This is a genomic window from Streptomyces sp. NBC_00080 (assembly GCF_045041255.1).
Classification (GTDB): Bacteria; Actinomycetota; Actinomycetes; order Streptomycetales; family Streptomycetaceae; genus Streptomyces; species Streptomyces coriariae.
The window spans coordinates 4968739-5084081 of record NZ_CP108235.1 but is presented as its reverse complement, the minus strand read 5'-3'; the positions used below and the strand labels follow the sequence as shown (position 1 = coordinate 5084081).

The following is a 115343-nucleotide window of genomic DNA, read 5'->3' as shown; positions in this document are numbered from 1 at the left end:
GCCTCGATGGTGGGCTCGTCGTGGAACAGACCCGAGATCAGCGGGGAGGCGCCGACCATGTCGCCGCCGGCCGCGGTGACCGAGTACGTCTTGCCCTTGCGGGCCTCGCGCAGGTGCGTGGCGAGGTACTCCACACCACCCGCGTCGATCGTCTTCGTCGTGCCGTCCGCCTGGAGTTCCGTGACCCGGCCGGAGGAACCGGACGGGGGCTCGAGGTTGCCGTGCAGGTCGTTGAAGGACAGCAGCTGCACGTCCTGGTAGCGGCTCGGCAGCGGCTTGGAGTGCTTGGTGTCATGGGCGTCCGCCGGAAGCGCGGCGGCCATGGCACCGGCGGTGGCGAGACCCGCGGCGGCCGCGAGAAGACGGTACGTACGACGTCTGCCGTTCGGATGCGGCTGGGAAGTGGCTGGCATGCGCCCCCCTGAGGTGTCTGCCTGTGGTGTCTGCGTCCCCCGGGCCCGACCGGCCCTGAGAGACGTATGAGGAAGTGGCCCCGTCCGGCGCAGCCTAGGGTCAACGCGCGTAGCGCGACAGGGGGTTCTTGGTTACATCCTGGTTTCCCTTTGTCCTGGGCTTACCCTCTGCTTTGCCTTTCCGGACCGCAGCCTTCCGCCTCTCCCCTTGCCCCCACTTTGTGCGTCCCGACCCTTACCCTCGTACGCATGACCAGCGACGACATCGCACGGATCCCCGGCTCCCGATCCATCGAGACCCACTCCGAGCTCTCCCCCGAACAGACCGAGGCCGTCCTCGAACTGCTCGCGGAGGCCGCCCGGACGGACGGCCAGCAGGCGGTGTCCGAACAGGGCCGCCTCCAGCTGCGCGGAGGTGCCCGCGAAGGCGTCTCCCACCTGGTCCTCAACCTCGGCGACGAACTCGTGGGCTACGCCCAGCTGGAGGACACCGATCCGGTCGAGGCGCCCGCCGCCGAACTGGTCGTCCACCCCTCGCACCGCGGCCACGGACACGGCCGCGCGCTCGGCTCCGCCCTGCTCGCCGCCTCCGGCAAGCGGCTCCGGGTGTGGGCCCACGGCGGTCACTCCGCGGCCCGGCACCTCGCCCAGGTCCTCGGCCTCTCCCTGTTCCGCGAACTGCGCCAGATGCGGCGGCCGTTGACCGACCTCGAGCTGCCCGATCCGGTGCTGCCCGAGGGCGTGACCGTCCGCGCCTTCGTCCCCGGGAAGGACGACTCCGCCTGGCTCGCCGTCAACGCCGCCTCCTTCGCCCATCATCCCGAGCAGGGCTCCCTCACCCAGCGCGACCTCGACGCCCGCAGGTCCGAGCCCTGGTTCGACCCCGCCGGCTTCTTCCTCGCCTTCGACGGCGAGCGGCTGGTCGGCTTCCACTGGACGAAGGTGCACGCCGAGGAGCAGCTCGGAGAGGTGTACGTCCTCGGGGTGGCCCCCGGCGCGCAGGGCGGCGGCCTCGGCAAGTCCCTCACCACGATCGGCCTGCGGCATCTCGCGGCGCAGGGCCTGCCGACGGCGATGCTGTACGTCGACGCCGACAACAAGGCCGCGGTGTCGGTGTACGAGCGGCTGGGGTTCATCACCCATGAGACGGACCTGATGTACCGGACGGAGACCTGAGCCGGCCCAGGAGAACCTGGACCTCACCCGGGAGCCGGGACCTCACCCGAGGGCCGAGCCTCACCCGGAGAGACGGCCCCAGGGCGGACCGAGCCGGCCCGACCCGTGTCTGCGGGGCCGGGCCCGCAGCGGCTCCGGTGTCCACAGCACGCTCAGCGTGACCGTCGCCCCCAGCACCACCGCCCATCTCACCTGCGTCGCCGCCCAGTAGGGGTCCTGGGACGTGCCCAGCAGGCCCCACCGGTTCGGGACCAGTACCGCCACCGCGGCCGCCGTCCCCAGCCAGACCGCCGTGCTCCTGCCCACCTCCGCCGTCTGGGTGAAGCGGACGGCGATCGTCGCGAGGGCGAGGGCGGCACAGGCCGTCCCCGCGGCCTCGAGTGTGGCCGGGCCGAGCGCGGGGCGGGTCGGGGCCGGGGTGAGGAGCAGAACCGCCGCCCACCACAGGGCCGCCAGGGGGGCGACGAAGGCCAGCCGCAGCACGGTTCGCCGCGGGCGGCCCACCGGTGTCGTCGCCGTGGTGTTGCGGGCCGGGTCGTCCAGCAGGAAGGCCAGGCCCAGTGCGCCGGTGAGGGCGGTGAGGCGCAGGACCAGCCGCCCCAGTTCGGCGTCCGGAGCGTGGTCCGGCAGCCGGGTGGTGCCGGCGAGCAGCAGGCCCAGCCCGCCGGCCGTGGTCAGCGCCCGCCGGGGAAGGCCGCGCCACACCGGCGGCACCAGGGGCCGCAACAGGTCCGCCGGGAGCCCTCTCGTCGCTGTCCGCGCTACTCCTCGCACTGGTCCGCCTCCTTCGGCACCTCGACACCCAGCAGCTTCGCGGCCTGGGCGGTCGTCGTCCGCGCGGACGTCAGTTCCGTCCAGTGGGCCTTGACCCGGGCCGTCATCTCGGCACGCGGCCGGTCCAGCAGTTCCCGGATCACCGTCGTCTGCGGGCCCGACAGGCTCAGCCCGTTCGTCGGGGCCAGGACCACGCCCGAGCCGGTGGTGCTGTCGTCCAGCCGCACGTTCCGGAAGGTGGCCGTCGGGGTGGGGTCCTGGCCCAGGACCAGCCACATGATGGTCACCGCGCGGGCGTCGCACATGGGCTCGGTCGTCACGTCCTCCGAGCCTCCCACCAGGACCGTGGCGACACCGACCGCGAACTCGGGGACGCGGTTGCCGCCCCAGCGTGTACCGACCGTCACCTCGCCGGGAGTGGTGGACGGTTCGATGGCGCCGTCGATCTCCACTCCGCCGTCGGTGTAGACGCGCTGGCGGACCGTCAGACGGCCCTCCGCCGCCGTGCCGCCGGCCCCGGACCTGACGCGGTCCACGACCTCGGCCCAGTCGTCCCGCACACCGGCCCACTCGGGGAACGAGCAGTACGTCGAGCCGTCGTGCGTCGTGCACGACTGGACCTTCGCCGGGGAGTCGGACGCCGTCCTGCGCGCCGCGTCCAGAGCCGACGTGTCCCCCGGGAACTGGCCGATCACACCGGCCGCGGTGGCCGCGAGGGCGAGCGCGGTCGCCGCCTTGACGGCCCGGGTGCGACCGCCGGCGACCAGCAGGGCCACGCAGGCCAGCACGGCGCACAGGCCCGTCACGTACAGGGCGTGCCAGCCAGCCGGACGGCCCAGCAGGTCGGAGGGGACCGGGTCGCCACCGCTGGACGAGAAGAACTGGATCGGGTCGAGCCAGCCCACCCACTCCTTGCGGACGTCGATGAGTCCGGAGGCCAGGACGCCGAGCACGTACACGGCGATGACGAACAGTATGGGCACGAAGGAGGAGGGCAGCAGACGGGCCAGCAGCACACCGGTGACGCCCGCCAGCAGGACAGTCAGGGGTCCGACGGCCAGCTCCCCGAAGGAGCCGTGGCCGATCGCGCCGGGCTTGAGCGCCTCCCGGGTGTACTCGGCCGCGACGGCGAGCGCGGTGAGCCCCGCGTAGGGGATCACGGAGAGCACATGGGCGAGGGTGCGCCGCCAGGGCTCCATGGTCAGAACCCCGAACTGCTGCGCCGTGCCGTGCTTGCGCGAGCGCAGCGCGGCCGCGTTGGCGCAGATGAACAGGGCGAGGGCGAACAGCAGCGGCGTCGCCTGGGTGCGGCGGTCGACCGTGTTGAGGACGGGGAAGTCGTCCATGCCGTCCTTGCTCATCAGCCGCAGGGCGATGAGGACGACGTACAGGGCGAAGAAGAACAGCACCGGGATCTGCTGGAGCAGTTCGCGGGTCTCGAAGCGGGCGAGGGCGAGGACGGCCTTGGCGCGGTGGCCCTCGCGCGGCGGCTCGGTGAGCGGGGCGGCGGGTTCCGTGATCGTCGGGGTCGTGGTGCTCACGCCGTCACCTCCGCGCTCTCGCCGTCGAGGGTGAGCAGGTAGCCGTCCTCCAGGGTGGGTTCGAGGAGTTCGGCGCCGGTCGGCGGATCGCCGATGTTGCGGAAGCTTCCGGTGCCGGTGCGCCAGCCCGCCAGGGCGTTCGGATCGCGTTCCGTGCTGCTCCAGACCCGGCCGGCCGCGCGGGCCGTCAGGTCGGCCGGGGTGCCCTCGAAGTGGACGCGGCCCCGGGCCAGCACCACGACCCGGTGGCAGAGCATCGCCACGTCCTCCGTCTGGTGGGTGGACAGCAGTACCGTGCGGCCCTCGCCGGCCTGGGCGATCAACTCGCGGAAGCGCATGCGCTGTTCGGGGTCGAGGCCGACCGTCGGCTCGTCCAGCACCAGGAAGCCGGGCTCGCCGACGAGTGCGGCGGCCAGGGCGACGCGCTGGCGCATGCCACCGGACAGCCGCTTGATGCGGGTGCCGCGCACCTCCGAGAGGTCGACGGCCTCCAGCACGCGCCGTACCTCGCGCAGCCGGGCGCCGCGGTCGGTCAGCTCCTTCAGGATGGCCACGTAGTCGACGAACTCGAAGGCCGTGAAATCCGGGTGGAAGCCGGGGGTCTGGGGCAGATAGCCGAGCGTGCGGCGCAGGGCCAGCCGGCCGGCCGCGGTGCCGGGGTCGTGCCCGAGGGCCGTGAACGCGCCCCCGTCGGGTGGCACGGCCGTGGCCAGCACCCGCAACAGGGTGGTCTTGCCCGCGCCGTTGGGACCGAGCAGCCCGGTGACTCCGCGCGTCAGCCGCAGCGAGACCCCGTCGAGAGCACGGGTACCGCCGAAGCGCAGGGAGAGGTCGGTGGCCGTCAGGGTGGCGGGGCCGGTGGAAGCGGTGGTCATGCGAAGCTCCTGGAAGTCCGGTGGGCGGGCGGGGCGGGGGCCGAGGTCGCGGGTGGCCGCGTCACCCGGTGCCCCCGTCCGCGAAGCCGCCCAGCGGTCGGGCGTCGAAGCGGTCACGGGCCTGGTAGAGCAGGAGGGCGGCGAGGGCCGCCACGGCCGCCGCGGCCGACTGGCCGGCCACCGTGAACGGGGCGAGCGTGTCGTGGGCGTGCACCTGGCTCTTCGCCAACACCAGCAGCGACACCCACGCGCCGCCGACCAGGGCGGGCGCCACGACCGGCCCCAGCCGGGCGGTCAGCGCGAGTCCCGTCGCGGTGAGGGCGAGCGCGGGCAGCAGCCAGGCCAGGGCCAGCAGCCCGTACCCCGGCAGTGCCAGCGTCGCCAGGCCGTTGAAGGCCAGGCCCGCGGTGAGCACCGCGACCGTGCGGATCATCAGCAGCCGGAAGCCGTGCAACGGGGCGACGACGGCCATCTCGTACGTCGGGTCCAGGGACGGGCCGTACGACAGGGCGACTCCGGCGAGCGGGAGCAGCGGGGCGAGCGCGAGGAACAGCGCGGGCTGGTCCGCCACACGCACCGCCAGCACCGTCACGACCAGCAGGAACAGCACCGACAGGAGCCAGGAGCGGCGCAGGACCGGGGTCGCCGTCAGCAGCCTCGCGGTGTGGTCGGCCACCCCGAGCCGCACCAGCAGCCGCTCGAGCAGGCCCTGCCGCGGCGCGTCCAGCTCGGCGTCCAGCCGCTCCCAGCCGGCGTCCAGCGCGACGGGGTCGGTGGTCTCCGCGAGCCGGGCCCGGCACTGCGCGCACCCGGCGAGGTGGGTGTCGGCGGACCACAGCAGCGGCGGCGCCAACTCGCCGTGCGCGTACGCCCGCAGGTCCTCTTCAGCCACATGCCACGTCATGCCACGACCTCCCTCGACTGTCCGTCGCCCGCGCGTCCGCGCGAGTCGGTTCCGCACACGTGCCGCCTCATGCCAGCGCCTCCCGCAGTTGCTTGCGGGCACGCTGGGCCCGCGTCTTGACGGTGCCGGGCGGGATGCCGAGCAGAACGGCCGCCTCCCGGGTGGTGAGCCCGTCGATGACGGTCGCCTGGAGGACGGCCCGCAGCTCCGGCGAGAGGCGGGTGAGGGCCCCGGCGAGGTCCCCGTGCTCCACCCCCGCGAGCACGCGTTCCTCCGCCGAGGCCTCGTCGCGGTGGCGCAGCCGGTACAGCGCCTGGCGCAGTCGGCCGCGCGCCCCGTCCCCGCGCACGGCGTCGACGAGCCGCCGCGAGCCGATGCGCCACAGCCAGCCGGCGGCGTCGTCGGAGTAGCCCTCCTGGCGGTGGCGGGCGGTGCCGCGCCACACCGCGAGGAAGGTCTCCTGCACGACGTCGTCGACTGTCCCGGCGTCCGCGCAGCGGCCGCGCAGGCGCGCGGTCAGCCAGGGTGCGTACCGCCGGTACAGCTCCTCGAAGGCGTGACGGTCCCGGTCTGCCGCGATGGCCCGCAGCAGCTCCCCGTCGCTTCTCGTTTCGCTCACATCCCCTCATCGGACGGGCCCCGCCCATCGGTTCACGGTTCGCCGCACGATTTTTTCTTGACTTCGGGCACCACCCTCCACCACCCTTTCACTACTCAATTAGTGAAAGGGTGGTTGTCCAGTGGTCGAATACCGCATCGACCGGCACAGCGGCGTGGCCACCTACGTCCAGATCGTCCAGCAGACGAAGCAGGCCCTGCGCCTGGGCGTGCTGCAGGCCGGCGACAAGCTGCCCACGGCCCGCGAGGTCGTCGAGGCGACAGCCATCAACCCGAACACCGTGCTGAAGGCGTACCGCGAGCTGGAGCGCGACGGGCTGGTGGAGGCCCGGCGCGGCGTCGGCACCTTCGTGCGGCGCGGGCTGAACACCACCCCGGCCGACTCGCCCCTGCGCGCGGAGCTGGACGCCTGGGCCGTCCGGGCCCGGGAGGCCGCACTGGACCGCGACGACGTCGCCGCGCTCTTCACCGCCGTACTCGACGAGCACTTCGCCGTGCCGGACCCGAACGGCCGAACCGACCGGCACAGCCGAACAGACCGGCCCGACGGGCCCGCCCGGCACAGCCGAACAGACATGCACGACCGGCACGACCTGAATCCTGGAGACCCTTCATGACCGACACCGCCATGGCGGCAACCGCGCTCGGCAAGCGCTTCGGCCGGCGCGGGGGCTGGGCGCTGCGCGAGTGCACGTTCCGCCTCCCCGCCGGGCGCGTCTGTGCCGTCGTCGGCCCCAACGGCGCGGGCAAGTCCACGCTGCTCGCCCTCGCCGCCGGCCTGCTGGCCCCCACCGAGGGCAGGGTCACCGTCCTCGGCACGGATCCCGCGTCCGCACGCGCGCGTGTCGGCTACGTCGCCCAGGACAAGCCGCTGTACCCCCAACTCTCCGTCGCCGAGACCCTGCGCGTGGGCGCCGATCTCAACCCGGGGCGCTGGGACGCCGAGACCGCCGAACGGATCGTCTCCGCGGGCGATCTCGACCCCAGGAAGAAGATCCGCGCACTCTCCGGCGGCCAGCGCACCCGGGTCGCGCTCGCCCTGGCCCTCGGCAAGCGGCCCGAGCTGCTCCTCCTCGACGAACCGATGGCCGACCTCGACCCGCTGGCCCGGCACGAGCTGATGGGCACCCTGATGGCGCGGGCGGCGCAGTACGGCACGACGATCGTGATGTCGTCGCACGTGGTCGCCGAGCTGGAGGACTCCTGCGACCACCTGCTCCTTGTCGGCGGCGGCCGGGTGCGCCTCGCCGGTGAGATCGACGACCTGCTCGCCGCCCACACGCGCGTGAGCACCGCCACGGGCTCCACCGGGCCCACCCTCGTGGACGGCTCCCCGGACAGCGCCCCGGGCGGCCTGCCGGAACTGGCCCCGCACACGGTCGTCGAGTCCCGGGTCACCGGCCGCCAGCTCACCGCCCTGGTGCGCCCCGCGGGCCGGCTCCCCGACGACTGGCGCACCTCGACGCCCTCCCTGGAGGAGCTGGTGCTCGCCTATCTGCGCAACCCGCAGGCCGCCCCGCTCACCCCGGCCGAGCCCGAGGAGGCCGCCGTATGACCGCACTCGCCCTGTCTCCGGACGCATCGAAGACCACCGGGCACGCCCCCGGAGCCGGCTGGCTGTTCCGCCTGCACCGGCCCGCCCTGTACGTCTGGATCGGCATCGTCGCCGTCCTCGCCGCCGGCCTGGTGTGGCTGTGGGGTCCGCTGACCGATTCGTCGGCCGCGGCCTGGCGGGAGTACAACGAGTTCTGCCTCAAGCGTGGTTCCTGCCACTACGACCCGGATGCGATCGTCCGCCACAAGGACGTGTACGGGTACACGACCGGCGCACTGACCGCGCTCCCCTTCGTGGTCGCCGCCTGGGCGGGCGCCGCCCTGTTCGGCCGCGAACTGGAGCACGGCACCGCGCAGCTCGCCTGGACGCAGGGCCTGTCCCCGGCCCGCTGGCTGGCCACCAAGCTGATCGTGCCCACGGTCCTGGTCACCGCGGGCACCGGCCTGCTGGTCACGCTGCACCGCCTGATGTGGTCGGCGGGCGACGGCCGTATCGACACCGCCAAGAGCTGGTACGACAACCTCACCCTGCACACCAACGGCCCCACCACCGTCGCCTTCGCCCTGACCGGCCTGGCCGGCGGCGCCCTCGGGGGCGTGCTGCTGCGCCGTACGCTGCCCGCGCTGGCGTTCGCCCTCACCGGCGTCGCCGCCACGCGGTTCCTCGCCGACCAGCTCATGCCGCACCTGTGGCCGGCCGTCACCCGCGTCACCAGCCTTGACGACGGCTACCGGGGCTCGGGCCTCGGCGTCGACTCGGGCCTGGTCACCGCCACCGGCGCGCACATAGCCGACCCCGGCTGCGGGCCGACCTCCGTCTCCTCCACCTGCAAGACGGTCTACGACGAGCTCGACGCCACCGGCTTCTACACGACCTACCACCCCGAGTCGCACTACTGGCCGCTCCAGCTGACCACGACCGCCCTCGTGGTGGCCGTGGCCGCCGCCCTCGCCGTGGCCGCGTTCGTCCTGCTCAAGCGCGCCACCGCCACCCCCACGCGCGGCGGCACGGAGGCCTCCGTATGACCGCCGTCGCCGCCGAGACGCCCACGTCCCCCAGGCCGGCCCGCGGCAGCGGCGTGGACGGCCGTACCGCCTGGGGCACCGCCCGCACCGTGCTGCGCCTGCACCGCACCGCCCTCCTCGTCTGGGCGGCTGTCGTCCTGGCCCTGAGCGGCTGGCTGGTGTGGCTCACCGAGGACGCCGTCAAGGAGGAACTCGCGGCCTGGGAGTCCTGTCAGCGGGCGGGCCAGGACCTGTGCGACATGTCGGTCGGCTGGGTCGGCTACAGCCAGTCGCTCAACTGGGTCGGCCTGCTGATCTCCTACAGCTTCCTCGCCGTGGCCGCCTTCGCGGGCGGCGCGCTGATCGGCCGCGAGCTGGAGAACGGCACCGCGCGCCTCGCCTGGTCCCAGGGCATCACCCCCGTCCGCTGGCTCACCGCCAAGCTCGCCGTTCCCGCGCTCGCCCTGACCGCCGGCGCCACCGTGCTGGTCCTGGTGTACCGCTGGGCCTGGGGCGCCCACCGCACCCTGACGGACAACGGGTGGATGAGCGACGACGCCTACCTCTCACGAGGACCGGCCGGCCTCGCGTACATCCTCTGCGCGCTCGCCCTCGGCGTGCTCACCGCGCTCCTGCTGCGCCGCGCGCTGCCCGCACTGGCCGTCTCCGTCGCGGCGAGCGGGCTGCTCGCCTTCGTCGTGGCGCAGTACCGCGGCTCCTTCTGGCCGACCGTCACCCGCACCTCGACGGCGACCGCCGTCGACCTCCCGGACAACGCCTGGGAGCTGGAGAACGGCCTGCTGATCCATGGACGGCACACCCCGGACGTCGGCTACTGGATCTGCGACGGCACGGCCGCCGAAGCGCGGCGCTGCCTCGACGACCTGGGCGTCACCGGCTCCTACACGACCTACCACCCCGAGTCGCACTACTGGCCGCTCCAGCTCGTGGAGACCGGCGTCGTCCTGGCCGTCGCCGCACTCGTCACCGCCGCCGCGTTCCTCCTCCTGCGCCGCCGCACGGCCACCGCCTCCGCGGCCTGATCCGGCCCCCTGCCTCCATACCCACACCCCGGGCCCCGGGGTGTGGGTATGGAGGTCCCTCCACGGGGGGAGGGACCCCACCCGACACGGCACACACCACGCCCCGCCGCACGACTCACCCCACGGGCACCCGGCAGCACACCCCGCCGCCAGGACCGCCCGCACACGGCGACCAGCCCGCGCCGCCGCAGCCCGCCGCCCGGCCGCCGCCGACACGTCCTCCCCGGCAGTCCGTCCGCCCACCGCCCGGCGCTCCACGACATCGACCCCCGCGAGCCGCCCCCCGCTATCCCGCACGCCATGTCGCCGTAACCATCGGTTCAGACGACCTTGCGACGCTCGGCGAATGAAGCCCGCCGTGCCCGAGCCTTCGCCGCCTCCCGGGGGAAATCAGCCCCACGGAGGTCCCCACGCGATCCCGCCCGCACGTTCCGACGCGCCTGTCACGCTCCTGGCGCGGAAGAATGGGTCCATGAGCCAGTCAGACGCCCAGGCCGAGGTCCAGCACGCGCAGCCCTCCGTGGGCTCCATAGCCGCGCACCGCCCGCACACCGTCTCCGCCGTGGTCTCCGATCTCGAGCCCGACATCGACGCCGACCTCGACACCTACGAGGAGGCACCGTACGACGGCCCACAGCTGCCGCAGGGCCGCTTCCTCGACCGGGAGCGCAGCTGGCTCGCGTTCAACGAACGCGTTCTCGAACTCGCCGAGGACCCGAACACGCCCCTCCTCGAGCGGGCCAACTTCCTCGCCATCTTCGCCAGCAACCTGGACGAGTTCTTCATGGTCCGGGTGGCCGGTCTGAAGCGCCGGATCGCCACCGGGGTCGCCACCCGTTCGGCCTCCGGTCTCCAGCCGCGCGAGGTGCTGGAGATGATCTGGGCCCGCTCGCGCGAGCTCATGGCCCGGCACGCCGCGACCTATCACGAGGACATCGCCCCCGCCCTCGCGGAGGAGGGCATCCACCTGGTCCGCTGGGGCGAGCTGACGGAGAAGGAGCAGGCGCGCCTGTTCACGCTCTTCCGGCACCAGATCTTCCCCGTGCTGACCCCGCTCGCCGTCGACCCCGCGCACCCCTTCCCGTACATCTCGGGTCTCTCGCTCAACCTCGCGGTCGTCGTGCGCAACCCCGTCAGCGGCCACAAGCACTTCGCGCGCGTCAAGGTGCCGCCGCTGCTGTCCCGCTTCCTGGAGAGCTCCCCCGGCCGCTACGTCCCCATCGAGGACGTCATCGGCGCCCACCTGGAGGAGCTCTTCCCGGGCATGGAGGTCCTTGAGCACCACGCCTTCCGGCTCACCCGCAACGAGGACCTCGAGGTCGAGGAGGACGACGCCGAGAACCTCCTCCAGGCCCTGGAGAAGGAGCTCATGCGGCGCCGCTTCGGGCCGCCGGTGCGCCTGGAGGTCGAGGAGTCCATCGACCGCGAGGTGCTCGACCTGCTGGTGCGCGAGCTGAAGATCAGCGAGGCCGAGGTCTACCCGCTGCCGGGCCCGCTCGACCTCACCGGTCTCTTCCGCATCCACGGTCTCGACCGGCCCGAGCTGAAGTACAAGAAGTTCATCGCCGGCACCCACCGCGACCTCGCCGAGGTCGAGTCGGCGTCCCCGCCGGACATCTTCGCGGCCCTGCGCAGCCGGGACGTCCTGCTGCATCACCCGTACGACTCCTTCTCGACGTCCGTGCAGGCGTTCCTGGAGCAGGCGGCGCTGGACCCGGACGTCCTCGCCATCAAGCAGACCCTGTACCGGACCTCGGGCGACTCCCCGATAGTCGACGCGCTCATCGAGGCCGCCGAGTCCGGCAAGCAGGTCCTCGTCCTGGTCGAGATCAAGGCCCGCTTCGACGAGCACGCCAACATCAAGTGGGCGCGCAAGCTGGAGGAGTCCGGCTGCCACGTCGTCTACGGCCTCGTCGGCCTGAAGACGCACTGCAAGCTGTCGCTGGTGGTCCGTCAGGAGGGCGACACGCTACGGCGCTACTGCCACGTCGGCACCGGCAACTACCACCCGAAGACGGCCCGGCTCTACGAGGACCTCGGCCTGCTCACCGCCGACCCGCAGGTCGGCGCGGACCTCTCCGACCTCTTCAACCGGCTCTCCGGATACTCCCGCCGCGAGACCTACCGCCGTCTCCTCGTCGCCCCCAAGTCCCTGCGGGACGGTCTGATCGCCCGCATCGACAAGGAGATCCAGCACCACCGCGCGGGACGGCCCGCGCACGTCCGCATCAAGGTCAACTCGATCGTCGACGAGGCACTCATCGACTCCCTCTACCGCGCGTCCCAGGCGGGCGTCCAGGTCGACGTGTGGGTGCGCGGCATCTGCGCGGTGCGCCCGGGCGTGCCGGGCCTGTCGGACAACATCCGGGTCCGCTCCATCCTCGGCCGGTTCCTGGAGCACTCGCGGGTCTTCGGCTTCGGCAACGGCGGGGAGCCCGAGGTGTGGATCGGCAGCGCCGACATGATGCACCGCAACCTCGACCGCCGTATCGAGGCCCTGGTCAGGGTTACCGACCCGGCCCACCGGGCGTCCCTGAACCGGTTCCTGGAAACGGGCATGTCCGACTCCACCGCCTCCTGGCACCTCGGCCCCGACGGCGAGTGGATCCGGCACTCGCACGACGCGGACGGCGCGCCCCTGCGCAACGTCCAGGAGATGCTCATAGACGCCCGGAGGCGCCGGCGTGGCACAGCGACACCATGACCTGACGGACCCCACGGCCGGGCCCGTGTCCACCGGAGACGCCCTCGCGGGCTATCTCCGGGGCCAGGCCACGGAGTTCCTCCGCGCGCTGCGCCTGCACCGGGAGACGGGCGGCGCCGTGCCGAACGGCTCGTCGAGCGCCTCGACGGGTGGTCCGGCGAGCGCGGAGGTGCGCGTCGACGCGGTGCGCGCCCTGCGCCGCTCGGCCCGTCGGATCAGCGGCAGCCTGCACACCTTCCGCCCGCTCCTCGAACCCGAGTGGTCGGAGGGGATCCGCCCCGAACTGGCCTGGCTGTCCGGCACGTTGGCCCTGGAGCATGCGTACGGGGCCCGCCTGGAGCGGCTGCTGCTGGCGCTGAACCGGCTGTCGGGCGCGGCGCCGGTACCCGGCCAACCGGTCGGCTCGGCGGGCCCGGCGCTCCCGGGCCCGGCGTTCCCGGGCCCGGCGTTCCCGGGCCCGGCGTTCCCGGGCCCGGCCGACCGGGCCGCCGTCCATCCGGCCACCCCCGACCGCGGCAACCTCACCGTGGGCGCGGCGAAGGCGGGCGCCCTCCTGGACCGCCAGCTCACCCTCGCCCGCACCCGGGCCCACTCCACCGCCCTCCAGGCCCTCGGCTCCTCCCGCTTCCACGCCGTCGCGGACAAGGTCGCCGTCCTCGCCAGCGAGGTCCCGCTCACCCCCACCGCGCCGGCCACCGACCTTCGCCCCCTGGCCGGCGCGGCCGAGGAGCGCCTCGCCGACGCGGTCACCGCGCTGCCGCTCGTCACCGCAGGCAGCCCGTACAACGCGGAGGCCCTGATCCACGGCCTCTCCCCGGACCCGGCCCCGCACCCGCAGGACGCGCCCTGGCACCAGGTCCGCCTGCTGCTGCGGCTGCACCGCTACGCCGGCGAGGTCGTGCACGGCCGAAGCACTCCGCAGGACGTCCGCCTGCTCGCGGCGGGCGAGGCGCTCGACCGGCACCGCGACGCCTCGGAGGCGTCCTCCGCCGCGGCCCAGGCGGCCCGCACCCCCCGGATCGCGCCGGCGACGGCGTACGCGCTCGGCGTGCTGCACGCGGACCAGCGGCATGAGGTGGAGGCCGCGCGGTACGCGTTCCAGCGGTCGTGGCAGAAGCAGACCATCGGCGCACCCTGAACGGACAGGTGGTGAGGACCAGGTGAGCACCGCGGACAACCCCGAGGACTTCCCCGTCCAGGCGGCGGGCTGTGTGCTGTGGCGCCGCTCACCGGCGGACGGCGGGCTGGAACTCTGTCTGGTCCACCGCCCCAAGTACGACGACTGGTCGCACCCCAAGGGCAAGCTGAAACGCGCCGAGGACCCGCTCGCGGCGGCCCTGCGGGAGGTTCACGAGGAGACGGGCTACCGGGCGGTGCCCGGGACCCGGCTGCCGACCGTGGACTACGAGGCGAACGGCCGCCCCAAGCAGGTCCGCTACTGGGCGGCCGAGGCCGTGTCGGGCGTGTTCGCCCCGAACGACGAGGTGGACCGCCTCCTCTGGCTCCCTCCGCCGGCCGCCCGGGACCGGCTCACCCAGCCGAGGGACCGCACCCTCGTGGACGCCCTGCTGCACGTCCTGCACCTGGCATAACGGGTGGGCGGAACCGGTCGGCCGCCGGAATCGTCTCGTGTCCTCGACGTGAGCGTTCCGTGACCTAACCGCACCGTCCCCAGGGGTTCACCCCCCGTTCACTCGCGCCCGTAGGCGCCTTCACCTGTTCTGCCTAATTTCGGCCTTACGCGGTGCGGTGCGCGACCCCGGTGGTCGTGTCCGTGCCGAGCAGACTTCTGCATACTCCGCACGCCGCCGGAATTCAGGACGGCGGCTCCTGGAAGGATCTTCCTCAAGTGAAGCTTCAGCGCATGAACCGGCGGGCTCTCTCCCTCGGTGCTCTCGCCGTCTCCGGCGCCCTGGCCCTCACGGCGTGCGGCTCCGACGACACCGGCTCCAGCACCGGCAGCAGCTCCTCCGCCACCGCGGCCGCCGGTTCCATCAAGTGTGACGACGCCAAGGGCCAGCTGCTGGCCGACGGCTCCTCCGCGCAGAAGAACGCGATCGACGCGTGGGTCAAGAACTTCACCCAGGCCTGCTCGGGCGTCCAGGTGAACTACAAGGGCTCCGGCTCCGGCGCCGGTGTCACCGCGTTCACGCAGGGCCAGGTCGCCTTCGCCGGCTCGGACTCCGCGCTCAAGCCCGAGGACGTCACCGCGTCCAAGGCGGTCTGCTCCGGCGGCCAGGGCATCGACCTGCCGATGGTGGCCGGTCCGATCGCCGTCGCCTTCAACATCTCGGGCGTGGACGACCTGACGCTGGACGCCGCGACGATCGCCAAGATCTTCGACGGCAAGATCACCAACTGGAACGACGCCGCGATCGCCAAGCTCAACCCCGACGCCAAGCTGCCCGACCTGAAGATCCAGCCGTACCACCGCTCGGACGAGTCCGGCACCACGGACAACTTCACCAAGTACCTGATCGCCGCCGCCCCGGACAACTGGAAGTACGAGGGCGGCAAGGCCTGGCAGGCCAAGGGCGGCCAGGCCGCGGCCGGCTCCTCCGGTGTCGCCCAGGGCGTCAAGCAGACCAACGGCGCGATCGGCTACATGGAGCTGTCGTACGCCAAGGACGGTCTGGGCACCGTCGCCGTCGACACGGGCGCCTCGGCCCCGGTCAAGGCCTCCTCCGACGGCGCCACCAAGGCCGTCGCCGCCGCGCAGGTCGTCGGCACCGGCAGCGACCTGTCGCTGAAGCTGGACTACAACACCAAGGCCGAGGGCGCCTACCCGCTCACCCTGGTCACCTACGAGATCGCCTGCGACAAGGGCAACAAGGCCGCCACCCTGCCGGCCGCCAAGGCGTTCCTGCGCTACATCGCCAGCGAGGACGGCCAGGGCATCCTGTCGGGCATCGACTACGCGCCGATCCCCGACGCCATCATCACCAAGGTCCGCACCACCATCGAGGGCCTGAGCTGATCCCAGCGGTGCGGTCCGGCATCCGGGGAAACCCGGTCCGGACCGCACCCGTCCGGTGCACCGCCGCCAGGGGCCGTCCGCAACCCGGCCCCACCCGAGCCGCCCCCACACCCGCAGAGGCGGCTCCGCAGACCGGAGACCTCCATGGACATATCGACACAGAACACAGACACGGACGACACCCCGCCCCCTACCGCCCCGCCGGCCGTGACCGCCGAGCAGAAGCGCGCGGCGCGCGGTGCCACCCGACCCGGTGACCGGATCTTCCTCGCCCTGTCCCGCGGCTCGGGCATCTTCCTGTTGGTGATCATGGCCGCGATCGCGGTCTTCCTCACCTACCGGGCGTACCTCGCCATCAGCAAGGACGACGCCAACTTCCTGACCACCTTCGAGTGGAACACCAGCCTCGTCCCGCCGAAGTTCGGCATCGCGGTCCTCGCCTTCGGCACGGTGGTCTCGTCGATCATCGCGATGGTCATCGCGGTCCCGATCGCCGTCGCGATCGCCCTCTTCATCACGCACTACGCCCCGCGCCGCATGAGCGGCCCCGTCGCGTACGTGATCGACCTGCTCGCCGCCGTCCCGTCCATCGTGTACGGCCTCTGGGGCGCCCTGGTCCTCGTACCGCACATGGACGGCCTGTTCGGCTGGCTGAACGACTACCTGGGCTGGACCGGCGTCTTCTCCTGGGACGACGGCGCCCCGCGCTCGATGCTCACGGTGGGCATCCTGCTGGCCGTGATGATCCTCCCGGTCATCACCAACGTCAGCCGCGAGGTCTTCCGCCAGGTCCCGCAGATGCACGAGGAGGCGGCCCTGGCGCTGGGCGCCACCCGCTGGGAGGTCATCCGCATGTCGGTGATCCCCTTCGGCCGCTCCGGAGTCATCTCGGCCTCGATGCTCGGCCTCGGCCGCGCGCTGGGCGAGACGATGGCGGTGGCCACCGTCCTCTCCCCCGACTTCGACATCCACGCCAGCCTCCTCAACCCCGGCGGCGGCACCTTCGCCCAGAACATCGCCAGCAAGTTCAACGAGGCGACCGAGTTCGGCCGGGACGCGCTCATCGCCTCCGGTCTGGTCCTGTTCGTCATCACCCTGCTGGTCAACGGCGCGGCACGCATGATCATCGCCCGCCGCAGCGAGTACTCGGGGGCCAACGCATGAGCCACGCAGCAGCAGTAGCCGACAAGTCCCCGAGCACGCTGCAAGGCGCCAGCCTGCCGCGGTGGTCCCCCTGGGCCATCGCAGCCGGCTCGCTCGCCCTCGCGCTCGTCATCGGCCTCGCCGGCGGCCTGGACAGCAAGGTCCAGTGGGGCCTGATCGCCGGCATCCTCTTCATCCTCGGCACCTTCGGCATCGCCGCGAAGGTGGAGGGCCGCCGCCAGGCGAAGGACCGGGTGGCGACGAGCCTGGTCTGGGTGGCGTTCCTCCTGGCCGTGGTCCCGCTGGTCTCCCTCCTGTGGACGACGATCCAGCGCGGCGTGAAGGTCCTGGACGTCTACTTCCTCACCCACTCGATGGGCGTGGTGGCGGACAGCGAGACCGGCGGCGGTATCTACCACGCGATCCTCGGCAGCCTGGAGCAGGTGGGCCTGGCGACCGCGATCGGTGCCCCGATCGGCATCCTGACGGCGATCTACCTGGTGGAGTACGGCCGGGGCGGCCTGGCCAAGTCGGTCACGTTCTTCGTCGACGTCATGACCGGCATCCCGTCGATCGTCGCGGGCCTGTTCATCCTCAGCCTGATGCTGATGCTCGACATGCAGCCCTTCGGCTTCGCGGGCTCCCTCGCGCTGGCGATCCTGATGATGCCGGTCGTCGTACGCTCAACAGAGGAAATGCTGAAGCTGGTCCCGAACGAGCTGCGTGAGGCGTCCCTCGCCCTGGGCGTCCCGAAGTGGCGCACGATCCTGAAGGTGGTAGTCCCGACCTCGATCGGCGGCATCATCACGGGCGTGATGCTGGCGATCGCCCGTATCGCGGGCGAAACGGCGCCGGTGCTCCTCCTCGTCTTCGGAAACCCGTTCATCAACGCCAACCCCTTCGAGGGTGCGCAGGCGTCGCTCCCGCTGTACATCTACCAGCAGTACTCACAGAGCGCGGGTTCGACAGCGGCCTACGACCGCGCCTGGGCGGCGTCGCTCACCCTGATCGCCTTCGTGATGATCCTCAACATGGTGGCCCGCGGCATCGCCCGCTGGAAGGCCCCGAAGACCGGTCGCTGAACAGCGATCCGCGGCTACCGCCGCGCACGGGCCCCCTCAGCGACTGACTGGAAGTGAAGTAGAAAAAATGGCGAAGCGAATCGACGTAAGCGGTCTGACCGCCTACTACGGATCCCACAAGGCGATCGAGGACATCTCGATGACGGTCGAACCGCGCTCGGTGACGGCCTTCATCGGCCCCTCCGGCTGCGGCAAGTCGACGTTCCTGCGCACGCTGAACCGGATGCACGAGGTGACGTCGGGCGGCCGGGTCGAGGGCAAGGTGCTCCTGGACGACGAGGACCTGTACGCCTCGGGCGTCGACCCCGTCTCGGTCCGCCGCGAGGTCGGCATGGTCTTCCAGCGCCCGAACCCGTTCCCCACCATGTCGATCTTCGACAACGTGGCCGCGGGCCTGCGCCTGAACGGCAGCTACAAGAAGTCCGAACTGGCGGACGTCGTCGAGAAGTCCCTCAAGGGCGCCAACCTCTGGAACGAGGTCAAGGACCGCCTCAACAAGCCCGGCTCGGGCCTGTCCGGCGGCCAGCAGCAGCGGCTGTGCATCGCCCGCGCCATCGCCGTGGAACCGAAGGTCCTCCTGATGGACGAGCCCTGCTCTGCCCTGGACCCCATCTCCACCCTGGCGATCGAGGACCTGATCGGCGAACTCAAGGAACGCTTCACGATCGTCATCGTGACGCACAACATGCAGCAGGCGGCGCGCGTCTCCGACCGCACGGCCTTCTTCAACCTGTCCGCCGTCGGTCAGCCCGGCAAGCTGATCGAGATCGACGACACGGAGCGCATCTTCTCCAACCCGTCGGTCCAGGCAACAGAGGACTACATCTCGGGCCGCTTCGGCTGACCCGACCCTGCCTCCCCCGACCCCTCGCGGTGCTGCATGGCGGTGCCACCGCGAGGACGCAAAGGGCCCGCCCCCCGACTCGGGGGGCGGGCCCACGTGTGCCTCCGGCGGTGGGGCGGGGAGATGGGGCGGAGCCCCCGGGGGCTGGGGCGGAGCCGCCAGAGGCGAGGGCGGAACCCCGCCGGGGTGCAGGGGACGCAGTCCCCGCCGGGGTGCAGGGGACGCAGTCCCCGCCGGGGTGCAGGGGACGCAGTCCCCGCCGGGGTGCAGGGGACGCAGTCCCCGCAAGGGGTCCGGGGCGCAGCCCCGTGGCGGAGGCCCTTCTCGCCACCCAGCCGGGCGGGTGGGTGGGCAAGCACCCCCTACAGGAACGCCACGTTCACAACCCAGAACGCGCACGCAGCAACAAACCCCGCCGCCGGCATCGTGATGAACCACCCGAGAACAATGTTCTTGGCGACACCCCACCGCACGGCATTGATCCGCTTCGTCGCCCCGACACCCATGATCGCCGAAGTGATCACATGCGTGGTCGAGATGGGCGCCTTGAACAGAAACGCCGTGGTGAACATGATCGACGCCCCGGTCGTCTCCGCGGCGAACCCCTGCGGCGGATCGAGTTCGATGATCTTCCGCCCGAGCGTTCGCATGATGCGCCACCCACCCGCATACGTCCCCAGCGAGAGCATCACCGCACAAGCGATCTTCACCCACACCGGAATCGGATCGTCGGCCCCCTGCACATCGCCGATGACGAGCGCCATCACCACGATGCCCATCGTCTTCTGCGCGTCCTGGAGACCATGCCCCAGCGCCATACCCGCGGCCGAAACCGTCTGGGCTATCCGGAAGCCCCGCTTGGCCTTGTGCGGGTTGGACCGGCGGAACATCCACAGAATGGCCGTCATCACCAGATAACCGACGACGAGCCCCACCACCGGTGAGACGAACATCGGGATGACGACCTTGTCGAGGACGCCGGACCAGATGACCTCCGTACCACCGGCGAGCGCCGCGCCCACCATGCCGCCGAACAACGCGTGCGAGGACGACGAAGGCAGCCCGAAGTACCAGGTGACCAGGTTCCAGACGATCGCCCCGACCAGCGCGGCGAAGAGGATCCCCATCCCCTTCGACCCGTCGGGCGTCTCGATCAGCCCCTTGCTGACGGTGTGCGCGACACCACTCCCGAGGAACGCGCCGGCGAGGTTCATCACCGCCGCCATCGCCAGCGCCGCCCGAGGCGTCAGCGCCCGGGTCGAAACGGACGTGGCAATAGCGTTCGCGGAGTCGTGAAAACCGTTCGTGTAAGTGAATCCGAGCGCGACGCCGATGGTCACGATCAGAGCAAAGGTGTCCATTAAGGGCTCAGGACTCCTTGACCGCGATGGTCTCCACCGTGTTGGCCACGTGCTCGAAGGCGTCGGCGGCCTCCTCCAGCACATCCACGATCTGCTTCAGCTTGAGCACCTCGATGGCCTCGTACTTGCCGTTGAAGAGATGCGCGAGAAGCTTGCGGTGGATCTGGTCGGCCTGGTTCTCGAGCCGGTTGACCTCGATCCAGTACTCGGTGAGGTTCTCCATCGTCCGCAGGTTCGGCATGGCCTCGGCCGTCAGCTCGGCCGCCCGCGCCAGCACCTCGATCTGCTGCTCGACGCCCTTGGGCAGTTCCTCGACGTTGTAGAGGACGACCAGGTCGACGGCCTCCTCCATGAAGTCCATGATGTCGTCGAGGGAAGACGCGAGGTTGTAGATGTCCTCGCGGTCGAAGGGCGTGATGAACGAGGAGTTCAGCTGGTGGAAGATCGCATGGGTGGCGTCGTCACCTGCGTGTTCCGCGGCCCGCATACGCTCTGCGATCTCGGCCCGGCCGGCGGGGTCCGCCCCGAGCAGTTCCATCAGGAGTTTCGAGCCCGTGACGATGTTGTCCGCGGATGCGGCGAACATGTCGTAGAAGCTCGTCTCCCTGGGGGTCAGACGAAAGCGCACGTGGGGTCCTCAGGATGCATCGGTTTCGGTCAGGCTGATGCTAGGCGCATCATCCGGCCACGGCTAATGGGCCGTCCACCAGTGTCGCCCATCGGACAGAGCGACCGGGAGGGGGGCGACCGACCGGTGAGCGGCCGGCGAAGTCCCTGCTCGGGCCGTATACCCAAGGAAGTTCGGTACGATATACCCAGTAGGGGTATATCTGCGAAGCCGGAGCGCTGGAGGACATGATGACGACCACAGAGGCCGCCGACCCCACCGCCGGGCCCGGCGTCGAGGCGGACCACGCACCCGGGGCGGTCCACGGCTACCACAAGCAGAAGGACGAGCACCTCAAACGCCTGCGCCGCATCGAGGGCCAGATCCGCGGCCTCCAGCGCATGGTCGACGAGGACACCTACTGCATCGACATACTCACCCAGGTGTCCGCCTCCACCAAGGCCCTGCAGTCGTTCGCGCTCCAGCTCCTGGAGGAACACCTGCGCCACTGCGTCGCCGACGCGGCGCTCCGGGGCGGCGACGAGATCGACGCGAAGGTGGAAGAGGCGACCAAGGCCATCGGCCGCCTGCTGCGCACCTGATCAGCGCCCCGCGCCAGGACCCGTCCCCGCCCCGGGGCCGCGCCCGGCCGCAGAGCCGCGCCCCGTCCCGGAACCTCTCCCGGTGCCGGCACCGGCCGCCGCCCCCGGGCTCACCCTCCGCGCGCGGACTCACCCCCCGGCCCGTTCCTCCCCCACCCTCAGCACCTGGTCGATGCTCTCGAGGCTGAGCCGTTCCTCACCGGCCGCCGAGGCGGCGATGATCAGCTCCCCGCACAGCTCGATCTCGGCGAGGGCCTCGTGGTCCTGAACTGCCGTACCGCCGCCCGGAGCCACGCGCATCACCTCGTCCCTGCCGTCACCGACTTCCTAGAGTAGGGAGCGCTATACACCGAGCGCATGGCACGGACGGGCTAGTCCTTGTGTCCACCCGGTGGCCGAAAATGCTCGCCCCGGCCCGCCCGGCACCGGCTCGTTCCGCACCGGCGCAGGCTCATTCCTCCGCGATCCGCCCCGCGTAGATGTCGTCGGCGGCCGGCAGCCGCACCTCGACGGGCGCCCCGAAGTCGTACAACAGGGTCGTGGAGGCCACCGCGACGGCCTCCTTCCGCTGCCCGTTCACAAAGCTGAACCGGTGCCGGACCTTGCGGATGCGCCCCTCGTCGTCGAGGTAGACGTCGAACGGCACCCGTGCCGTGGCGAACCCTTTCGCCGCCGCGCGCAGCGCATCCCGTCCGCCCGCCGAGGCGTCATCGGCGGCCACCGCCAGATCGGCGGTCCCGCGGTAGTGCCGCACCGCCGTCCCGGCCACCTCGCTCCTCCCCACGTACGTCGCCGTACGCGTCCCCCGCAGCACCTCGGCGGCGGCGAACGGATCGGTGGCCCCGCCGGTCACGAGGTTCCCGTCGGACAGGGTCGCCGTCTCCACCCGCACCCACTTGTCGTCCGGTACCCCGGCCCCCCGGTTCTTCATGAACAGGGCTCCGGGCGCGAGGAGTTCGGTGATGGGGCGGTGCTCACTGGTCCCGGCCGGATCCTGCGGCAGCAGCACCTTCAACTCACCGCGCTGCTTGCGGTAGTCGTACACCCCCTGGCCCCGGATGGTCACCCGGGTCCCGCCGGTGGCCATCTCCATGGACGTACGGGCCTTCGACGTGCCTGCCGCGACGAGGGTGTCGGCGGCCCGGTGCAGGGTCTCGACGGGGTCGGCCGCCCTGCCGTCCTCCGCGGCGGCCCCACCGGCGGAACACCCGGCGGCCCCCGCGCAGACCCCCGCCACGAGCCCCGAAAGGACCATCGCGCCCATCAGCCCGCGCCGCCGCTCCGCCATGGCCTGTGCACCCCCAACCGGTACGTCCGTCACGGACTTCCTGTCGTTCCGGATAACGACGGGTAAGTGCCGCCGTCACGCCGGTCCGTGGGCCTGCGACCGCCATGCGGGTTTACTGCCGATCCTGGGTAACGTTGTCTTTGTGACGCAGCAGGACGGATCGATCCACCCCCGCGCCGACGGGGAACACAGCACCACGACCGTCGAACAGGGCAGGTTCTGCCTCGCCCGCTGCACCTGCGGCTGGCGCGGCCCGGCCCGCAGGGCGAGAAGCCTGGCGAGAACCGACGGGGAGCTGCACACGGGCGGCTGACCGGCCGACATCCGCCGGCCGACACCTACCGGCCCGACACCTCGGCCCGATGCCTGTCGGCCGACCTACCGACCGACTCCGGCCGACCTACCGACCGACACCGACCGTCCGACCGTCCGACACCGCCCGACCGGCTGACGTCACCGTTCCGTCACCGCCGGACCCCGCTGGAACCTGTGGTCCCATGACCCCGTCTCGCTCCAAGAGGCGGCATGCAGCCGACGGGCGGCCGAGGGAAGGCGCAAGAACATGGAACGGCGTACGTTCATCGCGGGCGGCACGGCCGCCGTCGCGGCGGCAGCGACCGCGTGCAAGGCGAACGGCGGCGGTGCGGACGGCTCCGCCCCGGCCACCGGGGGCACCACCACGGCCCCCCTGACCACGACCAGCGTCGCCGCCCCCGCCAACTGGACCGCGCTCGCCCGCGACCTGGACGGCACCCTGGTCCGCCCCGGCGAGGCCTCCTGGGCCGCGGCCCGCCAGCTCTACAACACCCGCTTCGACAACCTCAAGCCGGCGGCGGTGGCGTACGTCGCCCACGCCGACGACATCCGCACGGTCCTGGCGTACGCCCGCGCCCACAGGATCAAGGCCGCGATCCGCAACGGCGGCCACTCCTACGGCGGCTGGTCCTCGGGCGACGGGCGGCTGATCGTCGACGTCTCCAAGCTGAACCGGGTCCGGGCGAGCGGCACTTCGGCCGTGGTCGGCGCGGGTTCGAAGCTGATCGACGTCTACCGGGCGCTCGCCGCGAAGGGCGTGACGATCCCGGCGGGCTCCTGTCCGACGGTCGGCGTCTCCGGTCTGGTGCTGGGCGGCGGCCACGGCGTCGTCTCCCGCGCCTACGGCCTGACCTGCGACAGCCTCACCCGGGCCACGATCATCACCGCGGACGGCAAGCAGCTCACCGCCGACGCGACGACGAACAAGGACCTGTTCTGGGCTCTGCGCGGAGCCGGCAACGGCAACTTCGGCATCGTCACGGAGCTGGAGTTCAAGACCCACCCCGCGCCCCAGGCGGTGACGGGCTACCTCACCTGGCCCTGGTCGAAGGCGGCCGCGGTGGTGAAGGCCTGGCAGGAGTGGGGACCGTCCCAGCCCGACGAGATCTGGTCCTCCCTGCACCTGGCGAACGCGACCGGCGGCACCCCCACCATCTCCGTGGCCGCGTTCTGCATCGGCACGTACGGCCAGCTCCAGAACGCGGTCGACCGCCTCGCGGACCGGGTGGGCGCCCCCGCGACGAACGTCTCGCTCCGCCGTCGTACGTACGAGGCGGCGATGGAGATCTACGCCGGCTGCTCGTCGTTCTCCTCCGACGCCCAGTGCCATCTGCCGGGCTCGACGCCGGGCCGCTCCCCGCAGGGCGCGCTGGGCCGGGAGACGTACGCGGCCCGCTCCGACTTCTTCGACGTCTCGCTCTCGGCGGCGGGCATCCAGACCCTCCTGCAGCAGATGAAGTCCGTGCAGGGCGGTTCGGGCAGCATCGCCCTCACCGCGTTGGGCGGCGCGGTGAACCGGGTCTCGCCGACGGCCACGGCGTTCGTCCACCGCCGCTCGCGCATGCTGGCCCAGTACATCGGGGCGTGGCGGGCGGGCACGGCGGGGACGGCGGCCCAGTCCTGGCTGAACACGGCACACAAGGCGATGGCCCCGTACGCCTCGGGCGCGGCCTATCAGAACTACGCGGACCCGACGCTCACGAACTGGCGCAAGGCGTACTACGGTGACGCGCTGCCGCGCCTGACCCGGCTGAAGAAGCAGTACGACCCCAACGGCTTCTTCAGCTACCCGCAAGCCCTCTGACGTGCTGCCCTAGGCCGCGAGATCCCGCTCCTCGGCGGCGACCTCGGGCCGCGCGCCGGGGATGAAGCCGTCCCGCTCGGCGACCCGGGCGGCCCGGCCGCGCACGACCCAGCCGACCCGGGGCGACCGGTCGACGGCCTTCAGCACCGGGGTGAGCAGCATGGAGGCGACGGGCGACAGCAGCAGGGCCACCGCGGTCCCGAGCGCGAACCCGCCGACGACGTCCGTCGGATAGTGCACACCCATGAAGATCCGACAGAACCCTTCGAGCAGGGCGATCCCTATCCCGACGAGCCCGAACCGGCGGTGGGCGACGAACAGCCCGACGGCCATGGCCATCGTGAGGGTGGCGTGGTCGCTCACGAAGGAGTAGTCGGTCTTGCCGGAGACGAGCACCTCCAGCCCCTCGTGGTCGAGGAAGGGCCGGGGCCGTTCCACGAATCCCCGTATGGGCACGTTCACCAGTACGGCGATACCGGCGGCGAGCGGCGCCCAGATCAGGGCGGCGATGGAGGACGCGGCCTCCTCGGTCCCGCCGGGCCGCCGCCGGACCCCCCACCAGCACCACACGATCAGCAGCACCATGGCGAGCAGCAGCCCGTACTCGCCCACGAACTCGACGGTCCGGTCGAGCCAGTGCGGAGCGTCCTTCGCCAGCCCGTTGATGTCATAGAGCAGGTCGACGTCAGGGTTCGACCCGGATTCGGCGAGTCCAGCCATGGTGCTGCGGCCCCTTCGTCTTGTTCTGCTCGGCACACCTCACATGCGCCCGTCCAACAGGAACGCACGGCCCCGGTTGATACGTTCCACTCTCCACTGAATGATCACGCAGACGTTATCGAAGAGAGACAGATCCCCGCAGCTCAGGGGCCGGGTGCGGGGGTCCTTCAGACGGTCGTGGGGAGCGCTTTCGCGCCATCTTCGGTGACGCGGGTGGCCCCGAAGTACTCGGCCGTGTCGATGGGGTCGAACCGGATGACGGCCCCGGTGTACGGCGCGTTGATCATGTACCCGCCCCCCACGTAGATCCCCACGTGGTGGATGGCCCGCGAGTTGTTCGGGTCGGTGGAGAAGAACACCAGGTCGCCCGGCAGCAACTCGCTCCGCTGCGGATGCGGCCCCGCGTTGTACTGGTCGTTGGCGACCCGCGGCAGCGTGATCCCGACGCTCTCGTAGGCGGCCTTGGACAGCCCGGAGCAGTCGAACCGTCCTCCCTGGTCAGCGGTGCCGTTGCCGCCCCAGAGGTAGGGCGTGCCGAGCTTCTTCTGGGCGTAGTAGATGGCCCCCGCGGCCTGCTCGGACGGATCCACCCGGCTGACCGGCGCGGCGAAGGACTCCGCCAGGGTCGTGATCGTCTTCACATAGTTCCGGGTCTCCTTGTACGGCGGCACCCCCCCGTACCTGATGACCGCGTAGGCACCCGCGTTGTACGAGGCGAGCATGTTGTGCGTGGCGTCCCCGGGGACGTCCTTCACGTACGAGGCGAGCTGGCAGTCGTAGGACGCGGCCGACGGAATCGCGTCATTCGGGTCCCAGACGTCGCGGTCGCCGTCGCCGTCGCCGTCGATGCCGTGCGTGGCCCAGGTGCCCGGGATGAACTGCGCTATCCCCTGCGCGGCGGCGGCGCTCTGCGCCCTCGGGTTGAACCCGCTCTCCTGGTAGAGCTGGGCGGCGAGCAGGGCGGGGTTGATGGCGGAGCACAGATTGCCCCACTTCTCCACGAGCGTCCGGTAGGCGGCGGGCACGGCGCCCTTGGCCAGTGCTCTGCCCGCACCGCCCACCCCGCTCGTGGCGCTCCCGCCGACGAGGTACACCCCGATGACGAGCGCCATCATGAAGGCGGCACCGGAACTGACGGCGGCGGCCGCCACGATCCATGTCTTACGCACCGTCAACCGCCCCTCGCCGCCCGGGATTCCGCCCCCGACAGTGTAGAGGCGGCTCCCGTGCCGCGGGGTGATCACGAACAAGGAGAAACCGCACGTGGCGGCCGCACGCCCCACGCGACACGCGCACCGCCCCGACTCACCTTCCATGCAAGGGGGTTGCGCGTCGAACGGAACGCCTCATCCGGTCAGGAGGGGGCGTCGGGCCCCACCTTCCCGGGCGTCACGGTCGGGTCTCGCGTAAAGGGCGGCCCTGTGACGGCTCAAGCGCCCACCATCGAACGGCCTCGGATTGCCCATCGATCGCCATGATCGGGCAACGCGGGCACCGGACTTCGGGCTCGGACATACGTTCCACCCCGTGATCACCGACGACACCTCCCCCACCACCGCCCGCCGCGCCCTGCTGCGCGGTGGCATGGCCGGGGCCGTGGCCCTGGGCGGCGCGGCCCTCGGCACCGCCCCCGCGTCCGCCGCCACGTCCGCGCCCGGCGCCGGTCCCCGCACCACGCCGCGCCCCGGTACGGCCGAGGCGGCCTTGCGGGAACTGGCGGCCGGCAACCGCCGCTGGCGCACCTTCCGCGAGCGGCACCCGGACGAGACACCGGCCGTCCGAAGGAGCCTGACGACCGGTCAGCAGCCCTTCGCCCTCGTCCTCGGCTGCATCGACTCCCGTGTGCCGCCCGAGCTGGTCTTCGATCAGGGGCTGGGCGATCTGATGACCGTCCGCAGCGCGGGCGAGGTCCTGGACGAGGCCGTGCTCGGCAGCGTCGCGTACGGCGTGCTCGAACTGGACATACCCCTGGTCGTGGTCCTCGGCCACCAGTCGTGCGGAGCCGTGAAGGCGACCGTCCAGGCGGACCTCACCGGCACGAGTCTGCCCCGGCACATCCAGTACGTGGCCGACCAGATCACCCCGTACATCGACCGGACCAAGGAGGGCGACGCCCGCGTCGACTCGACCATCGACGCCAACACACGAGCCGTCCGCTCCCGCCTCGCCGCCGAACCCGACCTGGCGGCGCGGATCTCCGCCGGCGAGCTGGCCGTCGTCGGCGCGCGCTACGAGCTGACCACCCAGCTCGTCCACCGCATCGCGTGACGCCTCAGGGGCCGGAGGCCGCGTCCCGGTAGAGCTCCGCGGCCTCCGGCCCCAGGACCACGCTGTACGAGATGTCGGCCGTCGCCCCGCCCTGTTCGTGCCCGCCGAGGACGCCGACCACCTCCCCGTCGCCGTTCACCCAGGGGCTGCCGCTGGTTCCGCCGGTGAGGTCGGGGCAGTCGATGCGCTGCTGGGTGGAGTTGTGGGCGGTGGGCCGGTTCGTGCAGCGGACCGGCACCTCGAGGGAGTCGGGGTAGCCGGTGACGGTCACGGCGGTCGCCCCGGTGGTGGTACGCGTCGCGAACCGGTTGCCGCCGACCACGTCCTCGACGTCCTCGCCGCCCCGCTCGTCGAGGACGGCGAAGGCCACATCGCTGTCCTCGTCCTGCCCCTGCGCCCACCCGTCGGGCAGGAAGACCCGCTCGACCCGCCAGATCCCGTAGGGGGCCCTGCCGTCCCGGTATCCGGGGGCGAAGGCGAGCTCGCCCGCCCCGCCGAGGCAGTGCGCGGCGGTGACGATCAGGTCGCCGTGCGGACTGTGCACCACGGAAGCGGTGCAGAAGTGCTCACCGGCGAGTCTGCCCGCGTGGGCGTCCACGTCGGCGGCGGCGAACAGCGCACCGACCCGCTCCGACTGCGCCGTGGCCGCCGCGACGGCCGTCACCCCCAGGGGCCCGGGTCCACCGTCGGCGGCCGCCTCGGAGGCGGAGGTGACGGCCAGCAGGACGACCGCACCGAGCAGGGCGTTTCGCTTCATCGGGTTCACTGTGTCCCACGAAGGTGAGAGAAACGTCAGACGCATGGTTCTCCTACGACGCTACCCGCACTCCACCCACGGCACCTTTCCACCGGGGCGGGGATACGGTGGGCGGGTGGCTGACATCCCCTCCGACCTCATCTGGACCCGCGCGGCCCCTCCGGACGCGACCGGGCCCGGCCCCTGGATCGAGATCGCCTTCGGCGAGGGAGACGACGGCGAGGCTCCCGTCTACCTCCGAGAGACCAGTGACCCGGAGAACGTCGTCACGACGAACCGCAGAAAGTGGGACGCGTTCGTGCTGGGCGTTCAGGCAGGGGAATTCGACCATTTCGTCGAGGGTGTACTGGAAAACGACAGGACCGAATAGCGCGGCGGTATACCGAAGGGCCCCGTGGCAATGACCGACGGGGCCCTTCGTACCGGTGATCTGTCTACCAGCGGTACCAGCGGCCCTTCCGGCCACCATGTCCTGCAGGGCGGACCACGAAGCCCACCAGCCAGACCGCCAGCACGATGACGGCGATCCACCACAGGGCCTTGATGGCGAAGCCGGCACCGAAAAGGATGAGCGCGAGAAGCAGAACAACAAGCAGGGGAACCATGATTATCAACCTCCGCTGATTCAAGTGCCCCACGAAATCCCCTTCACGCCCTCAAATCTTCCATGTATATCTGCGGGATTCCCGGGAATACGGTTGGCCCGAATACGGCCGACGTCACAGAAGCAACGTCGCAGACACAGCGTCACAGAAAACGGCGGATGGGCATGACGGCGACCTCTCGCGCCCGCTGGAGCGTCGAGCGCCGCTTCCAGCGGCCCTCCCGGATCAGCGCGGCGGCCTTCAGGTCGTCGTCGAAGTGGCCGTCGAGCGTGGCCGTGAACTCCTGGTCCAGCACGGCGAGCATGATCTCCTCGTCGTGGTCGAGGGACCGGCGGTTGAAGTTGGTCGAGCCCACCAGCGCGGCGACGCCGTCGACGGTGATGACCTTGGCGTGCATCATCGTCGGCTGGTACTGGTAGATCTTCACGCCACAGGCGGTGAGGTCCTCGTAGTAGTGCTGACCTGCGAGCTGGCAGACCCGCTTGTCGGTGTGCGGACCGGGCAGCAGGATCTCCACCTCCACACCCCGCCGCGCGGTGGCGCACAGGAGTTCGATGAAGAAGACGTCCGGCGAGAAGTAGGCGGTGGCCAGCCGGAAGCGGTCCTCGGCGGACTCCAGCATCACCCGGATCAGGGTCTGCATGTCCTGCCAGCCGAAGCTGGCCGATCCACGGACCACCTGCACCACCGCGTCGCCCTGCGGACGGTGCGCGACGAACCGGTCGCGGTCGTCGAAGAGCTCGTCGTGGCATTCGGCCCAGTTCTGCGCGAAGGCGGCGGCGATGCCGTCCACGGCCGGCCCGCGGACCTCGACGTGGGTGTCACGCCATTCGCGCTCGTTGCGGGCGTTGCCGCACCACTCCTCGGCGATACCGACACCGCCGGTGAACGCCGCCTGCTCGTCCACGACGAGGACCTTGCGATGGCAGCGGTGGTTCTGCTTGAAGGGCGAAAGGGTCACGGGTCTGCGGAACCAGGCCACCTGCACCCCGGCCCGTTCCATCTCCTCCAGCAGCTCCTTCTCGATCAGCCGGCTGCCGAACCCGTCCAGCAGCAGCCTCACCCGCACACCCGCCTCGGCCCGGTCGGCCAGCGCCCGCGCGAACTCGCCGGCGATGTCTCCCCGCCAGTACACGAACGTCATCATGTCCACGGTGTGCTCGGCGGCCCGGATGGCCGCCAGCATCGCCGGAAAGATCTCGTCTCCGTTGCGCAGGGCGGTGAGCGCGTTGCCCTCGGTCGCCGCGATGCCGATCAGCCGCTCCAGGCGACGGCGTATCCGCACGGCACGCTCCTGGACGCGCTCCTGCACCCGCTCCGGTGCCGACGCGTCGGCAGCGGGGGCGATCAGCTCGGGCCGGTCCTGCGTACTGGTCATGAGGTCACCTGCCGGCACTCACCGAGGACAATGAGCCGCACTGCCCGGTCCGGCGCGGGGCGCGGCGAGCGGGCTGTACGCCCCGCACCACAACCCGCCCGGTGAGAGCGACGCCCGCCCGACCACCCCCTGTACCCCCGGCGATGTTCCGTACGCCTGACGTGGGCACGGCACGTCCGCGGATTCCGACCGCGAAGGGGGTGCTCTGCGAGAATATGACGTATGACTGCACGTCGAAGGGCCGTGCGGAGCGGAAGCCGGCTGGTCCCCCCGGACGCGGACGGCCACCGCGGCCAGGCCGCCGCACCGCAGGAACCGGCCGCGATCACCCACTGCGTCACAGCGGCACGATGACGAGCGGGACCGGCAACGGCGCGAGCGGCGGTCACCCGTCGCCCGAGGAGCTGCCCGGCGACGACCGGGCGGCGTCCTCCGCGCTGCTGGAGGACAGCGTCGAGGACCTGTACGAGCACGCGCCGTGCGGCTTCCTCTCCACGCTGCCGGACGGCACGATCGCGAAGATCAACGCGACCCTGCTGCACTGGCTCGGCCACGCCCGCGGCGACCTGGTGGGCCGCAGGACGTTCTCCGACCTGCTGACCGTGGGGGGCCGCATCTACCACGAGACCCACTTCGGCCCCCTGCTGCGCATGCAGGGCGAGATCAGCGGGATCGCCCTGGAACTCGAGGCGGCCGACGGCAGCCGTCTGCCCGTCCTGGTCACCTCCACGGTCAAGTCAGGCAGCGACGGACAGCCGGTGATGATCCGCACCACCGTCTTCGACGCCCGCGACCGGCGCGCCTACGAGACCGAACTGCTGCGTGCCCGCCGGCAGGCGGAGGACGAACGCGCGGAGCTCATGCGCCTCAACGCCACACTCCAGCAAACCCTGCTGCCTCCGGCGCTGGTGAACGTGCCCGGACTGGACGTGGCCGCGCACTACCACATCGCCTCCCCCGACAAGGTCGGCGGCGACTTCTACGATCTCTTCCCGCTCGCCGCGGGGACCTGGGGGCTGTTCCTGGGCGACGTCTGCGGCAAGGGCGCCGCGGCCGCGGCGGTCACCTCCCTGGCCCGCTACACCCTGCGTGCCGCCGCGGTCTACGACCCCGACCCGGTCGCCGTCCTGACCAACCTCAACACCGTGCTCAACCACGAGTACAACGGTGACGACCCCCGCTTCTGCACCGTCGTCTTCGGACTGCTCACGCCCGACACCGGTCACGGCGGCTTCCGCGTCACTCTGGCCGGCGGCGGCCACCCCCCGGCCCTGCTCCTGCGGGCGGACGGCAGCGTCGCCCACCTGGACACCCCCGGCGGACAGCTCCTCGGCGTCCTGCCCGACGCCCACATCGCCACCATCACCGTCCACCTCGAGGCGGGCGACACCCTGCTGCTCCACACCGACGGCCTCACCGAGGCGCACACGGCCGCGAACAGCGACGACGACCGCTACGGGGACGAGGCGCTCCTCGACTTCGCCCGGGCTCTCGCGCCCACCACCGCGACCGACGCCGTCGCCGCGATCCGCGAGCTGCTCGACACCTTCGGCACCGGCGTCGACGACGACACGGCCGTCCTCGCCATCAGCGTGCCCCGGCCCTGAGGCGCCGACGCCGCAGTCCCCGCACGTCCCCACGGCCCGGCCGCGACAGCGCCGGGCCGTCCGAGGTCAAGCGCCGGCCATCGCCGCACCATCCGCCCGCCATTGATCAGCAATCCCCGAACCCCCTTCAGTATTGCGGAAGTCAGGATTCCGCCACCCATCTTGTTGTCGCGTACTCAACAAGGGAACAGTCGTCCGCGGGCCGCCGCCCGCCACCGGGGACCACGTACCGGTGGCACGCACCACCCCCCACCCGCACCGCCCCTGTCACCCCATCTTCAGGAGCTGTCCGTTGCGTACGACGACTTCCCCCAACTCCTCCGCCATATCCGGCAGATGGCGCCGCATCGGCGCCTCGGCCCTCGGCACCGCCGCCCTCGTGCTCGCCGGATTCGGCACCGCGGCCCACGCGAGCGCGGCACCCACCGCCCCCACCAAGTCCACGCCCGACAAGGTCACTTGGGCGGCCACCCCCTGTGCCACCCCCCAGCACAAGGGCGACCTGGCCTGTAACTCCTTCCGCGTGACCGGCGGCACCACGGCCTTCCAGAAGGAACGCGCCGCCGAGACCGGCAAGGCCGCCCAGGTCACCCCGAAGGCCGCTGCCGCGACCCCCACCGGCTACGGCCCGTCCGACCTCCAGGACGCCTACGGCCTGACCGACGCGGCCTCGGCCGACGGCTCAGGCGAGACCATCGCGATCGTCGACGCCTACGACGACCCCAACGCCGCCGCCGACCTCGCCAAGTACCGCACGTACTACGGCCTCCCCGCCTGCACGGTCGCCAACGGCTGCTTCAAGAAGGTGAGCCAGAGCGGCTCCACCACCTCCCTCCCCAGCGCCGACAGCGGCTGGGCCGAGGAGGAGTCACTCGACCTCGACATGGCCGGCGCCGTCTGCCCGAACTGCAACATCCTGCTCGTCGAGGCCACCTCCGCGTCCATGGCCAACCTCGGCAAGGCCGTGAACGAGGCCGTGGCCCTGGGCGCCAAGTTCGTCTCCAACAGCTACGGCGGCTCGGAGTCCTCCTCGGACACGTCGTACGACACCTCGTACTTCAAGCACGCGGGCGTCGCCATCACCGTCAGCGCCGGTGACGAGGGCTACGGCGCCGAATACCCGGCCGCCTCCAAGTACGTGACGTCCGTCGGCGGCACCGCCCTGTCCACGTCCTCCACGACCCGCGGGTGGACCGAGAAGGTCTGGAACACCAGCTCCACCGAGGGCACCGGCTCCGGCTGCTCCGCCTACGACACCAAGCCGACCTGGCAGACCGACACGGGCTGCGCCAAGCGCACCGTCTCCGACGTCTCTGCCGTGGCCGACCCGGCGACCGGCGTCTCGGTCTACGACTCCTACGGCGTCACCGCCGGCTGGTACACCTTCGGCGGCACCAGCGCCTCCGCGCCGATCATCGCCGCGGTCTACGCCCTCGCCGGCACCCCGGGCAGCGGCGACTACCCGGCCTCCTACCCCTACGCGGCCGCCGGCACCTCCGCCCTGAACGACGTCACCAGCGGCAGCAACGGCACCTGCTCCTCGAGCGCCGCCTACCTCTGCACCGCCAAGTCGGGCTACGACGGCCCCACCGGCCTCGGCACCCCGCAGGGCACGGACGCCTTCACCGGCTGACCCGCCGTCAGGCGAAAGCCACAACAGAACAGCCACCGTGGGCCGTGGGGGCCACACGTGGTGAAAGGACGAGCGGGCCGCGGCATCCAGCCGTGGCCCGTTCGCCATGCCCGGTGTGCGCAACGTCATGAGAACATCGAAACGTACGCTCACCCGACCAGCCGTCAGAAACGGCGCAGGGCCGTGAAGTGGGCTAACGACGGAACCACACCACAGGTTCCGCTCCGGCCTCATTGCCCGGCGTGACCTGCCGTGATACACAGAGTGACCATACGAGCTATTCGTACGACTCCCGTCCGCCAATGACGCCAAGTCGACATACGACGGCGCCTTTGTCGGCGAGAATGAGGCGTGACCTCTGCACACCCGCAGAGGAACTGCGGAACTACCCATCAGGGGCGGTGACTTACATGCTGTTCGCGGCCGACAAAGGCGATATCAACACCATCATCGGTGGGATCGCTCCGGACTGGGGGCCCTTCGGCAGCCTGGGCAACGAGGCCAAGGTGATGATCGAGGTCGTGATGGCGGTCGCCATCCTCCTCTGCCTCGGCATCGCCATCTGGGGCGCGGCCAAGCAGCGCATCGGCGCTACCGCCCTGCGGGACACCTTCAGTGCGGAACAGGGCAAGGGCCTCATCATCGCCGGGCTGACAGGGGTCTTCATCATCGGCTCCCTCGGGACGCTGTTCACCATCGTGTACGGCATGGCCGTGTAGCCGCGGCCTCCGCACCACCCCCAGTACCGTCCGGGCACGCCCGGCCCGCCACCCCCACCCACCTGTCGTGCCCACCGGCTGAGGTTGCGTTTCCCTGATGTCCCTGATGTCGAGTCACCACACCGCGCCCGCGCGGGAACCAGCACGGCTACCGTCGTACTTGTACGCGTCCCGGTACGGCAGCGAGGGGGCCTACGCGGCATGACTCCCGGCGACGAACACGACTACGGCGAATCCGCGCGCTCCGACGAGGGGCACGGGTACGGCAGGACCCGCCTCCGACTGCCCGAGAACGACCCCTACGGCGGCGCCCGCAGAGGCGGCCGTTCGTCCTCACGGAGCCTGGTCACGGTGGTCGGCGTCGTCGTCCTCCTCATCGCGGCGATCGCCTTCGCGAACCGCGGAGGAGACGATTCCTCTTCCACCTCGGCCAACGGCACGACCGGCGACAAGCCGGACGCGACCAGCACGGCGGCCACCGGCACGAAGCCGGTGGACGCGAAGACGGGCGGCATCCCCTCGGGGTTCGCACACACCCAGCAGGGTGCCCAGTCGGCCGCCGCCAACTACGCGGTGGCGCTCGGCTCGACCGGGATGTTCCGGACGGACAGCCGGCACGACCTCGTCGACACCGTCTACACCACCGCCGCCGCGGCCAGACTTCAGGGCGCCATGGACCAGGCGTACTCGACCGACTTCCTCGCCAAGATGGGCCTGGACGCCGACGGGAACGCCCCGCAGGGCGAGACCTTCGTCTCCCGGGTGGTACCCGTGGGCACCACGCCCCAGGCCTACTCGGCCACCACCGCCAAGGTCGCCGTCTGGTACCTGGGCCTCATCGGCATGTCCGGGACGAGTTCCACCGACCCCGTCACCTCGTCATGGAAGACGTGGACCTTCGACCTCCAGTGGACCGACGGTGACTGGAAGATCGTCAGCGACGAGCAGAAGGACGGGCCCGCCCCCGTCCCCGGCGACGACCAGGCCGCCACCTCCGACGAGATCAGCAAGGCCATCGAGGAGTACGGAGGGTTCACGTATGCCCGCTAACCCGCGCCGCCTGCTCACGCTCGCCGGAGCCGTGACGGCCGTCCAGACCTCGGCCGTCCTGCTGGCCACCCGCGCCTTCGCGGCCCCGACGCCCGACCCGACGCCCTCCTCCTCGCCCTCCCCGTCCGGCAGCCTGGACTGCAGGCTCATCTCCGGCGAGGCCAAGAAGTACTGCGAGAGGGGCAACGCGGACTCGGGCGCCACCACCAACCCCGGCGTCTCCGACACCCTCGACCCCCTCTCCTCCCTCGCCAAGGGCTGTGCCGACGCCGCGTCCTGGACCGTCGACAAGCTCAGCGAGGCCGTCAAGGACACCGCGAACGTCGACTTCACCAACGAGCGGTTCCTCAAGCAGTACGCCGTCGTCTTCGCCGCCTCGACCGTCCTGACCCTCCTGCTGTGGCTGCTGGCCGTCGCCAAGAGGGCGGTGCGCGGAGTCCCCCTGACCACCGCCATCGGCGAAGCCGTCGGCTTCCTCTGGCTGACCGTCCTGGCCTCCGCCTTCACCCCCCTCATCCTCTACACGGTCGTATCCGCCACCGACGGCATCACCGACGTCCTCGCGAAGACCACCGGCAACCAGACCGACACGTTCTTCGGCACCTTCTCCGCAGCCCTGTCCAAGGGCGAGGACATCGGCGGCGGCCCGATCATGCTGATCGTGGTGTCCCTGGTGTCGATCCTCGCGGCCGGGGTGCTGTGGCTGGAGCTCGTCATCCGGGCCGCCCTGCTCTACGTGGGCGCCCTGCTCGGCACCGTCGTCTACGCGGGCCTGGTCGACAAGAACCTGTGGAGCCACGTCCGCCGCTGGGCCGGCATCATGATCGCCGTCATCCTGGTCAAACCGGTCATCGTGATCGTGCTCGGCCTCGCCGGGGCACTGTCCACCGCCGAGGGCCCGAACGCCTTCTCCGCCGTCGTCTCCGGCCTCTCCATCATCCTGCTCGCCATCTTCGCCAGCGCGATGATCTACCGCTTCGTCCCCGGCTTCGGCGACGAGATCGCCGGCTCCCGCAACAACCGCATCATGCAGGGCGCCGAGGGCAAGGCGGCGGCCGTCATCAGCTCCCCGGCGACCCTCGTCGCCCAGGGCATCAAGGCGCACAGCACCCGTGCGGACAACAACGGCGGCCAGTCCGGGTCCTCCGGCGCCCGCCCCTCCAACCCCGCCTCCGGCGGCGTCGCCGCGCACAGTTCGCGCACCCCGAACGGGGGCGGCGGATCTGTCCCCTCCGCCGCACCCGCTCCCCGCGCGAGCAGCCCGGTCAACACCCCGCACGCGAGCAACACCCGCAACAGCAGCAACAACCGCACGGGAGGTGAAGGGCGTTGACGGCTGATTCCCACGTGTCCCACGCGATCACGCCCCGCCGTACATATCTGATCGGCCGCGCCCGGCCGAACGCGATCGTCGGCCGCAACCGCGAGACCGGCGAGATCGCGCTCATCGTCGTCGGCGCGTTCCTCGGCATGATGTGCGGCCTTCTCGTCCCCGTCCTCGCCCTGCGGATCGTGCTGCTCAGCGGCTTCCCGATGATCGCGCTGGCCGCCGTCTACGTGCCGTACAAGCACCGCACGTTCTACAAGTGGTTCGAGATCAACCGCAGCTACAAGCGCACCCTGCGCCAGGGCACGGCCTACCGCTCCACGGTCATGGAGGCGGGCACCCGGCTCGACGGCCAGGAGATCGAGATCGGCCCGCCCCCGGGCATCGGCCGCATCAGCTGGCTGGCCGCCCCCTTCGGCCCCGACGAGATCGCCGTACTCCTGCACGCCGACCGCCGCACGGTGACGGCCGCCATCGAGATCGAGGGCCCGGGCGTCGGCCTGCGCGACAGCGAGGACCAGGAGGCCCTGGTCGACCGCTTCGGCACCCTCCTCAAGCACGTGGCGAACGGCGACGGCTTCGTCACCCGCATCCAGATGCTCGCCCGCACCCTCCCCGCCGACCCCGACGCCCACGCCAAGGACGTCGCCGTCCGCGGGGACGAGAAAACCCCCGACTGGCTGGCCCGCTCCTACGACCAGCTCCAGTCCATGGTGTCCACGAGCAGCGAGCAGCACCGCGCCTACCTCGTCGCCTGTATGCACTACACCCGCGAACTGGCCGCCGAGGCCCACGCCATGGCCCGCGCCGCCCGCCCCCGGTCGGGCCGCAAACTGGACCGCGACGCGGGCCTGGCGGTGGTCATGGCCCGCGAGCTGACGGACATCTGCTCCCGCCTCCAGGAGGCGGACATCCGCGTCCGCCAGCCCCTGGGCCAGGGCCGGCTGTCCTCCCTCGTCCACTCCATGTACGACCCGGACCACCCCATCGACCACATCCAGGCGATGACCAAGCGCAACGCCTGGCCGGCCGAGCTGGACGCCATGGAGCCGACCTACCTCCAGGCCAAGACCCGCGAGTCGTCGACCCGTGCCCCGTGGTGCCATGCCACGGCCTGGGTGAAGGAGTGGCCGATGACCCCGGTGGGCGTCAACTTCCTGGCACCGCTCCTCGTCCACACCCCGGACGTCATCCGTACCGTCGCCGTGACCATGGACCTCGAACCCACCGAGGTCGCCATCGAACGCATGCTGACGGAGAAGACGAACGACGACGCCGAGGCGAGCCGGGCCGCCAAGATGAACCGCACCGTCGACCCACGCGACGTGGCAGCCCACTCCCGGCTGGACCAGCGCGGTGAGGACCTGGCGTCCGGCGCGGCCGGGGTGAACCTGGTCGGCTACATCACCGTCTCCTCCCGCAATCCCGAGGCCCTCGCCCGCGACAAACGGACGATAAGGGCGTCGGCCGGCAAGTCGTACCTGAAGCTGGAATGGTGCGACCGAGAGCACCACCGGGCGTTCGTGAACACCCTCCCGTTCGCCACCGGAATCCGAAGGTAGGGGCTGATGAGCTGATGCGGGATCCGCTGTCCGTCCTCACGGACGCCTTCACCTCCTTCCTCTTCGGCAAGGTCGAGACGACCCGGCTGCCGGTGCGTACCTCCACGGGCCAGGCCCAGGCGGTGTACCTGCCGACGGCCGCCCCCGGCCTCGGCGACTCCGGCGTCATCATCGGCCGCGAGGTCTACTCCGGGAAGGGCTACATCTACGACCCCTTCCAGCTGTACGGCCAGCAGCTCCCCGCCCCGCACTGGCTGGTCCTCGGCGAGTCCGGGAACGGCAAGTCGGCGCTGGAGAAGACCTACGTCATGCGCCAGCTGCGCTTCCGCGACCGCCAGGTCGTCGTCCTGGACGCCCAGGGCGAGGACGGCGTCGGCGAATGGAACCTCATCGCGCAGGCGATGGGAATAACTCCTATCCGCCTGGACCCGGCAGCCGCCCTCGACCACGGCATCCGCCTCAACCCGCTGGACCCGTCGATCACCACCACCGGCCAACTGGCGCTGCTGCGCACCATCATCGAGGTGGCGATGGGCCACGGCCTGGACGAACGCTCCGGCTTCGCGCTCAAGGTCGCCCACGCCTACGTCAACGAGACGATCGTGGAGCGCCAGCCCGTCCTTACCGACATCGTCGAACAACTGCGCCACCCCGAGCCGGAGTCGGCGGAGGCGATGAACGTCGCCATAGACGATGTACGGGCCTGGGGCCTGGACGTGGCACTGGTCCTGGACCGCCTGGTCGACGGTGACCTCAGGGGCATGTTCGACGGCCCCACGACGGTGGGCATCGACCTGGACGCTCCACTGATCGTGTTCGATCTGTCCCACATCGACCGCAACTCGATCGCCATGCCGATCCTGATGGCGATCGTCGGGGTCTGGCTGGAGCACACCTGGATCCGCCCCGACCGGAAGAAGCGCATCTTCCTGGTCGAGGAGGCCTGGCACATCATCAACAGCCCGTTCGTGGCCCAGCTGTTCCAGCGACTGCTGAAGTTCGGCCGTCGCCTCGGCCTGTCGTTCGTGGCGGTCGTCCACCACCTGTCCGACGTGGTGGACGGAGCCGCGGCGAAGGAAGCCGCGGCCATCCTGAAGATGGCGTCGACCCGGACCATCTACGCCCAGAAGGCGGACGAGGCGAGGGCGACGGGCCGGGTCATCGGCCTGCCCAGATGGGCGGTGGAGATCATCCCCACCCTCACCCCGGGCATCGCGGTCTGGGACGTCAACGGCAATGTGCAGGTGGTGAAACACCTGATCACCGAGACGGAACGGCCACTCGTCTTCACCGACCGGGCGATGACGGAATCCTCCACCGACCGCACCATGTCCGACGACGACGCACTGCTCGCCGCCGAACTGGAACAGGAACGACGGGCGGCGGCCTTCATGGAACAGCACCTGGCCGACTTGGACGGCTCGTCCGAGTCGACGGTGGCGTAGCGCGGAAGAGGGGGTCGCCATGAGACCGGGAGACGAGCAGCGCCGCGACCCCGGCCACGGCCAGGGAGGCATCCCCGACGGCCTGTTGGTCGGGATACTCGCCTTCCTGCTCGGCATGACCCTGCTGGTCTGGACGGCGACCGGCCTGGCGGCCCTCTTCGCGCACGGCTCCTGGCCGGCGGGCGTCACCTTCGCCCGCACCCCGCTGGCCATGCGCCACCTCATCGCCCGGCCCCACGACATCCCCGGCGCCTGGCCCGAAGCGGAGGCTGCGGACTTCTCGGGCTACGGGCTGTTCTGGGGCCTGTTCATCGGCCAGGTGATGATCCTGCTCGTCCTCACGGTGTTCGTGATGGGGACACTCGCCCGTTGGCGGGCCGTACGAGCGAGGAAGCGCGCAGATCTCGCACCGGCTCCGGCGCCGGTCCAGGAGACCGTGACGCCACCGACGCACCACGAGGTGCCGACCCAACGCGTCGAGACCGCCCCCAGGACGGATGCCGAGCCGCCGACACCGACGCAGCCCCTTCAGCCGACGCCGGCCACGCCGGCCGCCTCGCTCGAACCGTCCCTCCAACCGCAACAGCAACAACAGCCCTCGACATCGGCTGCCGCCGCCCTGTTCCCGGCTGTTCCAGGTGAACGGGTTGCCGGATGGGAAGCCAACCGCTTCGAGGGCGCGGCGCACTACGCCCCGCCGGAGACCCGCCACGCGACGGCGATCCAAGCCATCCGGGACGCCGAGGGCCCCGCCGTCATCCTCACCTCCAGCCCCACCCTCTGGGAGGAGACCAAGGACGCCCGAGCCAAACTGGGCCCGGTCCACCTCTACGACCCCGGCCACCTCTGCGACACCCCGGCCCGCCTCCACTGGTCCCCCACCACGGGCTGCGAGGACAAACAGACCGCGATCTCGCGCGCGACGGCGCTCCTCGCCCCCGTACGTCCCGCCTCGCGGCTCGACCAGGCGGTCAGCGACACCGCCGAAATCCTCCTGCGCAGCTACCTGCACGCCGCGGCCGTCGACGGCCGCACCATCCGCCACGTCCACCGCTGGTCCCAGGGCACCGGCATCCAGGAAGCCGTCCGCACCCTCCGGACCAACCCCAAGGCCGCCCCGGGCGCTGCGGGCGAACTCGAAGCCGCCCTCACCGCCCACCCCGAACGCCGGGACATCGCCCAGGAACTGACTTCCCGTGCCCTCTCCGCCCTGTCCACGGTGAACATCCGCGAGGCGTGCACTCCCAACCGAACTGACGCCCTCGCCTTGGATTCCTTCGTGGACGAAGGGGGAAGTCTCTATGTGCTCGGTGAATCAATCGAGGACCCCAGGACCAGTCCCGGCGCGATGCCGCTCCTGACGGCCCTCGTCTCCAGCGTGGTCGAGCGCGGCCGGCGCATGGCCGAACGGTCATCCTCCGGTCGCCTCGACCCACCAATGTCCCTGGTGCTCGACGACGTGGCGGCCGTGGCCCCCATCCCCCAACTCCCGGACCTGCTGGCCACGGGCACCGACCGGGGCCTGCCGACCCTGGCCCTGCTCCGCTCCCGCGAACAGGCCAAGGCCCGCTGGCCGCACCACGACCTACCGGTCTGACGCCTCGGGGCGCTCGAGGACGAACTCGTGCTCGGTCTCGGTCTCCCCGGTCCCCTGCCCCAACGGCACGGTCCGCCCGCTCGGTATGAACCCCGCCTTGCGGTAAGCCCCCTGCGCCCGCTCGTTCTTCTCGTGGACGATGAGCCGCACCCGCTCGACCCCCGACCGCCAGGCCCAGTCGACGGCAGCGTCGAGCAGCGCCCGCGTCATCCCGCCGCCACGCCACTCGTCCCGCACATAGACCCCGACGATGTGCCCCTGCCGCCGTTCCACGGGGAAACCGGCCCAGTCGACGGTCCCCGCCTCCTCCAGGAGCAGGGTGACCGTCCCCGCCCACTGCCCGTCCTCCGCCTCGGCGACGAACTGACGTACGCCGGCAGCCCCCTCGGCCGCTCCGGCCGCCCGCTCCTGCCAGAAGGAGTCGGGGCGCACCGCGGCAGCCTCATATGTCTCCAGAAAGGCCAGCGGTGCCACCGGATCCCTGAGTGCGAGCAACCGCAGGTCCTTCACCAGGGCCCACTCTTCAGCCCGCACGACCCGAACCACATAGGTGTACATAGAATGCACCGTAACGCAGAAAACCCCCGCACCGTGAGGTGCGGGGGTTTCTCGTAATATTTGTTCGGCGGTGTCCTACTCTCCCACAGGGTCCCCCCTGCAGTACCATCGGCGCTGTAAGGCTTAGCTTCCGGGTTCGGAATGTAACCGGGCGTTTCCCTCACGCTATGACCACCGAAACACTATGAAACTGTCCAGCCGCACCATACCGTGACCATGGCATGGGGCTGTTCGTGGTTTCAGAACCAACACAGTGGACGCGAGCAACTGAGGACAAGCCCTCGGCCTATTAGTACCAGTCAGCTTCACCCATTACTGGGCTTCCACATCCGGCCTATCAACCCAGTCGTCTACTGGGAGCCTTAACCCCTCAAGGGGGTGGGAATACTCATCTCGAAGCAGGCTTCCCGCTTAGATGCTTTCAGCGGTTATCCCTCCCGAACGTAGCCAACCAGCCATGCCCTTGGCAGAACAACTGGCACACCAGAGGTTCGTCCGTCCCGGTCCTCTCGTACTAGGGACAGCCCTTCTCAATATTCCTGCGCGCGCAGCGGATAGGGACCGAACTGTCTCACGACGTTCTAAACCCAGCTCGCGTACCGCTTTAATGGGCGAACAGCCCAACCCTTGGGACCGACTCCAGCCCCAGGATGCGACGAGCCGACATCGAGGTGCCAAACCATCCCGTCGATATGGACTCTTGGGGAAGATCAGCCTGTTATCCCCGGGGTACCTTTTATCCGTTGAGCGACGGCGCTTCCACAAGCCACCGCCGGATCACTAGTCCCGACTTTCGTCCCTGCTCGACCCGTCGGTCTCACAGTCAAGCTCCCTTGTGCACTTACACTCAACACCTGATTGCCAACCAGGCTGAGGGAACCTTTGGGCGCCTCCGTTACTCTTTAGGAGGCAACCGCCCCAGTTAAACTACCCATCAGACACTGTCCCTGATCCGGATCACGGACCCAGGTTAGACATCCAGCACGACCAGAGTGGTATTTCAACGACGACTCACCGTGAACTGGCGTCCACGTTTCAAAGTCTCCCACCTATCCTACACAAGCCGAACCGAACACCAATATCAAACTGTAGTAAAGGTCCCGGGGTCTTTCCGTCCTGCTGCGCGAAACGAGCATCTTTACTCGTAGTGCAATTTCACCGGGCCTATGGTTGAGACAGTCGAGAAGTCGTTACGCCATTCGTGCAGGTCGGAACTTACCCGACAAGGAATTTCGCTACCTTAGGATGGTTATAGTTACCACCGCCGTTTACTGGCGCTTAAGTTCTCAGCTTCGCCACAACGAATTGTGACTAACCGGTCCCCTTAACGTTCCAGCACCGGGCAGGCGTCAGTCCGTATACATCGCCTTACGGCTTCGCACGGACCTGTGTTTTTAGTAAACAGTCGCTTCTCGCTGGTCTCTGCGGCCACCCCCAGCTCGAGCAGCAAGTGCTCTCACCAGACGTGGCCCCCCTTCTCCCGAAGTTACGGGGGCATTTTGCCGAGTTCCTTAACCATAGTTCACCCGAACGCCTCGGTATTCTCTACCTGACCACCTGAGTCGGTTTAGGGTACGGGCCGCCATGAAACTCGCTAGAGGCTTTTCTCGACAGCATAGGATCATCCACTTCGCCACAATCGGCTCGGCATCAGGTCTCAGACTATATGGCGTGCGGATTTGCCTACACACCGTCCTACACCCTTACCCCGGGACAACCACCGCCCGGGATGGACTACCTTCCTGCGTCACCCCATCACTCACCTACTGCAAGTCTGGTTCGTCGGCTCCACCACTTTCCTTTCCCCGAAGGGTCCGGAACGGCTTCACGGACTTAGCATCGCCTGGTTCGATGTTTGACGCTTCACAGCGGGTACCGGAATATCAACCGGTTATCCATCGACTACGCCTGTCGGCCTCGCCTTAGGTCCCGACTTACCCTGGGCAGATCAGCTTGACCCAGGAACCCTTAGTCAATCGGCGCACACGTTTCTCACGTGTGTATCGCTACTCATGCCTGCATTCTCACTCGTGAACCGTCCACAACTCGCTTCCGCGGCTGCTTCACCCGGCACACGACGCTCCCCTACCCATCACAGCGGGCGTTGGCCCTATAGCTGCAATGACACGACTTCGGCGGTACGCTTGAGCCCCGCTACATTGTCGGCGCGGAATCACTAGACCAGTGAGCTATTACGCACTCTTTCAAGGGTGGCTGCTTCTAAGCCAACCTCCTGGTTGTCTGTGCGACTCCACATCCTTTCCCACTTAGCGTACGCTTAGGGGCCTTAGTCGATGCTCTGGGCTGTTTCCCTCTCGACCATGGAGCTTATCCCCCACAGTCTCACTGCCGCGCTCTCACTTACCGGCATTCGGAGTTTGGCTAAGGTCAGTAACCCGGTAGGGCCCATCGCCTATCCAGTGCTCTACCTCCGGCAAGAAACACACGACGCTGCACCTAAATGCATTTCGGGGAGAACCAGCTATCACGGAGTTTGATTGGCCTTTCACCCCTAACCACAGGTCATCCCCCAGGTTTTCAACCCTGGTGGGTTCGGTCCTCCACGAAGTCTTACCTCCGCTTCAACCTGCCCATGGCTAGATCACTCCGCTTCGGGTCTTGAGCGTGCTACTGAAACGCCCTATTCGGACTCGCTTTCGCTACGGCTTCCCCACTCGGGTTAACCTCGCAACACACCGCAAACTCGCAGGCTCATTCTTCAAAAGGCACGCAGTCACGAGACACCAAGCAAGCTTGATGTCCGACGCTCCCACGGCTTGTAGGCACACGGTTTCAGGTACTATTTCACTCCGCTCCCGCGGTACTTTTCACCATTCCCTCACGGTACTATCCGCTATCGGTCACCAGGGAATATTTAGGCTTAGCGGGTGGTCCCGCCAGATTCACACGGGATTTCTCGGGCCCCGTGCTACTTGGGTGTCTCTCAAACGAGCCGTTGACGTTTCGACTACGGGGGTCTTACCCTCTACGCCGGACCTTTCGCATGTCCTTCGCCTACATCAACGGTTTCTGACTCGTCTCACAGCCGGCAGACTGTGAAAGAGAGATCCCACAACCCCGTACACGCAACCCCTGCCGGGTCTCACACGTATACGGTTTGGCCTCATCCGGTTTCGCTCGCCACTACTCCCGGAATCACGGTTGTTTTCTCTTCCTGCGGGTACTGAGATGTTTCACTTCCCCGCGTTCCCTCCACACTGCCTATGTGTTCAGCAGCGGGTGACAGCCCATGACGACTGCCGGGTTTCCCCATTCGGAAACCCCCGGATCAAAGCCTGGTTGACGACTCCCCGGGGACTATCGTGGCCTCCCACGTCCTTCATCGGTTCCTGGTGCCAAGGCATCCACCGTGCGCCCTTAAAAACTTGGCCACAGATGCTCGCGTCCACTGTGCAGTTCTCAAACAACGACCAGCCACCCATCACCCCGAACCCTTAACGGATCCGAGTGCACTGGGGCCGGCATCAGAAGGACGAGCAAACGCTCGCACCCTCAGATACCCAACAGCGTGCCCGGCACCCTCGCCACTCGTGATCAGCTTTCCACGCTCCGAAGAACAGTACTTGCAGCCCGAGATGACTGAGAATGCCGAATAATCAACGTTCCACCCATGAGCAACCAGCATCGGACGTACGCCGATGTACTGGCCTCTGACCGGGCAAGCCCGGTAAGAAGTGCTCCTTAGAAAGGAGGTGATCCAGCCGCACCTTCCGGTACGGCTACCTTGTTACGACTTCGTCCCAATCGCCAGTCCCACCTTCGACAGCTCCCTCCCACAAGGGGTTGGGCCACCGGCTTCGGGTGTTACCGACTTTCGTGACGTGACGGGCGGTGTGTACAAGGCCCGGGAACGTATTCACCGCAGCAATGCTGATCTGCGATTACTAGCAACTCCGACTTCATGGGGTCGAGTTGCAGACCCCAATCCGAACTGAGACCGGCTTTTTGAGATTCGCTCCACCTCACGGTTTCGCAGCTCTTTGTACCGGCCATTGTAGCACGTGTGCAGCCCAAGACATAAGGGGCATGATGACTTGACGTCGTCCCCACCTTCCTCCGAGTTGACCCCGGCAGTCTCCTGTGAGTCCCCATCACCCCGAAGGGCATGCTGGCAACACAGAACAAGGGTTGCGCTCGTTGCGGGACTTAACCCAACATCTCACGACACGAGCTGACGACAGCCATGCACCACCTGTACACCGACCACAAGGGGGCGCCTGTCTCCAGACGTTTCCGGTGTATGTCAAGCCTTGGTAAGGTTCTTCGCGTTGCGTCGAATTAAGCCACATGCTCCGCTGCTTGTGCGGGCCCCCGTCAATTCCTTTGAGTTTTAGCCTTGCGGCCGTACTCCCCAGGCGGGGAACTTAATGCGTTAGCTGCGGCACCGACGACGTGGAATGTCGCCAACACCTAGTTCCCACCGTTTACGGCGTGGACTACCAGGGTATCTAATCCTGTTCGCTCCCCACGCTTTCGCTCCTCAGCGTCAGTAATGGCCCAGAGATCCGCCTTCGCCACCGGTGTTCCTCCTGATATCTGCGCATTTCACCGCTACACCAGGAATTCCGATCTCCCCTACCACACTCTAGTCTGCCCGTATCGAATGCAGACCCGGGGTTAAGCCCCGGGCTTTCACATCCGACGCGACAGACCGCCTACGAGCTCTTTACGCCCAATAATTCCGGACAACGCTTGCGCCCTACGTATTACCGCGGCTGCTGGCACGTAGTTAGCCGGCGCTTCTTCTGCAGGTACCGTCACTTTCGCTTCTTCCCTGCTGAAAGAGGTTTACAACCCGAAGGCCGTCATCCCTCACGCGGCGTCGCTGCATCAGGCTTTCGCCCATTGTGCAATATTCCCCACTGCTGCCTCCCGTAGGAGTCTGGGCCGTGTCTCAGTCCCAGTGTGGCCGGTCGCCCTCTCAGGCCGGCTACCCGTCGTCGCCTTGGTGAGCCATTACCTCACCAACAAGCTGATAGGCCGCGGGCTCATCCTTCACCGCCGGAGCTTTTAACCCCCACCCATGCGAGTGGAAGTATTATCCGGTATTAGACCCCGTTTCCAGGGCTTGTCCCAGAGTGAAGGGCAGATTGCCCACGTGTTACTCACCCGTTCGCCACTAATCCCCACCGAAGTGGTTCATCGTTCGACTTGCATGTGTTAAGCACGCCGCCAGCGTTCGTCCTGAGCCAGGATCAAACTCTCCGTGAATGTTTACCGGTAATCCGGTCGACACCACGAGAGCGGAACAGCCGGGCGGAATAAGCCCGGCCGTTCACAGCGTCCTCGCTGTGTTTTGTTTCAAAGGAACCTCATCCTCGGCTATCACTGCCGGGGACGGGGTATCAACATATCTGGCGTTGATTTTTGGCACGCTGTTGAGTTCTCAAGGAACGGACGCTTCCTTTGTACTCACCCGAGAGACTCTCTCAGGCTTTCCTCCGGGCGCTTCCCTTCGGTCTTGCGTTTCCGACTCTATCAGATCTTTTCTCGACCCGATTTCCTCGGTGCTTTCCAGGCTCCCGCTTTTGTTTCGCGTTTCCCTTTCCGGCGGTTCCGACTCTATCAGATCCTTTCGGGCCTGATTCCCAGTCAGAGGGGGCTTGTCTTCCCGGCTGTTGGGCCGTTCCGACGTCTCAAACCTTAGCGGATCCGCTCGGCAGTTCCTAATCGGGCTGCCGACCCCAAATCGAATTGAATTCGGGCACGCCGAATTCGATCCCGTGGGGAGATCGTGCTGGTGGTTTGTGGTGCCGCTACTGCGGCGGAGGTGCTGTCGAAGAACCGTTACGGCTCCCTAGCAACCCGAAGAACTTTACGGACCCTGGATGGGGATGTCAACCACCCCTGTCAAGATCTTTTAGCCCGACCGGGGCGGGCTGCTCAGTCGAGGTCGCTGAGCCGGCCGCCGGCGTCCGGCTGGGCGTGCTCCACCCGGCGCAGGAGCCTGGTCAGGACCTCGCCCAGGACCGTCCGCTCGTCCGCGGAGAGGTCCTGGAGGAGGTCCTCCTCGAAGACCGTCGCCATGCGCATCGCCTCCAGCCACTTCTCGCGACCCTCGGGCGTCAGCTCGACGATCACGCGCACGCGGTTGGACTCGTCCCGCTCACGGGTCACCAGTCCTTCGGCGAGCATGCGGTCGATCCGGTGGGTCATCGCGGCCGGCGTCAGGCCGAGGCGCTTGGCCAGATCGCTGGGTCCCAGGCGGTAGGGGGCCCCGGAGAGGACCAGTGCCTTGAGGACCTCCCACTCGGCGTTGCTGATGCCCAGGTCCGCTGTCTGGCGGCCATAGGCGACGTTCATCCGGCGGTTCAGGCGGGAGAGCGCCGAGACGATCTTCTCGACCTGGGGGTCGAGGTCCTGGAATTCGCGCTGATAGGCCGCGATCTGCTCTTCGAGGGTCGGCTCGCCGCCGCTGCCGGTGCCGACCGTGCCGGGGGTGTCGCCCATGGGCGCAAGTATCGCACGGAGCTCGTTCGCGTTGAAGTTCTTCGCGGTGTACAGTTTAGCTTCTAACTTTAGCTTCGAAGTCTTCGGCACTAAGTACTGAGGCAGCGGAAGTACTGACGCTGCTCGGGCCCGGTACCGATGACGACCACCTGAGAGAGGTGAACGTGACCAGGGCGAGGGGCGCAGCGATGCGCCGGATCCACGTGGGCAACGCACTCAGCGCGTTCGGGCTCGGCTTCACCGTCCCCTACCTGTACGTCTATGTGGCGCAGGTGCGGGGACTGGGGGCCATGACGGCGGGGCTGGTCCTCGCCGTCTTCGCCGTGGCCGCGCTGATCGTGCTGCCGTTCGCCGGCCGGGCGATCGTGCGGCGCGGTCCACTGCCGGTCCTGCTCGCCGCCCTGGTCACCGCCGCGCTGGGCGCGCTGAGCCTGGGGCTGGCCGGCAACGCCACCGCCGTACTGGCCGCCGCGGCCGCGCTCGGCGCCGGACAGGCCGTGATGCAGCCGGCGCTGGCCACGATGATCGTGGACTGCTCGACCACGGAGACCCGGTCGCGGGCGTTCGCGACACAGTTCTTCCTTCAGAACCTCGGGCTCGGCGTGGGCGGACTGATCGGCGGGCATCTCGTGGACACCACGCGCGTGTCCTCGTTCACGCTGTTGTTCGCCATCGAGGCGGCGATGTTCCTGCTGCTCGCCGTGGTGCTGTCGACCGTGCGGCTGCCGCACGCTCCGCGGGTCGGGGACGCCCCGCAGGCTGCCGGGGGCAGCTGGAAGCGGTTGCTCGGCAACCGGGCGATGGTGCAGCTGTGCGTGCTGGGTTTCGTGCTGTTCTTCGCCTGCTACGGACAGTTCGAGTCGGGGCTGAGCGCGTACGGGGTCGAGGCCGCCGGAATCTCGACGTCCGCGCTCGGGACCGCGCTCGCCGCCAACACCGCGATGATCGTCGTCGCGCAGTTCGCCGTGCTGAAGTTCGTCGAGCGGCAGAAGCGGTCCCGGGTGATCGCGGCCGTGGGGCTGATCTGGGCCGTCGCGTGGGTCGTCGCCGGGTACGCGGGGCTCGGACACGGCAGTCGGGAAATGGCGACGGCCGCGTTCGTGTCGACGTACGCGCTGTTCGGGCTGGGCGAGGCGATGCTGTCGCCGACGATCGCGCCGCTGGTGGCCGATCTGGCGCCGGCCGGTCTGGCGGGACAGTACAACTCGGCGTTCGCCCTGGTGAAGCAGCTCGCGCTGGCCGTCGGGCCGGCGGTGGGCGGGCCGATGGGGGCCTCGCTGCACGCGCCGTACATCGTGACGTTCCTGCTGTTCTCGCTGGGGATCACCTACCTGGCGCTGCGGCTGGGGCGGCAGCTGACCGCCGTCCAGGATCAGCCGTGGCTGGCGCGGAAGCGGGTGGTCGCGCGCGGTGGCGCGGTGGCGGAGCCGGTGGCCGCCGAGGCGTGAGGCGGGTGGAGGCGGTCGTCGTCCGAAAGGACGGCGGCCGCCTTTGCCTTTCCTGTCGGCGGGCGGCCGTGACCCGGCCGGGGTGCCTTCCCCGGCCCTGAGACTGTCACTCCGCGGACTTCGGCAGGACGAACTCGCACCAGACGGCTTTTCCGCCGCCCGGGGTGCGGCGGCTGCCCCAGTGGGAGGCGATCGTGGCGACGATGGCGATGCCTCGGCCCGACTCGTCGCCCGGTTCGGCGCGGCGGCGGCGCGGGAGGTGGTCGTCGCCGTCGGTGACCTCGATGATCAGGCGGCGGTCCGTGCGGCGTAGGCGCAGGCGCATGGGCGGGGTGCCGTGCTGGAGGGAGTTGGCGACGAGTTCGCTGGCGGCGAGGACGCCGAGGTCGTGCAGGTCGGGCGGGAAGCGCCAGCTGGTCAGGACGCCCGAGGCGAAGGCACGCGCGCGTGGGGCCGCCTCGACTCCGCCCAGGAGCTCCAGGGCCGCGTTGCGGAACAGCTCGCCGTCGGGGCCGGTGCGGGCCGGGTGCTGGAGGACCAGGACGGCGACGTCGTCGTCGTGGTCGGCGGTGACGCCGGCCGAGCGGACGAGGCGGTCGCAGACGACCTGGGGGGTGCCGGTCGCGCCGGACAGGGCGCGCTCCAGGGACGCGATGCCTTCGTCGAGGTCTTCGTCCCTGCGCTCGACCAGGCCGTCCGTGTAGAGGACGGCCGTGGAGCCGGGGCCGAGGGGGATCGAGCCGGAGGCGTGCATCCAGCCGCCGGTGCCCAGGGGCGGGCCGGTGGGTTCGTCGGCGCGCAGGACGGTGCCGTTGTCGTCGCGGACCAGGATGGGCAGGTGGCCCGCGGAGGCGTACACCAGTCGGCCCTCGTTGGGGTCGTGGATGGCGTACACGCAGGTGGCGATCTGGTTGGCGTCGATCTCCGCGGCGAGGCCGTCGAGGAGTTGGAGGATCTCGTGCGGGGGCAGGTCGAGGCGGGCGTAGGCGCGGACCGCCGTGCGGAGCTGGCCCATGACGGCTGCCGCGCGGACGCCTCGGCCCATGACGTCGCCGATGACGAGGGCGGTGCGGCCGCCGCCGAGGGTGATGACGTCGTACCAGTCGCCGCCGACCGCGGCCTCGGTGCCGCCGGGCTGGTAGGTGGCGGCGATGCGCAGGTCGTCGGGTTCTTCGAGCTCCTGGGGGAGGAGGGAGCGCTGGAGGGTGACGGCTGTCTCGCGCTGGCGGCGTTCGCTGGTTCTGAGTCGTTCGGCGGCTTCGGCGTGGTCGGTGACGTCGGTGGCGAAGATCAGGACAGCGCCCTTGCCGTTGTCCTCGGCGGCCGGGGTGCAGGTGAAGGTGTAGGAGCGGCCGTCGGGGGCCTTGCGGGACTTCAGGGTGCGGGGCTTGCCGCTGCGCAGGGCCTGGTCGAGGAGGGGCATGAGGCCCAGGTCGCGGAGTTCGGGGAGTGCCTCGGCGGCCGGTTCGCCGCAGGGGCGTACGCCGAAGGCCGCCGCGTAGGCGTCGTTGACGTAGGCGAGGCGGTGGTCGGGGCCGTGCACGAGGGCGACGAGGGCCGGGACGCGGTCGAGGACCTCACGGACCGGGAGCTCGTCGACGGCGGGCACCGGGGGCGGCTCGTCGGTGAGTCGTTCGGCGCGGGCCGCGGGTACGGAGCCTTCGCTCCGCCGGTCCGTGGTGGTGACCGGGTGCTCGGCTCGCGCGGCGGCGCGGCGCTGCGTTCCGGGGAGCCGGGCGCTCCAGCGCGTGAAGTTCACGAATCCTTGCCTCGTGTAGTCGTCGGCGGCCCGGCTCCGGGCCCGGCCTGGGCTGCGGTGGCCGCGCGGCGGTGGCCGCACATTGTTACAGCACCCGGGGTGTGGAGCACGTGGAACGGCCTCGTGGGTCGGGGGGCGGGTGGTGGCCCGCTGGGAAGGGCTCGGGAGGGACTGGAGCAGGGAGCAGTCTGGCAGTGTGGCCGCCGTCCGGGCCGACATTCGTCAGACGTGGGGGCGGTCGGTGGAGTTCCTGGATCCGGTCAGGACGACCCCTTCGGGTCGCCGGAAGACTCGTCAGAAGGCTTTCCACCGGCAGCGAGTTCGAACTCCGCGCGGGGATGTTCGAGGGATCCCAGGGAAACGATCTCCCGTTTGAAGAGCCCGGAGAGGGTCCATTCGGCGAGCACGCGTGCTTTGCGGTTGAAGGTGGGCACGCGGCTGAGGTGGTAGGCGCGGTGCATGAACCAGGCCGGGTAGCCCTTGAGCTTGCGCCCGTAGATGTAGGCGACGCCCTGGTGGAGGCCGAGCGAGGCGACCGAGCCGACGTACTTGTGGGAGTACGGCAGCAGGGGTTCGCCGCGCAGGGAGCGCACGATGTTGTCGGCGAGGACCTTGGCCTGGCGGACGGCGTGCTGGGCGTTCGGAGCGGTCTCCTTGCCGGGCTCGTCGGCCGTCACGTCGGGGACGGCGGCGGCGTCTCCGGCCGCCCACGCGTGCGTGACGCCGTCGATGGCCAGCTCGGGGGTGCATTTCAGTCGGCCTCGTGCGTTCAGCGGGAGGTCGGTGGCGGCGAGGAGCGGGTGGGGTTTCACGCCGGCGGTCCACACGACCGTACGGGTCGGGAAGCGGGCGCCGTCGCTGAGGACGGCGATGCGGTCTGCGCAGGACTCCAGGCGGGTGTCGAGGCGTACGTCGATGTTGCGGCGGCGCAGTTCGCTGACCGTGTAGCGGCCCATGTCGGCGCCGACCTCCGGCAGGATCCGGTCGGAGGCCTCGACCAGGATCCACTTCAGGTCCTCGGGCTTGACGTTGTGGTAGTAGCGCGTGGTGTAGCGGGCCATGTCCTCCAGCTCGCCGAGCGCCTCCACGCCCGCGTAGCCGCCGCCGACGAAGACGAAGGTGAGGGCGGCGTCGCGAATCGCGGGGTCGCGCGTGGAGGAGGCGATGTCCATCTGTTCGATGACGTGGTTGCGCAGCCCGATGGCCTCCTCGACGGTCTTGAAGCCGATGGCGTGGTCGGCGAGGCCGGGGATGGGCAGCGTGCGGGAGACGGAACCGGGCGCGAGGACGAGTTCGTCGTACGTCAGCTGCTGGGGGCCGGTGCCCTCTTCGTCGGTGGCGAGGGTGGTGAGGCTGGCGCTGCGCTTGGCGTGGTCGACGGCGGTGACCTCGCCGACCACGACCCGGCAGTGCGGCAGGACGCGGCGCAGGGGCACGACGACGTGCCGGGGGGAGATGGAGCCCGCGGCGGCCTCGGGGAGGAAGGGCTGGTACGTCATGTACGGGTCGGGTGTGACGACCGTGATCTCGGCCTCGCCCCGGCCGAGTTCCTGTTTCAGCTTCTGCTGGAGCCGCAGGGCCGTGTACATCCCGACGTAGCCGCCGCCGACAACGAGAATGCGCGCACGTTCCTTCACCATCCCATGACGCACCGGACGCCGGAGTTTGTCCACAGCCCCGACAATTTGTGTGACCGCGAGTCGGGTGTGCGCAGGGTTGGCCGAAACATCGGAGTGCGGGGCAGGAGCGCAGGTCAGCGGCTGTGCGCCGGGGTGCGGGAAGGGGTGCAATCGGGACGTATACGGCCCGTACTCCGATCGGGGGGCGCTCCGTGCGGAACCTGCCCCTTCTGAATTGACTCCCTCTCAACTATGTTCGTGTGTCGACGGGGTGTCAGGGGGAAGTGCTCTGCGGGTCTGCGACGGGTGGGCCCGGGGAGGCCGTCCCCTGTGTTCCACGCCCCCGACTTTCGATGGCGGGGAGAGTCTCCGGGGGGAGACGTCATTACCGGGGGAACATTCATGCACACTCACAATTCGCATTGGTCGTCCACGTCGGCCCTTTCACCAGGCGGCGCGGTCGGTACGGCGGTGGGCAACGGACGCGGAGAAGGCGCGCGGACGGCACCACTGCGGGTGGACGCACAGCGCAATCTGGAGCATGTACTGCGCGCGGCGCGCGAGGTGTTCGGCGAGCTGGGTTACGGCGCGCCGATGGAGGACGTGGCGCGGCGGGCGCGGGTCGGGGTCGGCACGGTGTACCGGCGCTTCCCGAGCAAGGACGTCCTGGTGCGGCGGATAGCCGAGGAGGAGACGTCCCGGCTGACCGATCAGGCGCGGGCGGCGCTCGGCCAGGAGGACGAGCCGTGGTCGGCGCTGTCGCGTTTCCTGCGGACGTCCGTGGCGTCCGGCGCCGGGCGGTTGCTGCCGCCGCAGGTGCTGCGGGTCGGCGTCGCGGAGGACGAAGCCGAGGGTGTGCCGGCCGACGAGGCGCGGGTGCCGCAGCAGCGGACCCAGTCGGGCGGCGGTGAACTGCGACTCGTCGCCGACGGCACGACGGCGGCCGTCGACGACGCCGGAGCGGCGGCGCTGCTCGAGGTCGTGGGCCTGCTGGTGGAGCGGGCGCGGGAGGCGGGCGAACTGCGCACCGATGTGTCGGTGTCGGATGTCCTGCTGGTCATCGCGACGGCGGCGCCCTCGCTGCCGGATCCGGCTCAGCAGGCGGCGGCCTCGGCGCGGCTGCTGGACATCCTGCTGGAGGGCCTGCGGTCGCGTCCCTCTTCGTGAGGGCCGGGCGGGGCGGCTTCGGCGGCTTGCGGGCCGGTGGCTCGAAAGGGTGACGGTGGGCGGGGGTGGCGCGTGCCCCTCGCCCTCGTCCACCGCACCGGATATTCGCGCCATTCCCGACAGTGGGGCCAACTGCTGCCCGTGGCACGACAGTTGAACCTTGCCCGAACGGGTGAAACCTAGTACTGGATTGCGTCAGGTCCCCACGGACGAGTGGACGGTCCGTCCCACGGGGTCCTGAACAAAAGCCAATATGGCACTCTGACCCGGTGGTCAGGACTGGTTGGGCCGGCGGCGGGGGCTTTCCGCGATGAGTGTTGACGGTGGGGACGACTCGCTCGGTCCATCCGGTGACGGTGACACGGAGGCCGACGGCCCGACCTCACCGCAGGTGCCGAGCCAGGGTGGACGCGCGAGCGGGCACCTGGGCGGTCCTACAGGTGGTCGCCCGGGCGGTCCGGCGGCCCGTCCGCCGCTGCGCCCGCTCGACGACCCGGCCGAGGGCAGCGTTCCGGCCCAGCGCGAGCGGCGGGCCGAGGTCTTCCTGCCGCCGCGGGACCTGCCGCCGGCCGACACCGACCTGATCGAGCGGATGCGCTCGGGCGACGACACGGCGTACGAGGAGCTGTACCGGCGGCACGCCGACGCCGTGCGCCGCTACGCCCGCACCTGCTGCCGGGACGCGCACACCGCCGACGACCTCACCGCCGAGGTCTTCGCCCGCATGCTCCAGGCGGTGCGCGGCGGCTCGGGACCCGAGTACGCCGTCCGCGCCTATCTCCTCACCTGCGTGCGGCGGGTGGCCGCCGACTGGACGCGGTCGGCGAAGCGGGAGCAACTCGTCGACGACTTCGCGGTGTTCGCCACGCAGTCCACCCGCTCCTCCGAAGCCGCCGACGACACGGTGTCCATCGGCTCCTTCGGAGCGGGCCTGGAGCTGGGCGCCGATGTGCGCGCGATGCACGAGGCCGAGCAGTCCATGGCCATGCAGGCCTTCCGCTCGCTGCCCGAGCGCTGGCAGGCGGTGCTGTGGCACACCGAGGTCGAGGACGAGTCGCCGAGCGAGGTCGCCATGCTCTTCGGCCTCGACGCCAACGGCACGCGCGTGCTCGCCAGCCGCGCCCGTGAGGGACTCAAGCAGGCCTACCTCCAGGCCCATGTCAGCGCCACCCTCACCAGCGACGAGGAGTGCGCCGGCTACGCCGACCAGCTCGGCACCTACGCCCGCCGCAGGCTGCGCACCCGGGCCGAACGAGGGCTGCGCAAGCACCTGGAGGAGTGCGCCAAGTGCCGGCTGGCCGCCCTCCAGATCGAGGAGGTCGCCGGCAGCATCCCCGCCGTCGTGCCGGTCGCGGTCATCGGCTGGTTCGGCGCCGCCGGGTACGCCAAGGCGGTGGCGCTCATCGCCGGCGGTGCCGGTGCGGGGGCGGCGGGCGCCGCGGGCGCGGCCGCCGCGGCGAGCGGTTCCTCGAGCGGAGCGGGCGCGGGTGGCGGAGCGCTGGCCTCGGAGGGGCTGGGCGCCCCCGTGAAGGCCGGGATCGCGGCCGGTGTGGTCGCGGTGGCGGCCGCCGCGGTGGCCCTCGCGCTCATCGGCCACGGCGGTCCCGCGGAGCAGCCGAAGGCCGGACCCCCGGCGTCCGCGCCGGCACCGGTCGCGCAGCCCGACGACCCGACACCCGCCCCGACGCCGACGAAGGAGCGCGAGCCGCGGCCCCCGGCGATCGTCCCCGCGGCCGCCCCGACCCCGACCCGCGCCCCCGAGTCGACGCCCACGCCGACGCCGACCCCCACGCCCAGCCCGACACCCACCCCCGTCCCGACCCCGACACCCACCCCGACCCCCACGCCCACCCCGACTCCGGCACCCTTGCCGCCGCCTGCCCCGGTCGTCTATCCGCTGAGCGGGCTGTCCTTCGACGTCAGCGGTGACGGAACCGGACCCGAGATCCGGCTCGGCGGCAGCAGCTGGGTGTGGCAGCGGTACGGGCTGTCCATCGCGGACCGGTGGTACGAGCGCGGGGTGACCGTGCACGGCGACTCCTCGGTCACCGTCGACCTCAACCGGGCGTGCTCCTCCTACGACGCGCTCGTCGGCGTCGACGACCTGACGTCGAAGCTCGGCAAGGTCTCCTTCGCCGTCTACGCCGACGGGCGCCGGGTCTGGACGTCCGGGGTGATCAAGGGCGGTGACCCGGCCGTTCCCGTCCATGTGGATCTCACCGGCCGCGACACCGTGCGTCTGGTGGTCGAGCCGCACGGCGGCCTCGACTCGGTGGCCCTCGCGGACTGGGCGGACTCCGGGTTCACCTGCTCGTAGGCGCCTGTGCGGGCGCGGCCGACGGTCCGGCCGGGTGGTCGCGCACGCCGTCTGTGAGCTCGTGCAGGGCGTCCGTCACCGTCAGGGGTGTGCCCAGGGCGCGCTCGGCCGCGTAACGCTCGGCGCCCAGGGCGTCGCGGGCGGCGGCGTCGGCCAGCTCGGCCCGGGCGTGCTGCGGGGCGGGACGCGGGTGGGGGCGGAGGAGGGCGTCGGAGGCCGCCAGGAGACGGGTCGCGCGCGGGTGGTCCCCGAGCTGGGTCAGCAGGTGCGCCGCGCTGTCCAGGATCGACGACGTGACCGCCTCGGCGCACTGGTCGGCCACCGCCTGGCGCAGTGTGTCGGCGAGCATCGGCAGGCCGTGCTCCGGGCCGGACTCGGCGGCGGTGAGGCGTCGAGCATGTTCAGCGCCGCCACGAACTGGGGCGGCGGGGTGCCCATCCCGGCCGCCACGCGGACCTCGTCGCAGAGCACGCGCGCGTGGGCCACTTCCCCCTCGTGCAGCGCGATGTGGGAGCGCAGCAGAAGGACGAACGCCCGGACGTCGGGCACGCCGTAGCGGTCGGCGGCGCTGTTCGCCTCGTCCAGCGCGGTCAGGGCGCCCTCGACATCGCCCGAGCGGTAGGAGATCTCCGCGAGCCGGGCGATGAGGAACGGCGACTCGGCGTACGCCCCGACCTCGTAGGCGAGGCGCAGCGCCTCGCGGTACTCCCGCTCCGCCTCCGCGAAACGGCCGCGCGCCATCTCCGCCTCGCCGGCCGCGCCGCACACCTGGGCCCGCATCCAGCGGTCGCCGACGCGCAGGCTGAGCACGCGCAGCTCCGCCAGGTCGTCGTCCACGCCGTGCAGCCCGCCGGGTGAGTCGACGACCATGTGGGTGCGGAACATCAGGGCGCAGCCGAGCTCCCAGTCGCCGCCGTGGAGGCGGCAGTTGGCGACGGCGCGGTCCAGGACCCCCCGGACGTCGACCATGTCCCGCATCTGGAAGGCGGTCAGCGGCCAGAGCAGGCCGGGCATCCGCGCCGATTGGGGGCCGCCCGGCTCGTAGTCGGCGCGCAGGCGGACCAGGTACTCCTGGTAGCGCGGGTCCGCCACGAGGTCCTTCGGCTCGGACTCCGACAGCAGGAACAGGTTCAGCATCCGCAGGTTCATCCGCTGCGCGTGCCGGGGGTGGGCCTCCTCCATGGCGGCGGGTGTTCCGAGCAGGGCGTCGACGGGGTCCAGGGCGGCCATGCGGGCGGTGAGATCGGCGGGGACGGTGAACGGACCTTCGGGCGCGGTCTCCCGGAGGGTGTCCAGGACTGCGCCGAGGCGCAGGGTCCGGTCGCTCCACTCGGCGCCCTCGTGGCGGTAGTTGCGCAGCCACCAGAACCAGCCCGTGGCGAGACAGAGGGCGATGGCCTCCTCCTCGTCGCCCGAGGTGAGCGCGCGCCGGAGGGCCACCCGGATGTTGTCCAGTTCGGTCTCCAGGCGGGAGATCCAGAGCAGTTGTCCGGCGGAGCGCAGCAGCGGGTCGGCCCGTTCGACGAGCGCGCGCACCCACGCGAGGTGGCGCCGTCGGGCCGCCGTGCGGCACCGGGGGAGCTCGGCGGCGCGTTCGGTGGCGTACTCGTGGATCGTCTCCAGCATGCGGTAGCGCATGCCGGCTCCGTGGCCCCGCTCGCACGGCGCGGCGATGATCAGGGACTTGTCGACGAGCGCGCCGACCAGGTCCGCGACCGGGCCGGTGCACACGGCTTCCGCCGCCTCCAGGTCCCAGCCGCCCGCGAACACGGACAGCTCGCGCAGCAGTGTGCGCTCCGGTTCGTCGAGCAGGTCCCACGACCAGTCGACGACGGCACGCAGGGTCTGCTGGCGGGGCAGGACCGTGCGGCTGCCCGAGGTGAGGAGGCGGAATCGGTCGTCGAGGCGGTCGGCGATCTGGCGCGGGGTGAGCAGCCGGAGCCGGGCGGCGGCCAGTTCGATGGCGAGCGGCAGTCCGTCCAGTCGCCGGCAGATCTCCGCGATGGCCTCCTCGTCCCGCAGGGCGGCTGCCGCGTCGGGGCGGACGGCGGTCGCGCGCTCGGTGAAGAGGCGGTGCGCCTGGTCGGGGAGGAGTGGCTCGACCGGGCGGACCGACTCGCCGGGGACGCCCAGGGGTTCACGGCTGGTGGCGAGGATCGTGAGCCCTGGGCAGCGGGTGAGGAGGGTCTCGGCGAGGGCGGCGGCCGCGCCGATGACATGTTCGCAGTTGTCAAGGATCAGGAGTTGGCTGCGCGGGGCGCAGTACTCGACGAGCAGGGCGACCGGGTCGTCCTGCGGGGACGCCAGCTCGGTGGTCATCAGGGCGGTCTCGCGCAGACCGAGGGCGCTGACCACCGCGCCCGGCACCGCCTCCGGCCGGTCGAGCGGCGCCAGCTCGGCCAGCCACGCCTGCGGGAGCCCGGCGGCGGCTTCCTCGGCGAGGCGGGTCTTCCCGGAGCCGCCCGGTCCGGTGAGCGTGACGAGACGGGCCCTGTGCAGTTCGGAACGGATGGCGTCGAGCTCGGGTTCCCGGCCCACGAAGGAGGTAAGTCGCGGACGGATGTTGCCGGTGCGCTCGGGGAGTTGCAGCGGGGCACGGGGCGTCGGCGGTGCGACCGGTCCGGGGCTGTGGGCGGATGAGGCGCCGTGGGCCGGTGGGGTGCCGTGGGCCGGTTCCGGGCGGTTGAGGAGCTCGGTGTGCAGGGCGCGCAGCTGCGGGCCCGGGTCGGTGCCGAGGCCGTCGGCAAGGGTGCGGCGGGCGGTCTCGTACGCGGCGAGGGCGTCGGCTTCGCGGCCGGTGTCGCGCAGGGCGCGGATGAGGAGGGCGTGCAGCGGCTCGTCGTACGGGTGCGCCGCGGCCAGTTCGGTCAGGCGCGGTACGGCTTCGCGGGCGCGGCCGAGGAGGAGGTCCGCCTCGGCACGCGCGCGGGTGGCCTCCATCCGGAGCGCCTCGGGGCGGGTGGCCGCGGTGCGGTCGGGGAGGTCGGCGAGGGCGGGGCCCCGCCACAGGGCGAGGGCGTCGTCCAGGGTGCGGGCGGCCGTCGGGGCGTCACCTCGTCCCAGCGCTTCGTTGCCCTGGCGTACGAGACGTTCGAAGACGAAGAGGTCGACGTCGTCGCCGGTCGCGGCGAGGCGGTACCCGCCCGGGGCGGAGGTGACGCTGTCCTTGCCGACGGCCCGGCGCAGACGGCCGATCAGTGCCTGGAGGGCGGCCGGGGCGTCCTGGGGCGGGGTGTCGCCCCACACCTCGTCGATGAGGGTCTCCGGGGCGGTGAGCCGACCCGGGCGCAGGGCCAGGGCCGTGAGGAGGGCGCGGAGCCGGGCACCGGGAACGGGTACGGCGTCGCCCTGGTCGTCCGCTGTCTGGGTGACGCCCAGAATTCTGTACCGCACCCGTTCATTGTCACCGGGGGTGAGGCGTGGGGCACCGGGTTTGTGGGCGGTGGGTCTCTCACCCTCCGGAGGAGACCGCCCGTCGCTGGGGCGCGATGCCCGCCGGTACGGCACGCGCGCGTGCCGGTGTGCCCGTCCAGCAGGTGCCCCTGCGGGACAGCAGACGGCGCAGCCAGAGCTCCAGGGAGACCAGGTCGGCCAGGCCGTCCAGGGGAAGGGGTTCGCCCGCCGCGGCGGCTCTGAGGGCCTTGCGGACCACTCTCGCCTCGATCAGGCCCGCTTCCGCCAGGAGGGGCGCCTCGAAGAGGGTGAGGAGAGGGTCCATGGCCATGCGCAGGCCCGCCCGGGCCGCCGCGGTGGTGGACGCCTGGGAGGGGGCGCCCCAGCCGGGCGGGAGGTCGGTGACGCCGGCGCCCTTCAGGACGGTGCGCAGGATCGCGGCACGCGCCCCCGGTTGCACGCGCAGGGTCTCGGGGAGTGCACGGCACGCGCGGACGACCTGGTTGTCGAGGAACGGCGCGTGCAGTCGCTGGGAGCGGATCTCGGCGGCCTGTTCCAGGACGCGCAGGTCCATGGCGTGCCGGGCGAGGGCGGCGCGGGCCCGGTAGTCACCCGGACGCTGGCCGGGTCCCACGCCGGTGCGGTGCGCGGCCCCCTGGAGGCGAACCGATACTTCAGCCAGCGCCTCCCCCGTCAGCCAGCGCGCGGCAGGGCCCTCTCCACCCCAGGTGAGGGCCGCCAGGGAGGCCCCCACTGCGCCTGAGGGGGCGTCGGAGCCGAAGCTGCGGTGCAGGAGGCGTTCGGCCAGGCCCTCCACGCCCGCGCGGTACGACGTACGGGCCAGCCGGCGGGCCGCGCCGTACACGCGCGCGGGGACGAGCACCGAGCCGTCGGCCTTCGTCAGCGCCGCCACCGGGCGCACGAGATGACGGCGTTTGCGGTCCATCAACAGGTCCGCGAGGCGGGCCGGGTGGGCGTCCAGCACCTGGCGGGCGCCGTAGCCAGTGAAGTGGTCGGCGCTGCCCGCCGCGAGGCGCGCCCGGTGGCGGGCGGCCGTGACCAGGCTCGGGCCGGGTTCGTCGGTCAGCGGGCCGTCCAGGTCGGCGTACGGCAGGGCCTCCTCGCCGCCGGCCACCACGACGTGGTGCAGGCGCGGGTTGGCCGCCAGGGCACCGGCCCGTTCCAGCTCGGCCTCGCGTCCGCCGACGGCCAGGTCGTTGAAGGTGACGGCCAGCAGCCGCTCCCCCGCGCCCGTGCCGTGCCCCAGCAGCGTGCCCGGCATGCCGGGCAGACCCGCCGCGAGGAGCGCCAGCGTGCCGGAGGCCGGACCGCCGGAGAGGTCGGCGCCGATGCCGGGAACGGGCATCCCGCGCGCGGCACGCCGTTCCGCGGGCCCCATGCCGGGCACGGGGCCCGGGTCGATGTCGGGGACGTGCCGGGGCGCGGCCAGACGCGCGCGCACCGCCTCGACGAGCGCGTCGCGTACGGCGCCGACCGCGCTGTCCGGGTCGGCGAGGGGCGCCGCCACGGCGAGCGAGGCGACCTGTTCGTACCCGGCGATCTCACGGGCCCCGGCGCGAAGGATCAGCGCGTGCCCCGGCGGAATGCGGTGCACGCCGTCGTACGGGGTGGAGTCGTGCAGGGCGGCCGGTACGTCGGGGGCGGCGAGGAGCGCCGCCAGGTGGCCGAAGTCGAGGTTGGCCTCGATGAGGTCGGCCAGCGGCAGCGCGGCCGTCGCGTACGCCGTGCCGCCGGCCCAGGGAGTGTGGAACACCGGGCGCGCGCCCGCCAGATCGCCGCAGACGGTGATGCGCCGGCCGACCTGGACGATCGCCGTGTAGCTGCCCGGCCAGGCCGTCAGATGCCGAAGTGCCCCTCCGCGCGCGGCGAACAGTCCGACGCGCAGCTGTTCGTCGGTCGCGCCGCAGGTGCCGAGGACCGCGACCCGGGTCTGGGCGTCGGCCTTCACCACCCGCACCTCGTCGGGGCGCCAGTCGCCCACGGCCCACAGCGGATCGGGGTCGCCCCACAGGAGTTGGGAGCCGACCGGGTGCAGGGTCTCGCCGTCCTGGCCGACCCGCCCTCCGTACGCCGCATCGTCGTCGTGACGACCGTCATGCCCAACGGATCCGCCCAGCGCGCCCGCGGCGGTGCTGCTCCATCCCACCAACCACCGCATGGACGCCTCCACAGGCTGTGGACAACCGAGTGCACCGTACGAACGGTTCACCATGCTGCCACGAAGAACGCCCCGCAGAAGGAGGCGGCGCCGCTCGCGATCCGGGGACTGCGCCCGCGTCAACTCGTCGGCACCCCTGAGGGAGTCGCTCTGCACCCCGGTGTCTGCGACGTGAATGCGCCCCCGGTACGCTCCCCCAAGACGCCCTGCGCGCCCTCGATTTCCGTGGTGGGAGGCGTTGTCCCCCACAGAACAGAGGGTCGATTTTCGGCCAAATCCCCGTTGTGCGCCGCGCGTCGAGAACGTCCCGCGCAGGCTTCGCACACGCTCCGTACACACACGCGTGCCCGGCAGGGCTCGCGCCGGTCCGGGAGACGGACGCCGCCTCCCGGACCGCTCCGCCGCCCGCGGGGATGAAGGCGGCGGTGTCCCCCAGCCCACTGGATCCAGTACAGCGGGCCGACCCACGCACGACCCATGGAACCGCTCCCGTGGTGGCCGGAGAAGAGCGCACTGCCGGGCGCACGGCCACACAGCGGGAGCACGCCGCGACGGTCCGTACCGGCGCTCCGGCATTCGTACGGACCACAATCCCGCCAACCGGAAGAATGCCCCTTAACGCTTGGGATGCGGCGAACTACGCTGGGTTTACGAATGCCGCATGGTTATGCCAGCGCGGCAGCCGTCTGTGTCGAGGGGTGGCGCAATGTCCAGGGAGCAACGCGGGCCGAACGAAAAACTCGGCGCCGTTCTCGCCCTCGCGGGAATCAGCAACGCAGGACTCGCGCGACGCGTCAACGATCTTGGCGCTCAACGCGGGTTGACTCTTCGCTACGACAAGACGTCCGTGGCGCGCTGGGTGTCGAAGGGCATGGTGCCGCAAGGCGCCGCGCCCCACCTCATCGCGGCCGCCATCGGTCAGAAGCTCGGCCGTCCGGTGCCGCTCCATGAGATCGGCCTGGCGGACGCGGATCCCGCGCCCGAAGTGGGCCTCGCCTTCCCCAGGGACGTCAACCAGGCCGTGCGCTCCGCCACGGAGCTCTATCGCCTCGACCTCGCCGGCCGCCGGGCCGGTTCCGGGGGCATCTGGCAGTCACTGGCCGGATCGTTCGCAGTAAGCGCGTACGCGACGCCCGCCTCACGGTGGCTGATAACCCCGGCCGACAGTTCGGTGGCGCGCGACGCACACCTCGTGGAGGAGTCCGGCGCACCGCTCAAAGTCGGCCACAGCGATGTGCAGAAGCTGCGGGAGGCCGCCGAGGACGCCAGACGCTGGGACTCCAAGTACGGAGGCGGCGACTGGCGTTCGTCCATGGTGCCGGAGTGCCTGCGGGTGGAGGCGGCTCCGCTGCTGCTCGGCTCGTACTCCGACGAGGTCGGCCGGGCCCTGTTCGGGGCGAGCGCCGAACTGACCCGGCTGGCGGGGTGGATGGCCTTCGACACCGGTCAGCAGGAGGCCGCGCAGCGCTACTACATCCAGGCGCTGCGGCTCGCCCGCGCGGCGGCCGACGTACCCCTCGGGGGGTATGTCCTGGCCTCCATGTCCCTCCAGGCCACCTACCGCGGTTTCGGCGACGAGGGCGTCGATCTCGCACAGGCGGCCCTGGAGCGCAACCGGGGGCTGGCCACGGCCCGCACGATGAGCTTCTTCCGGCTCGTCGAGGCACGCGCGCACGCCCGCGCCGGGGACGCGCATGCCGCCGGCGCGGCGCTGAAGGCCGCCGAGGGCTGGCTGGAGCGGTCCCGTGACGGCGACCACGATCCGTCCTGGCTCGGCTTCTACTCCTACGACCGGTTCGCCGCCGATGCCGCCGAGTGCTACCGCGACCTGAAGGCTCCGCGTCAGGTGCGGAGGTTCACCGAGCAGGCGCTGTCGCAGCCGACGGAGGAGTTCGTCCGGTCGCACGGGCTGCGGCTCGTCGTCTCGGCGGTCGCCGAGCTGGAGTCGGGGAACCTCGACGCCGCCTGCGCGCAGGGGGTGCGGGCCGTGGAGGTGGCGGGGCGTATCTCCTCCGCCCGCACCACCGAGTACGTCAAGGATCTTCTGCATCGGCTGGAGCCCTACGGCGACGAACCCAGGGTGGTGGAACTGCGCGAGCGGGCCCGGCCTCTGCTGATGACTCCGGCGTAGGTCGGCGCGGGGCGGCGCCGGACCCGCATGACGCCCGACCCGGGTTTGAAGGCACTGTCAGTGGCGCAGTGCACTATCGAAGCCGGGAGGTGGTGTACGTGTCGAAGATCGCTTACGACTGTGATGTGCTCGTGGTCGGCGGGGGCATCGTCGGGCTGTCCACGGCGTACGCGATCACGCGTGCCGCGCCGGGTACGCGAGTGACGGTGCTGGAGAAGGAGCCCGGGGTCGCCCGGCACCAGACGGGGCGCAACAGCGGGGTCATCCACAGCGGGATCTACTACCGGCCGGGGTCGCTGAAGGCGCGGTACGCGGTACGCGGCGCGGCGGAGCTGACGAAGTTCTGCGCGGAGTACGGCATCGCCCACTCCGTCACCGGCAAACTGATCGTCGCCACGGACCGGGCCGAGCTGCCCCGCCTGCACGCGCTGGTGCAGCGCGGCCGGGAGAACGGGATTCCGGTCCGGGAACTGGGCGCCGCCCAGATCGCGGAGTACGAGCCCGAGGTCCGCGGACTCGCCGCCATACGCGTGCGGACGACCGGGATCTGTGACTACACGGCCGTCGCACGGCAGCTGGGCCGGGCCTCCGGGGCGGAGATCCGGTACGGCGCCCGGGCCGTGCGGATCGACCGGCGGCCGGATCGCGGGGTGGCGGTGCTCACCGCGCGCGGGGACGTCGTACGGGGGCGGGTGCTGGTGAACTGCGCCGGGCTGTACTGCGACGAGGTCGCCCGGCTGACGGGGGACGAGCCCGAGGTGCGGATCGTGCCGTTCCGGGGCGAGTACTACGAGCTGGCGCGGCCGGAGCTGGTGCGCGGGCTGGTGTACCCGGTGCCCGATCCGGCGTTCCCGTTCCTCGGCGTCCATCTGACCAGGGGGATCGACGGGGGTGTGCACGTCGGCCCCAATGCCGTGCCGGCGCTGGCCCGGGAGGGGTACGGCTGGGGCGTCGTACGGCCCCGTGAGGCGATGGCGACGGCGGCCTGGCCCGGAGTGTGGCGAATGGGCCGGCAGCACTGGCGGTACGGGGTCGGGGAACTGCGGCGGTCGGTGTCGAAGGGCGCGTTCGTGGACGCGGTGCGCCGGCTGCTGCCTGCGGTGGAGGAGGGGGACCTGGTGCGCGCGGCGGCCGGGGTGCGGGCGCAGGCGGTGCTGCGGGACGGCACCCTGGTGGACGACTTCCTCATTCGGGAGGGGCCGCGGACGGTCCACGTGCTGAACGCGCCCTCGCCGGCGGCCACCGCCGCACTGCCGATCGGGCGGGAGGTGGCCCGCCGGGCCCTGGCAGCGCTGACCGACGCGTGAGCGGCGGGGTACCGCGCCCACCGAGGCGGCGGTCGGAGGCGGGGCTCACGGGTGGACGGTCGGGTGCCGCACCCACCGAGGCAGCGGTCGGGTGCCGCGCCCACCGAGGCAGCGGTCGGGTGCCGGGCTCCCGGGCGCGGCAGGCACCGGGAGCCGACCCGTAAAATCGACACCACTGTGTCTGATTCCGTGAGCACCCCCGAAGCCCCCCAGCCCTTTCCCGGCGGCGAGCACCACCCGGGCGAGTCCGTTCGGCACACCCGGGCCAAGGGGGAACCCAGGTTCCCCGACGGGCCCAAGGCCGATCCCGCCGGGTCGCACTTCGAGCGGCGGATCCGGAGTTTCCAGCCCCGGCGCAGCCGGGTGACGGCCGGGCAGGCGGACGCGTTGCAGCGGCTGTGGGCCAAGTGGGGGCTCGACATCGACGGGCACGCCGTCGACCTCGCCGAGCTGTTCGGCGACGACCGTCCCGTCGTGCTGGAGATCGGCTTCGGCATGGGTGAGGCGACCGCGCAGATGGCGGCCGCCGACCCGGACACCGGCATCCTCGCGGTGGACGTGCACACGCCCGGCCAGGGAAATCTGCTCAACCTCGCGGACCGCACGGGGCTGACCAACGTCCGGGTGGCCAACGGTGACGCGATCATCCTGCTGCGCGAGATGCTGCCGGCGGACTCGCTCGACGGGCTGCGCGTCTACTTCCCCGACCCCTGGCCGAAGAAGCGCCACCACAAGCGGCGCCTCATCCAGCCCGAGTTCCTCGACCTGGCCGCGACCCGGCTGAAGCCGGGCGCGACCGTGCACTGCGCCACGGACTGGGAGCCGTACGCCGAGCAGATGCTCGAAGTGCTGACCGCGCACCCCCGCTTCGAGAACACCCGGGCCGACGGCGGGTTCGCGCCCCGGCCCGAGTTCCGGCCGCTGACCCGTTTCGAGGGGCAGGGGCTGGACAAGGGTCACGTCGTGAACGATCTGCTCTTCCGTCGCGTACAGCATCGCGTCCGGCCCGGGGATCGCTGACCGCCCAGGGGGCCGGTCAACGAGACCGACCAAGGGATCACCGACCGACCTCCCCCTCCACCACAGTCCTCTCCCTCGTTAGGGTCGATGCCGTGGCCATCTGTCCTCCGTTTCCGCCCCGTCCGCCGCATCCCGGCGGCGCACCCGAGGACGGTGTGCTGCGGCACGCTCACTGGTGGCAGCGGTGGGGGTCCGCCCGGGGCCGAGCGCAGCCGAGGGCTTGGGGGAGGGTGCGGTACGGGGCGCTGATCACCCTGCTCACGCTGTCCGGCCTGGTCATCCTCGCGCTGGTGCGCGAACAGACCGGTACGGAAGGGTTCCTGGTCGGGCTCGGGCTCGCCGTACTGCCCGTGCCGCTGCTGGTCGCCGCCTTCCGATGGCTGGACCGGGTCGAGCCCGGACCCTGGCGGAACCTGGTCTTCGCCTTCGCCTGGGGCGCGTGCGCGGCAGCGCTGATAGCCATCATCGCCAACAGTTTCGCGACCAGATGGATAGCGACCGCGACCGCCGACCCGTCCAGCGCGGACACCCTCGGGGCGACCGTCATAGCGCCGATCGTCGAGGAGTCCGCGAAGGCCGCCGCCGTCCTGCTGGTGTTCCTCTTCCGCAGGCGGGACTTCACCGGGATCGTCGACGGCGTGGTCATAGCCGGGGTCACCGCCACCGGGTTCGCCTTCACCGAGAACATCCTCTACCTCGGCACCGCCTTCGGCACCGACCAGCTCACGGGCGACACCGGCATCGCCTCGGTCACCGCCGCGACCTTCTTCGTGCGCGTCGTCATGTCGCCGTTCGCGCACCCCCTGTTCACCGTCCTGACCGGCATCGGCTTCGGCGTCGCCGCGCTCTCCGGGGACCGCCAGCACCTGCGGCGCGTGCTGGTCCCGACGGCCGGACTGCTCCTCGCGATGGGCATGCACGCCCTGTGGAACGGCTCCTCGTCGTTCGGCGAGTTCGGGTTCTTCGCGGTGTACGCGGCGATCATGGTGCCCGCGTTCGGGCTGCTGACCTGGCTGGTGGTGTGGACGCGGCAACGCGAGCTGCGCACCGTACGCGAGGAACTGCCCGCCTACGCGGCCGCCGGCTGGCTCACCCCGGCCGAGCCGTACGCGCTCGGCTCGATGCGGGCACGGCGACTGGCCCGGGAGTACGCCGGCCGGTACCTCGGCAAGCCGGCCGCGCGGGAGGTCGCGCGGTACGAGGCGTACGCGACGTCCCTCGCGTTCCTGCGGCACCGCGGCCGACGGGGGCGGGCCGGCGCCGACTTCCTCGTCCGCGAGCGGGAGTTGCTCAACGAACTGTGGCGGCGGACGGACGTCGCCCGGCCCGCGCTGGACCACGCGGCCCGGATGACGGCCCCGCCGGTACGGGTGGCCGCGCCGCCCTGGCCGGTCCCCGGGGTGTACGGGTACGGCCGGGGTCCGGCCCACGGCCAGGGGTACAGCGCCGGATTCGGCCATCCGACGGCGCCGGTGTACGGCAGTCCGGCGGCGCCGGTGTACGGCAGTCCGGCGGCGCCGTCGTACGGCAGTCCGGCGGCGCCGTCGTACGGGTACGGATACGGCTACGGGTACCCCGCGGCACACGTCCCCGGGCCCGGACCCGGCCCCACGCACGGACCCGGACCGGGGTATCCGGCGGGACCGTATCCCGCTCCCCACTCGCAACGGTAGGCCGGGCTGGGCAGCTCGGACCGGCGCAGGTCGGGTCGAGACCCGGTTCGGGTCGTCAGGCCGAGGCGCGGGTCAGCCGGGTGATCTCCTCCGCCGTCAGTTCCAGCTGCGCCACCCCCAGCAGCGCCGGCAGCTGCTCGACCGTCCGCGCGGAGGCGATCGGCGCGGCCACCGTCGGCTGCGCGGCGAGCCACGCCAGGGCGACCGTGGGGATGGCGGTGTCGTGGGCCTGGGCGATCTCGTCCAGGGCGGTGAGGACGTTGCGGCCCCGCTCCGTGTCGAGGTGCTTGGCGGCGCCGGCCGCGCGGGCGCTCTGCACGGTCGTACCGGGCCGGTACTTGCCGGTGAGGAAACCGGCGGCCAGGGCGAAGTACGGGACGGCGGCGAGGCCGAAGCGGGCGGCGAGGTCCTGCAGTCCGCCCTCGTAGGTGTCGCGGGAGACCAGGTTGTAGTGGGGCTGGAGGGCGACGTAGCGGGCCAGGCCCTCACGGTCGGAGAACTCCAGGGACTCCTGGAGACGCTCGGGCGTGATGTTGGAGGCGGCGATGTGCCGCACCTTGCCCGCCCGCACCAGCTCGTCGAGCGCGCCGACGATCTCCTCGACGGGCACCTCGGGCTTGTCGAAGTGCGTGTAGTAGAGGTCGATGTGGTCGGTGCCCAGACGGCGGAGCGAGGCCTCGGCGGCGGCCTTGATGTTGTCGGCGGACAGGCCGGGGAACTCGGGGTGCTGGCTCACCTTGGTGGCGATCACGACGTCGTCGCGGTTGCCCCGGGCCTGTACCCACCTGCCGATGATGGTCTCGGACTCACCGCCGCTGTTGCCGTCGATCCACGCCGAGTAGGAGTCGGCGGTGTCGACGAAGTTGCCGCCCGCGGCCGCGTAGGCGTCGAGTACGGCGAAGGAGGCCGTCTCGTCGGCGGTCCAGCCGAAGACGTTGCCGCCGAGGGAGAGCGGGAAGACGTCGAGGTCGGAGGAGCCGAGCTTGCGAAGAGAAGTCATGCTTCGTGTCAACGGGCGCCGACGGCCCGCCCATTCCGGGCGTGACGCGAAGAACATGTGAACAGCACGTATGACCGGCACCTGTGACCGCGGCTGTGACAGGCACAGACCGGCAGCCCCGACGCCGAGGGCGTCGGGGCTGCCGGGAGGATCAGGATGGAGAGACGGATCGGGGCTCGGGAGGGACGACTCAGGGGTTGAGGCCCTTGTCGCGCAGCCAGGCCGCCGGGTCGATGCCTTCGGCGCTGCCGCCCGGGTGGACCTCGAGGTGGAGGTGGGCCCCGGTGACGTTCCCGGTCGCGCCCACCCGTCCGATCACATCACCGGTGGCGACCTTCTGGCCGACACTGACGCTGATCGACGACTGGTGGCAGAACCACAGCTCGGTGCCGTCGTCCAGGGTCAGGATGGTGCGGTAGCCGTAGGAACCGGCCCAGCCGGCCTCGGTGATGGTGCCGCTGTGGACGGCCTTGATGAGCGTGCCCGTCGGCGCGGCGAAGTCGAGACCCGTGTGGTAGCCGGAGGACCAGAGCGAACCGGCCTGACCGAAGGTCGAGGTGATGGTGTACGAGGAGGTCGGCAGCGTGTACTGCTTGGCCAGCTCGGCCAGGCGCGCGGCCTCGGCCTTGGCGGCTGCTTCCTCGGCGGCCTTCTTCTTCGCGGCGGCGGCCTTGGCCTCCGCCTCCTTCTCGGCCTTGGCGGCGGCGTCGGACTCGGCCTTGGCGGCTGCGGCGAGAGCCTTGACCTCGACCTGCGACTGCTGCGACTCGGCCTGCGCCATGATCCGGCTGCGCAGCGCCTCGCCGGCGTCGGCGGTGCTCTCCTCGGTGTCCACGGCGGCTTCCGAGCCGAAGCTGGCGAGGGCCGGCGCGGCTTCCGGGGTGGGCTCGTCGTCGTCGGAGATGAGCGAGCCGACGTTGGGCAGGTCCGGCATCGAGATGGAGACCGGGGCCTTGCCGGTGTTGGCGCTGGCCATGCCACCCGCGCTGACGGCGGCTATGACGCCGACACCGAGAACGGTGGAGCTGCGGGCGAATCCGCCGCCGCGCTGCTTGGCGACGCGGTGCTTGCCGCGTACCGGGCGAGTGGACTCCGCGGTGGGGTTCCACTCCTCCCAAGGTCCCTCGTCGGTGCGGTAGTCGCCGTAGCCGAAGGTCTCGGTGGGCCGCTGGCTGGGCGCGTACGGGGCCTCGGGGGCAGGCGGGTTGGACGCCACGCGGGCGCACTCCTTTCCTTCCGTCGCCTACCGGGTTAGCTGACGGGTTCGGAGCGGGAAGGTCTCCTACGCGCGTATACCGGTCGTGGACTCTGCGAGTTCACGACGGCTTCCGCGTGATTCACCCCATGGTGGTGGTTCCCCGGTTCCCTTGCGGGATTCGGCACGTGCCGCACGGAGCCGACTCTGGTGCCGGCTGGGACGACCGCGCTGCGTTATCGAACGTTAATAGACCCGGGGGTGGGTTTCCAAGCTGTTCCTCTTGATCAACAACATTTCCGGCCTGGACTTTTGGGCTACCAGCGGTGAAAAACGGGCGAGTTGACCACGCCTCGACATGCCCCGGAAACGCTTCGTCAGTCACGGGAGTTTTGATGGTGACCCAGTCGTTATGCGCAGGGCGGTCGTCCGGTCACCAAGAGTGAGGAAGAGGGCGGAGTCGTCGGAGTCGCCGAAGCAGTCGAAGTGGTCGACGAAGCACCGAAGGCCGGAACCCTTTCGGATTCCGGCCTTCGGTTTATCAGTAGCGGGGACAGGATTTGAACCTGCGACCTCTGGGTTATGAGCCCAGCGAGCTACCGAGCTGCTCCACCCCGCGGCGATGAACACAACTGTACGCCATCAGCGGGACGGAAAGCACATCGGTTGATCCGCGGGGCCCCAGCGGCCTCAGAGGAGGTGCCGGTTCGGCTCCTTCGCCCGCTCCTCGTACTCCGGGAGCACGAGGACGTCGACGCCCTGGGCCGTCAGCAGGCCGGTTCCGTCCGCCTCGGTGACGAAGGTGTCCGGCTCGCGCCAGGCCGTGACCACCCTGCGCACCCCCGCGTCGAGGATGAGGCGGGCGCACGGGGCCGGGCGGGAGGAGCGCCGGGCGCACGGTTCGAGGCTGCTGTAGACGGTGGCGGTGGACAGCCGGGGGTCGGCGGGATCGAGCTTCGCGAGGGCGGCCTCCTCGGCGTGCACGACCGGGTCGCCGGCCTCGCGGGAGTGCCCGCGTGCCAGCTCCGTGCCGTCGGCGGCCACGATCACCGCGCCGACGCTGAAGGCGGTGCCCGACGGCGGGCAGTCGGCGGCGAGGGCGCAGGCGAGGGCCAGCCAGTGCCGGTCGGCCGCGGCGGGCAGCGGTCCGGCACCGGGGGCGGTGGGCTCGTAGCGGTTCAGGACGACGTCCTCGATGCGCCGGGTCTCCACCAGACGCAGGCGTCCGCCCTGGTAGCCGCCCGGTCCGAACAGGCGGGGCGCGGCCGGGTCGCCCACGAAGAGCGGGGCGAGGACGAGCTGGAGCTCGTCGGCGAGGCCCTGCCGGAGCAGCTGGGTATGGATCGTTCCGCCGCCCTCGACCATGAGCCGCCGTACGCCGCGCACGTCGTGGAGGTGTTCGAGGAGGCGGCGCCAGTCCAGTTCGGGGCCGAGCGGGACGGCGTCCGCGGCAAGGCCCAGCGCGTGGACCCGCTCGGCGCCCTTCTCCGTCGTGTACACGATCTTCTCGCCGCCCGTGTGCCAGAAGTTCGCCGCCGGGTCGAGGTCCCCTGAGCCGCTGACGGTGACCTTGAGGGGGTACGGCGGCAGTCCGGCGGCCTCGCGGGCGGCGCGGCGCTCGGGGGAGTTCACGAGGAGCCGGGGGTTGTCGGCGCGGATCGTGCCGGCGCCGATGAGGATGGCGTCGACGGAGGCCCGCACCTCGTCGACGCGGTCGAAGTCGGCGCGGCCGGAAAGGAGCAGGCGCTCGGGCGTGGTGTCGTCCAGATAGCCGTCGAGAGAGACGGCGGCGGACAGCAGGACGTACGGGTACGGCATCGGCGCGGCTCTCCCTGGGATGACGGGCAGGGCTTGGTTCAAGTTTGAAACAAACTTACACTGGGGGCATGACTACTCGCTGGCTCACCCCCGAGGAGCAACGCGCCTGGCGCGCGTACGTTGCCGGCTACCTCCTCCTCGAGGACGCGATCGACCGGCAGCTCCAGCAGGAGGCCGGCATGCCCCACCTGTACTACTCCATCCTCGCCAACCTCTCCGACGTCCCGGACCGGCGGCTGCGGATGACCGACCTCGCGGAGCGGCTGAAGATCACCCGCAGCCGGCTGACCTACGCGATCTCCCGGCTGGAGAAGGACGGGCTGGTGCGGCGCGAGGACTGCCAGTGGGACAAGCGCGGCAGCGTCGCGGTCCTGACGGACGAGGGCATCACGGTGCTGGAGAGCGTGGCGCCCGGCCATGTCGAGACGGTCCGCGCGGCCCTGTTCGACCGGCTCACCCCCGAGCAGGTGGGACAGCTGGAGGAGATCTTCACGCAGGTCGCACGCGGGTTCCAGGAGAACGGCGGCGACGAGACGGCTCCGGAGGATCTCCCGTGGCGTCGCCGCTCGTCGCCCTGCTCCGGCACCCCGTGACCGCCTGACCGCGGACTCGCGAGGGGCATGAGGGGCACCACAAACCAGTTGCTTCAAATTTAAAGCATGGGGTAGGGTCTCGATTCGTTGGATCTGCTTCAAATCTGAAGCACAAGGCGGCCCGGCGCCGCCTTGCCACTGTCCTCCGGACCCGGGAGACCGCATGCCCGACACCCCCGCCGCCACCCCGCGCGCCCGCGTCCGGGTACCGCTGCGCTTCCCCGACGGCTACGCCGTCGACGCCGAACTGGTCACCTTCCACGGCCTCGTCGACGGACAGGAGCACGTCGCCGTCGTCCTCGGCGAGCCGGCGCCCGGCGTCACCCCCCTGGTCCGGCTGCACTCCGAGTGCCTGACCGGTGATGTCTTCGGCTCGGCCCGCTGCGACTGCGGGCCGCAACTGCGCGAGGCGGTCGAGCGCATAGCCGGGACCGGCGGTGTCCTGCTCTACCTCCGTCAGGAGGGCCGCGGCATCGGCCTCTACAACAAGCTCGACGCGTACGCCCTCCAGGACCAGGGCCTGGACACCTACGAGGCGAACGCCGCGCTCGGCCTGCCCGAGGACGACCGGGACTACACGGCCGCCGCCCAGATGCTGCGCGCGCTGGGCATCACGAGCCTGGACCTGCTGTCCAACAACCCCGACAAGGCCGGCCAGTTGCGCGACCTGGGCATCGAGGTCCAGGACCGGGTCCCGACGGGCGTCTTCACGACCCCGCACAACGTCCGCTACCTGCGCGCGAAGGTCCTCCAGACCCAGCACACGCTGCCGCTGGCCGACCTCACCGGGCTCAGCGTGGGCTGACCGCCGGCGGCCCGAACGGGCCGTCCAGCGCGGCCCACTGGAGCAGCATGATGGTCTTCGCGTCCGCGATCGCGCCGGTGCGGACGAGGTCGAGGGCCTCGGTGAAGGGGAGTTCGACGACGGCGATGTCCTCGCCCTCGGCCGCCACGCCCGCCGTGTCGGCGCCGGGGGCGGAGGCGTCGTAAGGGGCGGCGAAGAAGCTGAGGCGCTCGGTGACCGACCCGGGGCTCATGAACGCGTCGAAGACATGCTCGACGTCGTGCACCGCGCGTCCGGTCTCCTCGGCCGCCTCGCGGCGGATCGCCTCGCGCGGGTCGTCGCCGTCCAGGAGTCCGGCGGCGGCCTCCAGCAGCATGCCGTCCGGATGTCCGTTGACGTACGCGGGCAGCCGGAACTGCCGGGTGAGCAGGACGGTACGGCGGTCGGGGTCGTAGAGCAGGATCGTGGCGCCGTCGCCCCGGTCGTACGTCTCACGCAGTTCGCGGCTCCAGTGCCCGTCGCTGTGCCGGTAGTCGAAGGTGGTGCGGCGCAGGACGGACCAGTCGCAGGCGAGCACCTCGACGTCGAGGACGCGGACCCGGTCGTTGCCGGTGAGGTCGCGTCCGTGGCGGTCGAGTCCGGTGCGGCCGCGGGGGTCGGGGACGTCGATGCCGGGGGTGCCGGGGACGGGGCGGGGCGGAGCACCGTGGGGCGGAGCGTCGTGGGAGCCGGGCGCGGGGGCGGGTGAGGGGGCAAGGCGCTCGGTCATCGGCGGCCTTCGAGGAGGGTGGCAGCGACGTCGGGGACGGCGCCGAGGTCGGCGTAGACCGGCTTGCCCTGGGCACGGGCCCGGTCGGTCATCCGGTCCGCGCCCTGCGACGGACCGCCGATGCGCAGCACCGCGTCGCAGCGCTCCAGCAGGCGTTCGGCGACGGGGTGGAAGAGCTCGTCGAAGAGCGGGTCGCCGGTGGCGGCGCCGCCCGCCGCCTCCAGCAGGGGCAGCGCGAGCGCCTCGCCGGTGACGGGCAGGTGCCCGGCGCGGAACAGGACGAGGGCGACCTCGTTCATGGCCCTCACATGGGCCGCGAGCTTCGCGGGGTCGTCGCCGGTGCCCGAACGGTAGGGGCCGGCGACCAGGATCATCAGCGGTTTCACGGGATCTCCTGGAACGGGTTCAGAACGGGTTCAGGCCAGCCGGGTCTCGACGCCTGCCTCGCGCAGGGCGTCCAGGGTCTGCGGGCCGCCGGGATGGGTGGCGGGGTCCGCCGCGGCGGCGTCGGTGACGAAGGACTGCACGGCGTCGAGCGGGGCGACCTGACTGAACGCGCGCACGCCCAGCTTGGTCGCGTCGGCGACGGCGACCGTACGGGCGGCCTGACCGAGCCCCACCTGCTTGACTGCCGCGTCCTCGAGCGAGAACTCCGACCAGCCGTGCACGGCGTGCACCCCGCCGATCGACATCACGAACACGTCGAAGGCCAGGGACTCGAGGGTGCGCAGGGCCAGCGGCCCGACGAGGGACCGCTCACCCGGGCGGGACCGGCCGCCGACGACCAGCAGGTCGATGCCGGGCCGGTCGGCCAGCCGCAGCGCCGCCTGGAGACTGAGCACGGCCACGGTCAACGGGCCCCGCGCGGCGAGGTGTTCCGCCACGTGCACGGTCGTGGTGCCGGCGTCCAGCAGCACCCGTGACCCCGGCTCGACGAGTCCGGCGACGGCAGCGCCGAGCCGGTCCTTCGTCGCCGCCTGCCACGCCTGCCGGGCCTCGAAGCCGCCGCCCTCCTCGCGCGGCCGCCCGGCGACGGCCCCGCCGTGCACCCGCCGCACCAGCCCCTGCCGCTCCAGCACGTCCAGGTCCCGGCGCACGGTCATCTCCGAGACCCCGAGCCGCTGCGCGAGCTCGGCGACGGAGACCCGCCCCTGCCCTTGCCCCTGCCCTTGGTCCTGGCCGTGCCCCTGAACGAGGCGCAGGGTCAGGTCGAGACGGTCTGCGACATCCATGACGCCATTTCTACCACGCCAATGTTCGAATGAACATCGACATGTTCACCGAGGCCTAGGAGCTCAGCGGCGCCGCCAGCACCTCGGGAGCGTGCGGATAAGCGGCCGACCGGTGCTGGAACGAGAGGATCTTCGGGTTCTGGACGACCCCGTCGCGGATCTCGACGGCCTTCATGACCGTGGGGTCGGCGTCCCATGCCGCGGGACCGCTCATGACCTTGCGCAGGTAGGGAAGGAGCGCCTCGCTGATCTCCCAGGTGGCGGAGTTCCACAGGTGGGACGGGCTGTGATCCACCGCGTAGTAGTGACAGCCCGGCCCCACCGCGGGCATGGGCTCGCCGAAGGTGGTCGGACGGGCCCATTCGAAGCCCATGCCCTCGTCGCAGGCGACGTCGACGAAGAAGGTGCCCGGCCGGAACAGGGCGAGCTCCTCGTCGGTGACGAACATGAGCGGCGCGTCGGTGTCCTGCAGGACGCAGTTGACGATGATGTCGAACCCGGCCAGGTACTCCGCCAGCGGCATGGAACCGGCCGCGGTGACGGCCCGCAGGCGCGACGGATCGTCCTCCTGCTCCTCGAAGTGGGCCATCACGACCGAGGGCATCGGCGAGGCCACCGCCGCGGCGGCGCGCTGGGTGAGCACCGTGACGTCCGTGACCCCCATGGCGCCCAGGCCGGTGACCGCTCCGCGCGCCGTGGCGCCGAAGCTGATGACCACCGCGCGCAGGCGGCGGCCGTAGTGGCCGGTGAGCCCGCCGAGCTGGAGGGCGTGCAGCACCGAGCAGTAGCCGGCGAGCTCGTTGTTCTTGTGGAACACATGGACGCTGAAGGCGCCCGTGGAGGTCCAGTGGTTCATGGCCTCCCAGGCGATCAGGGTCAGCCGCCGGTCGATGGCGATCTGGGTCATCTTCTCGTCCTGCACGCAGTGCGGCCATCCCCACAGGACCTGGCCCTCGCGCAACTCGGCGATGTCGTCGTGCATCGGCTTGGGCAGCAGCGCGATGTCGCACTCGGCGATGAGCTGCTCGCGCGAGCGCAGGCCGGCCACCAGTGGTCGCAGCGCGTCGTCGGCGATGCCGAACCGTTCGCCGTAGCCCTGTTCGAGGAAGATCCGCTCGCGTACGTCCGGGGCGATCCGGTCGAGGTGGCGGGGATGCAGCGGTAGGCGGAACTCGTTCTCCTTGCGGGAGGAGGCGAATACTCCGAGACTCATGAGGCTCATGTGGGGCGGCTCATTTCCGACCGGACACGATGTGCTCCGGCATTGCCGTTCCCCGAGGGCGACGCCGAAACGGATGACGGCGTGCGAGGTGCGCTCGGTACCGCCACCGTACTCCCGGCCCGGTCACGGAGCGCCCGCCGCTCGTTTGAGCTCGAAGGACCCGTAGGTCCAGGTGGCATCCGGGGCCCCTGCGGGCTTCTAGCATGATCGAATGGTTGCCGATGATGCCCAGAGGTCCGGGACAGGACGGGAAGTCGTGTCCCGCGACGACGTGGACGGCGGAAACGACGCCGGCGGAAACGACGCCGGGGAGAACCCGCACCCCGTCACCGACCTGGTGGAGCGGGCGGCCGAACTGGTCGAGCCGATCAAGCCGAAGCTGCGTGGCTGGCTCCACGCCGCGATGGTCCCCGCCTCACTGAGCGCCGGCATCGTCCTGATCTGCCTGGCCGGGACCCCTGAAGCGACCCTGGCCTGCGCCGTGTACGCCGTCACCGCCTGGCTGCTGTTCGGGACGAGCGCCGTCTACCACCTGGGCACCTGGGGGCCGCTGGGCGAGGCCGTTCTGCGTCGCCTCGACCACGCCAACATCTTCCTGATCATCGCCGGCACCTGCTCCCCGCTGGCCGTGCTCCTCGTGCCCTCGGACCAGCGGGCCCTGCTGCTGTGGATCGTCTGGGCGGGCGCGCTGGCCGGCATCGCCTTCCGCGTCCTGTGGGTCTCGGCCCCCCGCTGGCTGTACACACCCTGCTACCTGGCCCTGGGCTGGGCACCGGTGAGTTACCTGCCCGACTTCCTGCACGCCGGCGGAGCGGCCGTACTCGCCCTGGTGGTGGCCGGCGGTCTCCTCTACAGCGCGGGTGCGGTGGTCTACGCCGTCCGCCGCCCCGACCCCTCACCCCGCTGGTTCGGCTTCCACGAGGTGTTCCACACCCTGACCGTGGCGGCCTTCGCCGCCCACTACGTCGCCATCTCCCTCGCCGCCTACTGACCCCGACGCATCGCACCGCCGCACCCGCCCCGGCGCTGCGCCGACCGCGGCACCGGTATCCCCGCGGGCGCGTCCCGGACGGGTCGGTGCATAGAATCCGATCTCATGCCGAAGCCTGACGAGCTGATCGTTGACATCGCCGCCCTTGTGGAGTCCGAGCAGAGCAATCAGATGCCCCTGACCGTGGTCACCGGTGGTGCCGTCATCACCGGTCGACTGGCGCCCGAAGCCACCTGGCGGCAGAGGGTGTCGGAGGTGCTGACGGACTCCGCCCACCTCGGAGAGTTCTCCGCCGTCTTCGACACCCCCGCGAAGAAGGACGGCCCGCCCACGCATCTGCACTTCCATGTCGCCCGGATCCTCCAGGGCACGGTGGGGATCCCCGAGACGGGCGGGATGTACCGCGTGGCGATCGAGGACGTCAGCGCCTGGACCATCGGGGACTTCAGCTACTCCGACCACTGACCGACCGCCCCGCCGCCGAGCCGAGAACGACGCGGCACGGCACCGCACCCGCGCTCAAGCACCGGCCCGGAAACGGGTGCGGCGCCCGGGTCGACCGAAGTCGACCCGGGCGCCGCACCACAGGCCGGAAGGGGATGTCCCCCGCCTCGCCGCCGGTAGGCCCTGTGGGACTCGAACCCACAACCAATGGATTAAAAGTCCACTGCTCTGCCAATTGAGCTAAGGGCCCAGGCGATGTTGCCTCCCCGAGCATAGCCGGACGCGGCCGTGTCTCCGATCGGGTATCGGAGACACGGGCGCGCCGGACGACGCGAAGCGATCGAGATCGGTCACTGCTCGGGCAGTTCGGCGGGTGCCGCCGCCCGTGACGCCTCGCGGGCGATGGTCCGTTCGTGCTCCGGATCGAGGAACCAGTTGCGGGCGGAGACCTGCCACCACACCCCCGCGAAACCCAGCACGACGAGGACGGCGACCGGGGCGTAGTTGAAGGTCTCCCAGGTGACCGGGGAGACCTGGGGCAGCATGAACAGGACGGTGATGACGGCCACCCACGCCACCGACACCACGCCGATCGCCTTCGACCAGCGGCCCAGGTGCCACGGTCCCCGCGCGAAGGCCTCGCCCTTGCGCAGGCGCAGCAGGGTCGGTATGACGTACGCGATGTAGAGGCCGATGACGGCGATCGAGGTGACGGCCGCGTACGCGGTCACGTTGATCAGATAGGGCAGGCCCAGCAGCAACGCGCCGCCGGCCGCCAGCCAGACGGCCGCGACGGGCGTGCGGGTGCGCGGGCTGACCGTGTGCCAGATGTGCGAGTACGGCAGCGCCCCGTCCCGCGAGAAGGCGTAGATCATGCGGCTGTTGGCGGTCACCGACGCCATCCCGCAGAAGAGCTGGGCGCCGATCACCACGAGCAGCAGCAGCTTGCCGGCGGTCGCGCCGAGCGCGTCGAGCAGGATCTGGGCGGGCGGCGCGCCGGTCGGGGAGGCGAGCGCGGCGTCGTAGGACTGGATGGCGTACGTGAAGCCGAGCAACAGCACGAAGCCCGCGATCCACGAGGTCCAGATGGACCGCACGATCCCCTTGGGGCCGGCCGTCGACGCGTCGTGCGTCTCCTCGGTCATGTGGGCGGAGGCGTCGTACCCGGTGAAGGTGTACTGGGCCATCAGCAGGCCGAGCAGGACGACGTACACCCCGCTGCCCCAGCCGGTGTTGTTGACGAACTCGCCGAACACGAAGGACGTCGACCGGTGCTTGTCGGGGACGAAGGCCAGCGCTCCCACGATGACGCCCACGCCCAGCACGTGCCACCACACGCTCACGCTGTTGAGGAGGGCGACGATCCGCACCCCGAAGGTGTTCAGCAGTCCGTGCAGCACCAGGATCCCGGCGAACAGCAGGACCGTCCGGCCGGGCGTCACCTCGAAGTCGAACTGGAGGTTCAGATAGGCGCCGAGGAAGGAGGCGGCGCCGAAGTCGATGCCCGCCGTCACCGCCACCTGGCCCAGCACGTTGAACCAGCCCGTGAACCAGGCCCAGGCCGCCGCCGATCGCGGGGGCGCCAGCCGGTGGGCCCAGAAGTACAGGCCCGCCGACGTCGGGTACGCCGAACAGATCTCGGCCATGGACAGGCCGACGAACAGGGTCATCAGCCCCACGGCGACCCAGCCCCAGGTGATGACCGCCGGGCCGCCCGTGTTCATGCCGAACAGATACAGCGTCAGGCAGCCCGAAAGGACCGAGATGATCGTGAAGGAGACCGCGTAGTTGGAGAACGCCGACATGCGGCGGGCGAGGACCTGGGTGTAGCCGAGTTCGGCCAGCCGCTCTTCGTCCGAGAGTTTCCCGGGAGCCGGCCGGCCCGCTGTGCCGTCATCTGTCATGCCCCCAGCAATTCCCCTGCCGAGGGCGTGACACACGTCACAACTTGGCTAGAAAATGCCCTTGTAGTTCTGCCAGCCGGCGCCGATCTTGACCCGCGCCCCGAACGTGCCCGTCCCGGTGCCGGGCAGCCGGTACAACCCGCCCGCGGTGTCGCGCACCACGAGGTCCGCCTTCCCGTCCCCCGTGATGTCCCCGGCCCCGGCGACCGCGTTGTACGAAGCCCCCCAGTTCGCGAACAGCTTCACGCGCGCCGAGAAGGTGCCGTTGCCCTTGCCGATGTAGCGGTACAGGTTGTTCGACGTGTCCTGGGCGATCAGATCACCGATGCCGTCACCGTTGAGGTCGCCGACGCCGATGATCTTCTTGTACGTCTTCCAGTTGTCGTAGAGCTTCACCGGCGCCGCCAGCTTCCCGGCGGCCGTCCCCTTGTAGAGGTAGACCCTGCCGTTCGACGGGTTGCGGGCGATCAGGTCGGGGCGGCCGTCCTTCGTGACGTCACCCGGCGAGGTCAGGATGTCGAACTGGGTCCAGCCGCTGGTGCCCAGCGTGGTGTACGGCGATGTGGGCCGTACCGCGCCACCGCAGCCCGTCCGGTACAGCCGCAGCGCCCCGCTGCCGAGCCGCACGAGAACGTCGTTGCACCGGTCACCGCTCAGGTCACCGATCGGCACCGCCTTGATACCGGTGGGCCAGCCGCTGCCGCTGACCTGACCGGAGAACGTGCCCTGGCCCGTGCCCTGCTGGTAGGTCAGCGTGCCCGAGGAGGGCATGGTCAGCAGATCGCCCGCACCGTCCGGCTTCGCCCCCGGTCCCACGTAGTCGTGGAACACGGCGTTGCCGCGCACCATCCGCACGGTGCCCCGCGTCTGCAAGGGGGCGCCGACGCCGTCCGCGGGCGTGACCGAGAGCGTCCAGTCGTAGAAGCCGTTGGGCAGGACCGCCCCGGCCGTGGCGCTGGTGCTCCACGGGACCTTCAACTCACCGCGCAGGGTGCCGCCGTCGGTGCCGCCGACCACCTTGCCGGTCGCCTTGTCACGCACCGTCAGGGTCCAGCCGGCGGCCGGCTTCGAGAGCAGCACGTCGGTGAGGACGGGCGACGTCGTAGGGGAGACCTCCGTGGCGCCCTGCGGCACGTCCAGCAGGCTCAGCGGTTGCTGCCGCACGCCGGACGGTACGAGGTGCACGCGCTCCTGACCGTCGACGTAGGCGGCGTTCCCACCGGACTCGTCGACCGTCCAGCGCACGTCCCGCTGGGAGACGCCCGTGTCAGGAAGGTCGCCGACGACCCGGCCGGAGGGGGTGCCGTCCGCGACCGTCGTGAGCGTCAGCTTCCCGGCCTGCTTGTCGTGGGTGACGACGTACCCGTCGCCGAGTTCGGCCTCGTCGGCCGGGACCGGCACGGACTTCTTCGCCGTGCGGTCGTAGACGCCCGCCCGGCCCTCGCACGTCCAGTACAGCCACCGGCCCAGCGCCTGGAGTTCGGTGGGCGTGCACCCCGCGTCGGTGGTGACGGTCTCGGTCGTTTTCCCGGCCGTCAGGTCGTACGCGGCGACAGTGCCCGGGGTCGTGCCGGTCGTCCACAGGAGGTTGCCGGAGAGGGCGGCGGGCCCGGGGGTGCGGGTGACGACCGGGGCGCCGGCGCTGCCGATCCGGTAGACGTACTGCTGCCCGGGTGCCGTGTAGAGCACGTAGCGGCCCGAGACGTCATTGATCTGCCCGCCCAGGGGCAGCCCGGTGCGCTCCCAGAGACCGCCGTCCGGCCCATGGACCTTGATCCGGTCGGTGTTCAGGTCGTGGGTCAGCCAGGCGATACGGCCGTCGGTCGTGCCCCGGACCTGGGCGCAGGCGACGTCCGTGGCGGCGCAGGTGACCATGGGGACGTCCGTGGTGAACGCGCTGCGCTCGCCGAACGAGGGGGTGCCGGAAGGGGAGACGGTCCGTACCCAGTCCGCGCGTACACCGGTGCCGTAGTGGTCCAGGACCACGAGCCGTCCCTGCTCCAGGGACAGACCCTGGATCCTCCGCGGCGGCTTGGGCAGCGCCTTGAGCAGCGTCACCACGGGCGGGCCGCCGTCCGCGCCCGGGGTGATGCGCTGGATGCCCCAGTCGTCGGTGCCGACCCGGCCGATCTTCACCGCGGCGCCGTCGGCCCCCGCCGCGGTTCCTTGCGCCGAGGACCGCAGCAGGGTCACCCGATCGCCGCCCGTGAGGGGCTGCGCGGTCGTCGTAGTGGTTCCGTTGACCAGCCAGTCGCCGACAACGGTCAGGTCCCGGGCGACGTCCGGCCCGTCGCCGACGCCCTGGAGCGCGACCTCGACCGGGGCAGCCGACAGGTCGGGCGGGAACACCAGCACCGTGGCCTTGCCGGAGGCCGAGACGACGACATGACCACCGCCCAGGTTCACCTGGCTGTACCCGACGGGGATCGGGCCGCTCCAGCCTCGCACCTCACCCGTCGCACGGTCCACGGCGGCCAGGCCCACCTGCTGCCCGTCCACGGAGCCACGGAAGTACAGCGTCCGCGCGTCCGCGCCCACGGCGAAACCGAGCACGAGACCGGCCGGTCCTCCCGTGACCACCGAGTCCCCGGTGGTCCCGTCGGACCCAGGCGTCAGCAGATGCACGATCCGGGTGGCATTGCCCTCCTCACCGGTCCCGCTCTCGTAGGCCACGGTCAGGTTGTCGAAGGACGTCAGGTAACCGAGCCCGGCCGGGACCCGCAGACCACGGGTGGCGCCGTCGGACGCGTCCCAGAAGTCGACCCGCCCGTCAGCGTGGTGGTACGCCAGGACGTCGGTGCCGGTCGGTGCCCCCACCGTCCCCAGGGGAGCCGTCGGCACGCGCACCGTCTCGCCGTCCGAGTAACGGGTCCACAGCACCCCGCTGGTGCCCTCCAGGGTGTGGAACACCCCCTGGAGACCGGCAGAGTCGTGGCCGCCGTGGCCCGACGCCGTCCGCAGGGCCGCCGACGTGTAGGTGTCCCGCAGTGTCGCCGGCACCACCGTCTCCTGCGGGGTGTCCGCGACCGCCGTGGACGGCAGCAGCGGGGTCAGTCCGGCCGCCAGGACGGCGGAGGCGGCCACGAGACGCAGACGTGCGGAGCCATGACGAGTCAAGAAGGTCCCTCCCCGGGAACGGAGACGGACGGGACCGGACGCCTCTCGGCTTTCACGGTCCCCGGCCCCCCGGCCTTCACATCCGTCTCACAAGTCGGCTGATCCTACAGTCACTTCACAGGCCCGGAGAAAGGGGTTACTGGAGACGGAAAACGCCGTGGCCCCCACCGATGTTCGGTGGGGGCCACGGCGTTCACTCAACTGAGCCGATGTCAGCCGTTGCGCTTCCAGCGCGGCTTGTCGTCGCGACGGCCGGTCGTGCCGGAGCCGGAGCCGGTGCCGCGGTGGTCGTCACGGCGACCGAACGGGCGGTCGTGGCCGCCGGAGCGGAAGCCCGGGCGGTCGTCGCGACGGTCACGGTTGAACGGACGGTCGCTGCCACGGTGGGTGGACGGACGGTCGTCGCGACGGTCGCGGTTGAAGCCGCCCGACTGACGGTCGTCGCGGCGGAACCCGCCGGAGGGACGCTCGTCACGACGGTCACGGTTGAAGCCGCCCGCGGGACGCTCGTCGCGGCGGAAGCCGCCGGAGGGGCGCTCGTCACGACGGTCGTCGCGGCGGTCGTCGCGACGGTCACGGTTGAAACCGCCCGCGGGACGCTCGTCACGACGCTCGAAGGAACGGCCACCGCGGTCGTCACGGCCGGCGCCGCCACGGTCGTCACGGCGGTCACGGTTGAAGCCACCGCGGTCGTCACGACGCTCGAAGGAACGGCCACCGCGGTCGTCACGGCGGTCGTCGCGGCGGAACCCGCCACGGTCGCCGTCACGGCGGTCACGGTTGAAGCCACCGCGGTCGTCACGGTTGAAGCCGCCACGGTCGTTGTCACGACGCTCGAAGGAACGACCACCGCGGTCGTCACGGCGCTCGTAGTTGCCCCGCTCGTCACGGCGCTGACGCGGCTGCTCGTACGCGGGCTGCTCGGAGACCGCGGCCTCGGCCGGCGCCTCCGCCACGGTGTTCTGCTCGACGACCGCCTCGGCGGCCGCGACGACAGCCGCCTCCGGGTCCTCGCCACGCTCGCGCGCCACGCGGGCCACCAGACGGTCGGCCTCCTCGCGCAGCTCGGTCGCGCGCCGCTGCGCACGCTCCAGCTCCTTGCTGAGCTCGGAGACCTCACGCTCGGCCTGCTGCGCCGCGTTGCCCGCGGACTCGGCCTGGACCTCCGTCATCGAACGGGCGCCGGTGATCTCGGCGACCTCCGGCTCGAAGGCGGCGCCGCCCTGGATGATGTGACGCCCGGCGTCGACGCCCGCGTCCTCCATCAGACGGAAGATCTGACGGCGCTGGTGCGGCAGCGAGAGGGAGACGACCGTGCCGGTGCGGCCGGCCCGCGCGGTGCGGCCCGCGCGGTGCAGGTAGTCCTTGTGGTCGCCGGCCGGGTCCACGTTGAGCACCAGGTCGATGCCGTCGACGTGGATACCGCGGGCGGCGACGTCGGTCGCGACGAGCGCGTTGACGTAGCCGTCCTTGAAGTCGGCCAGCGTGCGGGTCCGCGCGCCCTGGGTCATGCCGCCGTGCAGCGCGTCCGCCTTCACACCGGATTCGCGCAGCTGCTCGGCGATACGGTCGGCGCCGAGCTGGGTGCGGACGAAGATGATGGTGCGGCCCTTGCGGGAGGCGATCGCGGCGGTGACCGGCGCCTTGTCCTTGGGCTTCACGATCAGGATGTGGTGCGACATGGTCGTGACGTTGCCCTGGGCGCTGTCGACCTCGTGCGTGACGGGGTTGCTCAGGTAGCGCTTGACCAGCGTGGAGATCTCGTTCTCCATCGTGGCCGAGAACAGCATGCGCTGGCCGCCGCCGGGGATCTGGTCGAGCAGCTCGGTGACCTCGGGCAGGAAGCCCAGGTCGGACATCTGGTCGGCCTCGTCGAGGACGGCGACCTGGACGTTCTCGAGCGAGCAGGCGCCGCGGTTGATGAGGTCACGCAGACGGCCCGGGGTGGCGACGAGGACGTCGACGCCGCGCTCCAGGGCGTACATCTGGTTGCTCATCGACGTACCGCCGCAGACGACCTTCATCTTCAGGCCGAGTACGTCGCCGTACGGCTGAAGCGCGTCCGCGACCTGCATCGCGAGCTCACGCGTCGGCGTGAGGATGATGCCGCGGGGCTTCTTCTTGTCGGTGTGGCCGCCGGACAGCGACGCCAGCAGCGGCAGACCGAACGAGAGGGTCTTGCCGGAGCCGGTGCGGCCGCGGCCGAGGATGTCCTTGCCGGCCAGGGCGTCCGGGATGGTCGCGGCCTGGATCGGGAAGGGGCTGGTCACGCCGTTCTGCGCGAGCTTGCGCACGACGCCCTCGGGGAGCCCGAGGTCGGCGAAGGTGAGTTCGGGGGTCTTCGGGGCCTCGGGCGTCTCGACGATGGCCTCGACGGCCTCGGCGATGGCCTCTGCGGCCCCGACGGTCTCCGCGACCTCGATCGCCTCGAGGGTGATCGGCTCGTCGTTGGTGTTCTCGGGCACGACGGAGTGATCAGTACTGGAAATGGACATGCGAATGCGAAACCTTCCGGAGTCTCAAGTCGGCACGCGCCCGTCAACTCCGTGTTCGCATTGCACTACGACCGCCTCTATGCGGTCAGCCACGGCAAGGGAGAGTACGCGCCACACGGCGCGCTCTGCGGTGGCGCCGGGCAAATGGGATCAAACGATCTACCACTATAAGCACCCTGACCACCGAAGGCAAACCGAGCCTCATCACCGCAGCTCAGCGGCCTCCTCGGGCCCGAGGAGAAGACCTGCGCGACGGGCCTGCGCGACGAGCCTTCCCGAAACGGACGACCTGCCCGCCACCACACACCCGACCGAGGCGAACGACTCCGAGGCGAACGACTGTCCGAGGCGAACGACTGTCCGGGCGGAGCAACCGGTCCGGGCGGAGCAACCGGTCTAGGCGGGCGAGCCCGCCTCCGGCGCCGGCTCCCGGTCCGCCAGCTGCGCCGCCGGGCCCCCGTCGCCCTCGTGCGCCGAGGACGACGGCTCGGCGACCGTCGGCTCCGGCGTGGGGGACGGCGGCTCCGGCGTGGGCGCGGGCGGCTCCGGGTCCGGCGAGCGCGTGGGCGCGGGCGGCTGTGCCCCGGTGGGCGTCGGCACCCCCGGCTGCTCGCTCGTCCCCGGCCGCACCGCCCCCGCCGAGGCCGGCGCGCTCCGGCCCGCCGACGGCGGGGCCGAGACCGACGCCGAGGCGCTCGCTCCGCCCTTGCCGCCCTTCCCGTGCCCGTGCTTGCCGTCGCCGCCCGCCGCACCCATCCCGAAGCCTGCCCCGGAGCCCGCCGAGACCCCGCCGGGAGCCTCACCGCCCCGCTGCCCCGCCGAGTGCGACGGCTTGGCCCGGCCGCCCTCCTCGTGCCCCACGCTCATGCAGCCGGCGGCCGCGGCGACGGCCATGACCGTCGCGGCCAGACGAACGGGTACGTACAAGGGGCGCACGGGGCCACCTCCGGGGCAGGCGTAAGGAGTCGACGTGCCCAACTCCCGGCGCCCGCAAGAGGACACGCGCCGACGCGCACCCCTGTGCCGGACGGCTCAGCCGTAGCCGAGGGCGTGCAGCCGCGTGTCGTCGATGCCGAAGTGGTGGGCGATCTCGTGCACCACCGTGACCTCCGTCTCGGCGACGACCTCCTCCCGCGTCCTGCACATCCGCAGCGTCGGCCCCCGGTAGATCGTGATCCGGTCCGGCAGCACACCGGCGTACCACTCCCCGCGGTCCGTCAGCGGCGTCCCCTCGTACAGCCCGAGCAGCTCGGGATCGTCCGCCGCCGGTTCGTCCTCGACGAACACCGCGACGTTGTCCATCAGTCGCGTCAACTCCGGCGGAATCCGGTCCAGCGCTTCGGCGACCAGTTCCTCGAACTCCTCACGCGTCATCTCCAGCACAGGCCCCATTGTCCGGTACGACGCGGTCGGGCGGAGGTCACGAACCGTCCGCATACCAACGCCCGGACCCGGGCATAGGGCACCAATGGTCCGAGCCCGTCTCCCCACCGCAGTCCTGAAGCGCCGCAAGCCCGCCCGGAGCGGGAACCCGGTCCCCGAACTCGCCGCCCGGCCCAACCCCTGGATCCGCGCTCTCGGCCTGACCGCCGTCGTCGTCGTCGGCGCTTGGCTCGGCCTGCTGATCGTCGGTGACGTCCGCGTGTCCGTCGGCCCCATGAACACGACGATGACCCTGCGCCCGTCCGTCACCGGCGGCACGAAGATCAACATCTCCCCGCTGGGCGCGCTCAGCCTGGACAGCCACATCGCCCCGGTCCGTCTCGACGTGAACGTGGACCAGCTCGACCCCGAGCGCTCCCAAGCCCTCGTCGACCACCCCGAACGCCTCTCCGGCCTCCAGGACGAGGTCGCCCGTGACATCGAGCACGGCACTCTCGACCTCGCGCTCCGCTCCTGCGTCGCCGTGGTCTCCGGCGCCACCGCGCTCGGCCTCGCCGTCTACCGCCGCCCCCGCCGCGCCCTCGCCGCCGGCGGTCTCGCCCTCACCCTGCTGGCCGCCTCGGGCGCGACCGCGTACGCCACCTGGAACCCCAAGTCGGTGCTGGAGCCGCGGTTCTCGGGCCTGCTGTCCTCCGCGCCCTCACTCGTCGGCAACGCCCGCAGCATCGTCACCGAGTTCGACGTCTACCAGCAGGAACTCGCCCGCCTGGTCACCAACGTGACCAAGCTCTACGACGTCACCTCCACGCTCCCCGCCTTCCAGCCGGACCCGACGACCGTCCGCGTCCTGCACGTGTCCGACATCCATCTGAACCCCGCGAGCTGGAAGATCATCGCCTCGCTCGTGGAGCAGTACAAGGTCGATGTGATCGTCGACTCCGGCGACACGATGGACCACGGCTCGGCCGCGGAGAACGGCTTCCTGGACCCCATCGCCACGCTCGGCGCGCCCTACGTCTGGGTCAGGGGCAACCACGACTCGCTCGTCACCCAGCGCTACCTGGAGGGCATGAAGAACGTGCACGTCCTCGACGACGGCCGCGCGGTCACCCTCGCCGGGCTGCGCTTCGCCGGCATCGGCGACCCCCAGTTCACCCCCGACCGCTCCTCCGTGCCGGGCGCCGAGGAGTCCCAGGAGGAGGCGGGCGCCCGGCTGGCCCAGGCCCTGCGCGCCCAGCGGGACGCCGGCACCCCGGCGGACGTGGCCGTCGCCCACGAGCCCTCCGCCGCCCGGGGCACGGACGGCGGGGTGCCCCTCGTGCTGGCCGGGCATCTCCACCACGAGGACATGGAGGTCATGAAGAAGGGCACACGGCTGCGCGTCGAGGGCTCCACCGGCGGCAGCGGCCTGCGTGCCGTCGAGGGCAAGTACCCGGACCCCATCGAGGCGTCGATCCTCTACTTCGACCGCGACACCCGCCGCATCCAGGCCTGGGACGAGATCAAACTCGGCGGCCTGGGTCTGACGACGGCCGAGGTCAGCCGCCACCTCCCGAAGGAGAACCTGCCCGGAGCCGTACCGTCCCCGAGCCCCTCTCCGACTCCCTCCCCCAGCCCGCCGCTCAGCCCGTCCGTGAGCCCCTCCGGAACCCCCTCCAGGACGGCCCCGTAAACCGTTTTGGCGATACCCCCCGCCATCCCATATGCTCATGACGTCCCCGACGCGCTGAGAAGCGCCCAGGCGGGCCGATAGCCCTCATCGTCTAGCGGCCTAGGACGCCGCCCTTTCAAGGCGGTAGCACGGGTTCGAATCCCGTTGGGGGCACGCAACACCGTGTGCGACACTGTCGTACACAACAGCTTGGTCCTGTGGAGCAGTTTGGAGTGCTCGCCACCCTGTCAAGGTGGAGGCCGCGGGTTCAAATCCCGTCAGGACCGCTGAGGTTTCTCTGAAACCTCGTGGCTGGGTAGCTCAGTTGGTACGAGCGATCGCCTGAAAAGCGATAGGTCGCCGGTTCGACCCCGGCCCCAGCCACAAGAACGAAACCCCCTCCGGGTGACCGGAGGGGGTTTTCGTCGCTGCGCGTCGGACGGGGCGGGCCCAAAAGCACTCGCCCCTTCTTTCGCCGAGATGAGATCCTGGATCGCGTATGTCTACGCACCCCACTCCCGGCGCCGCCGCTCCGGGCACTCCCGCCCTCGGCTACCTCGCCCCCCGCCTGACCGAGCTGTCCCTGCGCGACGCGCACCGGCTCGGGCGCAGGCTCGAAGGCGCGCGCAAGATCCGCAAGCCGGAGGCCCGTGCCGCCGTCCTCGCCGAGATCGGGGCGGAGGTCGCACAGGTCGAGGAGCGGATGGTCCTGCGGCGCGGCCGGGTGCCCGCCGTCTCGTACCCCGAGCAGCTTCCGGTCAGCCAGAAGAAGGACGAGATCGCGGCCGCCATCCGTGATCACCAGGTCGTCATCGTCGCCGGTGAGACCGGGTCCGGCAAGACCACCCAGATCCCCAAGATCTGTCTCGAACTGGGGCGCGGCGTCCGCGGCATGATCGGGCACACGCAGCCCCGTCGGATCGCCGCCCGCACCGTGGCCGAGCGGGTCGCGGAGGAACTCAGGACACCGCTCGGCGAGGCCGTCGGCTGGAAGGTGCGGTTCACCGACCAGGTGAACCCGGACGCCACCTTCGTGAAGCTGATGACGGACGGCATCCTCCTCGCGGAGATCCAGACCGACCGCGAGCTGCGCGCGTACGACACGATCATCATCGACGAGGCCCACGAGCGGTCCCTCAACATCGACTTCCTGCTGGGCTATCTCGCCCAGCTGCTCCCCCGCCGCCCGGATCTCAAGGTCGTCATCACCTCCGCGACCATCGACCCGGAGCGTTTCTCCCGGCACTTCGGTGAAGCGCCGATCGTCGAGGTCAGCGGGCGGACGTACCCGGTGGAGGTCCGCTACCGGCCGCTCCTCGAAGAGGACTCCGACGACGCCGACCGCGACCAGATCACCGCGATCTGCGATGCCGTCGAGGAGCTCCAGTCCGAAGGGAAGGGCGACATCCTCGTCTTCCTCTCCGGTGAGCGGGAGATCCGGGACACGGCCGACGCGCTGGAGAAGAAGAAGTACCGCTTCACGGAGGTGCTGCCCCTCTATGCCCGGCTCTCGCACGCCGAGCAGCACCGGGTCTTCCAGCAGCACACGGGCCGCAGGATCGTTCTGGCGACGAACGTGGCCGAGACGTCCCTGACCGTCCCGGGCATCAAGTACGTCATCGACCCCGGCTTCGCCCGCATCAGCCGCTACAGCCACCGCACCAAGGTCCAGCGCCTGCCCATCGAGCCGATCTCGCAGGCCAGCGCCAACCAGCGCAAGGGCCGCTGCGGCCGGACGAGTGACGGCATCTGCATCCGGCTGTACGACGAGGACGACTTCCTCGCCCGCCCGGAGTTCACGGACGCCGAGATCCTCCGTACGAACCTGGCCAGCGTCATCCTCCAGATGACCGCGGCGGGCCTCGGCGACATCGAGAAGTTCCCCTTCATCGACCCGCCGGACCACCGCAACATCCGTGACGGCGTGCAGCTGCTCCAGGAGCTGAACGCGCTGGACCCGGCCGAGAAGGACCCCCGCAGGCGGCTCACCCAGACCGGCCGCAAGCTGGCCCAGCTGCCCGTCGACCCGCGCCTCGCGCGGATGGTCCTGGAGGCCGACAAGAACGGCTGTGTCCGCGAGGTCATGGTGATAGCCGCCGCGCTGTCCATCCAGGACCCGCGCGAGCGCCCGGCCGACAAGCAGACCCAGGCCGACCAGCAGCACGCCCGCTTCAAGGACGAGACCAGCGACTTCCTCGCCTATCTCAACCTGTGGCGGTACGTGCGCGAGCAGCAGAAGGAGCGCGGCTCCTCCTCCTTCCGGCGTATGTGCAAGCAGGAGTACCTGAACTTCCTGCGCATCCGTGAGTGGCAGGACATCTACTCGCAGCTCCGCACGGTCGCCAAGCAGATGGGGATCCATCTGAACGAGGAGGACGCGCCCGAGCAGAGTGTCCATGTCTCGCTCCTCGCCGGGCTGCTCTCGCACATCGGCATGAAGGACGTGAAGGACGGCAACAAGAACGAGTACCTGGGCGCGCGGAGCGCCAAGTTCGCGATCTTCCCGGGTTCGGCGCTCTTCAAGAAGCAGCCGCGCTTCGTGATGTCCGCCGAGCTGGTGGAGACGAGCCGTCTGTGGGCCCGCGTCAACGCGAAGATCGAGCCCGAGTGGGTCGAGCCGCTCGCCGGACACCTGCTGAAGCGGACCTACAGCGAGCCGCGCTGGGAGAAGGACCAGGCGGCCGTCATGGCGGACGAGAAGGTCACGCTGTACGGCGTCCCGATCATCGCCCAGCGGAAGGTCAACTACGGGCGGATCGACCCGGAGACCTCCCGCGACCTGTTCATCCGCAACGCGCTGGTCGAGGGTGACTGGCGCACGCACCACAAGTTCTTCGCCGACAACCGCCGGCTCCTCAGCGAGGTCGAGGAGCTGGAGCACCGTGCCCGGCGCCGGGACATCGTGGTGGACGACGAGACGCTGGTCGACTTCTACGACCAGCGGGTGCCCGAACACGTCGTGTCCGGCGCGCACTTCGACTCGTGGTGGAAGCACAAGCGGCACGAGCAGCCCGATCACCTGGACTTCGAGCGGGAGATGCTCATCCGGGAGTCGGCGGAGGCCGTCACCAAGGCCGACTATCCGGACTCCTGGCGACAGGGCCGGCTGAAGTTCCGGGTGACGTACCAGTTCGAGCCGGGCGCGGACGCGGACGGTGTGACCGTCCACATCCCGCTCCATGTCCTCAACCAGGTCACGGACGAGGGCTTCGACTGGCAGATCCCGGGCCTGCGCGAGGAGGTCGTCACGGAGCTGATCCGTTCCCTCCCCAAGCCGATCCGCCGTCACTACGTACCCGCGCCGAACTTCGCGAAGCGATTCCTGGACCGCGCGGTGCCCCTTCAGGAGCCGCTCACGACGACCATGGCGCGTGAGCTGAAGCGCATGGTCGGCGTCCCGTTCGAGGCCGACGACTTCGACTGGTCGCGGCTCCCCGACCATCTGCGGATCACCTTCCGGATCGTCGACGAGCGGCGCCGCAACCTGGCCGAGGACAAGGATCTCGAGACCCTGAAGCTCCGGTTGAGACCGAAGGCGAGGCAGGCCATCTCGCAGGCGGCCGCGGCCACCGCCGAACGGCAGGGCGGCGAGTCCCTGGAGCGTTCGGGCCTGACGGACTGGACGATCGGCTCGCTCGCCCGCGTCTTCGAGACCCGCCGCGCGGGCCAGCCGGTGAAGGCGTATCCGGCGCTCGTCGACGACGGCGACACCGTGTCCGTGCGCCTCTTCGACACGGAGGCGGAGCAGGCGGAGGCGATGTGGAAGGGCACGCGCCGGCTGATCCTGCGCACCATCCCTGTCAATCCGGCAAAGTTCGCATCCGAGAAGCTGACGAACGCCCAGAAGCTCGCGCTGTCCGCGAATCCGCACGGCTCGATCCAGGCGCTGTTCGACGACTGCGCGATGGCGGCGGCGGACCGGCTGATCGCCGACTTCGGCGGTCCGGCCTGGGACGAGGAGTCGTACCGGAAGCTCTACGACAAGGTGCGCGCGGAGATCGTCGACACGACGGTGCGGACGGTCGGGCAGGTGCAGCAGGTCCTGGCCGCCTGGCAGGCCTGCGAGCGCCGCCTGAAGGGCGTACGCAGCCCCGTGCTGCTCGCGAACCTGGCGGACGTGCGCAAACAGCTGGACGCCCTCGTGAAGCCCGGCTTCGTGACCTGGGCGGGGCTGCGCCGCCTGCCCGACCTCATGCGCTACCTGGTGGCCGCGGACCGGCGGCTCCAGCAGATGCCGACCGGCGTCCAGCGGGACACCAGCCGCATGGAGAAGGTCCACGAGATGCAGGACGAGTACGCGTGGCTGCTGGAGCAGCTGCCGCAGGGCCGGCCGGTTCCCCAGCAGGTCCTGGACGTCCGCTGGATGATCGAGGAGCTCCGGGTCAGCTATTTCGCCCACGCGCTGGGCACGGCGTACGCGGTCTCCGACAAGCGGATCGTGAAGGCGATCGACGCGCTGGCGCCGTAACGGCTCCCGCACGGAGGGTGAGTTCGACCACCGGGCTCACCCTCCTGTACAGTCCTTCTCGCAGCGCAACGCAACATCAAGTGCCGCAAAACCTGGTCCTGTGGAGCAGTTTGGAGTGCTCGCCACCCTGTCAAGGTGGAGGCCGCGGGTTCAAATCCCGTCAGGACCGCAGTGAAAGAGTGACAGAGAGCCCGGATCTTCGGATCCGGGCTCTCTGCGTTGTCCGCCGCCCCCCCTGACCGCTCCCTTGACGCCGTCGGCTTCCGCCGGTACCCCAGAAGCCAGGGCCCGTTCTCGCGTGGCCCCGACGGAGGTGGGGCATGGCGGCATCGGTCAGGCACGAGACGCGGGCACTGCTTCGCGCGCACCTGTCGGCCGCGACCCCCTACCGGCATCTGACCCGTCACTGCCCGATCTGCCACCGTTTACTGCGGCTGGCCATGGACGGCACTCCACGGGGCCCGGAGGCCCCTGAAGAGGCCGTGGGGGGCGACACTCCCTCGACCGCGTGATCCGGCGCCCTCATGACCTCCGGCCACGCCGGCGCCCGCACGCGCGTCCGCCAACGGCCGTACCCGCGTGGGGAGCTGGAACGCGAGCCTCCTCTAGCGCACATGAGCCAGAGGCAACAAGGCTCCTGGCATGTGACGGGTGTCACGGCATGAGTTTTGAAAAGCCGGGTTCTTACCAGGCTCCTACAACTGGTCAATTTTATATGTGCAATTGCACCACTGCGGAGGATGCCCCCCGGAACCCTCCCAGAGCCTCCCCAGACTCCGACAAGGCCACTCACAGAGCCACCTGATACGACCCGCCGCGCGCCCTCAAGCCGTCTCAAGCGCACAAAAAAGATCGCGCTGGACCCGGCGGAGTCCAGCGCGATCGACGACGTTCCCAGGGGGCGAGGGGCCTGTTGGGGCAGGACCCACGTCGCTTGTAGCTAGGTTTCGGGCGTCCGAACAGGTTGGGGGACCTGACGTGTTGCCCGGTTATTCACTTGTTCAGGCCTCGCTGCGCTGCTGCGGGATACCCGCAAGCAGTGCGCGGACCTCGGCCTCGCGATAACGGCGATGTCCGCCGAGCGTACGAATCGATGTGAGCTTGCCGGCCTTCGCCCACCGCGTGACCGTCTTGGGGTCGACGCGGAACATGGTGGCGACCTCAGCCGGGGTCAGCAGCGGCTCAGCATCAGGGGTGCGAGCGGTCATGAGCGGCCTCCTCGGGAGAACCGAACCTTCTCGGTTCTTTCCTCTAAATTCTGCACCTTGACCCGCGTTGCCCGAAATGGCGGACGCGAGTCGAGTCGGTTATAGGACGAACGGCTTGTCCTCGGCACTACAACTACACCATCCGTCCAGCCGCGTCGGCCAAACCGATGGAATTGCCCCCCAGGTGTTCATCGGCGACGGAAGCCGATGGACCATGCCATAGCGGACAGTCACGCCACTGTGACGATCAGTCACAGGGCGATCAGGAGGCACCAGACCCCCCAAAGCGCTGCAATGCTGAGATTTCCCCCCACAGTGGAGCATAAGCAGGCGGACGGAGCCCTCCCCGGACTCCTTGTCCTATTTTGGCACGAGGAGGGGCAACCGACGCAAGGGCCGTGTACGTGCGTTCCATCACCCTTGCGACATAAGCCCGGATCGGGACCTACGTCCCGTCAGTTCCGTGAAGTGCGGTTGACCGTACGCTGTTCCACTGGTTCACGGCCGTGACGTGCGTCACTAATGAAAGCGCTGTCGCGTCTGTCACATCGTCAGATCACAGCGAACACGGGAGGTCGGCGGCCGTGCGGACCCACGGTGGCCGTCAGTTCGCCGAGCGCCGCTCCCGTACGGAACGCCACCGCTCCACGAGCCGGGCGTACGCCTCGGCCGCCGCCGCGCCGTCGCCGACCCGCAGCGCCTCGATGCCCTCGGCCACGTCCTTCGCCGAGTGATCGTCCTCCAGATCACCCGCCGGCAGCACGTGCACCAGACCGCCGTAATCCAGTTCCACCAGCGAACGCGGGTGGAACTCCTCGAGCCAGCGCCCCACGTCCACCAGGCCTTCGACGAGCGGCCCGCCCTCCATCGTGTCCTTCAGCGTTCGCAGCGACCGGGCCACCCTGCGCCGCGCCTGCACCATCGGGGTGCGGTAGCGCAGCACGGGGGCCACCTCCGCCGTCCCCTTCTCGTACTCCCGCTCCTCGTCGGAGACGAGCACGAACCAGTTCAGGGGCACGTGCCAGACGGCGGTACGGATCCAGGGGCGCGCATCGGGGTTGCGTTCGAGCCACCGCTCGTGGTCCTTGGCGGCCTCCAGGCGTACGACCTCGGGCAGTGCCGCCTCCAGGACCGGCCGGGGCAGCTCGTCGTCCAGCTCCGCCAGGGCCAGCCAGCCGCGCAGCCGGGTGCGCCAGGGGCAGACGCAGAGCACCCCGTCCACCTGGGCCAGGAACGCGTCGCCGCTCTCGTGCACGGGCACCGCGACCGGCGGGGTCGGCAGCAGGTCGGCCAGCGAGCGGCGCAGCTCGTCCTGGTAGGAGGGGAGCTCGGGGCGGCCGGCGTAGCGCGCCCAGTGGGTGCGCTCGGGCTCGGGGAAGGCGGCCAGCGGCTCGTACACACGCAGATAGACCGCGTACGGAACGACCACCGAGGACACCTTGGGCACGCCTGCTCCCTCCCCCTTCGGGCGATCGGGAAACCCTGCGAATCGTCCCACGGCGGTACTCCGGGAGAAGGTGATCCCCGACACTGCGAGGTCGGCGGGCCGGGCAGGCTCTACTCTCAGTCCATCAGGCCCGCCACCCTTACGGTGCCTGCGTCCCGACCCGCCGCTCGATACCCGGGAGTCACCACAGTGACCGACGTTTCCGGCGCACCTGCTGATGTACTGCACACCCTGTTCCACTCGGACCAGGGTGGCCATGAGCAAGTCGTGCTCTGCCAGGACCGCGCCAGCGGCCTCAAGGCCGTCATCGCCCTCCACTCCACCGCTCTGGGCCCGGCCCTCGGCGGTACCCGCTTCTACCCGTACGCGACCGAGGCGGAGGCCGTCGCCGACGCGCTGAACCTCGCGCGCGGGATGTCGTACAAGAACGCCATGGCCGGTCTGGACCACGGCGGCGGCAAGGCCGTGATCATCGGCGATCCCGACACGATCAAGACCGAAGCGCTGCTGCTCGCGTACGGCCGTTTCGTGGCCTCGCTCGGCGGTCGGTACGTGACCGCCTGCGATGTCGGCACCTATGTCGCCGACATGGACGTCGTGGCCCGCGAGTGCCGCTGGACGACCGGGCGCTCACCGGAGAACGGCGGGGCCGGCGACTCGTCCGTGCTGACCGCCTTCGGTGTCTACCAGGGGATGCGGGCCTCCGCGCAGCATCTGTGGGGCGACCCGTCGCTGCGGGACCGCACGGTCGGCATCGCGGGCGTCGGCAAGGTCGGCCACCACCTGGTGGAACACCTGCTGGCGGAGGGCGCCCGGGTCGTGATCACCGATGTGCGCCAGGAAGCCGTCCGGCGGATCGCCGACAAGCACCCCTCGGTGGGGGTGGTCGCCGACACCGAGCGCCTGATCGGGATCGACGGGCTCGACATCTACGCGCCGTGCGCGCTCGGCGGTGCGCTGAGCGACGACTCCGTGCCGGTGCTGACGGCGAAGATCGTCTGTGGCGCGGCCAACAACCAGCTCGCCCACCCGGGTGTGGAGAAGGACCTCGCCGACCGCTGGATCCTCTACGCGCCGGACTACGTGGTGAACGCCGGCGGCGTCATCCAGGTCGCCGACGAGCTGCACGGTTTCGACTTCGAGCGGTGCAAGGCGAAGGCCGCGAAGATCTTCGACACCACGCTCGCCATCTTCGCTCGTGCGAAGGCGGACGGGATTCCGCCGGCCGCGGCGGCCGACCGCATCGCCGAACAGCGGATGCACGAGGCCGCCCAGGCGCGCGGCTGGTGACCCTCGCGTAGGGCTCCGCGGCGACCCCTCAGGGGGTCCCGGCGGTACCGCCGGGAGGAAAGTTGGAGAGAACTCTCACTCTTCCCGGCGGGTCGGCCGCCGATAAGTGGTTAAAATCGCCACTGACCAGCGAGGACGGGGCGACCGAAAGGTGCTGCGCACACGCGCGTGCTACGGGCGACGTACCGTACGGGCGTGGGCTCAGGTACCGTGGGAGCCCTACGACGGGCTCTCCACGGAGAGACCGTCCTGGATCATGAACGCGTGTCAACCTGGGGCCGTCGAGCCCCGTCGTTGAGGGGGTCGAGCCATGGGGCGCGGCCGGGCCAAGGCCAAGCAAGCGAAGGTCGCCCGCCAGCTGAAGTACAACAGCGGCGGGACAGATCTCTCACGCCTGGCCGAAGAGCTGGGCGCATCGCCATCGAATATTCCGCCGAATGGTCAGCCATTCGAGGACGATGACGATGACGATGAGCAAGACGACGACCCGTACGCCCGGTACGCCGAGCTGTACGGGGACGACGACGAGGATGACGGCGAGGATTCCTCGCAACACCGTCGCGGCGCTTGACCTTGTACTGAGCACCCGCCCGGTCGGTGACTTCGGTCACCGACCGGGTCTTGTGCTGCCTACACGGTCCTGGGCCTGCCCGGTCGCAGGCCCGCCCGGTCCTCAGCCGGCGTAGTCCCCGACCAGCTCCGCGCCCGTGGTGTGCTCGCCGCGTTCGGTGATCTCGCCGGCGACCCAGGCCTCCACGCCGCGGTCGGCCAGCGTCGCCAGGGCCACGTCCGTCGACTCCTCGGGCACGATCGCCATCATGCCGACGCCCATGTTCAGGGTCTTCTCCAGCTCCAGGCGCTCGACGGAGCCGGTCCTGCCCACCAGGTCGAAGATCGGGGCCGGGGTCCAGGTGGAGCGGTCCACGACGGCGTGCAGCCCGTCCGGGATCACCCGGGCCAGGTTGGCCGCGAGGCCGCCGCCGGTGATGTGCGAGAACGCGTGCACGTCCGTCGTACGGGTGAGCGCCAGACAGTCCAGCGAGTAGATCTTGGTGGGCTCCAGGAGCTCCTCGCCGAGGGTGCGGCCGAGGTCGTCGATCCGCGCCTCCAGGGACAGCCCGGCCTGCTTCAGCAGGACGTGCCGGACCAGGGAGTATCCGTTCGAGTGAAGACCGGAGGCCGCCATGGCGATCACCGTGTCACCCGTGTGGATTCGATCCGGGCCGAGCAGCCGGTCGGCCTCCACGACGCCCGTACCGGCGCCGGCGACGTCGAAGTCGTCCTCGCCCAGCAGACCCGGGTGCTCGGCCGTCTCGCCGCCGACCAGGGCGCAGCCGGCGAGCACACAGCCCTCGGCGATGCCCTTGACGATGGCGGCGACCCGCTCGGGGTGGACCTTGCCGACGCAGATGTAGTCGGTCATGAACAGCGGTTCGGCGCCGCACACCACGATGTCGTCCATGACCATGGCGACCAGGTCGTGACCGATGGTGTCGTACACACCGAGCTGACGCGCGACGTCGACCTTCGTGCCGACGCCGTCCGTGGCGGAGGCGAGCAGCGGGCGCTCGAAACGCTTGAGGGCGGAGGCGTCGAAGAGGCCGGCGAAGCCGCCGAGGCCGCCGAGGACCTCGGGGCGCTGCGTCTTCTTCACCCACTCCTTCATCAGCTCTACGGCGCGGTCGCCCGCCTCGATGTCGACTCCGGCAGCCGCGTAGGACGCGCCGGAGGCACTGCCCGTGGCCGGAGGGGACTGATCAGACACAGAAGACATTGCCTGGGATCTTTCGGGTTGGTGAAACGGGGCTCTGCGGCGCTACGGGCGACGGATGGCGTCAGCCGCGGCCGTGGCTGCGGGACCCGCGGCCAGCTCGGTCTCCAGGAGCTGCTTGCCGAGCAGCTCGGGGTCCGGGAGCTCCATCGGGTACTCGCCGTCGAAGCAGGCGCGGCAGAGGTTCGGCTTGGCGATGGTGGTCGCCTCGATCATGCCGTCGATGGAGATGTAGGAGAGGGAGTCGGCGCCCAGGGAGGTGCCGATCTCGTCGATGGTCATGCCGTTGGCGATCAGCTCCGCGCGCGTGGCGAAGTCGATGCCGAAGAAGCAGGGCCACTTCACGGGCGGCGAGGAGATCCGGATGTGGACCTCGGCCGCACCCGCCTCGCGGAGCATGCGGACGAGGGCCCGCTGGGTGTTGCCGCGCACGATCGAGTCGTCGACGACGACCAGACGCTTGCCCTTGATGACTTCCTTCAGCGGGTTCAGCTTCAGGCGGATACCGAGCTGGCGGATGGTCTGCGAGGGCTGGATGAACGTCCGGCCGACGTACGCGTTCTTCACGAGACCCGCGCCGAAGGGGATGCCGGAGGCCTCCGCGTAACCGATTGCGGCCGGGGTGCCGGACTCCGGGGTCGCTATCACCAGGTCGGCGTCGACCGGCGCTTCCTTGGCCAGCTTGCGGCCCATCTCCACGCGGGAGAGGTACACGTTCCGGCCGGCGATGTCGGTGTCCGGGCGGGCCAGGTACACGTACTCGAAGACACAGCCCTTGGGCTTCGCTTCCGCGAACCGGGAGGTCCGCAGTCCGTTCTCGTCGATGGCGATGAACTCGCCGGGCTCGATCTCACGGACGTAGGCGGCACCGCAGATGTCGAGGGCGGCGGACTCGGAGGCGACCACCCAGCCGCGCTCCAGACGGCCGAGGACCAGCGGGCGGATGCCCTGCGGGTCGCGGCCTGCGTAGAGGGTGTGCTCATCCATGAAGACGAGCGAGAAGGCGCCCTTGACCTGCGGAAGGACCTGGTGGGCCGCCTCCTCGATGGTCAGCGGCTTGCCGTCCTCGTCGACCTGGGCCGCGAGCAGCGCGGTGAGCAGGTCGGTGTCGTTGGTCGCCGCGACGCGCGGGCTGCGGCCTTCCTGCTTGGGCAGGTCGGCGACCATCTCGGCGAGCTGGGCGGTGTTGACGAGGTTGCCGTTGTGACCGAGCGCGATCGAGCCGTGCGCGGTGGCACGGAACGTCGGCTGGGCGTTCTCCCACACGGAGGCCCCGGTGGTCGAGTAGCGGGCGTGTCCGACCGCGATATGACCCTGGAGCGAACCGAGCGAGGTCTCGTCGAAGACCTGGGACACGAGGCCCATGTCCTTGAAGACGAGGATCTGGGAGCCGTTGCTGACCGCGATCCCCGCGGATTCCTGACCTCGATGCTGAAGGGCGTAGAGCCCGAAGTAAGTGAGCTTGGCGACCTCTTCACCGGGAGCCCAGACTCCGAAGACGCCGCAAGCGTCCTGGGGGCCTTTCTCGCCGGGGAGCAGATCATGACTGAGTCGACCGTCACCACGTGGCACGCCACCGAGTGTAGGCGAGATCGACCACTGGTCCGAATTGGGGATACCCGCCGGTAACTCGATCACCGGCCGCCCGTCACCTCCATGATCGACTCATTTCCGCAGGTCAATGGCCGGATAAGATGATCCATTGGATGGCCGGACGGGCCCCGGGGGCGAGCGCGCGAGCACCCGTTCCGCCGGGGCGAGTGAGGTGTCGCACACCATCGGGGCCGACGGGCGCGCCTCACCGGAGCCGGAGAGCCGCCCGCGGGTCATTTCCTGGTCAGCAGGACCTGATCGCCGTCGGCCGTGGCGAGCGTCAGCGTGGTGCCGTCGACCTCGGTGCTGAGGGCGCCCTCGGCGAGGGTGCCGGCCAGCGTGCGCTCGAAGTCCATCGGCTGGTCCGCGCAGGCCATCCTGGTCGACCTGGCGTCACTGAACCGGATGCTGGCGCCCTCGACGGCGGCCTTGGCGGTGAAGTTGTTGCAGCCGTAACTGCCTGCCGCCTTGCCGTCCCGGATCTCGACGTGCGCGCCGGCCGGGGCGCGGTGGGTGGCGCCGTCCACGGTGACGCTGTCGACGTTCCAGCGGACCCCGGTGACGGGCTGCTCGGCGCTCACCGCCCCGCTGCCGGGCCGCTCACCGCCCGCCTTCTCGCTGCCGCAGGCCGCGGCGAGCGGGAGGAGCAGGACGGCCGCGGTCAGCGTCAGGCGCTGCTTGTACGTGTGCGTAGGGCTGTGCCTCTGCCTGTACATGCCGGTTCGACGGGACAGGTGGGGCGGTCGGTTCCACCTGGGGTCGGATTCAGGACATGAGGGGCAGCAGCGCCGTGAGGTCGGCCCGCTCGCCGCTCGCCGCGACCTTCGCCTGCTCGACGGCGTCCGGCCAGGTCACCCGGCCCGTGGCCAGCCGGATCCAGGTCAGCGGGTCGGTCTCGACGACGTTGGGCGGGGTGCCCCGGGTGTGCCGGGGACCCTCGACACACTGCACGACGGCGTACGGCGGGATCCGCACCTCCGTCGCGCCACCCGGCGCCCTGGCGGCGAGGGCGTCGGCGAGGAGCCGGGTGGCGGCGGCGAGCGCCTGACGGTCGTACGCGATGTCCAGGCCCGGGACGGCGGCGTTCAGGTCGTCGGTGTGGACGACGAGTTCGACGGTCCGGGTGACGAGGTGGTCGGCGAGGGTCATCGCGCCGGTGCGGGTGGCGAGGAGGCGGTCGCCGGGGGCGGTGGCCAGGTCCTCGGCGATGCGCTCCTCGGTACGGGCGAACAGGGCGTTCAGGTCGGGGTGGGCCGCGGCGAGCTCCCGGGTGCCGTCGGAGATGTCGGCGGCCCGGGCAGCGGTGGCGAAGGGCCACTGAAGGAGCGTGAGCTCCGCCTTCGGGGGCTCGTCCCGGTCGAGGTTGCGGCCGACCGTCGCCACCGCCATGGTCACGTGCGCGGCCAGCTCCCGTACGGTCCAGCCCGGCAGCCGCGTGGGCAGCGCGAGCTGCTCGGGGCCGAGGCCGGCCACGGCCCGCCGTACGTTTTCGAACTGCGCGGTGACCGCGGCGCGGATCTTGACGGGGTCGTACGCGCGGGTGCGTTTCCTGGCCGGAGGCATGGCGGTGAGCCTAGTGGCCGCCTGTGACACCGGGGCCGTCCCGCTCTGCGCGACCGTGGGACGGCACGACGAAGGCCCCGCCCGTGGGAACGGGCGGGGCCTGGACCGCCGTACGGATGCCGCGGGTGGTGCTTACGCGAGCAGCGCCGGGATGGTGTCCTCGTGAGCCTTGCGCAGCTCCTCCAGGGACAGCTCGAACTCACCCTGGAGCTCGACCGTGTCGCCGTCGACGACACCGATGCGGGTGACGGGCAGGCCGCGCGCCCCGCACATGTCGTTGAAACGCAGTTCCTCGGAGCGCGGGACGGCCACCACGGCACGGCCCGCCGACTCGGAGAACAGGAGGGTGAAGGCGTCGAGCCCGTCCGGTACGACCAGCCGCGCGCCCTTGCCGCCGAGCAGCGCCGACTCGACGACCGCCTGGATCAGACCGCCGTCGGACAGGTCGTGCGCGGCGTCGATCATGCCGTCGCGGGAGGCGGAGATCAGGATCTCGCCGAGCAGCCGCTCCCGCTCCAGGTCGACCTTCGGGGGCAGACCGCCGAGGTGGTCGTGGATGACCTGGGACCAGGCCGAACCGCCGAACTCCTCACGCGTGTCGCCGAGGAGGTAGAGCAGCTGGCCCTCCTCCCGGAAGGCGACGGGCGTGCGGCGCGCGACATCGTCGATCACACCGAGCACGGCCACCACCGGGGTCGGGTGGATGGCCACCTCGCCCGTCTGGTTGTAGAGGGAGACGTTGCCGCCGGTCACCGGGGTGCCGAGCTGCTGGCAGGCGTCCGCGAGGCCGCGGATGGCCTCCGCGAACTGCCACATCACCGCCGGGTCCTCGGGGGAACCGAAGTTCAGGCAGTCGGAGACGGCGAGCGGCTTGGCGCCGGTCGTCGCCACGTTCCGGTAGGCCTCGGAGAGGGCCAGCTGCGCGCCCGCGTACGGGTCGAGCTTGGCGTACCGGCCGTTGCCGTCGGTCGCGATGGCGACGCCGAGGCCGGTCTCCTCGTCGATCCGGATCATGCCGGAGTCCTCGGGCTGCGCCAGGACGGTGTTGCCCTGTACGAAGTGGTCGTACTGCGAGGTGATCCACTTCTTGGACGCCTGGTTGGGCGAGGCGACCAGCTTGAGCACCTGGTCCTTGAGCTCGGCGCCGGTCGTGGGCCGGGCCAGCCGGTTCGCGTCGTCCGCCTGGAGGGCGTCCTGCCACTCCGGGCGGGCGTAGGGGCGCTCGTAGACCGGGCCGTCGTGGGCCACGGTCCGCGGGTCGACGTCGACGATCTTGCCGCCGTGCCAGAAGATCTCCAGCCGGTCGCCGTCGGTCACCTCACCGATGACGGTCGCGATGACGTCCCACTTGTCGCAGATCTCCAGGAACCGCTCGACCTTCGCCGGCTCGACGACCGCGCACATACGCTCCTGCGACTCGCTCATGAGGATTTCCTCGGGCGAGAGCGTGGAGTCGCGCAGCGGCACGTCGTCCAGGGTGACGCGCATACCGCCCGAGCCGTTGGAGGCCAGCTCGGACGTCGCGCAGGACAGGCCGGCCGCGCCGAGGTCCTGGATGCCGACGACGAGCTTCTCCCGGAAGGCCTCCAGGGTGCACTCGATGAGGAGCTTCTCCTGGAAGGGGTCGCCGACCTGCACGGCCGGGCGCTTCGACGGCTTGGCGTCGTCGAAGGTCTCGGAGGCGAGGATCGACGCGCCGCCGATGCCGTCGCCGCCGGTCCTGGCCCCGTAGAGGATGACCTTGTTGCCGGCGCCGGATGCCTTCGCGAGGTGGATGTCCTCGTGCCGCATCACACCGATGGCACCGGCGTTGACCAGCGGGTTGCCCTGGTAGCAGGCGTCGAAGACGACCTCGCCGCCGATGTTCGGCAGGCCCAGGCAGTTGCCGTAGCCGCCGATGCCGGCCACGACGCCCGGCAGGACGCGCTTGGTGTCGGGGTGGTCGGCGGCGCCGAAACGCAGCGGGTCCACGACCGCGACCGGACGCGCGCCCATCGCGATGATGTCGCGGACGATGCCGCCCACGCCCGTGGCCGCGCCCTGGTAGGGCTCGACGTACGAGGGGTGGTTGTGCGACTCGACCTTGAAGGTGACCGCGTAGCCCTGGCCGACGTCGACGACGCCGGCGTTCTCGCCGATGCCCACGAGCAGCGCGTCGGACCGGGGGGCCTTCTCACCGAACTGGCGGAGGTGGACCTTGGAGGACTTGTACGAGCAGTGCTCGGACCACATGACCGAGTACATGGCCAGCTCGGCGCCGGTCGGGCGGCGGCCGAGGATCTCGACCACGCGCTCGTACTCGTCCTTCTTCAGGCCGAGTTCGGCCCAGGGCAGCTCGACGTCGGGGGTCTCGGCCGCGTGCTCGACCGTGTCCAGAGGCGTCCGGCTCATGCGTTGACCAGCTTCTTGAGGATCGAGGTGAAGAACGGGAGACCGTCGGTGCGGCCGGAGCCGACGAGGGGCTCGACGGCGTGCTCCGGGTGCGGCATGAGGCCCACGACGTTGCCGGCCTCGTTGGTGATGCCGGCGATGTCGCGGAGGCTGCCGTTGGGGTTGACGTCCAGGTAGCGGAAGACGACCCGGCCCTCGGCCTCGAGCTGGTCGAGGGTGCGCTCGTCGGCGACGTACCGGCCGTCCATGTTCTTCAGCGGGATGTGGATCTCCTGGCCCGCCTCGTAGTCGGCGGTCCAGGCGGTCTCCGCGTTCTCCACCCGCAGCTTCTGGTCGCGGCAGATGAAGTGGAGGTGGTCGTTGCCGAGCATCCCGCCGGGAAGCAGGTGTGCCTCCGTGAGGATCTGGAAGCCGTTGCAGATACCCAGGACCGGAAGACCGGCCTTCGCCTGCTCGATGACGGTCTCCATCACCGGCGAGAAGCGGGAGATGGCTCCGGCCCGCAGATAGTCGCCGTAGGAGAAACCGCCGGGCAGCACCACGGCGTCCACCTGATGGAGGTTCTTGTCCTTGTGCCAGAGAGCGACGGGTTCGGCCCCCGCGAGCCGGATCGCACGCTGAGTGTCCCGGTCGTCGAGGCTGCCCGGGAAAGTGACGACGCCAATACGAGCGGTCACTTCGCGGCTCCCGCGACTGCTTCTTCCGACTCGACCTTGACGGTGAAGTCCTCGATCACGGTGTTCGCGAGGAAGGATTCCGCAAGATCGTGGATGCGGGCGAGGGCGGCCTCGTCGACCGGCCCGTCAACTTCCAGTTCGAATCGCTTTCCCTGACGTACGTCGGAGATGCCTTCGAAACCCAGCCGCGGCAGTGCGCGCTGCACCGCCTGGCCCTGGGGGTCGAGGATCTCCGGCTTGAGCATGACGTCGACTACGACGCGTGCCACTGGCACTCCCGGTGGTGTGGTGCTGAGCAGGTGCCTGCGGGTGTCTCCAACAGGTGTCTTCAGACTACCCGTACAAAATTTCTACGCGGGTAGAGTTGTAGGAAACTACGTGAGCGCCATCACGATCGGGTATCGGACCAGTGCCTTGGCGAAAATTTCAGGGAAAGATCCGGGGTGCGCCGACGTTCCCTATTGCCCTGGGACACGCGGGCAGATTTAGTCGAGCTTCACATTGCAATGCCGGGCACTGTACAAATGAATTGTCATTAGCCGATACTTTGCCCCATAACAGGCGGACAGTCGACATCTCCGTGACGTCTTGGCACGTCATCGCAGAGGTGTCGCACGAAGGGACCGATATTCGTGGCGCAGAAGGTCGTGGTCACTCTCTTTGACGACATCGACGGCTCGGAAGCGGCGGAAACGATCGCCTTCGGGCTCGACGGCAAGTCGTACGAGATCGACCTGAATGAAGCCAATGCCAAGAAACTGCGTAAGGCTCTCGAGCCCTACGTCGACGCCGGCCGCAAGCGGTCGAGGTCCGGCAAGGCGTACAAGCAGACGGAGGTCGCCCCCGACCCCGCGGCCGTCCGGGCCTGGGCCCAGGCCAACAAGCTGGAGGTGCCGGCGCGCGGCCGCATCCCCAAGAAGGTCTACGAGGCGTTCGCCGACGCGCAGTGAGCCGCACCCGCTGATCGGCTCCCCGTGAGCCGCGGGCCGACGGCCGGTCACCGGCCCCTCGAACGTACCGACTTGCGCTGCACCCCTCCTGGTCAGCTAGAGTCTGGAGCACGCCGAGGGGCCAGGCCGAAAAGCCCAGCTCACGGAGTACACGCGGGTGTAGTTCAGTAGTAGAACATCCCCCTTCCAGGGGGAAGGCGCAGTGTGCGATCCCTGTCACCCGCTCTGCATGACCTGTCTGACCACTGCTGTGGATCAGGTAGGGTGGTGCTCGCGCCGATCGGTGAAAGCCGGTCGGAGGCAATGCGGACGTAGCTCAGTTGGTAGAGCGCAACCTTGCCAAGGTTGAGGTCGCGAGTTCGAGCCTCGTCGTCCGCTCGGGAATCAGACCCCGGTCCAATGGACCGGGGTCTTTTCGTGTGCCGTGAGCGGGTGGGTGACGCGAGCGACCGTCTGACATTTGTCATACGGAGTGGTGACACCTCGCACTGCTGCCGGCCTCCGCCCGCGGGGAGGCTCGAGGCATGGACACGAATGAACACGTGATCGAGGTCACCGACCTCCGGCGTGTGTACGGGGGCGGGTTCGAAGCGGTCCGCGGGATCTCCTTCCACGTCGAACGCGGTGAGATCTTCGCGCTGCTCGGCACCAACGGCGCCGGAAAGACATCGACGGTCGAGTTGCTGGAGGGACTCGCGCGCCCCGACGGCGGGCGGATCAGGGTTCTCGGCCACGATCCGTACGCCGAGCGCGCCGCCGTCCGGCCGTACACCGGCGTGATGCTCCAGGAGGGCGGCTTCCCCTCCGAGCTGACCGTCGCCGAGACCGCGCGCATGTGGGCCGGCTGTGTGAGCCGCGCCCGCCCGATCAGGGAGGCCCTGGCACTGGTCGGGCTCGCCGGGCGGGCCGACGTCCGGGTCAAGCAGCTGTCCGGCGGTGAGCGGCGGCGTCTCGACCTGGCGCTCGCGGTCCTCGGAGAACCCGAGGTGCTGTTCCTGGACGAGCCGACCACCGGCCTGGACGCCGAGGGCCGCCTGGACACCTGGGACCTGGTGCGCACGCTGCGCGACGCCGGTACGACGGTGCTGCTGACCACGCACTACCTGGAAGAGGCGGAGAACCTCGCCGACCGGCTGGCCATCCTGCACAAGGGCCGTATCGCGGCCGCCGGAACACCCGCCGAGGTGACCGGCGCCCAGCCGTCCCGGATCACCTTCGAACTGCCCGAGGGGTACTTCGTGGGCGATCTGCCTCCGCTGGGCGAGCTGGGCGTGTGCGGTCACGAGGTCGACGGACGCGTCGTACGGCTGCGCACCCGGGAGCTCCAGCGGGCGGCGACCGGGCTCCTGGTGTGGGCCGAGCGGGCCCAGGTCGCGCTGCGCAGGCTGGATGTGCGGTCGGCCTCGTTGGAGGAGGCGTTCCTGGGGATCGCCCGGGAGGCGTCGAGGAACGACGAGACGAAGGAGGTCACGGCATGGGCGGGGCGTCGGTGAAGGACCCGGCCACCCGTGCGGTCGGCCGTTCGGTCACGACTCCCGCGAGCCGTATGGCCGCCCTCGCGCGGGCCGAGCTGACCCTGCTCGGGCGGAGCAGGAGCACGATCATCGCGGCCGTGTTCGTGCCGCTGGTGCTGCCGGTGAGCCTGGCGTCGGTGGTCGGGGACATGGACGTGGAGGACGTCGGGCTCAGTGTCGGCCTGGTGCTGCTGCCCGCCGCGATCGGCGTCTCGCTGCTGTTCGGGGTGTACTCGGCGCTGGCGGCCATCTACACCGCCCGGCGCGAGGAGCTGGTGCTGAAGCGACTGCGTACCGGTGAGCTGCGGGATCCGGAGATCCTCGGCGGGGCGGCGCTGCCCGTCGTCGCCACGGGGCTGGTGCAGTCCCTGGTGCTGGTGGCCGGCTGCACGGTCCTGCTCGACGTGCCGGCCCCGAAGGCCCCTCATCTCGCCGTTCTGGGACTGCTGTCGGGCCTGGTGATGTGCGCCGCGCTCGCGGCGGTCACGGCGGCGGTGACCCGGACCGTCGAGAGCGCACAGGTCACCACGATGCCCATGGTCCTCGTGTCGATGAGCGGCTCCGGCGTGACCGTCCCCCTGGAACTGCTGCCCGACCGGCTCGCCTCCGTCTGCGAACTGCTGCCCCTGTCCCCGGTGATCACCCTGATACGCGGCGGCTGGACCGGAAGCCTGTCGGCGTACGAGGCCCTGGGCGCCCTGGCGACCGCACTGGCCTGGACCCTGCCGGCGGTGTTTGCTGTACGCCGGTGGTTCCGATGGGAGCCCCGGCGCTGAGGTACGAGGGGCGCCGGGAGTACGGGGAAACGGGGGGCGTGCGGATGCGCAGGCCGTGGGGCTGGTGGGGGCGGAAGAGCACACCCGCGAAGGTCGAGACATACACGCGGTGGTCGTTCCACTTCTTCGCCGTGGCCGAGTTCATGGCGGTGGGACTGCCGTTCACCGGCGGGCTGCGGACCGGCACGGGGTGGTGGCTGCCGGCGATGACGGTCGCGCACTGCGTCCTGAGCGCGGTGACGGCGTCACGGGCGCTGGACTGGACGCGCGGTCGCCGGCCGCAGCCCGTCCGACTGCTGTGGACCCTGGCCGCGGCCACCGCGGTCGTCGCCGTCACCGCGATCGGCATCGCGGAGCGCGGTCCGGACCGCGAAGGCGTCGACACCGCCGCGGGCGGGGTCTTCGGAGTCGTCCTGGTCTTCGGGGCCGGCTTCACCGCGCTCGGCGTGCGCAGACGACGACGCGTGCTCGCGGTCGTCGCCGGCTTCGCGCTGGGCGCCGGGATCGTGGCGTTCCCGGTCGGACTGCCCGGCCCGGCCACTCTGGCGACGATGACCGCGGTGTTCGTCGGCGGCGGATTCCTCGCCTTCACCTCGATCTTCTCCGTCTGGCTGCTCGACGCCGTCTACCGGCTCGACGAGGCCCGTGACACCCGGGCCCGGCTCGCCGTCGCCGAGGAGCGGCTCCGGTTCGGGCGGGATCTGCACGACGTGATGGGCCGGAACCTGGCGGTGATCGCCCTGAAGAGCGAGCTGGCCGTGCAACTGGCCCGACGGGGACGACCGGACGCCGTGGAGCAGATGATCGAGGTGCAGCGCATCGCGCAGGAATCGCAGCGCGAGGTGCGCGCTGTCGTACGCGGATACCGGGAAGCCGACCTGGGGGTCGAACTCGCGGGCGCGCAGGGGGTGCTGAAGGCGGCGGGGATCGCGTGCGCGGTGACCGGGGAGACCGGCGGGCTGTCCGCCGAGGTGCAGTCCGCGCTCGCCTGGGTGGTGCGCGAGACCACCACCAACGTGCTCCGGCACGGAAACGCCGGCCGATGCACGGTCGCGTTGCACAGGACGGAGGGGCACGTGGTGCTGACGGTGGAGAACGACGGCGCGGGGCCCACCGGCGCCGGCGGCGGTTCGGGCCTCGCCGGGCTGCGGGAGCGGTTGCGGGGCGTCGACGGGACGCTGGAGGCGGGGTTCGCCGAGGCGGGCGTCTTCCGGGTCGTCGCCGAGGTCCCGTTGAGCGGAAAGGCTGCTGTGAGAGAGGTCGCTTCATGACCGTGCGGGTGCTGCTCGCCGACGACGAACATCTCATCCGGGGCGCGCTGGCCGCGCTGCTCTCCCTGGAGGACGACCTGGTGATCGTCGCCGAGGCGGCCACCGGGCCGGAGGCGCTGGCGATGGCGCTGGCGCACCGGCCCGACGTCGCCGTCCTGGATCTGCAGATGCCGGGCACCGACGGTGTGAACGTCGCCACATCCCTGCGCACCGAACTGCCGGAGTGCCGGGCACTGATCGTCACCAGCCACGGCCGGCCCGGGCATCTCAAACGGGCGCTCGCGGCCGGTGTGCGGGGGTTCGTCCCCAAGACGGTGAGCGCGCAGCGGCTCGCGGAGATCATCCGTACCGTGCACGCCGGGAACCGTTACGTCGACCCGGAGTTGGCGGCCGACGCGATCGCCGCCGGTGACTCGCCGCTGACCTCGCGTGAGACGGAGGTTCTCGAACTGGCCGCCGACGGGGCGCCCGTCGCGGAGATCGCCGAGCGGGCCGCGCTGTCCCAGGGGACCGTACGGAACTATCTGTCGTCGGCCGTCTCCAAGCTCGGGGCGGAGAACCGGCACGCGGCCGTGCGGCTCGCCCGGGAGCGCGGTTGGGTATAGTTGGCCTCGCGCCACGGCGCACTGCGGACGTAGCTCAGTTGGTAGAGCGCAACCTTGCCAAGGTTGAGGTCGCGAGTTCGAGCCTCGTCGTCCGCTCCGTCACAAAGGCCCCGGTCATCGACCGGGGCCTTTCGCGTCAGGCCCAGCCGATGCCCGTCAGGCGCTCGTAGGCCTCGATGTACTTCGCTCGGGTCGCGTCCACGATGTGCTGCGGCAGGGGCGGCGGGGGCTGCTCGCTCGCCCGGTCCCAGCCGGACTCGGCCGAGGTCAGCCAGTCCCGCACGAACTGCTTGTCGTACGAGGGCTGCGCGCGGCCGGGCTGCCACTGGTCGGCGGGCCAGAAGCGGGAGGAGTCCGGGGTGAGGACCTCGTCGGCGATGACCAGGTCCTCACCCTCGAAGCCGAACTCGAACTTGGTGTCGGCGAGGATGATGCCCCGGTCGCGGGCGATGTCGCGGGCGCGGCCGTAGACGGCGAGGGTCGCCTGGCGGAGCTGGGCCGCGGTGTCGGCACCGACCTGACGGGCCACCTCCTCGTAGGAGACGTTCTCGTCGTGCTCGCCGACGGCGGCCTTGGTCGCCGGGGTGAAGATCGGCGCGGGGAGTTCGCTGCCGTCGACCAGGCCCTCGGGGAGGGCGAGGCCGCAGACCGTGCGGGACTCCTTGTACTCGGCGAGGCCCGAGCCGGTGAGGTAGCCGCGGGCCACGCACTCCACGGGGATCATCCGGAGCGACTTGCAGACCAGGGTGCGGCCGGCCCAGTCGGCGGGGGCCCCGGCGGGCAGTTCCGTGCTCAGGACGTGGTTCGGGACCAGGTCGCGGAGCTGGTCGAACCACCACAGGGAGAGCTGGGTGAGGACACGGCCCTTGTCGGGGATCTCGGTCGGCAGCACCCAGTCGAAGGCGGAGGTGCGGTCGCTGGCGACCATCACGAGGTCGCCCGCCTCGTTCTGGTACAGCTCGCGCACCTTGCCGGTGTGCAGATGCACCAGACCCGGCACCTGAAGGGGCTCGGGCTTTTCTACGAATCCGGACACGGTTCCTCCCCGTGGTTCTGTCCTGGTGCGTCGATTGTCCCGTACATCGGGATCGATCAAGGACAGCGGGTGGCGCGAGCGGGCGTACGCGCGTCAGTCGCGTTTGCAGATGCGGTCCAGGAGGTTGGCCGTGGCGCGTTGGACGCGGGGGTCCACATGGCCGGGGCGGTCCAGCGCCGGGGACCAGGCGAAGGTGCCGGAGGCGAAGACCAGGGCGCCAGAGGGGGCCCGGTAGAGGGAGGTCTCCTGGTGGCGGAGGACGCCCTGGCTGTCGGCGTACGGGGAGTGGGCGAGGAGTATGCGCTCCTCGTGGGGCGGGAGCGGGGTGCGCGGGAAGTAGCGGTCGGCCTCGCCCGCGACCAGGTCTTCGATGCCGTCACCGTCGCACGCGCCGGTCGCCTCCCACAGCCAGTGGTCGGCGTTGCGGACGATCAGCGGATGCGGCTCGGGCACCCGGCCCGCGTACTGGATGCCGACCAACTGCTGCTCGGCGCGGTCGATCTCCCGCCACAGGACGGACTTGCCGGGCCCCTTGCGCTTGCGGCAGGTCAGCAGGCGGCTGGGGACGCCGGAGGGGGAGGGACCCAACTCCACCTGCCAGTAGAGAGAGTTGGCGGACAGGAAGACCAGTGAGGTGCCGCTGTCGCGGGCGAGCTCCACGGTGCGGCGCATGCTCGTCGACCAGTACTCGTCGTGGCCGGGGAAGACCAGGCCGCGGTAGCGGGTGGGGTCGATGTGACCGGCGTGCAGGTCGCGGGCGTCGGCGTAGGCGAGGTCATAGCCGTAGCGCTCGGCCCAGCGGATGAAGTCGTAGGCGTGGCCGACATGCAGGGGCAGGCCCGCGCCGGCGTACGGACGGTCGAAGGAGACCGTGGTCGCGGCGTCGGCCTCGCCGAGGAGACGGCCGTCCTCGTCCCACGCGTGGTAGAGGCTGGCGCCGCTGCGGCCGTCCTCGGGGTAGAGGTTGTAGGCCTGCCAGGTGACGTCGGGCAACAGCAGGAGCAGATCGGCGGGGTGGTGGTCGCGGACCGTGAAGGGGACGTGGGAGCGGTAGCCGTCGACGGTGGTGAGGACGGCCACGTACGCGCCGACGCTCCAGTACGACGGGACCTGTAAGCGCCAGGAGAGCCACCAGTGGTGGCAGGAGACCGTACGGTCGGCGGTCAGCGGCGGGGGCTGGACGATGCCGGAGAGGCGCGGGCTGGTGGTGATCTTGGCGGCGCCGTCGCCGTCGTAGTGGCCGATGCGGTAGACGTCGACGCTGAATTCCTGAGGCGGGTCGACCGTGATGTGGAAGTCGACCGCCTCGCCGGGGGCGACCGCACCGGTGGAGACGAAGCCCTTGATCTGGCGGCGCACGTCGTCGGCCGAGCGGGGGCCGCCGACCGAGGGCTCGGAGCGGGGGGCCGGGACGCGGAGGCCGCCCCGGGCGGGGTCGGGGGCCGCGTCCACGTACCAGGGGACGACCTGACCGGTGTCGTCGAAGTACGTCTCGCTGCCGCGCAGCCACGGGACGGGGCCCTGTCCGAAGGGGTCCGTCACGGCGTGGGCCAGTGCTCCCGACTCCCATCGGCGGATGTGTTCCGGTCCTGGTCCGGGTCCCATGGTGCTCCCCTCCCTTGTGCCCCCGTGCTGGTTCGTGCGTACGCCGTACGTGACCGCCCTGCGCGTTTGTCCTATGTCGCAAGCCCTTGCCATGGGCCCGATCGGTCCCAGCACATCACATAACGCGCGCAGGCGGTCACTATTCGTTGCGAATTGGCCGAAAGTGGAATATAGAGCTCCGCTAGGGCTTGGTCGGTGGGGCGCCGGGGGTTGCCGAGGGGGCGGCTGGGGTCGGCTGCGGGCGGACGGCACGGGCGGCGTCGGTGCCTCGGGGCGCTCAGCCGAGCCGTACCGGCTTCTCCGGGCGTATCCCGAACTCCACCAGCCAGGTGCGCAGGGGGACCGCGTCGCCGTCCTCGACGAGGCTGAGCACCCGGGGCGCCAGGTCGGCCACGCGCTCGCCGTCGACCAGGAGGGTCGGGCCGTCGAGCCAGTCGAGACCCGGAAGGGCACCGACGGTGTCCATCGCGGCGCAACAGACCATCGCCGTGACGTGATCGGCCAGGAGCTCGCGGTCGGTGCGCGGCGGCTGGAGGGGGAACAGGGGGAGCGCGTCCTGGTCCCACAGGGCCATGTCGGGGCCCTGCCCGGACGCCGCAGGACCGGACGAAGCGGGGGGCGCCGCTGCCGCCGCTGCGGCCTCCTCCCGCCCCAGCTCGGCACCGATCCCGGCGGCGAGCGCCGCGCTGCGGGGGTTCGGGGGCAAGAGCTCCTCGTCATCGGCGAGGTAGACGGGTTCGGGGGCCGGGAGGGGGGCCGCTGTGACGGGAGCAGCGGCGGAGGCTGCGGCGGGAGCAGCGGCGGGGCCGGTGCCCGGAGCGAGGTCCGGGTTCGGGTCCTGGTCGGGCTTCGGGACGGTGGCCTGGTCGGCCGAGGTGGGGACGGAGGCGGGGGCAGGGGTGGCCGTCGGGGCGGCGGAGGCCGTCGGGCGTGCCAGGTCGGTCGGCTCCGCCGGGTCCATCGGGTCGGTCGGCCCCGTAGGGCCCGCCAAGTCGGCCGACTCCGCCGGGTCCGTCGGGTCCGCCAAGTCGGCCGACTCCGCCGGGTCCGTCGGGTGGGGGCCCGCCGGGGCGGTGGGTCTGTCCGTCAGGTGGTCCAGGACTCGGGCCAGGGTGGGGCCGCTGTGGGAGCCGGCGGCGTGGGCGGTGCCGGTCGGGTCGCAGGTGCGGCGGACGCCGAGGGTGTCGAGGACCCGGTGGAGCCGGGCCGCGTCGGTGCGCCACTTACGGTCGACCACCTCGTCCGGATAGTCCTCCCAGGCCACCGGTGCCCAGTCCGGGCCCGGATCCGCGGGGCCGCCGTGGAAGAGGCGGGCGGCGAGCAGCGAGGCGGCCTCGTCGATCGTGCCGGGCTCTTCGAGCAGGTCGCAGGCGGGGCGCTCGCCGAGCCGGGAGGCGAACCCCTCGGCCAGCCGGTCGCGCCGGGACAGCTCGGTGAGGGCGGCGACGACGCCCGCGTCCAGCCGGGAGGGCCAGCGGCCCATCCGCCAGGCGGGCAGCGCCACCCGCGTCAGCAGACGGTCCCAGCCCGCGTAGGCCAGGCCCACCTGCTCCTGGGCGACGATGCGCAGCCCGTAATCCACAGCCTGTGCACGCTCGGAGGCCGCGGCGGCGACGCCCCGCTCCATCTCGCCGGCGTGGATCTGACAGCCGCGCAGCATCAGGCGGGCGGCCCAGCCGATGCCCGAGCAGGCCGGGCGCAACACGGGATACCGGTCGCCCCGGTAGGCACTGACGGCCACCGCGGCGTCCAGCCCGCGCACGAAGCGCCGGGCCGCGGCTATGTCGGGGTGCGCCGAGGGGCCCGTACCGGCGACGACCGGGGCCAGCACGGCGCGCAGCTCGCCCACGCGCATCCACCACAGGAACGGGGAGCCGATGACGAGCACCGGTGACGCTCCCGTACGGCGGTGGAGGGGGCCGTGGGAGCCACCCGGGCCGGCTATCTCGTCACCGCCGCGGGACGGCGACGGGCTGTGGGCCGGGTGGGTACGGTCCTCCAGCCAGCTGTCGCAGTCCGGCGTGAGCGCTATCGCGGAGGGCGCGGGGACGTCGAGGCGGTCGGCGAGGTCCCGGACCAGCCGGTACAGATCGGGGGCCGCCTCCTCGGCGACGGCGACCGTGGGGCTGACCGCGGGGCGCGCGCGGGCGACGACCAGGCCGATGACACCGGCGGCCAGCAGTACCACCGACGCGACGACGGACACCGTCCAGCGGGCGGCGTCCCATCCCGGGCCCACG

Annotated in this window: 90 protein-coding genes, 9 tRNA genes, 3 rRNA genes, 1 pseudogene and 1 riboswitch (2 of these 104 only partly in view); of the genes and pseudogenes, 53 read left to right on the top strand and 50 right to left on the bottom strand. The window is 70.8% G+C overall.

What is annotated here, in order from left to right; translation table 11 throughout:
* Nucleotides 1-413, bottom strand: the beginning of a protein-coding gene (locus tag OHU34_RS22795) for a bifunctional metallophosphatase/5'-nucleotidase (protein WP_405768036.1). The gene continues 1390 nt to the left of window position 1, outside the view; 413 of the gene's 1803 nt are visible here — the first part of the coding sequence; the start codon lies at nt 411-413; its stop codon lies off the left edge, out of view.
* A 249-nt stretch (nt 414-662) separates the two neighbouring features.
* On the opposite strand from OHU34_RS22795, the gene mshD reads away from it, so the two are divergent.
* A complete protein-coding gene (gene mshD / locus OHU34_RS22790) occupies nt 663-1589 on the top strand; it encodes a mycothiol synthase (protein ID WP_142264981.1) in 927 nt (308 codons plus the stop codon).
* A 60-nt stretch (nt 1590-1649) separates the two neighbouring features.
* On the opposite strand, the gene OHU34_RS22785 is transcribed toward mshD, so the two are convergent.
* From OHU34_RS22785 to OHU34_RS22765, 5 genes are all read right to left on the bottom strand, one after another.
* Nucleotides 1650-2363 carry an ABC transporter gene (locus OHU34_RS22785; RefSeq protein ID WP_230195337.1) on the bottom strand — a complete coding sequence of 238 codons (714 nt, stop codon included), beginning with the start codon at nt 2361-2363 and terminating at the stop codon, nt 1650-1652.
* Nucleotides 2351-3904, bottom strand: a complete 1554-nt coding sequence (locus OHU34_RS22780; protein WP_142264982.1) for an ABC transporter permease — start codon at nt 3902-3904, stop codon at nt 2351-2353. The genes OHU34_RS22785 and OHU34_RS22780 overlap by 13 nt, the downstream gene beginning before the upstream one ends.
* Nucleotides 3901-4779 (bottom strand): ABC transporter ATP-binding protein, encoded by an 879-nt coding sequence (locus OHU34_RS22775; protein ID WP_142264983.1) that lies wholly within the window; start codon nt 4777-4779, stop codon nt 3901-3903. The genes OHU34_RS22780 and OHU34_RS22775 overlap by 4 nt, the downstream gene beginning before the upstream one ends.
* A 61-nt stretch (nt 4780-4840) precedes the next feature.
* Complete coding sequence (locus OHU34_RS22770; RefSeq protein WP_142264984.1) at nt 4841-5683, bottom strand: anti-sigma factor; 843 nt, start codon at nt 5681-5683, stop codon at nt 4841-4843.
* A 67-nt stretch (nt 5684-5750) separates the two neighbouring features.
* A complete protein-coding gene (locus OHU34_RS22765) occupies nt 5751-6302 on the bottom strand; it encodes an RNA polymerase sigma factor (protein WP_142264985.1) in 552 nt (183 codons plus the stop codon).
* Between the two features lie 121 nt (nt 6303-6423).
* On the opposite strand from OHU34_RS22765, the gene OHU34_RS22760 reads away from it, so the two are divergent.
* The 11 genes from OHU34_RS22760 to pstB all read left to right on the top strand — a co-directional run bounded on the left by OHU34_RS22760 (nt 6424) and on the right by pstB (nt 18653).
* Complete coding sequence (locus tag OHU34_RS22760; RefSeq protein WP_230195336.1) at nt 6424-6918, top strand: GntR family transcriptional regulator; 495 nt, start codon at nt 6424-6426, stop codon at nt 6916-6918.
* Nucleotides 6915-7856, top strand: coding sequence for an ABC transporter ATP-binding protein (locus tag OHU34_RS22755; protein WP_405768031.1), 942 nt, complete (start codon nt 6915-6917; stop codon nt 7854-7856). The genes OHU34_RS22760 and OHU34_RS22755 overlap by 4 nt, the downstream gene beginning before the upstream one ends.
* The gene (locus OHU34_RS22750) at nt 7853-8881 is read left to right on the top strand and encodes an ABC transporter permease (protein ID WP_142264988.1); all 1029 of its coding nucleotides are present in this window, start codon (nt 7853-7855) and stop codon (nt 8879-8881) included. Before OHU34_RS22755 ends, OHU34_RS22750 begins: the two co-directional genes overlap by 4 nt.
* A complete protein-coding gene (locus OHU34_RS22745) occupies nt 8878-9903 on the top strand; it encodes a hypothetical protein (RefSeq protein WP_142264989.1) in 1026 nt (341 codons plus the stop codon). The genes OHU34_RS22750 and OHU34_RS22745 overlap by 4 nt, the downstream gene beginning before the upstream one ends.
* A 472-nt stretch (nt 9904-10375) precedes the next feature.
* Nucleotides 10376-12607 carry an RNA degradosome polyphosphate kinase gene (locus OHU34_RS22740; RefSeq protein ID WP_200839724.1) on the top strand — a complete coding sequence of 744 codons (2232 nt, stop codon included), beginning with the start codon at nt 10376-10378 and terminating at the stop codon, nt 12605-12607.
* On the top strand, nt 12588-13745 hold the full coding sequence (locus OHU34_RS22735) for a CHAD domain-containing protein (protein WP_405768028.1): 1158 nt from the start codon (nt 12588-12590) through the stop codon (nt 13743-13745). The genes OHU34_RS22740 and OHU34_RS22735 overlap by 20 nt, the downstream gene beginning before the upstream one ends.
* Before the next feature lie 22 nt (nt 13746-13767).
* Nucleotides 13768-14199: an NUDIX hydrolase gene (locus OHU34_RS22730; protein ID WP_142264992.1), complete on the top strand. Its 432-nt coding sequence runs from the start codon at nt 13768-13770 to the stop codon at nt 14197-14199.
* A 257-nt stretch (nt 14200-14456) separates the two neighbouring features.
* Nucleotides 14457-15584: a phosphate ABC transporter substrate-binding protein PstS gene (gene pstS, locus OHU34_RS22725; protein WP_142264993.1), complete on the top strand. Its 1128-nt coding sequence runs from the start codon at nt 14457-14459 to the stop codon at nt 15582-15584.
* A 144-nt stretch (nt 15585-15728) separates the two neighbouring features.
* Entirely contained in the window at nt 15729-16748 is a 1020-nt protein-coding gene (gene pstC / locus OHU34_RS22720) for a phosphate ABC transporter permease subunit PstC (protein WP_028807380.1), read from the top strand.
* The gene (gene pstA / locus OHU34_RS22715; RefSeq protein WP_142264994.1) at nt 16745-17809 is read left to right on the top strand and encodes a phosphate ABC transporter permease PstA; all 1065 of its coding nucleotides are present in this window, start codon (nt 16745-16747) and stop codon (nt 17807-17809) included. The genes pstC and pstA overlap by 4 nt, the downstream gene beginning before the upstream one ends.
* A gap of 67 nt (nt 17810-17876) precedes the next feature.
* Nucleotides 17877-18653 carry a phosphate ABC transporter ATP-binding protein PstB gene (gene pstB / locus OHU34_RS22710; protein WP_020133102.1) on the top strand — a complete coding sequence of 259 codons (777 nt, stop codon included), beginning with the start codon at nt 17877-17879 and terminating at the stop codon, nt 18651-18653.
* Between the two features lie 362 nt (nt 18654-19015).
* Here pstB and OHU34_RS22705 read toward each other — a convergent pair whose 3' ends face one another.
* Nucleotides 19016-20014 (bottom strand): inorganic phosphate transporter, encoded by a 999-nt coding sequence (locus OHU34_RS22705; RefSeq protein ID WP_020133063.1) that lies wholly within the window; start codon nt 20012-20014, stop codon nt 19016-19018.
* A gap of 7 nt (nt 20015-20021) precedes the next feature.
* A complete protein-coding gene (locus OHU34_RS22700; RefSeq protein ID WP_057579445.1) occupies nt 20022-20642 on the bottom strand; it encodes a DUF47 domain-containing protein in 621 nt (206 codons plus the stop codon).
* Nucleotides 20643-20872: 230 nt separating this feature from the next.
* Between OHU34_RS22700 and OHU34_RS22695 the strand changes: the two genes are divergently transcribed.
* A complete protein-coding gene (locus OHU34_RS22695) occupies nt 20873-21223 on the top strand; it encodes a metal-sensitive transcriptional regulator (protein ID WP_142264995.1) in 351 nt (116 codons plus the stop codon).
* A gap of 129 nt (nt 21224-21352) precedes the next feature.
* Here the strand turns inward: OHU34_RS22695 and OHU34_RS22690 are convergent, their stop codons facing one another.
* Both OHU34_RS22690 and OHU34_RS22685 read right to left on the bottom strand, forming a co-directional pair.
* On the bottom strand, nt 21353-21523 hold the full coding sequence (locus tag OHU34_RS22690) for a hypothetical protein (RefSeq protein ID WP_200839725.1): 171 nt from the start codon (nt 21521-21523) through the stop codon (nt 21353-21355).
* 151 nt (nt 21524-21674) lie between these two features.
* Entirely contained in the window at nt 21675-22511 is an 837-nt protein-coding gene (locus tag OHU34_RS22685; RefSeq protein WP_142264996.1) for a hypothetical protein, read from the bottom strand.
* Nucleotides 22512-22653: 142 nt separating this feature from the next.
* Between OHU34_RS22685 and OHU34_RS22680 the strand changes: the two genes are divergently transcribed.
* Both OHU34_RS22680 and OHU34_RS22675 read left to right on the top strand, forming a co-directional pair.
* On the top strand, nt 22654-22824 hold the full coding sequence (locus OHU34_RS22680; RefSeq protein ID WP_160159984.1) for a hypothetical protein: 171 nt from the start codon (nt 22654-22656) through the stop codon (nt 22822-22824).
* Nucleotides 22825-23073: 249 nt separating this feature from the next.
* Nucleotides 23074-24630, top strand: a complete 1557-nt coding sequence (locus OHU34_RS22675; RefSeq protein WP_142264997.1) for an FAD-binding oxidoreductase — start codon at nt 23074-23076, stop codon at nt 24628-24630.
* Nucleotides 24631-24639: 9 nt separating this feature from the next.
* Here the strand turns inward: OHU34_RS22675 and OHU34_RS22670 are convergent, their stop codons facing one another.
* Complete coding sequence (locus OHU34_RS22670; RefSeq protein ID WP_142264998.1) at nt 24640-25350, bottom strand: phosphatase PAP2 family protein; 711 nt, start codon at nt 25348-25350, stop codon at nt 24640-24642.
* A 167-nt stretch (nt 25351-25517) separates the two neighbouring features.
* Nucleotides 25518-26525: a bifunctional lytic transglycosylase/C40 family peptidase gene (locus tag OHU34_RS22665; RefSeq protein ID WP_142264999.1), complete on the bottom strand. Its 1008-nt coding sequence runs from the start codon at nt 26523-26525 to the stop codon at nt 25518-25520.
* Between the two features lie 409 nt (nt 26526-26934).
* Here OHU34_RS22665 and OHU34_RS22660 point away from each other — a divergent pair, with 409 nt between their 5' ends.
* Nucleotides 26935-27618, top strand: a complete 684-nt coding sequence (locus OHU34_RS22660; protein WP_405772331.1) for a carbonic anhydrase — start codon at nt 26935-26937, stop codon at nt 27616-27618.
* Nucleotides 27619-27622: 4 nt separating this feature from the next.
* Here the strand turns inward: OHU34_RS22660 and OHU34_RS22655 are convergent, their stop codons facing one another.
* Nucleotides 27623-28375: a serine protease gene (locus OHU34_RS22655; protein WP_142265001.1), complete on the bottom strand. Its 753-nt coding sequence runs from the start codon at nt 28373-28375 to the stop codon at nt 27623-27625.
* A 115-nt stretch (nt 28376-28490) separates the two neighbouring features.
* Here OHU34_RS22655 and OHU34_RS22650 point away from each other — a divergent pair, with 115 nt between their 5' ends.
* On the top strand, nt 28491-28745 hold the full coding sequence (locus OHU34_RS22650) for a DUF397 domain-containing protein (RefSeq protein WP_142265002.1): 255 nt from the start codon (nt 28491-28493) through the stop codon (nt 28743-28745).
* A 64-nt stretch (nt 28746-28809) separates the two neighbouring features.
* Here the strand turns inward: OHU34_RS22650 and OHU34_RS22645 are convergent, their stop codons facing one another.
* Together OHU34_RS22645 and OHU34_RS22640 are read right to left on the bottom strand one after the other, a co-directional pair.
* Nucleotides 28810-28980, bottom strand: a complete 171-nt coding sequence (locus OHU34_RS22645) for a hydrophobic protein (protein ID WP_142265003.1) — start codon at nt 28978-28980, stop codon at nt 28810-28812.
* A 142-nt stretch (nt 28981-29122) separates the two neighbouring features.
* On the bottom strand, nt 29123-30358 hold the full coding sequence (locus OHU34_RS22640; protein WP_142265004.1) for a phosphatidylserine/phosphatidylglycerophosphate/cardiolipin synthase family protein: 1236 nt from the start codon (nt 30356-30358) through the stop codon (nt 29123-29125).
* Between the two features lie 350 nt (nt 30359-30708).
* Between OHU34_RS22640 and OHU34_RS22635 the strand changes: the two genes are divergently transcribed.
* The 8 genes from OHU34_RS22635 to OHU34_RS22600 all read left to right on the top strand — a co-directional run bounded on the left by OHU34_RS22635 (nt 30709) and on the right by OHU34_RS22600 (nt 41298).
* On the top strand, nt 30709-31965 hold the full coding sequence (locus OHU34_RS22635) for a PP2C family protein-serine/threonine phosphatase (protein WP_405768019.1): 1257 nt from the start codon (nt 30709-30711) through the stop codon (nt 31963-31965).
* A 292-nt stretch (nt 31966-32257) separates the two neighbouring features.
* Nucleotides 32258-33598, top strand: coding sequence for a peptidase S8 (locus OHU34_RS22630; protein ID WP_405768016.1), 1341 nt, complete (start codon nt 32258-32260; stop codon nt 33596-33598).
* 410 nt (nt 33599-34008) lie between these two features.
* Nucleotides 34009-34317 (top strand): hypothetical protein, encoded by a 309-nt coding sequence (locus OHU34_RS22625; RefSeq protein ID WP_003991275.1) that lies wholly within the window; start codon nt 34009-34011, stop codon nt 34315-34317.
* Between the two features lie 201 nt (nt 34318-34518).
* Nucleotides 34519-35367 carry a hypothetical protein gene (locus OHU34_RS22620; protein ID WP_142265007.1) on the top strand — a complete coding sequence of 283 codons (849 nt, stop codon included), beginning with the start codon at nt 34519-34521 and terminating at the stop codon, nt 35365-35367.
* The gene (locus OHU34_RS22615) at nt 35357-36700 is read left to right on the top strand and encodes a hypothetical protein (RefSeq protein ID WP_142265008.1); all 1344 of its coding nucleotides are present in this window, start codon (nt 35357-35359) and stop codon (nt 36698-36700) included. The genes OHU34_RS22620 and OHU34_RS22615 overlap by 11 nt, the downstream gene beginning before the upstream one ends.
* Nucleotides 36697-38256, top strand: coding sequence for an SCO6880 family protein (locus OHU34_RS22610; protein WP_142265009.1), 1560 nt, complete (start codon nt 36697-36699; stop codon nt 38254-38256). Before OHU34_RS22615 ends, OHU34_RS22610 begins: the two co-directional genes overlap by 4 nt.
* A gap of 14 nt (nt 38257-38270) precedes the next feature.
* Complete coding sequence (locus OHU34_RS22605; protein ID WP_020133082.1) at nt 38271-39701, top strand: ATP-binding protein; 1431 nt, start codon at nt 38271-38273, stop codon at nt 39699-39701.
* Between the two features lie 19 nt (nt 39702-39720).
* Nucleotides 39721-41298, top strand: coding sequence for a type VI secretion protein (locus OHU34_RS22600; RefSeq protein WP_405768012.1), 1578 nt, complete (start codon nt 39721-39723; stop codon nt 41296-41298).
* Here OHU34_RS22600 and OHU34_RS22595 read toward each other — a convergent pair.
* From OHU34_RS22595 to OHU34_RS22575, 5 genes are all read right to left on the bottom strand, one after another.
* Nucleotides 41287-41856, bottom strand: coding sequence for a GNAT family N-acetyltransferase (locus OHU34_RS22595; protein WP_405768010.1), 570 nt, complete (start codon nt 41854-41856; stop codon nt 41287-41289). The two genes, OHU34_RS22600 and OHU34_RS22595, sit on opposite strands and share 12 nt — an antisense overlap.
* A 62-nt stretch (nt 41857-41918) precedes the next feature.
* A 5S ribosomal RNA gene (rrf, locus tag OHU34_RS22590) occupies nt 41919-42035 on the bottom strand.
* 90 nt (nt 42036-42125) lie between these two features.
* Nucleotides 42126-45248: ribosomal RNA gene (locus OHU34_RS22585) — 23S ribosomal RNA — on the bottom strand.
* A gap of 314 nt (nt 45249-45562) precedes the next feature.
* Nucleotides 45563-47088, bottom strand: a 16S ribosomal RNA gene (locus OHU34_RS22580).
* Together the 16S, 23S and 5S rRNA genes form the textbook arrangement of a ribosomal RNA operon.
* Nucleotides 47089-47760: 672 nt before the next feature.
* A complete protein-coding gene (locus tag OHU34_RS22575; RefSeq protein WP_020665696.1) occupies nt 47761-48327 on the bottom strand; it encodes a MarR family winged helix-turn-helix transcriptional regulator in 567 nt (188 codons plus the stop codon).
* A 188-nt stretch (nt 48328-48515) separates the two neighbouring features.
* Here OHU34_RS22575 and OHU34_RS22570 point away from each other — a divergent pair, with 188 nt between their 5' ends.
* The gene (locus OHU34_RS22570; RefSeq protein ID WP_200839726.1) at nt 48516-49775 is read left to right on the top strand and encodes an MFS transporter; all 1260 of its coding nucleotides are present in this window, start codon (nt 48516-48518) and stop codon (nt 49773-49775) included.
* A gap of 106 nt (nt 49776-49881) precedes the next feature.
* On the opposite strand, the gene OHU34_RS22565 is transcribed toward OHU34_RS22570, so the two are convergent.
* On the bottom strand, nt 49882-51534 hold the full coding sequence (locus OHU34_RS22565) for a SpoIIE family protein phosphatase (RefSeq protein ID WP_142265015.1): 1653 nt from the start codon (nt 51532-51534) through the stop codon (nt 49882-49884).
* Between the two features lie 260 nt (nt 51535-51794).
* The gene (locus tag OHU34_RS22560) at nt 51795-53174 is read right to left on the bottom strand and encodes an NAD(P)/FAD-dependent oxidoreductase (protein WP_142265016.1); all 1380 of its coding nucleotides are present in this window, start codon (nt 53172-53174) and stop codon (nt 51795-51797) included.
* A gap of 381 nt (nt 53175-53555) precedes the next feature.
* On the opposite strand from OHU34_RS22560, the gene OHU34_RS22555 reads away from it, so the two are divergent.
* Both OHU34_RS22555 and OHU34_RS22550 read left to right on the top strand, forming a co-directional pair.
* Nucleotides 53556-54320, top strand: a complete 765-nt coding sequence (locus tag OHU34_RS22555) for a TetR/AcrR family transcriptional regulator (protein ID WP_142265017.1) — start codon at nt 53556-53558, stop codon at nt 54318-54320.
* A gap of 310 nt (nt 54321-54630) precedes the next feature.
* Nucleotides 54631-56637, top strand: a complete 2007-nt coding sequence (locus tag OHU34_RS22550; protein ID WP_142265018.1) for a sigma-70 family RNA polymerase sigma factor — start codon at nt 54631-54633, stop codon at nt 56635-56637.
* Here the strand turns inward: OHU34_RS22550 and OHU34_RS22545 are convergent.
* Together OHU34_RS22545 and OHU34_RS22540 are read right to left on the bottom strand one after the other, a co-directional pair.
* A pseudogene (locus OHU34_RS22545) lies at nt 56624-60030 on the bottom strand (BTAD domain-containing putative transcriptional regulator). The gene OHU34_RS22550 and the pseudogene OHU34_RS22545 overlap by 14 nt on opposite strands.
* Nucleotides 60031-60088: 58 nt before the next feature.
* On the bottom strand, nt 60089-62209 hold the full coding sequence (locus OHU34_RS22540) for an asparagine synthase-related protein (RefSeq protein ID WP_142265020.1): 2121 nt from the start codon (nt 62207-62209) through the stop codon (nt 60089-60091).
* Nucleotides 62210-62915: 706 nt separating this feature from the next.
* Here OHU34_RS22540 and OHU34_RS22535 point away from each other — a divergent pair.
* The 4 genes from OHU34_RS22535 (at nt 62916) to OHU34_RS22520 (ending at nt 68340) form a co-directional block, all read left to right on the top strand.
* Nucleotides 62916-64340, top strand: a complete 1425-nt coding sequence (locus tag OHU34_RS22535; RefSeq protein ID WP_028807071.1) for a hypothetical protein — start codon at nt 62916-62918, stop codon at nt 64338-64340.
* A gap of 89 nt (nt 64341-64429) precedes the next feature.
* On the top strand, nt 64430-65647 hold the full coding sequence (lhgO, locus tag OHU34_RS22530) for an L-2-hydroxyglutarate oxidase (RefSeq protein ID WP_230195322.1): 1218 nt from the start codon (nt 64430-64432) through the stop codon (nt 65645-65647).
* A 177-nt stretch (nt 65648-65824) separates the two neighbouring features.
* On the top strand, nt 65825-66667 hold the full coding sequence (gene trmB, locus OHU34_RS22525; RefSeq protein WP_200839727.1) for a tRNA (guanosine(46)-N7)-methyltransferase TrmB: 843 nt from the start codon (nt 65825-65827) through the stop codon (nt 66665-66667).
* 92 nt (nt 66668-66759) lie between these two features.
* Nucleotides 66760-68340, top strand: coding sequence for a PrsW family intramembrane metalloprotease (locus tag OHU34_RS22520; RefSeq protein ID WP_405768007.1), 1581 nt, complete (start codon nt 66760-66762; stop codon nt 68338-68340).
* A 55-nt stretch (nt 68341-68395) separates the two neighbouring features.
* On the opposite strand, the gene OHU34_RS22515 is transcribed toward OHU34_RS22520, so the two are convergent.
* From OHU34_RS22515 to OHU34_RS22500, 4 genes are all read right to left on the bottom strand, one after another.
* Entirely contained in the window at nt 68396-69340 is a 945-nt protein-coding gene (locus OHU34_RS22515) for an aldo/keto reductase (protein ID WP_142265023.1), read from the bottom strand.
* A gap of 190 nt (nt 69341-69530) precedes the next feature.
* The gene (locus OHU34_RS22510) at nt 69531-70556 is read right to left on the bottom strand and encodes a M23 family metallopeptidase (protein WP_405768005.1); all 1026 of its coding nucleotides are present in this window, start codon (nt 70554-70556) and stop codon (nt 69531-69533) included.
* Nucleotides 70557-70563: 7 nt separating this feature from the next.
* Nucleotides 70564-70732: riboswitch (cyclic di-AMP (ydaO/yuaA leader) on the bottom strand.
* Nucleotides 70733-71080: 348 nt separating this feature from the next.
* Nucleotides 71081-71154 (bottom strand) — tRNA-Met (locus tag OHU34_RS22505).
* A 71-nt stretch (nt 71155-71225) separates the two neighbouring features.
* Nucleotides 71226-72353 carry a dihydrofolate reductase family protein gene (locus OHU34_RS22500; RefSeq protein WP_230195317.1) on the bottom strand — a complete coding sequence of 376 codons (1128 nt, stop codon included), beginning with the start codon at nt 72351-72353 and terminating at the stop codon, nt 71226-71228.
* A 68-nt stretch (nt 72354-72421) separates the two neighbouring features.
* Between OHU34_RS22500 and OHU34_RS22495 the strand changes: the two genes are divergently transcribed.
* On the top strand, nt 72422-72946 hold the full coding sequence (locus tag OHU34_RS22495) for a MarR family winged helix-turn-helix transcriptional regulator (RefSeq protein ID WP_405768002.1): 525 nt from the start codon (nt 72422-72424) through the stop codon (nt 72944-72946).
* Between the two features lie 163 nt (nt 72947-73109).
* Nucleotides 73110-73751, top strand: coding sequence for a GTP cyclohydrolase II (gene ribA / locus OHU34_RS22490; protein ID WP_142265027.1), 642 nt, complete (start codon nt 73110-73112; stop codon nt 73749-73751).
* Here the strand turns inward: ribA and OHU34_RS22485 are convergent.
* The 4 genes from OHU34_RS22485 to OHU34_RS22470 are packed head-to-tail and all read right to left on the bottom strand — an operon-like array spanning nt 73738 to nt 76953.
* Nucleotides 73738-74499, bottom strand: coding sequence for an NUDIX domain-containing protein (locus OHU34_RS22485; RefSeq protein ID WP_235034525.1), 762 nt, complete (start codon nt 74497-74499; stop codon nt 73738-73740). The two genes, ribA and OHU34_RS22485, sit on opposite strands and share 14 nt — an antisense overlap.
* Complete coding sequence (locus OHU34_RS22480; RefSeq protein ID WP_405772328.1) at nt 74496-74873, bottom strand: DUF4406 domain-containing protein; 378 nt, start codon at nt 74871-74873, stop codon at nt 74496-74498. The genes OHU34_RS22485 and OHU34_RS22480 overlap by 4 nt, the downstream gene beginning before the upstream one ends.
* Before the next feature lie 42 nt (nt 74874-74915).
* Nucleotides 74916-75731: a DeoR/GlpR family DNA-binding transcription regulator gene (locus OHU34_RS22475; RefSeq protein ID WP_405767999.1), complete on the bottom strand. Its 816-nt coding sequence runs from the start codon at nt 75729-75731 to the stop codon at nt 74916-74918.
* A 55-nt stretch (nt 75732-75786) separates the two neighbouring features.
* On the bottom strand, nt 75787-76953 hold the full coding sequence (locus OHU34_RS22470; protein WP_142265029.1) for a N(5)-(carboxyethyl)ornithine synthase: 1167 nt from the start codon (nt 76951-76953) through the stop codon (nt 75787-75789).
* A gap of 256 nt (nt 76954-77209) precedes the next feature.
* Between OHU34_RS22470 and OHU34_RS22465 the strand changes: the two genes are divergently transcribed.
* Nucleotides 77210-77944: a hemolysin III family protein gene (locus OHU34_RS22465; protein WP_405767997.1), complete on the top strand. Its 735-nt coding sequence runs from the start codon at nt 77210-77212 to the stop codon at nt 77942-77944.
* A gap of 105 nt (nt 77945-78049) precedes the next feature.
* Nucleotides 78050-78409 carry a hypothetical protein gene (locus OHU34_RS22460; RefSeq protein ID WP_020131259.1) on the top strand — a complete coding sequence of 120 codons (360 nt, stop codon included), beginning with the start codon at nt 78050-78052 and terminating at the stop codon, nt 78407-78409.
* Nucleotides 78410-78565: 156 nt separating this feature from the next.
* Here OHU34_RS22460 and OHU34_RS22455 read toward each other — a convergent pair.
* From OHU34_RS22455 to OHU34_RS22430, 6 genes are all read right to left on the bottom strand, one after another.
* A tRNA-Lys gene (locus tag OHU34_RS22455) sits at nt 78566-78638 on the bottom strand.
* A 100-nt stretch (nt 78639-78738) separates the two neighbouring features.
* Entirely contained in the window at nt 78739-80292 is a 1554-nt protein-coding gene (locus OHU34_RS22450) for an amino acid permease (RefSeq protein ID WP_142265031.1), read from the bottom strand.
* Nucleotides 80293-80340: 48 nt separating this feature from the next.
* Nucleotides 80341-83409, bottom strand: a complete 3069-nt coding sequence (locus OHU34_RS22445) for an FG-GAP repeat domain-containing protein (RefSeq protein ID WP_405767994.1) — start codon at nt 83407-83409, stop codon at nt 80341-80343.
* A 212-nt stretch (nt 83410-83621) separates the two neighbouring features.
* Entirely contained in the window at nt 83622-85904 is a 2283-nt protein-coding gene (locus OHU34_RS22440) for a DEAD/DEAH box helicase (protein WP_405767992.1), read from the bottom strand.
* Nucleotides 85905-86300: 396 nt separating this feature from the next.
* Nucleotides 86301-86840 carry a hypothetical protein gene (locus tag OHU34_RS22435; protein WP_142265034.1) on the bottom strand — a complete coding sequence of 180 codons (540 nt, stop codon included), beginning with the start codon at nt 86838-86840 and terminating at the stop codon, nt 86301-86303.
* Nucleotides 86841-86936: 96 nt separating this feature from the next.
* Complete coding sequence (locus OHU34_RS22430) at nt 86937-87287, bottom strand: metallopeptidase family protein (protein WP_142265035.1); 351 nt, start codon at nt 87285-87287, stop codon at nt 86937-86939.
* An 85-nt stretch (nt 87288-87372) separates the two neighbouring features.
* On the opposite strand from OHU34_RS22430, the gene OHU34_RS22425 reads away from it, so the two are divergent.
* From OHU34_RS22425 to OHU34_RS22395, 7 genes are all read left to right on the top strand, one after another.
* Nucleotides 87373-88959: a metallophosphoesterase gene (locus OHU34_RS22425; protein WP_405767990.1), complete on the top strand. Its 1587-nt coding sequence runs from the start codon at nt 87373-87375 to the stop codon at nt 88957-88959.
* An 80-nt stretch (nt 88960-89039) separates the two neighbouring features.
* Nucleotides 89040-89112 (top strand) — tRNA-Glu (locus OHU34_RS22420).
* A gap of 38 nt (nt 89113-89150) precedes the next feature.
* Nucleotides 89151-89225 (top strand) — tRNA-Asp (locus OHU34_RS22415).
* Between the two features lie 23 nt (nt 89226-89248).
* A tRNA-Phe gene (locus OHU34_RS22410) sits at nt 89249-89322 on the top strand.
* Nucleotides 89323-89437: 115 nt separating this feature from the next.
* Nucleotides 89438-93406 carry an ATP-dependent RNA helicase HrpA gene (gene hrpA, locus OHU34_RS22405; protein ID WP_405767988.1) on the top strand — a complete coding sequence of 1323 codons (3969 nt, stop codon included), beginning with the start codon at nt 89438-89440 and terminating at the stop codon, nt 93404-93406.
* Nucleotides 93407-93500: 94 nt separating this feature from the next.
* A tRNA-Asp gene (locus tag OHU34_RS22400) sits at nt 93501-93575 on the top strand.
* A gap of 151 nt (nt 93576-93726) precedes the next feature.
* Nucleotides 93727-93918 carry a DUF6274 family protein gene (locus OHU34_RS22395; RefSeq protein WP_405767986.1) on the top strand — a complete coding sequence of 64 codons (192 nt, stop codon included), beginning with the start codon at nt 93727-93729 and terminating at the stop codon, nt 93916-93918.
* 489 nt (nt 93919-94407) lie between these two features.
* On the opposite strand, the gene bldC is transcribed toward OHU34_RS22395, so the two are convergent.
* Together bldC and OHU34_RS22385 are read right to left on the bottom strand one after the other, a co-directional pair.
* Nucleotides 94408-94614 carry a developmental transcriptional regulator BldC gene (bldC, locus tag OHU34_RS22390; protein WP_003949541.1) on the bottom strand — a complete coding sequence of 69 codons (207 nt, stop codon included), beginning with the start codon at nt 94612-94614 and terminating at the stop codon, nt 94408-94410.
* Between the two features lie 604 nt (nt 94615-95218).
* A complete protein-coding gene (locus OHU34_RS22385; protein WP_142265039.1) occupies nt 95219-96061 on the bottom strand; it encodes a hypothetical protein in 843 nt (280 codons plus the stop codon).
* 189 nt (nt 96062-96250) lie between these two features.
* Between OHU34_RS22385 and OHU34_RS22380 the strand changes: the two genes are divergently transcribed.
* On the top strand, nt 96251-97351 hold the full coding sequence (locus tag OHU34_RS22380; protein WP_405767983.1) for a Leu/Phe/Val dehydrogenase: 1101 nt from the start codon (nt 96251-96253) through the stop codon (nt 97349-97351).
* A 310-nt stretch (nt 97352-97661) separates the two neighbouring features.
* A complete protein-coding gene (locus OHU34_RS22375) occupies nt 97662-97922 on the top strand; it encodes a DUF3073 domain-containing protein (RefSeq protein ID WP_142265040.1) in 261 nt (86 codons plus the stop codon).
* Nucleotides 97923-98024: 102 nt separating this feature from the next.
* Here OHU34_RS22375 and purM read toward each other — a convergent pair whose 3' ends face one another.
* From purM to purS, 7 genes are all read right to left on the bottom strand, one after another.
* A complete protein-coding gene (gene purM / locus OHU34_RS22370) occupies nt 98025-99116 on the bottom strand; it encodes a phosphoribosylformylglycinamidine cyclo-ligase (RefSeq protein ID WP_405767981.1) in 1092 nt (363 codons plus the stop codon).
* A gap of 51 nt (nt 99117-99167) precedes the next feature.
* The gene (purF, locus tag OHU34_RS22365) at nt 99168-100694 is read right to left on the bottom strand and encodes an amidophosphoribosyltransferase (protein WP_062644596.1); all 1527 of its coding nucleotides are present in this window, start codon (nt 100692-100694) and stop codon (nt 99168-99170) included.
* Nucleotides 100695-100948: 254 nt separating this feature from the next.
* Nucleotides 100949-101431, bottom strand: a complete 483-nt coding sequence (locus OHU34_RS22360) for an META domain-containing protein (RefSeq protein WP_405767979.1) — start codon at nt 101429-101431, stop codon at nt 100949-100951.
* 49 nt (nt 101432-101480) lie between these two features.
* A complete protein-coding gene (locus OHU34_RS22355) occupies nt 101481-102278 on the bottom strand; it encodes a maleylpyruvate isomerase family mycothiol-dependent enzyme (protein ID WP_142265043.1) in 798 nt (265 codons plus the stop codon).
* A gap of 132 nt (nt 102279-102410) precedes the next feature.
* On the bottom strand, nt 102411-104669 hold the full coding sequence (gene purL / locus OHU34_RS22350) for a phosphoribosylformylglycinamidine synthase subunit PurL (RefSeq protein ID WP_142265044.1): 2259 nt from the start codon (nt 104667-104669) through the stop codon (nt 102411-102413).
* Nucleotides 104666-105346 carry a phosphoribosylformylglycinamidine synthase subunit PurQ gene (gene purQ / locus OHU34_RS22345; protein ID WP_020131277.1) on the bottom strand — a complete coding sequence of 227 codons (681 nt, stop codon included), beginning with the start codon at nt 105344-105346 and terminating at the stop codon, nt 104666-104668. Before purQ ends, purL begins: the two co-directional genes overlap by 4 nt.
* Nucleotides 105343-105615, bottom strand: coding sequence for a phosphoribosylformylglycinamidine synthase subunit PurS (gene purS, locus OHU34_RS22340; RefSeq protein WP_020131278.1), 273 nt, complete (start codon nt 105613-105615; stop codon nt 105343-105345). Before purS ends, purQ begins: the two co-directional genes overlap by 4 nt.
* 363 nt (nt 105616-105978) lie before the next feature.
* Between purS and OHU34_RS22335 the strand changes: the two genes are divergently transcribed.
* From OHU34_RS22335 to OHU34_RS22300, 8 genes are all read left to right on the top strand, one after another.
* Entirely contained in the window at nt 105979-106296 is a 318-nt protein-coding gene (locus OHU34_RS22335) for an Lsr2 family protein (protein ID WP_020131279.1), read from the top strand.
* A gap of 153 nt (nt 106297-106449) precedes the next feature.
* Nucleotides 106450-106521: transfer RNA gene (locus OHU34_RS22330), tRNA-Gly, on the top strand.
* Between the two features lie 80 nt (nt 106522-106601).
* Nucleotides 106602-106674, top strand: a tRNA-Gly gene (locus OHU34_RS22325).
* 146 nt (nt 106675-106820) lie between these two features.
* On the top strand, nt 106821-107789 hold the full coding sequence (locus OHU34_RS22320; protein ID WP_405767976.1) for an ABC transporter ATP-binding protein: 969 nt from the start codon (nt 106821-106823) through the stop codon (nt 107787-107789).
* The gene (locus OHU34_RS22315) at nt 107771-108586 is read left to right on the top strand and encodes an ABC transporter permease (protein ID WP_142265046.1); all 816 of its coding nucleotides are present in this window, start codon (nt 107771-107773) and stop codon (nt 108584-108586) included. The genes OHU34_RS22320 and OHU34_RS22315 overlap by 19 nt, the downstream gene beginning before the upstream one ends.
* A gap of 44 nt (nt 108587-108630) precedes the next feature.
* Nucleotides 108631-109857 (top strand): sensor histidine kinase, encoded by a 1227-nt coding sequence (locus OHU34_RS22310; protein WP_200839728.1) that lies wholly within the window; start codon nt 108631-108633, stop codon nt 109855-109857.
* Nucleotides 109854-110462, top strand: coding sequence for a response regulator transcription factor (locus OHU34_RS22305; protein WP_142265048.1), 609 nt, complete (start codon nt 109854-109856; stop codon nt 110460-110462). The genes OHU34_RS22310 and OHU34_RS22305 overlap by 4 nt, the downstream gene beginning before the upstream one ends.
* 23 nt (nt 110463-110485) lie before the next feature.
* Nucleotides 110486-110558, top strand: a tRNA-Gly gene (locus tag OHU34_RS22300).
* Nucleotides 110559-110598: 40 nt separating this feature from the next.
* Here OHU34_RS22300 and OHU34_RS22295 read toward each other — a convergent pair.
* The 3 genes from OHU34_RS22295 to OHU34_RS22285 form a co-directional block, all read right to left on the bottom strand.
* Nucleotides 110599-111498, bottom strand: a complete 900-nt coding sequence (locus OHU34_RS22295) for a phosphoribosylaminoimidazolesuccinocarboxamide synthase (RefSeq protein WP_142265049.1) — start codon at nt 111496-111498, stop codon at nt 110599-110601.
* 93 nt (nt 111499-111591) lie between these two features.
* On the bottom strand, nt 111592-113103 hold the full coding sequence (locus tag OHU34_RS22290; protein WP_142265050.1) for a N,N-dimethylformamidase beta subunit family domain-containing protein: 1512 nt from the start codon (nt 113101-113103) through the stop codon (nt 111592-111594).
* Nucleotides 113104-113380: 277 nt separating this feature from the next.
* On the bottom strand, nt 113381-115343 hold the 3' portion of the coding sequence (locus OHU34_RS22285; RefSeq protein WP_405772326.1) for a hypothetical protein. It continues 140 nt past the right edge of the window; the window shows 1963 of its 2103 coding nt (coding positions 141-2103); its start codon lies off the right edge, out of view; the stop codon is at nt 113381-113383.

Coding starts and splice junctions, on each gene's coding strand:
- OHU34_RS22460 (WP_020131259.1), top strand. CDS start 78,050: ATGCCGAAGCCTGACGAGCTGATCGTTGACATCGCCGCCCTTGTGGAG.
- OHU34_RS22290 (WP_142265050.1), bottom strand. CDS start 113,103: ATGGGACCCGGACCAGGACCGGAACACATCCGCCGATGGGAGTCGGGA.
- OHU34_RS22450 (WP_142265031.1), bottom strand. CDS start 80,292: ATGACAGATGACGGCACAGCGGGCCGGCCGGCTCCCGGGAAACTCTCG.
- OHU34_RS22685 (WP_142264996.1), bottom strand. CDS start 22,511: ATGGCGGAGCGGCGGCGCGGGCTGATGGGCGCGATGGTCCTTTCGGGG.
- pstA (WP_142264994.1), top strand. CDS start 16,745: ATGAGCCACGCAGCAGCAGTAGCCGACAAGTCCCCGAGCACGCTGCAA.
- OHU34_RS22635 (WP_405768019.1), top strand. CDS start 30,709: ATGACGAGCGGGACCGGCAACGGCGCGAGCGGCGGTCACCCGTCGCCC.
- OHU34_RS22620 (WP_142265007.1), top strand. CDS start 34,519: ATGACTCCCGGCGACGAACACGACTACGGCGAATCCGCGCGCTCCGAC.
- pstB (WP_020133102.1), top strand. CDS start 17,877: ATGGCGAAGCGAATCGACGTAAGCGGTCTGACCGCCTACTACGGATCC.
- OHU34_RS22305 (WP_142265048.1), top strand. CDS start 109,854: ATGACCGTGCGGGTGCTGCTCGCCGACGACGAACATCTCATCCGGGGC.
- pstC (WP_028807380.1), top strand. CDS start 15,729: ATGGACATATCGACACAGAACACAGACACGGACGACACCCCGCCCCCT.
- OHU34_RS22770 (WP_142264984.1), bottom strand. CDS start 5,683: ATGACGTGGCATGTGGCTGAAGAGGACCTGCGGGCGTACGCGCACGGC.
- OHU34_RS22475 (WP_405767999.1), bottom strand. CDS start 75,731: ATGGATGTCGCAGACCGTCTCGACCTGACCCTGCGCCTCGTTCAGGGG.
- purL (WP_142265044.1), bottom strand. CDS start 104,669: ATGAGCCGGACGCCTCTGGACACGGTCGAGCACGCGGCCGAGACCCCC.
- OHU34_RS22560 (WP_142265016.1), bottom strand. CDS start 53,174: ATGGTGAAGGAACGTGCGCGCATTCTCGTTGTCGGCGGCGGCTACGTC.
- OHU34_RS22395 (WP_405767986.1), top strand. CDS start 93,727: ATGGCGGCATCGGTCAGGCACGAGACGCGGGCACTGCTTCGCGCGCAC.
- OHU34_RS22645 (WP_142265003.1), bottom strand. CDS start 28,980: ATGGTTCCCCTGCTTGTTGTTCTGCTTCTCGCGCTCATCCTTTTCGGT.
- OHU34_RS22675 (WP_142264997.1), top strand. CDS start 23,074: ATGGAACGGCGTACGTTCATCGCGGGCGGCACGGCCGCCGTCGCGGCG.
- OHU34_RS22320 (WP_405767976.1), top strand. CDS start 106,821: ATGGACACGAATGAACACGTGATCGAGGTCACCGACCTCCGGCGTGTG.
- OHU34_RS22535 (WP_028807071.1), top strand. CDS start 62,916: ATGTCCAGGGAGCAACGCGGGCCGAACGAAAAACTCGGCGCCGTTCTC.
- OHU34_RS22655 (WP_142265001.1), bottom strand. CDS start 28,375: ATGAAGCGAAACGCCCTGCTCGGTGCGGTCGTCCTGCTGGCCGTCACC.
- OHU34_RS22705 (WP_020133063.1), bottom strand. CDS start 20,014: ATGGACACCTTTGCTCTGATCGTGACCATCGGCGTCGCGCTCGGATTC.
- OHU34_RS22755 (WP_405768031.1), top strand. CDS start 6,915: ATGACCGACACCGCCATGGCGGCAACCGCGCTCGGCAAGCGCTTCGGC.
- OHU34_RS22740 (WP_200839724.1), top strand. CDS start 10,376: ATGAGCCAGTCAGACGCCCAGGCCGAGGTCCAGCACGCGCAGCCCTCC.
- OHU34_RS22375 (WP_142265040.1), top strand. CDS start 97,662: ATGGGGCGCGGCCGGGCCAAGGCCAAGCAAGCGAAGGTCGCCCGCCAG.
- OHU34_RS22605 (WP_020133082.1), top strand. CDS start 38,271: ATGCGGGATCCGCTGTCCGTCCTCACGGACGCCTTCACCTCCTTCCTC.
- OHU34_RS22540 (WP_142265020.1), bottom strand. CDS start 62,209: ATGCGGTGGTTGGTGGGATGGAGCAGCACCGCCGCGGGCGCGCTGGGC.
- OHU34_RS22310 (WP_200839728.1), top strand. CDS start 108,631: ATGCGCAGGCCGTGGGGCTGGTGGGGGCGGAAGAGCACACCCGCGAAG.
- OHU34_RS22500 (WP_230195317.1), bottom strand. CDS start 72,353: ATGCCGTACCCGTACGTCCTGCTGTCCGCCGCCGTCTCTCTCGACGGC.
- hrpA (WP_405767988.1), top strand. CDS start 89,438: ATGTCTACGCACCCCACTCCCGGCGCCGCCGCTCCGGGCACTCCCGCC.
- OHU34_RS22750 (WP_142264988.1), top strand. CDS start 7,853: ATGACCGCACTCGCCCTGTCTCCGGACGCATCGAAGACCACCGGGCAC.
- OHU34_RS22515 (WP_142265023.1), bottom strand. CDS start 69,340: ATGACTTCTCTTCGCAAGCTCGGCTCCTCCGACCTCGACGTCTTCCCG.
- mshD (WP_142264981.1), top strand. CDS start 663: ATGACCAGCGACGACATCGCACGGATCCCCGGCTCCCGATCCATCGAG.
- OHU34_RS22570 (WP_200839726.1), top strand. CDS start 48,516: ATGCGCCGGATCCACGTGGGCAACGCACTCAGCGCGTTCGGGCTCGGC.
- OHU34_RS22695 (WP_142264995.1), top strand. CDS start 20,873: ATGACGACCACAGAGGCCGCCGACCCCACCGCCGGGCCCGGCGTCGAG.
- OHU34_RS22555 (WP_142265017.1), top strand. CDS start 53,556: ATGCACACTCACAATTCGCATTGGTCGTCCACGTCGGCCCTTTCACCA.
- OHU34_RS22485 (WP_235034525.1), bottom strand. CDS start 74,499: ATGACCGAGCGCCTTGCCCCCTCACCCGCCCCCGCGCCCGGCTCCCAC.
- OHU34_RS22745 (WP_142264989.1), top strand. CDS start 8,878: ATGACCGCCGTCGCCGCCGAGACGCCCACGTCCCCCAGGCCGGCCCGC.
- OHU34_RS22615 (WP_142265008.1), top strand. CDS start 35,357: ATGCCCGCTAACCCGCGCCGCCTGCTCACGCTCGCCGGAGCCGTGACG.
- OHU34_RS22315 (WP_142265046.1), top strand. CDS start 107,771: ATGGGCGGGGCGTCGGTGAAGGACCCGGCCACCCGTGCGGTCGGCCGT.
- OHU34_RS22550 (WP_142265018.1), top strand. CDS start 54,631: ATGAGTGTTGACGGTGGGGACGACTCGCTCGGTCCATCCGGTGACGGT.
- OHU34_RS22495 (WP_405768002.1), top strand. CDS start 72,422: ATGACTACTCGCTGGCTCACCCCCGAGGAGCAACGCGCCTGGCGCGCG.
- OHU34_RS22480 (WP_405772328.1), bottom strand. CDS start 74,873: ATGATCCTGGTCGCCGGCCCCTACCGTTCGGGCACCGGCGACGACCCC.
- OHU34_RS22425 (WP_405767990.1), top strand. CDS start 87,373: ATGGTCCGAGCCCGTCTCCCCACCGCAGTCCTGAAGCGCCGCAAGCCC.
- OHU34_RS22595 (WP_405768010.1), bottom strand. CDS start 41,856: ATGTACACCTATGTGGTTCGGGTCGTGCGGGCTGAAGAGTGGGCCCTG.
- OHU34_RS22355 (WP_142265043.1), bottom strand. CDS start 102,278: ATGCCTCCGGCCAGGAAACGCACCCGCGCGTACGACCCCGTCAAGATC.
- OHU34_RS22575 (WP_020665696.1), bottom strand. CDS start 48,327: ATGGGCGACACCCCCGGCACGGTCGGCACCGGCAGCGGCGGCGAGCCG.
- ribA (WP_142265027.1), top strand. CDS start 73,110: ATGCCCGACACCCCCGCCGCCACCCCGCGCGCCCGCGTCCGGGTACCG.
- OHU34_RS22690 (WP_200839725.1), bottom strand. CDS start 21,523: ATGCGCGTGGCTCCGGGCGGCGGTACGGCAGTTCAGGACCACGAGGCC.
- OHU34_RS22670 (WP_142264998.1), bottom strand. CDS start 25,350: ATGGCTGGACTCGCCGAATCCGGGTCGAACCCTGACGTCGACCTGCTC.
- OHU34_RS22600 (WP_405768012.1), top strand. CDS start 39,721: ATGAGACCGGGAGACGAGCAGCGCCGCGACCCCGGCCACGGCCAGGGA.
- OHU34_RS22360 (WP_405767979.1), bottom strand. CDS start 101,431: ATGTACAGGCAGAGGCACAGCCCTACGCACACGTACAAGCAGCGCCTG.
- OHU34_RS22775 (WP_142264983.1), bottom strand. CDS start 4,779: ATGACCACCGCTTCCACCGGCCCCGCCACCCTGACGGCCACCGACCTC.
- OHU34_RS22440 (WP_405767992.1), bottom strand. CDS start 85,904: ATGTCCATTTCCAGTACTGATCACTCCGTCGTGCCCGAGAACACCAAC.
- OHU34_RS22470 (WP_142265029.1), bottom strand. CDS start 76,953: ATGAGCCTCATGAGTCTCGGAGTATTCGCCTCCTCCCGCAAGGAGAAC.
- OHU34_RS22640 (WP_142265004.1), bottom strand. CDS start 30,358: ATGACCAGTACGCAGGACCGGCCCGAGCTGATCGCCCCCGCTGCCGAC.
- bldC (WP_003949541.1), bottom strand. CDS start 94,614: ATGACCGCTCGCACCCCTGATGCTGAGCCGCTGCTGACCCCGGCTGAG.
- OHU34_RS22625 (WP_003991275.1), top strand. CDS start 34,009: ATGCTGTTCGCGGCCGACAAAGGCGATATCAACACCATCATCGGTGGG.
- OHU34_RS22660 (WP_405772331.1), top strand. CDS start 26,935: ATGGCCGGGGCCGTGGCCCTGGGCGGCGCGGCCCTCGGCACCGCCCCC.